We start from the raw sequence: 115,343 nt of genomic DNA, 5'->3' as shown, positions 1-115,343 counted from the left end.
AGATGGTGACGATGTGTTTGTTCATTTTTCTGCTATTCAACAAGATGGGTATAAGTCGTTAGAAGAAGGTCAACAAGTGGAGTTTGATATTGTTGATGGAGCACGTGGACCGCAAGCGGCTAATGTTGTGAAACTGTAAAAATTAAGTTTTGGGAAAAGATAGAGCTGTATTTTTAGCAGCATTATATAGATGGCGAAAGCTCTTGCTCGTAACAAGGGCTTTTTTTGTTGTGGGTAAGTTGTCAAAAAGTTGTTTCTTTTTTGTAACCAATTGTCCACAGTTACATTCGTTATTCACGATGTTAATAGGATAAAATAAAGATAGAAACGATGCATCTTTTCATTTCAACAAAAAACGATAAAAAAATCGCAATTCCACTAATTTTTTTAAAAAAATTAGAAGGAGTTTTTAAGCCAATGTCGAAATTATAGTACATAGGCTTGAAAGGAGGAATTCATCTATGAAATTCAACATTCGTGGTGAAAATATTGAAGTAACTCCAGCATTAAAGGAATATGTAGAGAAAAAACTAAGTAAATTAGAGCGTTATTTTGATACATTCCCAGAGATTAAGGTTAATTTAAAAGTGTACTCTGACAAGCAACGTATCGAGGTAACAATTCCATTTACAGATTTATTACTTCGTGCAGAAGAAACTAATAGCGATATGTACGCTGCTATCGATTTAGTTGTTGATAAAATTGAGCGACAAATTCGTAAACATAAAACAAAAGTAAATCGTAAGTTACGTGAGAAAGGTTCGGTGAAAACTAACTTTATCCTTCCGGAAGCAGTAGCTGTTCTGGATGCGGTAGAAGAGGATGAATTAGAACTAGTACGTACAAAACGATTCGATTTAAAACCGATGGACGTTGAAGAAGCGATCTTGCAAATGGATATGCTAGGACATAGTTTCTTCGTCTTCACAAATGCTGATACAAATGAAACTAATGTTGTATATGGCCGTAAAGACGGGAAATATGGTTTAATCGAAACTAAATAATTATTCAAAAGCGTAGCCAAAATGGCTACGCTTTTTTTATATGTTTTTTGCTTCCCTATCTTGTAATATTGATATGAATTTTAATGGCTAATTCGTAATGAAATTTAGAAGTCATGTTTTGTCACGGTTAATTGTATTACTATTCCAAAAGGATCTCGTACAATGGCATAACCCGGGCTGAAGGAGTTTTTTTCAAAAGGTGTTAAAATATAAACCTCATCATGTTGAATTAGATTGTGATAGAGTGTTTCAATGGTTTGGAAATCTTTAGATTGAATGCATAATGATGAGCTATTACTTAATTGCCAAGGGCGTGTGGAATCCACTGCCTGTTCTGCAATCATAATTTTATTAGTACCAATTTGTAAAACGGAATGGGTAATATAATGTTCTTGGTTTTCTTTATACGTGAAATTCGGATCTATTTCTTTCATTTCTTTATAATTCTTTTTAAATAAAACTTTAGCACCTAAATGCTGTTCGTAAAATGCAATTGCTTTAGCACCTTGCCCATTTAATGATAAAAAAGTGATTACTTCAAAGTTCATTGTATTGCCTCCTTCAAAATATGTTTACACTTATTACTATACAAGTATAAGGTGCCGCGAATTGGCACCTATAGGGAGAGTTTATGAAAAAAGTTGAACGTTTAAATCAGATGCTACGCTTTATTAATCAAAAACAAACATTCACATTGAAAGATTTAATGGATGAATTTCAAATTTCAAAAAGGACAGCTTTACGTGATATTGCATCTTTAGAGGAAATGGGTGTACCTCTTTTTGCAGAGTATGGTCGATATGGAGGATATCGTTTAATAAAATCGATGACATTACCACCGATTTTATTTACAAATCATGAAGTTTTTGCACTTTATTTTGCAATGCAAGCACTAAGTAGTTTTGTAAGTATTCCCTTTCAAATCTCGTTTCGTTCCATCAATAAGAAGTTTTTGGATAGTGTTTCATCAAAACAGCGTGAGCAAATTGAAAACTTGCAAAAAAGAGTTTCCTTTTTTCATTCGGAACAAGCACATGAATGTGGTTATCTAGAAGAGATTTTGTTAGCCGCTGTTCAAAATAGGACTTTAACTATAAACTATGTAACGCCGAAACAAACGACAATGCGCCGGATTCAGCCGATTTCGATTTATGCAATGAAAGGTTATTGGTATTGTCAGGCTTACGATTTAGATAAATCTGCTTATCGAGTGTTTCGCTGTGATCGTATTAGGTCGTCAGAAATAGTAGATGCTCAGGATAGTTTGGATTTGGAAAATATAAATATACATAACGCACATAGTCTTTGGAAAGCAACTGAACAAGCTATTCAATTTAAATGCTCAATTACTGCGAGGGGGATAGAGATATTTAAGCAACAACAATATCCTTCGATGAAATTACGGGAGGAACATGAAGGGACGTATTTAATAGGAACTTATGAGCCTGCTGAAATTAACTTTATCATCTCGTATCTAGCTAGTTTTGGTAAAACTATAAAAATAATTGAGCCATCTTCTTTAAAAGAGAACTTAAAAGAATACTACTTAGATTTAATACAAAATTTGTAACGAAGAGAGATTAGTTTGTTGGAACAAATGAAATACAAACTTTTTCTGAATATAGGGCTAGACATTTGGACGATTGTTGTCATAGTTATAAGACAAGTGTTACAATTATCATTAGGTTTATACATTTTAGTTTTTTTAATTAGGAGAAAAATTGGCATAACATATATTTGATTTTTATAACGACTGATTGTAAAGAGAGAAAGAAAAAAGCAATCGGAAGTTTTATTTTAATAAAAAGAGGAGCGTATTCCCTATGATCGGTATTTTAAAAAAGGTGTTCGATGTTAACCAACGCCAAATTAAACGTATGCAGAAGACAGTTGAGCAAATTGATGCATTAGAATCATCTATTAAGCCACTAACTGATGAGCAATTAAAAGGAAAGACGCTTGAATTTAAAGAGCGTTTAACAAAAGGTGAGACAGTAGACGATCTACTTCCTGAAGCTTTTGCGGTTGTTCGTGAAGCAGCAACTCGTGTTCTTGGAATGCGTCCATATGGTGTGCAGTTAATGGGTGGTATTGCCTTACATGAAGGGAATATCTCTGAGATGAAAACGGGTGAAGGTAAAACGTTAACATCTACTTTACCTGTATATTTAAACGCATTAACAGGAAAAGGTGTTCACGTTGTTACAGTCAATGAATACTTAGCGCAACGTGATGCAAGTGAAATGGGACAACTTCATGAGTTCCTTGGCTTAACAGTAGGGATTAACTTAAATAGTATGTCACGTGAAGAGAAACAAGCTGCTTATGCTGCTGATATTACGTATAGCACAAATAACGAGCTTGGATTCGATTACTTACGTGACAACATGGTGTTATATAGAGAGCAGTGCGTTCAGCGTCCACTTCATTTTGCTATCATCGATGAAGTCGATTCCATTTTAGTCGATGAGGCACGTACGCCACTTATTATTTCTGGACAAGCTCAAAAATCAGCAGAGCTATATATGTTTGCAAATGCATTCGTTCGTACATTAGAAAATGAAAAAGAATATTCATTTGATGTGAAAACGAAAAATGTAATGTTAACAGAAGATGGTATTACGAAAGCTGAGAAAGCTTTCCATATCGATAACTTATTCGATTTAAAACATGTAGCACTTCTTCACCATATTAATCAGGCGCTTCGTGCACACGTTGTTATGCACCTAGATACAGATTATGTTGTACAAGAAGGCGAAATCGTAATTGTAGACCAATTCACTGGTCGTCTTATGAAAGGTCGTCGTTATAGCGAAGGTTTACACCAAGCTATTGAAGCAAAAGAAGGCGTAGAAATTCAAAATGAAAGTATGACGCTTGCAACAATTACGTTCCAGAACTACTTCCGTATGTACGAAAAGTTATCTGGTATGACTGGTACAGCGAAAACGGAAGAAGAAGAATTCCGCAGTATTTACAATATGAATGTTATCGTAATTCCAACGAATAAAGATATTATTCGTGATGACCGTGCGGATTTAATCTTCAAATCAATGGAAGGTAAGTTTAATGCAGTTGTTGAGGATATTGTAAATCGTCATAAACAAGGGCAACCTATTCTTGTTGGTACAGTTGCAATTGAAACGTCAGAGCTTATTTCAAAAATGTTAACACGTAAAGGTGTACGCCATAATATTTTAAACGCGAAAAACCATGCGCGTGAAGCGGATATCATTGCAGAAGCTGGTATGAAAGGTGCTGTAACGATTGCGACGAATATGGCTGGTCGTGGTACGGATATTAAGCTTGGAGACGATATTAAAAACGTTGGTCTAGCAGTTATCGGTACAGAGCGTCATGAAAGTCGTCGTATTGATAATCAGTTACGTGGTCGTGCTGGTCGTCAAGGGGATCCTGGTGTAACGCAGTTCTACTTGTCTATGGAAGATGAACTAATGCGCCGCTTCGGTTCTGATAATATGAAAGCAATGATGGATCGTCTTGGTATGGATGATTCACAGCCGATCGAAAGTAAAATGGTTTCTCGTGCGGTAGAATCTGCACAAAAACGTGTAGAAGGAAATAACTATGATGCACGTAAGCAGTTACTGCAGTACGATGATGTACTTCGTCAGCAACGTGAAGTTATTTACAAACAGCGTCAAGAAGTAATGGATTCTGAGAACTTACGCAGTATTATTGAAGGTATGATGAAATCTACGGTAGAACGTGCTGTTGCGCTTCATACACAAGAGGAAATTGAAGAAGATTGGAACATTAAAGGTCTTGTTGACTACTTAAATACAAACCTTCTGCAAGAAGGAGATGTAAAAGAAGAAGAATTACGTCGCCTTGCTCCAGAGGAAATGAGCGAGCCAATTATCGCGAAGTTAATAGAGCGTTACAACGACAAAGAAAAGCTTCTGCCAGAAGAGCAAATGCGTGAATTCGAAAAAGTTGTTGTATTCCGTGTTGTAGATACGAAATGGACAGAGCATATTGATGCGATGGATCATCTTCGTGAAGGTATTCATTTACGTGCTTACGGTCAAATTGATCCACTTCGTGAGTATCAAATGGAAGGATTCGCAATGTTCGAGTCAATGATTGCTTCTATCGAAGAGGAAATTTCTCGTTACATTATGAAAGCCGAAATTGAACAAAACTTAGAGCGTCAAGAAGTTGCTCAAGGTGAAGCTGTTCATCCATCTAGCGATGGCGAAGAAGCGAAGAAAAAACCGGTTGTAAAAGGTGACCAAATGGGACGCAATGATTTATGTAAATGCGGTAGTGGCAAAAAATATAAAAACTGTTGTGGCATTGGGCAGTAATAGGAAACTGTAGTTCAGACTGCTTTGCAAACTTTTACATCAAAAATATATAATAAAAAGGATTAAACTCTCTCCGTAATAAGTGGAGAGAGTTTCCCTTGTTTTCGTATGAAAGTAACAGCAATTACATAGAGGTGAAGGAAATGGAATTAGTAGAAATTAGGCAAGAATTAGAAAAAATGGCTAAGAGATTAGCGGCTTTTAGGGGGTCTCTTTGACCTCCCTACTAAGGAAAAGCAAATTGCAGAGTTAGAAGAAAAAATGATGAGCGCAGGATTTTGGGATGACCAACAAGGCGCACAAGTTGTAATTAATGAAGCGAATGCGCTGAAAGATATGGTTGGAAGTTTCCGTCAGTTAGATGAGACGTTCGAAAACTTAGAAATGACGCATGAACTGTTAAAAGAAGAGTATGATGAGGATCTACATGAGGAATTAGAGTCAGAAGTAAAAACTTTAATTCAAGAGATGAATGAGTATGAGCTTCAGTTACTGCTAAGTGATCCTTATGATAAAAATAACGCTATTTTAGAATTACACCCAGGTGCAGGTGGAACAGAGTCACAAGACTGGGGTTCTATGTTATTACGTATGTATACACGTTGGGCTGAAAAACGTGGATTTAAAGTAGAAACGGTTGACTACTTACCAGGTGATGAAGCTGGTATTAAGAGTGTTACTTTATTAATTAAAGGTCATAACGCTTACGGTTACTTAAAAGCAGAGAAAGGTGTACATCGTCTTGTACGTATTTCACCGTTCGATTCTTCAGGCCGTCGTCATACATCATTCGTATCTTGTGAAGTTGTACCTGAGTTCAATGATGAAGTTGAAATTGAAGTGCGTACAGAAGACTTGAAAATTGATACGTACCGTGCAAGTGGAGCTGGTGGACAGCACATTAATACGACAGATTCAGCAGTTCGTATTACGCATACACCGACAAATACGGTTGTAACGTGTCAGTCAGAGCGTTCTCAAATTAAAAACCGTGAGCATGCGATGAAAATGTTAAAAGCAAAATTATATCAAAAGAAACTAGAAGAACAACAAGCACAATTAGATGAAATCCGCGGGGAACAAAAAGAAATCGGATGGGGTAGCCAAATCCGTTCTTACGTATTCCACCCGTATTCTCTTGTGAAAGACCACCGTACAAATACAGAGGTGGGTAACGTACAAGCAGTTATGGATGGAGAAATTGATCCATTTATTGATGCGTATTTACGTTCTCGTATTTAATAAGAGAAATAGCCAACAGGATTGTTGGCACATGCTGAGGTAAAAGAGGATATAAAGAGGTTTATCTTATTTATATTGATGAAATAATGAGGAAGAGAAGTTGAAAACGACAACTTCTCTTTTTGATGAGATTATATGTAGAATACAACGCTGCATATTGTTTTGTAAAAAGTAGAGAATAGTAAAACAGGGCGGTAATAGAGTAGGGATTTATATAGGGATTCTCAGTTTTGGTTTGAAGAAAAAGGCTCTTTATAGAACTTTTTAAGGTGTTCACAGAATTGAAACAATTTGTGAAAGCTTTATTTTATTAGGCTTCTCACTATATTTGTGGGAAATATGAAATATACCTTAGTTTTTCTATATAAAGATAATGCTTATAATGAATAATGAGTGTGTTATGAAGATTATTGTCTAGTTATGAATGAAAAGAATATCAATAATGGGGAGCGATAGAAGTGAAAAAGAAATTGTTGGCTATTGCGTTAGGGACATCAGTCGTTTTTGCTTTAGGAGCATGTGGAAATAAAGAAGAGAGTAAGTCTTCAAATCAGTCTGCAAGTACAGATAGTGCAGAACAAATTTTCCAAAGAAGTTGTGCTGGTTGTCACGCGAAAGATTTAGCAGGAGCAACTGGACCTGATTTAAGAAAAGTAGGCAGTAAGTATGACGCTGCAGATATCGAAGAAATTATTAAAAAAGGTCGCGGCTCAATGTCACCTGGACTTATTCAAGGTGAGGACGCGAAAAAAGTAGCTGAGTGGTTAGCTGAACATAAATAAGAAACGTAATTAATAAACGAGCTGATTGTATAACTTGACCGAAAAGCGCTTTAGGTTAAGCAATACAATCAGCTCGTTTACCTTTTTTGGGGATGTAACATAACTGTAACAAAAATGTATCCGAACTGGAAACCGTTTGATGTTACAATGAGGTTTGTAGAATTTTGCTGAAATATATTACATAGAGTAGCGGTGCTAATAAAAAGCATGTATGGAAGCTACCTTCAACAAGAATGGTCAAGCGAGAATAAGGTTATTCTTTTATTTTCAAATGTACAGAAAAGTATTTCGAAAAAAATCATTAAGTATTGGGTGATAAATAATGATAAAAATGACGAATGTTTATAAGGAGTACCCAAATGGTATGAAAGCCATTGCTGGTCTCACAGTTAACATTAAACAAGGTGAATTCGTATACGTAGTTGGACCGAGTGGAGCCGGAAAATCTACATTTATTAAAATGATGTATCGTGAGGAGAAACCATCTACAGGATCAATTAATGTAAATGGACTTGTAATTGAAACATTAGCAGAAAGAGATGTTCCGTATTTCCGTCGTCAATTAGGCGTGATTTTCCAAGATTTTAAATTGCTACCTAAATTAACGGTATATGAGAATGTTGCGTTTGCTTTAGAGGTAATTGAAGAAGAACCAGATGCGATTCGTGAGCGTGTTACAGAAGTGTTAGGTCTTGTAGGTCTAGATGATCGTGCAGATGCACTTCCAAGTGAACTTTCAGGCGGAGAGCAACAACGTGTGGCTATTGCGAGAGCGATTGTAAATAGACCAAAGGTTGTAATTGCCGATGAGCCAACAGGTAACTTAGATATTGAAACGGCTCTTGATATTATGAAGATTTTTAAACGTATTAATGAGCGTGGTACAACGATTGTTATGGCGACGCATAACTCAGATATCGTAAATACAATTCGTCATCGTGTAATCGCGATTGAAGGCGGAAAAATTGTTCGAGACGAGATTGAGGGAGGATACGGATATGAAGACTAAGACCCTTAGTCGACATTTGCGAGAAGGTGTAAAGAATCTATCCCGTAACGGATGGATGACGTTTGCTTCTGTTAGTGCAGTAACGGTTACATTATTACTTGTAGGTGTCTTTTTAACAGCGATTATGAATATGAACCATTTTGCGACGAAAGTAGAGCAAGATGTGGAAATTCGTGTGCATATTGATCCAGCAGCAAAAGAAGCTGATCAAAAGAAATTAGAAGAAGATATGAGTAAAATTGCGAAAGTAGATTCTATTAAATATTCTTCTAAAGAAGAAGAGTTGAAACGTTTAATTAAAAGCTTAGGTGATAGTGGAAAAACGTTCGAACTATTTGAGCAAGATAACCCACTGAAAGACGTATTTGTTGTAAAGGCGAAAGAGCCGACTGATACAGCAACAATTGCGAAAAAGATTGAGAAAATGCAGTTTGTAAGTAATGTTCAATACGGTAAAGGCCAAGTTGAAAAATTATTTGATACTGTAAAAACTGGTCGTAATATTGGGATTCTGTTAATTGCTGGTCTTCTATTCACAGCGATGTTCTTAATCTCTAACACAATTAAAATTACAATTTATGCTCGTAGTACTGAGATTGAAATTATGAAACTTGTTGGTGCAACAAACTGGTTTATTCGTTGGCCGTTCTTGTTAGAGGGATTATTCCTAGGAGTATTAGGATCAATTATTCCAATCGGAGTAATTTTAGTTATATATAATTCATTGCAAGGTGTGTTTAATGAGAAACTTGGCGGAACAATTTTCGAGCTTCTACCATACAACCCGTTCGTATTCCAATTAGCTGGTTTATTAGTGTTAATCGGTGCATTAATTGGTATGTGGGGAAGTGTAATGTCAATTCGTCGCTTCTTAAAAGTATAAAAAGTTGCAAACATAATTCGTACAAGCTTATCATATAGTAGAAATAGGTAAAGGCATCACACATCGTGTGATGCCTTTTGCTACACCACCTGTGTGTTCTGGAAAGGGGAATTCCGCATTGAAACGTAGAGTTGCAATTATTGGAATGGTTGTTGCATTTTTAATTGGTGCTGGCGGGATGTTTGGCGGTATGTACTGGCTTGGGATAAATCCAGCGTATGTAACGCAAACGATGTCGAATGGCAATGCTAGCACAGCGCAAGGGAATTTGGCAAAAATTAATGAGGCGTATGCACTAATCGATTCACGTTATGTGGAAGACGTGAAAGACGACAAGTTAGTCGAAGGTGCAATACAAGGCATGTTGTCTACGCTGAAGGACCCTTATTCCACGTATATGGATAAAGAAACGGCAAAACAGTTTAGTCAATCACTAGATCCTGAACTTGAAGGGATTGGAGCTGAAGTGAACAAAACGGACGGTAAGCTTATTATCGTATCGCCAATTAAAGGTTCACCAGCAGAAAAGATAGGAATTAAACCAAATGACCAAATTTTATCTGTAGATGGAAATAGTGTGAAAGATTTATCACGTGAAGAAGCAGTATTGAAAATTCGTGGTAAAAAAGGAACGACTGTTGCAATTGAAATTAAGCGCGCAGGAGTGGCTGATCCGATTGTATTTAAAATTAAGCGTGAAAAGATTCCAATCTTCACTGTATTTAGTTCCGTAAAGCAAGAGAGCGGAAAAGATATCGGTTATATGCAAATTACTTCTTTTGCTGAAAATACTGCGAAAGAATTTAAGGATCAGTTGAAAGAATTAGAGAAGAAACATATAGCAGGCTTAGTTATTGACGTACGTGGTAATCCTGGTGGCTATTTAAATAGTGTAGAAGACATACTAGGAGAAATCATGACAGATAAAAAGCCAATGTTGCAAGTAGAACAGCGAAATGGTGAGAAGAAGAAATTCTCTACGGAATTGAAAGAGAGAAAGTCATATCCAATTTCAGTATTAATTGATAACGGAAGTGCTTCTGCTTCAGAGATTTTAGCTGGTGCGCTAAAAGAAGGAGAAGGATACGATTTAATTGGTGAAAAAACGTTTGGTAAAGGTACTGTTCAGCAGGCTGTTCCATTTAAAGATGGCAGTAATATTAAATTAACGATGTTTAAATGGTTAACACCGGACGGTAATTGGATTCATAAAAAAGGAATCGCGCCAACTGTAGAAGTGAAGCAACCAGATTATTATCACGCGACACCAATTCAAATTGAAAAGACACTTTCATACAATTCGAATGATGTGCAAGTAAAACACGCGCAAGAAATGCTCAAGAGCTTAGGATATGTACCAGGCCGTGATGATGGATACTTTAGTAAAGAGACAGAATCAGCACTGAAAGCATTCCAAAATGCAAATGAGATGGAAGCGACAGGACAACTTGATAAAAAGACAGCTGAAGCAATTCAAAATAAAATCATTGAAAAAATCCGTTCTGGAGAAAACGATTTACAATTACAAACGGCATTGAAATTAATAGCGAAATAAGAAAGAATACAGGCACTTTGATGCCTGTATTTTTTTATGTGTTAAATATGATAAAATAAAAAGAAAGAATGATATAAATGGTGGTGAATGAATTCGTGGAGGCATGGCTTTTTGAAATACTACGAGCAGTTGGACGTTTTTTCTTACACCCTGCTGTCTATGTATTTTTAATTAGTAGTATCTTCGTTGGATACTTACGTATATTAAGAGAACGAAAAGATTTTTCTTTTAAAGTATATGATATTTGGTTTGAACTGCGAACAACTCTATTTGCAGGTATTAAGTACGGATTAATCGTATCTATTATTACGATCGGGCTCGGGCTCGTCGTTTCAAAAGCGAGTTTATGGGCAATTTTACTTTGGACGTTATTATTTGGATTAACAGCTATGTATCGCTATTTATCTGTAGCGTATACGTTCGGTATCGCTATTGCATTCCTGTTGTTATCATCTAAGGTGCCAGTTTCCTTTTTACAGCTTGGAGAAGGTGAAGAGGGTACGATTGTATCCCTTGCTATTTTACTAGGCGTTATGCTCGTTGTAGAGGGTTTATTAATCTCTAAAAATGCAGTACGGTATTCTACGCCGAAAATTAAAAAAGGTAAGCGTGGGCTACGAATTGGGCTACATGAATCAAATCGTTTATGGCTTGTACCAGTATTTATTCTTATACCAGGAGACGCGGTGACAAGTTTTATTCCTTGGTGGCCTGTCGTTTCAATAGGTTCAACTACATACTCTTTATTCCTCGTTCCATTTTTAATTGGATTTATGAGAACGATTAGAAGTTATGAGCCAACGGAAGCTTTATTATTTACAGGAAGACGTGTATATGGACTAGCAGGACTCGTGCTCGTTTTAGGAATCGCAAGTTATTGGTGGCACGTATTCGCGATAATCGCGATGGGAGTTGCAATGCTTGGGCGTTTCACAATTTCAATGCAAGAGAAAATTGCGGATGAGACAAGGCAGGCGTACTTTGCCGCACGTAATGATGGGCTTGTTGTGCTAGATACAATTCCGAATACAATTGGGGCAGAGATGCATTTAAAGCCTGGAGAAGTTATTACGAAAGTAAATGGAGTCATTCCAAGAAGTACAGAGGAGTTTTATGATGCGCTTCAAACGAAGACAACAGGAGCATTTTGTAAATTAGAAGTATTAGATACAAATGGGGAGCTTCGTCTTGCTCAAACGGCATTATACGCCGGGGGCCATCACGAATTAGGTGTTGTATTTGTCCAGCAGGAGCATGAGTTTGATTCAGAAGCTATATAATAAAATGAGGGTGTCACCATTAGGTGACACTCTTTTCTTTTTGTTTAGATGGGATAGGTAGTAAATGAAATTTATATCAGCGCAACTTAAAATATATCAGCGATTATTCGAATATATCGACTTTCCGGCAAAAAACGACAACTATCGCTAATCTTATTTTTAGTTTCATAGACGGATAACTTGAATAATTATTTGATAATGGTTATCATTTAGGGAGTGTTTTTAATTTGGAAAATGGAGGGAATATATGCTACGTAAATTTTTTTCTTACTATAAACCGTACAAAGGTTTATTCGTACTCGATTTTTCCTGTGCTGTTATCGCAGGTTTACTCGAACTTGGTTTCCCGCTTATCGTAAATCAATTTATTGATAAGTTATTACCAGGACAAAACTGGACACTTATTTTATGGGCTTGTTTCGGTTTATTCGCAGTTTATGTGTTAAATGCAGGTTTGCAATACATCGTTACATATTGGGGACATATGCTTGGCGTTAACATTGAAACTGATATGAGACAGAAATTATTTGATCACATTCAAAAGCTATCATTCAGATTTTTTGATAATAATAAAACAGGTCATTTAATTTCACGTCTTACAAACGATTTAATGGAAATTGGAGAAATTGCTCACCATGGGCCAGAAGATTTATTCATTGCCATTATGACTTTGATTGGGGCATTTTCATTTATGATGATGATTAACTGGAAGTTAGCACTTCTAACATTCTTCGTAATTCCATTCTTATTATGGCTGGCACTTTACTTTAATAAAAAAATGACAGGTACTTTTAGACGATTATTCTCAGACGTTGCGGATTTCAATGCATGTATTGAAAATAACGTTGGTGGTATTCGCGTAGTACAAGCATTCGGAAATGAAAAATTTGAGAAAGAACAGTTTGGTGTTAACAACGCTCGTTTCCGTACTACGAAGTTAATGGCGTATAAAATTATGGCGTTAAATTCTTCGATTAGTTATATGCTGATGCGTCTCGTAACGCTCTTCGTATTAATATGTGGTACATGGTTTGTACTGCAAGGTGAATTAACGTACGGCGGATTTATCGGATTCGTTCTATTAACGAATATTTTCTTCCGCCCAATTGAAAAAATTAATGCTGTTATTGAAAGTTATCCGAAAGGGATCGCAGGTTTTAAAAGGTATGTAGAACTTTTGGAAACAGAGCCTGATATTGTAGACTCTAAAGATGCGATAGAAGTAAAACATGTACACGGTGATATTCAATATAACAACATTACGTTCGGATATGAAAATAAAGAGCCGATTTTAAACGATATTAGTTTGAAAATACATGCAGGTGAAACAGTTGCTTTCGTAGGGCCATCAGGGGCAGGGAAAACAACACTATGTAGTTTATTACCACGTTTTTATGAACAATCATCTGGATCGATTCAAATTGATGGGATTGATACAAAAGAGATGACGTTGTCGTCACTTCGTAAGCAAATTGGAATTGTGCAGCAAGATGTTTTCTTATTCTCAGGAACAATTCGTGAAAATATCGCTTACGGAAACTTAAAAGCCTCAGAAGCTGACATTTGGCAGGCGGTAAAACGTGCCCAGTTGGAGGACTTAATTTACTCGCAGCCAGATGGTTTAGATACAGTTATCGGTGAGCGTGGTGTGAAACTTTCAGGAGGACAAAAGCAACGCTTAGCAATTGCTCGCATGTTCTTGAAAAACCCACCGATTTTAATTTTAGATGAAGCAACTTCTGCGCTAGATACAGAGACGGAACTTGCTATCCAAAAATCACTTGCAGAACTATCTGTTGGCCGTACAACATTAGTTATTGCTCACAGGCTTGCAACGATTAAAAATGCAGATCGTATCGTTGTTGTAAATAAAGATGGTATTGCAGAACAAGGTTCGCATGATGAACTAATTGGGCAAGGCGGAGGATACAGCCGGTTATATGAAGCTCAGTTCAGTTCGTAAATATAATTTCTGCTGAATTAGTGCACCATAAGTAAGTGAAAATCTTATATGGGGGGCTATAAAGCATGATTGTAACAACAACTTCTGCAATCCAAGGGAAAGAAATTATTGATTATATCGATATTGTCAATGGAGAAGCAATTATGGGGGCGAATATCGTTCGTGACCTGTTTGCTTCTGTTCGCGACGTTGTCGGTGGTCGCTCAGGCGCTTATGAAAGCAAATTAAAAGAAGCGCGCGACATTGCAATGGAAGAGATGAAAACTCTCGCAAGACAAAAAAATGCGAATGCTATTGTTGGTATCGACGTGGATTACGAAGTAGTTCGCGAAGGGATGCTAATGGTTGCTGTGAGCGGGACTGCCGTCCGTATATAAAGTGAAACTTTAATCAGTGGGGATTTTGTTCATCCCCCACTGATTATCAGCCCGCACCAATCGGGCGTTTACGGGCAGTTGATCTCCCACCCAACTTCTTTGCTCAAGCCGAATTTTGTGGTGGGAGTCTTGCTGTCCACAAATAGCGGGATAAAGTGAAAAGCCGTGCTGATGCACGGCCTTTTGTTGTTATGTCTAATATTTCTATGTCGAAGTTCCAATATTTCTTGGGAAATGCGGAAGGCCCTGTCGATATATAGGGAAGACATTAGAGCGCTTCTTTACATTCTTGTATTTGAACTAATAGTGTTTCGTATTCTTGTTCGAGAGATTTGATGTCATCGTGATGATTTGGTATGGAAATTCGGCCGATGATTTCTGTTAGTTTTGTTTGTAATCGTAATAATTCTTGTTCAGTAACGTTTACAGAATCCCCGGTTGTTCTTTTTGTATAGTGCTCGTAATTACCGTGGAAGATTCTTGGTTCATTCTCATCTACTTGTAAAATATGGTCTGCAACAGAACGAATAAAGGCACGGTCATGGCTAATGAAAAGTATTGTGCCAGGATACTCCTGTAACATGCTTTCTAATTCTTCTTGCGTTGCCAAGTCTAAATAGTTTGTCGGTTCGTCGAGCAGAAGCATATTATAGTTTCCTAAAAATACTTTTGCGAGTGCAACCTTCATGTGTTCTCCACCACTTAAAACGTGCACAGGTTTATGAACATCCTCCCGGCGGAATAGGAGTCTTGCAAGTATTGTTCGAACGAACGATTCTGTATAGTTTGTTTCTTCTAGAACGTTTTCTAAAATTGTTTTATCTGTTTTTAAAATAGATAATGTTTGTTCAAAGTATCCAATTTTACAACTTTTCGAAAGCTGAATGCCACGCTCGTTCGCGAGAAGCATTTTGAACAAAGTTGTTTTTCCGCTTCCGTTTGCCCCTAAAATAGCAAGCTTTGCACCAGGGGCGATAGTCCCACTCATATTTTTAAATAGTGTGCGGTCACTTATTTTCTTTGTTATTTTATTAAACTGTACCACCACTTTACTATGAATGGGTGTATGGTATTGCGCGTCAAACTGAGCTTGAGAAAAGTTCTTCGGTTTTTCTTTCTGTTCCAACTTTTCAAGGCGTGTTTCTAGTGCTTTCGCTACTTTGCTAACATTTTCTTGCCCATGAGCCCCGCTGCACTTATAAAGTTTAGATTCAGATGAACTGAACCATGTTGGGATTTTTGTCATGCTAGAAGCACGTTGCTTTCTTTGTGAAATTGACTGTTCTAACCGATTTTTTTCTTGTATATATTGATCATATTCTGCTTGCTTTTGTATTCGCTCACGTTCTTTTTGCTTTCGATAGTTTGAATAATTCCCTTTATACTCTTGAATAGTACCGTCTTCAACTTCGATGATTTTTGTACATATGGTATCTAGAAAATCACGATCGTGTGATATTAAAACAAGTGCCCCTTTATAAGATAAAAGTGCCTTTTCTAACTGCTCTGTACCGAACATATCTAAGTGGCTTGTTGGTTCATCAGCGAATAGAATGCCTGCATCTTGTTCGAGAGCGTGGGCAATTTTTAGGCGCATTCGTTCACCGCCGCTCATTGAATCTGCAACGTTTGAAATACTCCATTTTCCTTTTGCAAGAGAAGAAGCGGTTTCCGGTAGTTCTTCGCTAAGCTGAGGAATGATGGCGATCGAACTATGATGAGTTACTGTGCCTTTGTCGGCTTCTAGTTCTTTACTTAATATTTGTAATAACGTAGATTTTCCAGCTCCGTTGACTCCGACAATTCCTATACGATCATTTGCTTGGATTTCCAGTGATGGTAGCGTAAATAGAGTGCGATCTCCAAAGCTCTTTTCAATATTACGTGCGAATAAAATAGTCATAAAAAAACCTCCCTAGTTTCACTAGAGAGGATAAACGTCGCCCTTCAATGTAAAAATCGTACATAAATAAACGATTTTTTACATGATCGTCTCGAAAGAAAGTATCGACAAATGGACAGACTAATCCTCTGCTAGTTTTCATCATTTTTGTTCACTATTTGTGATGGATGAAATAAATAAGAGAATTAGAACTTCATTGGTCAAAGTACCTTCCTTTCATAATATTATTTTTATTGTATGCGCATACAAAAGAGTTTGTCAAACTTATTTCTGTTTGTGATTTTTGAATTCGCTATTATACAGTTGTGCCTTTGCGAGTGCTTCAGCATCATTTTTGATTTCATCTAATCCATTCGCATCCCCAATAACATACCCTTCAAATGATGAACCAACAAAATCAAAGATATATTGGAATTGAGCAATAAGCGGTAATGCTTTTAGCTTTGGGTTGTCCCCGCCAACGATGACAACATACATTTTTTTGCCTTTCATGTTTTCTTTGAAATGAAGAGATGTATCGCGCAAGCTTTGTGACCAGCGATCAACAAAGTTTTTCATATGTCCACTCATTCCATACCAATATAATGGTGTAGCAAAGATAATCGAGTCGTGCTCTAGCATACGCTCAATTAACTGCTTATAGTCATCGTTTACAGGTTGGAATCCTTCTGCATCATGACGTTGGTCTGTAATAGGATAGACGGTATGATCACGCAAATAAATTTGTTCTGTCTCCATTCCATCAATCATCATATGTGTTAAAGATTCCGTATTTCCGTTTTGTCTCGAACTGCCGTGTATAACAAACATGTAATCATCCCTTTTCTTTTACTTGTTTTAGGAGTGAAACGTGTTTTTGTAAATTCGTTTGAATGTTGGAAAGTAATGCGATTTGCTTTGTTACTTCATTGAGTTTATCTTCGTAAAGTGCAAGGATACTGCTGCACGGATTTTCGTACAAGTGTGGCTCAATTTCAAGGCAGCGCAGCATCCTTGCAGTCTCTTCTAAATTTAAACCAAGCTGTAAATACATTTGAATAAGCTCTACTTTTTCAATGGCACTTTCATCAAAATCACGGTAGCCATTTGCGAGGCGTTTCGAAGGGAGTAATCCCTTTTCTTCATAATGTCTTAGTGCCCTTTCGCTAACCCCAGTTTCTTTTGATAACTCTCCAATTCGCAATGCGTTTCACTCCTTTTACATGTATTGTAAACCTTCACACTAATGTGAAGGTCAACTTTGTTTTTTCGCAAAAGAATCTACATGATTTAAAAACACTTGAATGGCTTTAGACGGGATGAAATATTTGCCGCGCACGATAGAGAACGGGCGGATTAGTTGTTCATTTGGAACTTCGACGTGGAATAGCTCTTTTGCAAGTAGCTCTTTCCGCACCGTCCAATCTGAAAGGATAGCGATGCCGAGCCCGGCAGCGACGGCTTCCTTCACGCTTTGAATACTGCTGAATGTAAAGAAGCGTTTCATTTTTAAATGATGTTGGTGTATAAAGCGATCGCTATAGGCACGTGTGCCAGAGCCACTTTCCCTTAATACCCAGACTTGATCTTGCAATGTATTTTCGTTAATTCCTTTGATATGGAGCAATGGATGGTTTGGAGGGACGACGAGCTTCATTTCATCTTGCATAAACGTTTCAACGTCTACATCGGCGTATACGACTTGGCCTTCTACTAAGCCGATATCAATTTGATTAGAGCGAAGGCTTTGCAAAACTTCTTCTGTATTTGAGATAAAGGTATGAACTTCCACATGTGGATTTTCATTGGCATAGTTAGCGAGTATTTTCGGAAGTAAGTATTCGCCAATTGTAAAACTAGCACCGATGCGAAGTGTTCCTGTTACGACGTTATGTAGCTCGTTAATTTCTTGTTTTGCATCTTCATAAAGTGAAAGCATTTGCTTTGCATGTATGTATAATATGTTTCCAGCTTCCGTAACTTGGACATGCTTCGGGGATCTCTGAATAAGTGTAGTCCCAAATTCATTTTCCAAGTTACGTATGTGCATGCTTACGCCAGGTTGTGAAAGGTTTAATAGTTCCGCAGCACGAGAGAAATGTTTTTGCTCAACGACAGTAACAAAGATTTTCAAAATGTCGACGTTCATATAATGGGCTCCTTTCTTTTTCTATCATCTTATCATAAGTATTTCTGATGATAGAGATTCAATATTGATATTAAACTTATTATTAAAACTCTCTTATAATGTAAGTAGAAAGAACATGCATGTTCCAATATGATTATTGGGGTGGTACAAGGTGGAACAAACACTTGTTATACAAAAGAAGAAGGGCTTTGGATTTTCGCAAGGTATTGGGATTACGTTATTAATCGCCATTGCCGCGAAATATTTAGCAGAGCTTCCATTTTTAAATATTATGGGACAATTAGTAATCGCTATTCTAATCGGGATGGTTTGGCGTGCGGCAATCGGGATTCCTCAAGAAGCGATAGCGGGAACGAACTTTGCGAGTAAGAAGTTACTTCGCTTTGGGATTATCTTACTTGGAATGCGGTTAAATCTTGTAGATATTGCGAAGGCTGGGCCGAAAGTATTGGTCATCGCAGCGGTTGTCATTACATTTACCATTTTCGTTGTATATGGACTAACGAAAGTATTTAAAGTAGAAAAGAAACTTGGGATTTTAACAGCATGCGGGACGGCAATTTGCGGTGCAGCTGCGGTCGTGGCAATTGCACCGCAAGTGAAAGCGAAAGATGAAGAAACGGCAGTTGGGGCAGCGATTATTGCAATTTTAGGTACGATATTTACACTTATTTATACATTATTATATCCAGTGCTTGGCTTATCTCCGTACGGTTACGGTGTATTCTCAGGGGCGACGCTGCATGAAATTGCTCACGTTATCGCGGCTGCAGCGCCAGGCGGTAGCACGGCTGTAGACATCGCGGTTATTGTGAAATTAACGCGCGTAGCGATGCTTGTGCCAGTAGCGATTTTAATTGGATTATGGTTTGGTAAGAGCGAGGGAAGCAAAGAAAAAGGATCGTGGCGCGATCTTCCGATTCCTTGGTTCATCTTCGGATTTTTAGCAATGAGTGCGGTGCATTCGCTTGGGATTATCCCAGAAGTTGTTGCGGGATATATTGTAGTCATTGCGTACATGCTTATCGCAATGGCGATGGCAGGACTCGGTTTAAATGTAGAGTTTAAAACGTTCCGCAAATTAGGAAGCAAAGCATTTGTAGCAGGGCTGATTGGCTCGGTTTGCCTATCGATTCTTGGATATATTCTTGTATGGGCATTAGGATTTATGTAGTAGAGGAAAAAGCTGTTCCAAAAGATATTTTGGGACAGCTTTTTCTTATGATTATAGCGCTACGGATGTCGGTATTTGTCGGTAAGTCGATATATTTAGAAAATCGCCGATATAAATGGAGTTGCGCTGATATATTTGGAAAATCGCTGATATAAACTTAATTACTATCGTACTTTGTTAGAGAAGGCGTTCAGGGGAATGTTTTTTCTAAAATTTGTAAAGATATCTTTACTTGCATTTGGAAAATATTTATAATTAAAGTAAAGATATCTTTACTTTCGAAGGTGGATCCTATGGGTGTGAAAAATAAAATTAAGGAATTACGAAAACAACATCATATAACGCAAATTGAAATGGCAAAGGCGATGCAAGTGACGCGGCAGACAATCGTGGCGATTGAGAACCATCACTATAACCCGAGTCTAGAATTATCCCTAAAAATCGCCAAATATTTTGAGATGAAGGTAGAGGAAATATTTACGCTGGAGTAAGGGGAGAGAAAATGAACGATACTAAAAAGTTGTATATTACTACTGTCTTAGGATTATGTGGAGGAGACGTTTTAGTTCGTATTATGGACCCATCTATACCGATGTTACCGCTAATAGTTAGTAACATTTTAGCAATTGCATTTTTGACGGCGTATGTGTATTACAAAAAGCGTAAGTACAAAAAAGAAGAACTTCCAGATATAGATGAGCGAGTAAATGAAAATATAAAAAGGCATGTAAATGTCTCGCTTATATTCGCATTTGTCCTTCTCATTTTTTACATTGGTGCGAGCAAAGTCGTAGGCAGAGATGTCATACCTACGCCAGAAATATTCATTGTATGTAGTTTCTTATTTGCTGGTAGTCTCATCATAGGAGTAATGGCGGGGAAACGAGCATAGCGATAGGAGGAATGAAAATGCAAGATGAGTTTGAGAGATTTCAATCGGATAAAGCGTTTAAATATTTAGGGTTGTTTTTAACAATGAGTTTAGCGGTATGGAGTTTGTACAATTTAATTGTTTATGGAAATGCGGGCATGCCGTTTGTTTTATTTGTATTAGGACAGTTTGTTTATTTCTTTGTGAACTATTGGCCGAAATGGAAATATAGAAATCGAAAAGAGGCTGATCATGTATGAGTAAGCAAGAGGTTATGAGGTTTATAGGAAGCTTATCTTTAGCGTGGCGTCGACGAGTGTATTAGCAATAAGGGGAATCAAATCAATATATAAAGGGGAAACGGGATGGGATTAGCGGTATTATGTGTTGCGACGGCTATATTTGCACTTTTGTGGGGGATGCAAAACTTCTCTCGTAATCCAGTGCCAAGTGTATGTATTATGATTGGCGCTGTAGGTTTGTCATACTATTTATTAGTTTTAGCGCATTATCATAAAACAGCAACAGGTGTTGTTGTTGGGGCGATTATTTTATTTTGTGGGCGTGCCGTGCAAAAGGGGTTATTTCCATAAAAGCTGTTTATACAAAAGGTATAAACAGCTTTTTGTATTTTTTTTTACAAACTACTTGAAAGTTACGTTACGTCACCTTTTATAATGAATGAGAAGAGGTGATGGAGTTGATTTCAATTCAAGAACTAACGAGGGAAACAGGGGTTACAGTAAGAACGCTACGATATTATGATCAAATCGATTTATTAAAGCCGAGTGGGAAAACTGATGGGGGACATCGGTTATATAGCGAGAGAGACGTTGTTCGTTTGCAGCAAATTTTATTTTTAAAAGAAATGGGTTTTTCATTAAAAGAGATTACGAATATGTTAATAACGGATGAGCTCAATTTAAAAGTATCGCTTGAAAAGCAACTTAAGTTTGTACAAGAAGAACAGAAAAAATTTAATCGAATGGAACGTATTTTACAAGCAGTTGTTTATTCAGTAGATGTAGAAGGGGAACTGGATTGGAGAGTTATGTTTGAACTCATTCAGCTTTCGAAACAGTCTCCTCGTATACGTGAAATATTTCAAAATGAAGTCTTTTCGAAAGAAGAGCAAGATTTACTTCATAATTTGCCAAATATGAGTGAGGAAGATCCGAATGTGTTAGAGTGGGTAGATTTATTAAAACAATTACGTAACTTTATGAAAGATGGTAAGGAAGCATCATGTGATGAGGTACAAGGTGCAACAAAGAAATTAATGCAGAAGTGTTTGGAGATGGCAAATGGTGATGAAGCATTTTTAGATAAATTGTGGGAAGTAAGAAAGTCAAAAGAAGATTCACAGAAAATGAGTATGTATCCAATTGAGGAAGAGCTTCTAGTATATATGGATGAGGCTTTTCGTATATATGATGAAAGGGAGAGGGATAAATGAGTATACTCGCAGAATATCGATGGTACTTTTTAATTGGTGCAGAGATTGTATTTTGGCTATCAGCTATCGGATTCTTTTTACTAAGGTATGGATTTCGCTTGAAAAAGGCGAGCTTTATTATGGGGATTGTGCTACTCATAAATGAAGTGTTTATTTTAACTTTAGGGGTATTGGACTATTATCAAACAGGGAAGTTCTCTAATTTTCAAATCATTACGGTAATCATTTTATTATATGCAGTTTTTTATGGGAAAAAGGATTTGAAGAAATTAGATATATATGTACAAAAATTAGTTTCGAAGTGGCGGAATGAACCGGCGCCTATTATCGAAGAACCACTTGAAGTAACGGGCATGGCGCACGCGAAGCAGGAAATAAAAAATTGGGTTTTACATCTTATTTTGTTTGTTGCGGTTCATATATTCTTTTTCTTCATGTATGGGCTTATTCCAGTAGAACAGTGGGGAAATTGGTTAGAGTCAGGAATCGTTTTAAATAAAACAGCAAGCCGTGTAAGCCAAGTGTGGGCTATTATTCTTTTAGCGGATGCTGCGATTTCATTTTCATATGTTATTTTTCCGAAGAAGGAGAAAGGAAACAAGAAGCTACTTTCATAGAGGAAAGTAGCTTTTTCTAGTATACCAATAGTTTGTATAGGAGAGGATAACAATAGGAAAAAGAACAGGTTTTATATGCCTAGTTCTCTTTAGCTTAGTAGCATGCTCACAACCTAACAGTGCAATTGATAAGAAGAATGATGTCGTTGCAAAGGGGGCAGAAATGTCTAATCTGGATAAATTCGAAAAGTTCGTTTTGAATGTGGAACAAGGGGAAGTTGATAAAATAAGAATTGTAAATTATACAGATGAAGGTGATTCGGTTTTTCAAACGTTAGAGCATAGTGAGAAAGATATACTTTATGTGTTAGATAATAGACAAGACCGATTTGCTGGTGACCATAAAGGGTTACATAAAGATAGTTGTAAAAGGATTGTTAAAGAGCAACGTGAATCAGAAATGGCTTATAGGTTAATAGATTGTGCGAATGAAAATGGGCGCAATGGATATGACTTATTATATGTACTTAAAAAATAGAGTTAGTAGAGGAGGGAAGTATTTATTCCTTCCTTTTTTATGTATATATTGTCGAAAGTTTTACCGAATATCTGTTCGTTTTTTTAGGTTTTTTATGAGCATTCGTGGTAAAATAATAATACAGATTTTTATGAGGAGGTCGGTTTTTAGTTGGAACATCCATTTGAAATTATCTCAGAGTATTCCCCGCAAGGTGATCAGCCGGGAGCGATAGAGAAGCTTGTAGAGGGGATTAATAGTGGTAAGAAAAAACAAGTGTTGCTTGGAGCGACAGGAACGGGTAAGACATTTACGATTTCAAATGTCATTAAAGAAGTGCAGAAGCCAACACTTGTAATGGCTCATAATAAAACGTTAGCAGGACAGTTATATAGTGAGTTGAAAGATTTCTTCCCTAACAATGCTGTTGAGTATTTTGTTAGTTATTACGATTATTATCAGCCAGAAGCGTACGTACCACATACGGATACATTTATTGAAAAAGATGCGCAAATTAATGATGAAATCGATAAATTACGTCACTCGGCAACTTCTTCTTTATTTGAACGAGATGATGTTATTATCGTTGCGAGTGTGTCGTGCATATACGGTTTAGGTTCACCGGAGGAATACCGTGAGTTAGTTGTTTCACTTCGAGTTGGTATGGAAAAGGACCGCAATCAATTGCTTCGTGAACTTGTTGATGTACAGTATGGACGTAATGATATTGATTTCAAGCGTGGTACATTCCGTGTGCGCGGAGATGTAGTTGAGATCTTCCCGGCATCGCTTGACGAGCATTGTATTCGAATTGAATTTTTCGGTGATGAAATCGATCGTATTCGAGAAGTAAATGCATTAACGGGTGAAGTATTAGCAGAACGTGATCATGTAGCAATCTTCCCGGCATCTCACTTCGTTACACGTGAAGAAAAGCTGAAGGTTGCTATTGAAAATATTGAAAAAGAATTAGAAGAACGGTTAAAAGAATTAAATGATAACGGTAAATTGTTAGAAGCGCAGCGTATAGAACAACGTACACGCTATGATTTAGAAATGATGCGTGAGATGGGCTTTTGTTCAGGGATTGAAAACTATTCCCGTCAATTAACACTTCGTCCAGCAGGTTCAACACCATATACACTGTTAGACTATTTTCCAGAGGATTTCTTAATTGTTATGGATGAATCGCACGTATCGGTGCCGCAAGTAAGAGCGATGTATAACGGAGACCAAGCGCGTAAGCAAGTGCTTGTGGATCATGGATTCCGTCTGCCATCAGCTTTAGACAATAGACCGCTTACGTTTGATGAGTTTGAAGAGAAAACGAATCAAGTTATTTACGTTTCGGCAACACCAGGACCATACGAATTAGAGCAATCACCAGAAGTAATAGAACAAATTATTCGTCCAACAGGGCTTTTAGATCCACCAATTGATATACGACCAATTGAAGGTCAAATTGATGACTTGCTAGGAGAAATTCAAGATCGTATTTTGAAAAATGAACGTGTATTAATTACGACTTTAACGAAAAAAATGTCAGAGGATTTAACAGATTACTTGAAAGATGTAGGAATTAAAGTGAACTATCTTCACTCTGAAATTAAAACGTTAGAACGTATTGAAATTATTCGTGACCTTCGTCTTGGTAAATTTGATGTACTTGTCGGTATTAACTTATTACGAGAAGGATTAGATATTCCAGAAGTATCACTTGTAGCTATTTTAGATGCTGATAAGGAAGGATTCTTGCGTTCAGAGCGTTCATTAATTCAAACAATTGGTCGTGCGGCGCGTAATGCAAACGGCCGCGTTATTATGTACGCAGATCGTATAACGAGATCAATGGGAATTGCAATTGAAGAAACGCAGCGTCGTCGTACTATACAAGAAGCTTACAATGAAGAGCATGGTATTACGCCGAAGACGATTCAAAAGGGAGTACGTGACGTTATTCGTGCAACAACAGCAGCTGAGGATACGGAAACATATGAAGCAACACCAGCTAAGAAGATGACGAAAAAAGAACGTGAAAATACAATTGCGAAGATGGAAGCAGAGATGAAAGAAGCAGCAAAAGCGTTAGATTTCGAGCGTGCAGCTGAATTAAGAGATTTACTATTAGAATTAAAAGCGGAAGGGTGAAAATAGTGAGTAAAGATTTTATTGTTGTAAAAGGTGCTAGAGCGCATAATTTAAAAAATATTGACGTAACCATTCCGAGAAATCAGCTTGTTGTTGTGACGGGATTGTCTGGTTCAGGAAAATCATCGTTAGCATTCGATACGATTTATGCAGAAGGGCAGCGCAGATACGTAGAATCGTTATCTGCGTATGCACGTCAGTTTTTAGGGCAAATGGATAAGCCGGATGTTGATACGATTGAAGGTTTATCTCCAGCGATTTCAATTGATCAAAAAACGACGAGTCGTAACCCGCGTTCAACGGTTGGAACGGTAACGGAGATTTATGATTATTTGCGTTTATTATTTGCACGAATTGGTACACCAATTTGTCCGAATCATGGAATTGAAATTACATCGCAAACAGTAGAACAGATGGTAGACCGTGTTCTCGAATATCCTGAACGTACGAAGCTGCAAGTGCTAGCACCTATCGTGTCAGGGCGTAAAGGTGCACATGTAAAAGTGCTTGAAGATATTAAGAAGCAAGGTTATGTTCGTGTACGTGTCGATGGTGAAATGCTTGATGTATCTGAAGAGATTACGTTAGATAAAAATAAGAAGCATTCTATAGAAGTTGTAATTGACCGTATTGTTGTAAAAGAAGGAATTGCGAGTCGTCTTGCAGATTCACTCGAAAGTGCTTTAAAGCTTGGCGGGGGCCGAGTTTTAATCGACGTTATGGGAGAAGAGGAACTTTTATTTAGTGAGCATCATGCTTGTCCGCATTGTGGTTTTTCAATTGGAGAATTAGAGCCGCGCATGTTCTCATTCAATAGTCCGTTCGGTGCATGTCCTTCTTGTGATGGACTTGGTTCAAAGCTAGAGGTAGATTTAGAGCTTGTTATTCCAAACTGGGATTTATCATTAAATGAACATGCGATTGCTCCGTGGGAACCGACAAGTTCACAATATTACCCACAACTTTTACAATCCGTATGCAATCACTACGGCGTTGATATGGATATGCCGGTGAAAGACATACCGAAAGATTTATTTGATAAAGTGTTGTACGGAAGCGGGGAAGAAAAGGTATATTTCCGCTATGTGAATGAATTTGGTCAAGTAAAGGAAAATGAGATTTTATTTGAAGGTGTTATTCCAAATATCGAGCGTCGTTATCGTGAGACGAGTTCTGATTATGTTCGTGAGCAAATGGAGAAATATATGGCAGAGCAAGCTTGTCCGAAGTGTAAAGGCGGACGATTAAAGCCTGAGAGTTTAGCTGTTTTCGTTGGTGATAAAACGATTGCTGACGTAACGAAATATTCTGTTCAAGAAGTACAGGAATTCTTCTCGAATGTTGAGTTAACGGAGAAACAACAAAAAATTGCTCATTTAATTTTAAGAGAAATTCAGGAGCGCGTTGGGTTCTTAGTGAACGTTGGTTTAGATTATTTAACGTTAAGTCGTGCTGCAGGAACTTTATCAGGTGGTGAGGCGCAGCGTATTCGTTTAGCAACGCAAATTGGTTCTCGTCTTACGGGTGTGCTTTATATTCTTGATGAGCCTTCTATCGGTTTGCATCAACGTGATAATGATCGTCTTATTCGTACATTGCAGGAAATGCGTGATTTAGGAAATACGTTAATTGTCGTTGAGCATGATGAAGATACGATGATGGCTGCTGATTATTTACTTGATATCGGACCGGGTGCAGGTATTCATGGTGGTCAAGTTGTATCAGCGGGTACACCAGCTGAAGTGATGCAAGACGAGAATTCATTAACAGGGAAATATTTAAGCGGTAAAGAGTTCATTCCAGTACCACTTGAGAGACGTAAAGGTGACGGACGTAAAGTGGAGATCGTCGGTGCGAAAGAAAATAACTTAAAAAACGCGAAAATGTCATTCCCTCTAGGTACATTCGTAGCAGTAACAGGCGTATCTGGATCTGGAAAAAGTACGATGATTAATGAAGTATTATATAAAGCGTTAGCTCAAAAGTTATATAAAGCGAAAGCGAAGCCAGGGGCTCATAAAGAAATTAAGGGTCTTGAGCAGTTAGATAAAGTTATTGATATTGATCAATCACCAATCGGGCGTACACCACGTTCCAACCCAGCTACGTATACAGGTGTATTCGATGATATTCGTGATGTGTTTGCACAAACGAATGAAGCGAAAGTACGCGGATATCAAAAGGGACGTTTTAGTTTTAACGTAAAAGGTGGCCGTTGTGAAGCGTGCCGCGGTGATGGAATTATTAAAATCGAAATGCATTTCTTACCAGATGTGTATGTTCCGTGTGAAGTTTGTCACGGTAAACGTTATAATCGTGAAACGTTGGAAGTTAAATATAAAGATAAGAACATTTCTGAAGTATTAGCAATGACGATTGAAGATGGGGTAGAGTTCTTTGCTAATATCCCGAAAATTAAGCGTAAACTTCAAACGCTTGTAGATGTAGGGCTTGGTTATATGAAATTAGGGCAACCAGCTACGACGTTATCAGGCGGCGAGGCGCAGCGTGTGAAATTAGCTTCTGAATTACACCGTCGTTCTACAGGGCGTACGTTATACATCTTAGATGAGCCAACGACTGGCTTACATGCCCATGATATTGCACGTCTTCTAGAAGTGTTGCAACGTCTTGTTGAGAGTGGCGAGACAGTACTTGTAATTGAGCATAATTTAGATGTTATTAAAACAGCGGATTATATCATTGACCTTGGACCAGAAGGCGGAGACAAAGGCGGACAAATCGTTGCTTCCGGAACGCCAGAGCAAGTAGTAAAAGAAGAACGCTCGTATACAGGTAAGTATTTAAAAGAGATTTTAAATCGTGATAAAGCAAGAATGAAAGAGAAGATAAAAGAAGTAGAGTTATCGCAATAAGTGTATTGATAAAAATCGAGTGGGAAGTACACTCGGTTTTTATTTTGCAAAGGAAAACGGGTAAGAGTGTTAGTAGGTATACAAGCATATAGAATAGAATAAGTTGATATAAGTGTTTGTAGGATACTTGCGTTTATTAACTATTAGCGTATGATGAAATATATATGTTAAAAGGATGTGTAACGAAATGAGATGGATTGTATCACTTCTTGTAAATAGCGTTGTGTTAATTGCTGTATCCGGACTTTTAAAAGGGGTTGCACCAGACGCATTTTACATAGCAAATATACAAACGGCAATTATTGCGAGTATTATATTGGCGGTTTTAAATGTGTTCGTAAAGCCGTTTTTAATTTTAATTACGCTACCGATTACTGTTATAACGTTTGGTTTCTTCTTAATTGTTATTAATGCGATTACGTTAAAAATGGCAGATTCATTATTGGGAGACGCATTTAATATATCAGGATTTGGTGTAGCGATTGTTGCGGCAATTTGTATTTCGATTTTTAATATGATAATCGAAAAGGCAATTGTTGAACCGTTATACGAAAAAAAGAGAAAATGACAAAAAGAAAAACATTTCATGATTCGTATGAAATGTTTTTTTCTATTTATTAGAAACCGTATTTCTTGTTTCCAGAAAAAAATGGTACAATATCCGATAGAATGGAATTTTACATCAAATGAGACTGAACCCGCAGCGGAGTGGAGGTTTATACATATGCCGAAAGTAAGGACAAAAGATTTAATTGAACAATTTCAATTGGAGTTAGTAAGTGGTGAAGAAGGGATTCATTGTCCGATTGATACAAGTGATTTATCACGACCTGGAATTGAAATGGCAGGATTTTTTACATATTATCCAGCTGATCGCGTGCAGCTTCTTGGAAAAACGGAGCTTACGTTCTTTGATACGTTAACGACAGAACAAAAGCAAGAGAGAATGAAAGCGCTTTGTACTGAGGAGACGCCATGTATTATTGTAACTCGTAATCAAGATGTACCGGATGAGTTATTACAAGCATCACGTGAATCGGGCGTGCCTTTATTACGTTCTGCTCAAACGACGACGAGATTATCAAGTCGTTTAACAAACTACTTGGAAGGTAAGTTAGCGCCAACAACAGCTGTTCATGGTGTGTTAGTAGATATTTATGGCGTTGGTGTTTTGATTACAGGTCAGAGTGGTGTCGGGAAAAGTGAGACAGCACTTGAACTTGTAAAGCGTGGTCACCGCCTTGTTGCAGATGATAGCGTAGAAATTCGTCAAGAAGATGAAGACACATTAGTAGGAAGCTCACCTGATTTAATTGAGCACTTATTAGAAATTCGTGGTCTAGGTATCATTAACGTAATGACGTTATTCGGTGCAGGGGCAGTAAGAAATTATAAACGTATTACGCTTGTTATTAATCTTGAAATTTGGGATCAAAAGAAAAATTATGATCGCTTAGGTCTTGATGAAGAGAAGATGAAGATTATTGATACAGAACTTACGAAGATTACACTTCCAGTTCGTCCTGGTCGAAACTTGGCTGTTATTATTGAAGTAGCAGCGATGAACTTCAGATTGAAACGTATGGGAGTCAATGCGGCACAGCAGTTCTCTGAACGATTAATGAGTGCGATTGAGTTAGGAAATCAAGAGTAGACTCTGGAGAGGGAGGTCATACATATGCTGTTAGGTTCTGTACCACAGCTTGACCGTGTAGCAGTCCAACTCGGACCGTTCCCTGTTTATTGGTATGGGGTTATTATCGGTACAGGTGTGCTATTAGGTCTTTGGCTAGCAACTCGCGAGGGAGAAAGGCTTGGTATTCACAAAGATACATTTATCGATCTTGTATTAATTGCAGTACCAATTGCGATTCTTTTTGCGAGAATGTATTATGTCATTTTTGAATGGGAATATTATTCGCAAAATCCGAGTCAAATTATTAATATTCGTCAAGGTGGTTTGGCGATTCATGGTGGTTTAATCGGGGCTGTTATTACAGGAATCCTTTTTGCGAAACGACGCGGGCTTTCATTCTGGAAGTTAGCGGATATTGCTGCGCCGAGTATTTTATTAGGACAAGCAATTGGCCGATGGGGAAACTTTATGAACCAAGAGGCGCATGGTGATGAAGTAACGAGACAGTTTTTAGAAGGCCTTCATTTACCGGATTTCATTATTAATCAAATGTATATTGATGGTGTGTATTATCACCCAACGTTTTTATATGAATCATTATGGAATTTTGCAGGTGTTATTTTACTACTCGCGTTACGAAAAGTGAATTTACGCCGCGGGGAACTATTCTTCACATATTTAATTTGGTATTCAGTGGGACGCTTCTTCGTAGAAGGTTTGCGTACAGATAGTTTAATGTTAGGACCACTTCGTATTGCACAAGTAATGTCTATTGGAATTGTTGTTATTTCTATCATTTTCATTATTGTGAGACGAAAGATGGGGCAAGCTGATAAAAGATATTTAGAAAATTAGAGAAAAGTAGCATCTTATATAAGATGCTGCTTCTTTCATATTCAGGTAATGAAAGGATTAAGGACGATGAAAATAAATACAGTGTTATTTGATTTAGATGGAACGTTAATTAATACAAATGAACTTATTATCTCTTCTTTTTTGCATACGTTACATACATATTATCCAAATCAATATAAGCGTGAAGATGTATTGGCATTTATCGGTCCATCTTTGCATGACACTTTTAGTAAGATGGATACAAGTAAGGTTGAAGAAATGATTGCATGTTATCGCCAATTTAATCATGAGCATCATGATGAGTTAGTGGAAGAATATGAGACTGTATATGAAACTGTTCAAGAATTGAAGAAGCAAGGCTATAAAATCGGTATCGTTACAACGAAAGCGAGACAGACGGTTGAAATGGGATTAAAGCTTTCAAAACTTGATCAATTTTTTGATGTTGTCGTGACGATTGATGATGTGGAACATGTGAAACCACATCCAGAACCACTTCAAAAAGCATTGAAATTATTAGATGCAAAACCAGAAGAAACATTGATGGTTGGTGATAATCATCATGATATCGTCGGTGGACAAAATGCAGGTACGAAAACAGTAGCGGTTTCATGGACATTGAAAGGTAGAGCGTATTTAGAGGCTTACAAGCCGGACTTTATGCTAGATAAAATGAGTGATTTACTACCGATTTTGTCTAATATGAACCGTTCATAAAGGTCCAAGTAAGCAAGTAGGGGAAATGTTTCTCTACTAACTTCAAGTTTCACTTTTTTTAGTAGAGGAGAGAGTTAAGTGCGACGGACAACGCGCTATCCTGTTTCAGGAGAGAATTCATTGTGGAATGTGTATAAAACAGTTTCTTTTTGGAAGGTAATGAAAAACTTTATTATTATCCAAATCGCACGTTACACACCCGTTTTATCCGTGAAGAATTGGTTGTATCGCACGTTTTTGCGGATGGAGGTAGGAAAGAAAACGTCGTTTGCACTTATGGTAATGCCAGATATTATGTTTCCAGAAAAGATTACTGTGGGAGACAATTCAATTATCGGCTATAATACAACGCTTTTAGCGCATGAATATTTAATTCGTGAGTATCGACTCGGAGAAATCATCATAGGGAATGAAGTTATGATTGGAGCGAATACGACAATTTTACCAGGTGTAACGATTGGAGATGGTGCTATCGTTTCTGCTGGCACACTTGTCCATAAAGATGTACCAGAGGGCGCTTTCGTAGGCGGAAATCCGATGCGTATTATTTATACGAAAGAGGAAATGGCCACTAGAGAAGGTTGATGTTAAAAATGTAACATTTCCCTTCTCTTTTTATGAATAAAAAGGAAATAATTGATTATAATATACTGTTTTGTTTTTTACGGAATCGTTTATACTTATAGATAGAAGAATGTGTGAACGAAGAAAACAAAAAACTGGAGGATATATGGGGAAAAATCAAAGAATATATAAGGAGAACGGACAAGTTATCTCTTTTAATCAATTAGCGGACTTCTTTTATAAAAAAGGGATGAGGGCTTATAAAGGGCAAAAATTGCAAGATGCAATTAAATATTTTCGAAGAGCGGCACAAAGCGAGAAGGAGCCGTTTATTTTATGCCAACTAGCAATAGCATTATCTGAATCTGGTGAATATCAAGAGTCGAATCAGATATTTCTAAAGCTTGTTAGATCCAATCCGGAACTTGAGCAATGCTATTATTTTATTGCAAATAATTATGCATATATGGGCTTGTTTCAACAGGCAAAAAAGTATGCAGAGCAATATTTAGAAGTTGCGGAAGAGAAGGAATTTGTAGAAGATACGTTAGATTTGCTTGAGATTATGGAAGAAGAAGCAATGGGTGCGGAAGAGATTGAAGATGAAGATGAGTTAATTGTTATGCAGGAAGAAGCGAACCGTTACATTCGTAACGGACAATTAGAAGAGGCGATTGCTACACTAGAAGTTGTTACGAAAGAATATCCAGAATTTTGGTCGGGTCATAATAATTTAGCGATTGCACATTTCCAATCAGGTAATGTAGATCAAGCGCTTAAGTTAACAGAAATGATTTTAGAGGAAAATCCTGGTAATATCCATGCGCTTTGTAATACGCTTATTTTTCTATATTCAATTGGAGAACATAAACAAGTAGAAGCATTAGCGGGACAGCTCGTTTCAGTATATCCGATTTCATTTGAACATCGTTTGAAACTTGCAACGACGCTTGCAACGATTGGTCATTTCGAGTGTGCCTATAAATGGTTCAAAGTATTAAAGCGTCAAGGATACGAGGGAGACGTTAGTTTTTATTATTGGTTTGCATATTCTGCCTATATGATGAAAGATCAGCAAGTGGCTGAAAAAATGTGGCAACATGTAGTAGAGTTGCATCCTGATAAAAAAGGAAAAGAACCGTGGAATGCACTGAATTTAGCAGATGAAGGACAAAATCTTTTATTTGAAGAGTTACGGAAATCATTTCAGAAAAGTACAACGCTAGAAGAGAAAATGCTAGCTTTATATTTAATGAATGAGTTGTCAACACCAGAGAAGATTGGATTCTTCTTTGATGTAACGCAAGCGAAAAATGGTGTTCCAATCGTATCGCAACTTGCAAAATATTTCTTTTTACTTAATAGTCATAAAAGCATCCCAGCTGATTTACAGCAATTTGAACAGTGCGCGCGAATCGCGGATGCATTATACAATTATACGAAAAAAGACGATGAATTAATCGAAGAGTGTTTAAACTTTTGGTTTTGTACGTTCATACGTTTATATACATCTGGAGCGACTTTTACAAATGTGTACGGTTGGTCAGCGGCAATTGAATACATTGTGCGCGGCGAACAAAGAAATAAGATGACACAGGCAGAGCTTGGGGATGTATATAATGTATCTGTAGCGACTGTACGAAAGTATGTGCAGGCTGTTAAGCGCACACACACGTAGGATAGGCAAATCATTGGGAAAAAAGTGATGCTAACAGTATAATGAGGGTAACTTAATGTGTATGAATGAATGGGAGTGAATAGTGTGTCAGAAGAAAAAATTTATGATGTCATTATTATTGGTGCAGGACCAGCTGGTATGACAGCTGCGGTATATACATCTCGTGCGAATTTAAGCACATTGATGCTTGAGCGTGGTATTCCAGGTGGACAAATGGCAAATACAGAAGATGTAGAGAACTATCCAGGTTATGAGTCTATTTTAGGACCAGACTTATCAAATAAAATGTTTGAGCATGCGAAGAAATTTGGTGCTGAATATGCATACGGTGATGTGAAAGAAATCATCGATGGCAAAGAATACAAAACAATTATTGCTGGTAAAAAAGAATATAAAACACGTGCAATTATCGTTGCAAGCGGTGCAGAGTATAAAAAAATTGGTGTGCCAGGCGAAGCAGAACTTGGTGGCCGCGGTGTATCATATTGTGCAGTATGTGATGGTGCATTCTTTAAAGGGAAAGAACTTGTTGTTATTGGCGGCGGAGATTCTGCTGTTGAAGAGGGTGTGTTCTTAACACGCTTCGCATCAAAAGTAACGATCGTTCACCGTCGTGATACTCTTCGTGCACAGAAAATTTTACAAGATCGTGCTTTCCAAAATGAGAAAGTAGATTTCATTTGGAATCACACGATTAAAGAAATTAACGATGCAAATGGTAAAGTAGGAAGCGTAACACTTGTAGATGTAAACAGTGGAGAAGAACAAGAAGTTAAAACTGACGGCGTTTTCGTATACATCGGTATGCTACCATTATCAAAACCGTTTGTTGAGTTAGGTATTACAAATGAAAATGGTTATGTTGAAACGAACGAGCGTATGGAAACGAAAGTTCCTGGTATTTTCGCAGCCGGTGATGTTCGTGAAAAAATGCTTCGTCAAATTGTAACTGCAACAGGCGATGGTAGTATTGCAGCGCAGAGTGCACAGCACTACGTAGAAGAGTTATTAGAAGGATTAAAAACTGTAACAGAAAAATAAGGGGATTTTTCCTTTTGAGAAGAAAGCTACCGATGGGTGGCTTTCTTTTTTTGTTCAAATGTCAAAGTTTTGTCAAAAACAATTAAGAATTTAATGTTTCTTATTGTTATACTAGAATTTACGGAAAAAATCACTATAAGAAATGAGGAATTTATTCAGTATGGAATGGCGTAATATATATCGTGGATTTTGTATGGGCGTTAGTGATTTAATTCCTGGTGTGAGCGGCGGAACAATCGCTGTTGTGTTAGGGATTTATGAACAATTGCTGGCAGCAATTAGCGGATTCTTTAGTCGCGAATGGAAAAAACATTTAGCATTTTTAATCCCACTTGCAGCGGGTGTAGCGGCAGCTTTTCTAACGTTAAGTCACGTTATTAAATATTTATTAGCAAATCATTATGAACCGACTCAATTTTTCTTCCTTGGTTTAATTATTAGTATATTACCGATGTTAATGAGAGAAGCGGATGCAAAGGCAACGTTTAAAGGTGGTCATATTGTCTTATTAATAATTGCAGCAATTCTTGTTGCGATAACAGCATTTTTTAAACCAGATAAGGCAGCTGATCCAATTACGACGTTAACAATTTTAAATGCAATTGGTTTATTTTTCGCAGGATGGATGGCTAGTATGGCTATGCTTCTTCCTGGAATTAGCGGATCGTTTATTTTATTAATTATTGGTGTGTACCCGACAGCAATTAACGCTTTAACTACACTCAATTTACCATTAATCGCGGTTATCGGTGCTGGCGTTATGGTTGGATTTGTTGTAAGTAGTAAAGGGATTAGCTTTTTATTAGATCGTTATAAAAGTATGACATTTGCGGCAATTATTGGACTTGTTATCGGTTCAATTGTCATTGTGTTCCCTGGCATTCCGACTGGTGGAATTTCAATTGTAAGTTCAATTATTACTTTTATTTTAGGATTTGCGGTCGTTACTTATTTCGGTAAGAAATAAGGATTTTTCGTCCCCTTAACGGTAAAAACGTTAAGGGGATTTTTATGTGCTATTCATGGGAAGTAAGGCATTTTGATTGCTTGTTATAGAAAAAATTTTTACAATTACTTAGCAAAAGGGGACTGGCGCCTTCGTTGTAGCAAACTGTTTTTGATAGTATAATGAAATGAGTATGCGGTGAGAAATTTTGCTGCAAGTAGCTGAGGTGAAGAAACATGCAAAGAGTGACAAACTGTGTGTTAATTAGAGATAATGAAGTACTCTTACTCCAAAAACCTCGCCGAAATTGGTGGGTTGCACCAGGCGGAAAGATGGAGCGTGGTGAGACGGTAAGAGATTCCGTTGTTCGCGAGTATCGTGAAGAAACAGGTATTTATTTAAAGAACCCAGCATTAAAAGGGGTCTTCACCTTTGTCATCCAAGAAGGTGATAAGGTGGTTTCTGAATGGATGATGTTCTCCTTTTTAGCAACAGATTTTGCAGGAGAAAACAAATTAGAGAGCGAAGAAGGCATCATTGGTTGGCATACATTTGATAAAATTGATGACTTAGCAATGGCACCAGGAGATTATCACATTATTGATTATTTAATTAAAGGGAATGGTATAATCTACGGTACATTTGTATATACCCCAGATTTTGAGTTGCTTTCATATCGATTAGATCCGAGTTAAATCTGCAAGGAGAGGATACGATGACAGAGAATAATGATATAAAAATGGTAATTATTACAGGGATGTCTGGAGCTGGAAAAACGGTAGCGTTACAAAGTTTTGAAGATTTAGGATATTTTTGTGTAGATAATTTACCACCGATGTTATTGCCAAAGTTTATTGAACTTATGGCGGATTCAAAAGGTAAAATGAATAAAGTGGCACTGGGTATTGATTTACGTGGCCGAGAGTTTTTTGAGTATTTATGGGGAGCGCTTGATGATTTATCAGAACGTACATGGATTATCCCTCATATTTTATTTTTAGATGCGAAAGATAGCACGCTTGTAACTCGTTATAAAGAAACGAGACGTTCGCATCCACTTGCGCCAACTGGCTTGCCGTTAAAGGGAATTGAAGCTGAGCGCGGTCTATTAACTGATATGAAGGCGCGAGCGAATATTGTGCTGGATACATCAGATTTGAAACCGAAAGAATTAAGAGAAAAAATTGTTCACATATTCTCAACAGAAACTGAGCAAGCGTTCCGTGTAAATGTTATGTCATTTGGATTTAAGTACGGAATTCCAATTGATGCTGATTTAGTATTTGATGTTCGTTTTTTACCAAATCCATACTATATTCCACATATGAAGCCATTAACAGGACTGGATGAAGAAGTTTCGTCGTATGTGCTGAAATTTAATGAGACACATAAGTTTTTAGAGAAATTGACGGATCTTATTACTTTCATGCTGCCTCATTATAAAAGAGAAGGTAAGAGTCAACTTGTAATTGCGATTGGATGTACAGGGGGACAACATCGTTCTGTTACGCTTACAGAGTACCTTGGGAAACATTTGAAACCAGAGTATAGCGTTCATGTATCTCATCGTGATGTGGAGAAGAGAAAGGGCCATTAAGGGATGAAAAAAGAGAGAAAACCTAAAATTGTCATCATGGGAGGAGGAACTGGACTTTCTGTTTTATTAAGAGGATTAAAACAATATCCTGTTGATATTACGGCAGTTGTAACAGTAGCCGACGATGGAGGCAGTTCAGGTAGACTACGTGATGAGCTAGAAATTCCACCCCCAGGTGATATTCGTAACGTACTTGTTGCGTTATCGGATGTAGAACCATTAGTGGAAGCTTTATTCCAGCACCGTTTTACAACTGGAGACGGACTGAAAGGTCATGCGTTAGGAAATTTATTATTGGCAGGTATGACTTCGATTACAGGAGACTTTTACCACGCGATTACGGAGACAAGTAAAGTATTAAATGTCAGAGGACGTGTATTGCCAGCAGCGAACCAAAGTGCGGTACTTCATGCAGAGTTAGAAGATGGGGAAATTGTAACAGGTGAATCAAAGATCCCATATTTCGGGAAGAAGATTAATCGTGTCTTTTTAACTCCAGAAGATGTAGAACCGCTATATGAAACGTTGATGGAAATTAAACGAGCTGATTTACTTGTTTTCGGTCCAGGAAGTCTGTACACGAGTATATTACCGAATTTAGTTGTTAATAAAATTGGGGACGCTGTTCTTGCTGCAAAAGCAAAGAAGGTATATGTGTGTAATGTTATGACGCAAGCGGGTGAAACGATGGGGTATACTGCGTTCGATCATGTGCAGGCGTTACATGATCATTTAGGTAAACCATTTATCGACACTGCAATTGTAAATAATCGTAATATTCCTTGTGAATTACGTAAGTTATATGAGGAAGAAATGTCGGGACCAGTTGTAGTGGATACAGATCGTTTTGCTGCAAATAATATCGAAATCATTCAAGATCAATTAGCGAAGTATGATGAGCGTGTTGTAAGACATGATACATTAAAGTTAGCTTCTATTTTATATTCACTGCTATAAATGTGCGTTGCCTCGTTTGAGGTAACGCTCCTCATCCATATAGGACAAGATTTTTGTTCCAAAATAATCGTATAAGGAGGTGTTGACTGTGTCATTTGCATCGGAAACCAAGAAAGAGTTGACCAACCTTGAAATGAAGGAATGCTGTGAGAAAGCTGAATTATCAGCGTTGCTTCGAATGAACGGGTCGCTTTCTTTTTCAAACCGTCGCTTATCTATCGATATTCAAACGGAAAATGCAGCAATCGCAAGAAGGATTTATACGCTTTTGAAAAAAGGATATGATGTGACGGTAGAATTACTTGTTCGTAAAAAAATGCGATTGAAGAAAAATAATGTATATATCGTGCGGCTTGTTGAGAAGTCTCGCGAAATATTAGCGGATCTTCGTATTGTTCGAGATGACTTTTCGTTAATTCGAAATATATCGCAGGAATTAATCGAGAAGAAATGTTGTAAACGATCTTATTTACGAGGTGCATTTTTAGCAGGTGGTTCAGTAAATAACCCAGAAACATCATCTTATCATTTAGAGATCTTTTCGTTATATAAGGAACATAATGATTCTATATGTGAACTGATGAACGGATTTGATTTAAATAGTAAGACGTTGGAAAGAAGAAAAGGGTACATTACGTATTTGAAAGAAGCTGAGAAAATTACAGAGTTTTTAAATATTATAGGTGCTCATAATGCACTTTTAAGATTCGAAGATATTCGAATTGTTCGCGATATGCGTAATTCAGTAAATCGTTTAGTTAACTGTGAAACAGCTAATTTAAATAAAACAATTGGTGCAGCGCTAAGGCAAATCGAGAATATCCGCTATATTGATGAGACGGTTGGGCTTGATATTTTGCCAGATAAATTAAGAGAAATTGCACAGTTACGAAGAGATTATCAAGATGTAACATTGAAAGAGTTAGGTGAGATGGTATCCGGGGGGAAAATTAGTAAATCGGGCATTAATCATCGTTTGCGTAAAATCGATGATATTGCAGAGAAATTACGCGCGGGGGAAACAGTAGCAAAAAAATAAGAGGTTAAAGGGGAAATGGAGCTGTGGTTCAAAAATTGGTTAAAGTTGCATTAAAAAACGGCTTACAAGCACGTCCGGCTGCGTTGTTTGTACAAGAGGCAAATCGCTTTCATTCTGATATTTTCATTGAGAAAGATGGAAAGACAGTTAATGCAAAGAGCATAATGGGGATTATGAGCTTAGCAATCGGAACTGGTAGCATGATTACAATCACAACAGAAGGTTCAGATGCAGAGGAAGCTTTAGAAGCCTTAGCTGCATATGTACAATAAATGGCTATCGCGCATGTGCGATAGCTTTTTTGTTTTGTTACTTGCGGGCATTCTGATTGGTGCGGGCTAACGATAAGTGGGGGTATGTTGGTGGTTCGTGCTTGTCGGGAATTGTCGGTAAGTCGATATGTTGTGTCGAAACGTCGATATATTTAAAGAATCGCCGATATAATTTGAGTTGTGTTCGATATAATTGAAAAATCGCTGATATATCTCGGTAAATACTGGGTGGGGTATGTGCGCGGGGGTACATGATAAAAAAGCGCCCTGTAATAGGGCGCTTCCGATTTTAGTTATATCTAGCTCCAGCGGCAAGAATGTTCGGTGGCTTCGCTTCTTCCGTCGAGGTAAAAAGCACCTCTTTGTCAGAAGCTCCATCCTCCTCACATTCTGAACGAGCCGCTTCCGCTTTAAATCTATTAACGATTTGTAAAGATCTTATCGATTAAACCGTATTCTAGAGCTCTTTCTGCTGTCATGAAGTTGTCGCGGTCTGTGTCGCGTTGTAGAACTTCAAGTGGTTGACCTGTACGGTCAGCAAGAATTTGGTTTAATTTTTCACGTAAGAATAGGATACGTTTTGCAGCGATTTCGATTTCAGTCGCTTGACCTTGTGCTCCGCCAAGTGGTTGGTGAATCATAACTTCACTGTTTGGAAGTGCGTAACGTTTTCCTTTTTCACCTGCTGCAAGTAAGAATGCACCCATAGATGCAGCCATACCGATACAGATTGTTGATACTTGTGGTTTAATAAACTGCATTGTATCGTAAATTGCCATACCAGCTGTGATAGAACCACCAGGGCTGTTGATATAGATGTGAATATCTTTTTCTGGATCTTGAGATTCCAAGAATAAAAGCTGGGAAACGATTGAGTTTGCTACGTTGTCATCAATTGCACTACCAAGCATAATGATGCGGTCTTTTAATAGTCGAGAGTAAATATCGTAAGCGCGTTCTCCACGATTTGTTTGTTCAATTACTGTAGGAATTAAATTCATCTGTTATTTCCTCCTTCTAAAGCTTTCTTAGTCTTATAATACAATTATGGTCAATAAAGGTCAAACGAAACCACTTTAAATCAAAAAAATATGTAGTTGTACCATGATTTATTCGCTATGTTTTTGAAATTCCCTGCTTATGTATCTTCAACATCATAACCGAATTACATAAATTTAAACGTGATTAAAGATGTAGAAAAGGCAAAAGAACGCCTTTTGTATAGAAGCGTTCTTTCATTCTTTATTCTTTTAAAAGATAGGTTACTTTATTTAAAATTTTCTCGATTTGTTTTGCGTTGTTACTATACATATCACTTGCTGATTTTGATTTCGTTTCTAGAGAGAATAATTCAAGATCAGCATGGCATTTCTTTAAGGATGCTAATAATAAAGGCTTGTTTTGAGGAGAAGGCATTTGGAGTTTATCATTATATATATCGATAGTAAGTTGTCCATACGAATCAACTTGACCGAGAAAGACATTCTCAATGACAACGCCGAGTTTTTCTAGTTCAGAATGTAACCAAGCACGGTTATGTCCACTTGCTGAAAGAGGTTCATCTAGTACATTTCCATCCATAATAACAGTTTGTGGTTCTTTTTCATTCGGTACTTTTAAACCGATGTCTTTTGCTGTGAGTGGTTGGCGATCTTTCTTCAGTAATACATTTAACTCTCCGCTCGGTTCTAATACTGCAAATTCAACATCAGCTACGCTGAACGCATCTTTTCCCCGGAGTAGTTCAAGTAATTCGTCACTTGTATATTTTTCTTTCTTTAAGTTATCTTCGAGTATTTTTCCATCTTTTATTAATACGGTAGATTTCCCTTCAAAGAAGTCCCGAGCTGTTTTGTTCTTTAAGGAGAGGATTCCTGTGAAAAAAGGTACCACAGCGAAAATGAGTATCGCAAAGACGCCGTGGAAAAATTTTGAATCGAGCCCTGTAGATACTTGGGCAGCGATGTCACCGATTGTCATTCCAGCTATGTATTCAAAAAAGGAGAGCTGAGAGATTTGTCTTTTCCCTAACCATTTCGTAATAGCGAATAAAATGATTAATATAAATACAGAACGAAGAATGACAAGTGCCCATTCAGGTAGGTGAGACATAGCGATTTCCTCCAGTCTGCTTAAAAACCTTTATATTGAGGTTCTTCACGTTCTAATACTGAAACTCTATCCTTTAGATCAGCGATGACGCTGTCCATTTCTAACATACATTCATGAAAGACGCGTTTTGTTTCTTCGTCTTCTGAATTTAACGAAAGGGAACTTAAGCTTGCTTGAGCGCCCCTTAAACTAGCGAGGCATGTTTTTACACTAGCGATAACAGTCATGAAAACACCTCTTATCCTTTCGGTTTAAATAGCAATGCTCCGATGAATCCGAAAATGATAGCGGCTGATACACCAGCACTAGTTACTTTAAACATACCGGTAATTACGCCGACGATTCCGTGTTTAGCCGCTTCTTCCATCGCACCGTGAACGAGGGCATTGCCAAAGCTTGTAATTGGTACTGTTGCCCCGGCCCCAGCGAAGTCAATTAGTGGCTCATACAAATTGAATCCATCTAATATAGCTCCAGCAACAACGAGTGTTGCCATTGTATGTGCAGGTGTAAGTTTACCGACATCAAACATAAGTTGTCCAATTACGCATATAAGGCCACCAATAACGAAAGCCCAGAAAAAAATCATTGCGTTGCACCTCCAAATTCAATCGAAACAGCGTGAGCGATACACGGAATCGTTTCTTCTTGTTGGAATGTAAGAGGGGATAGTAAAGCACCTGTTGCAACGACAAGTATTTTATTAAATTCTCCTCTTTTCATTCGGTTTAATAAATGCCCGTAAACGACTGTTGCGGAACATCCAGGACCACTTCCACCAGCTATGACAGGTTGTCCTTCTCTATAAATGATGATTCCGCAATCTTGAAATTGCTCGCTCTTTACTTTTGTTCCGTGTTTATGTAGCAGGTCGTAAGCAATTTCGCGACCAACATGTCCAAGGTCACCTGTTACGATTAAGTCGTAATAAGAGGCGTCGATTTGTCGTTCGCGTAAATGGGCTTCAATTGTATCGACAGCAGCTGGAGCCATCGCGCCTCCCATATTAAATGGATCTGTTAATCCCATATCAATAACCCGACCAATCGTTGCAGATGTTACTCTTGGACCATCTCCTGTATCACTTAAAATAGCTGCGCCTGCACCCGTCACTGTCCACTGGGCGGTAGGAGGTTTCTGACCACCATATTCAGTTGGATATCGGAATTGTTTTTCAACGGCAGCGTTATGGCTTGATGCACCGGTTAATAAATATTTTGCACCTTTTGCATTTACGATACTTGCTCCGAGTGCTAATCCTTCCATAGAAGTAGAGCAAGCTCCGAATAATCCGAGATAAGGTGTTCCGAGTGTACGACATGCAAAGCTCGTTGGAGTTATTTGATTAATTAAGTCTCCAGCGAGGACGAATTGAATATCATCTTTCCTAAGTCTGGCTTTTTCTGTAGCGCGGCTACAAGCCTCTTCAAACAAAATTTTATGTGCTTTTTCATAGGAATCTTGTCCGAGCCATAAATCTTCATGCAGGGTATCGAAGTCTTCAGGGATCTTTCCATTTGCTTCAAATGGGCCGCCGACTACACCTGTTGAAATGATAACTGGTTTGTTTTCGAATACCCATGTTCGGTGTCCTTGTAACATTTACAGCCCTCCCCATTGAAAGAGAATCGTTTTAATAAGAGCGATGACAAAAGCTGAAAATACGCCAAATAAGATGACCGATCCTGCTAGTTTAAACATGTTACCACCAACACCGAGAACGAAGCCTTCTGTACGGTGTTCAATACATGCGGCAATAACAGAGTTACCAAATCCAGTAACGGGAACTGCGGTACCAGCACCAGCAAATTGTCCCAGGCGATCGTAGACGCCAAATCCCGTCAGTAGCATGGAGATAAAAATAAGAGTTGCAACGGTAGGGTTCCCGGCAGAGCGTTCAGTGAAATCAAAATACGTAATATAAAAAGTGGAAATCAGTTGGCCTATTAGACAAATGAATCCCCCGACGAGAAAAGCTTTTATACAATTTTTTAAAACGGGGCGCTTCGGTTCGCGCTGTTGTTCAAATTTTTTATATTCTTGTTGTACAGGTGTTAAATTTTTATCTTTACTAGACATTTGAATCCTTCCTTTTCTTTTAAAAAGCTTAAATATTAGATCCCATTTCTGATTGAATGAGTTTCAATTGTTTTTTGATCCCATCTTTACTTACTTTCTTTTTCTTAATTTTGTTTTCAAGTTCTTCTATGAGCATAAAAATCTTTTTGTCTGTACTTACACGAATATCGAGAGTAGGATTTTCATCACTTAGTTTCTTTTTTAATTTACTTCGTAAAGGTTTTAAACCAAATCTTTCGTGATGTTCAGGCTTGACGGCTATGTAAAGATCTAAATTTGTATTAACTGCGGTAGCTTCTATAATTCCCTCCATAGCAAGAGCTTTTTTCTTAGCGTCTTGCGATATAGATTGATTAAATGATTCTGTACTCATTTTTGTTAATTTAGGGCCCTTGTCTTCTTCCGTTCGTTTAGCTTCTTCTTTTTTTACCTTTTTATCTAACGGGCTATTATCACATCCGGTAAGTGAACCGAATAGGAGCATAAATAACGCGGTTATGATTCCAAGTTTTCGCATTATAATCATTCCATTTCTATTGCAATATGTAATGTGATAGAAAAAGGATGACTGCATATCATCCTTTTTCTATTTCACAGCAAGATTGACTCGTTATTGCTGTGTGTATTGTGGTTCTTCTTGCTGAACTTCTTCAACACGTGGGTTTAAAGAATCGATAATTGTTTGTGTTTGCTGCGCAGCTGTTTGGAAAAGTTGCTTTGCTTGTTGGTTATCCGTATCAAGAGCGAATCCCTCTAAGCTAGCTTGTGCACTTTTTAATCCAGAAACAGTTTGCTTTAGTTTAGTAATTACAGTCATTGAATGAAGCCCCCTTTGGAATATCAATTCAAAGATTATAATTTGTGAGTTGAGGTGAATTTATGATTGGAAAATTTAGGTTTGTTATACGTGTAGATTACAATTTTGTAATGAATATGTAAGGATAAGCGATAGTGGAAAAAACCTTTTTCTCCTAGAATAAAGAACGTAAAGCAAGTTAAAAGGATATGTTAAGGAGAGAAAAATGAAGAAATTATTATTAGGTTTAATTGGAATTTTTATATTAGTTATTGGTGTGGCAAGCTTTTCTCATAATGAGGTGACTGATAGATATAATCCGCTTGTGAAAGAAGACTTTGTATATGTAAAAGCGAAAGAGTCTGGCCGACTATCCACAGTTGGAGAGGTAGCTGGAGACTATAAACTTACTGGTTATTACACTTCAGGTGAAGGAAGAGATGTTAAGTTTTATGCACCTCGTGGGCTTAGAGAGGGAGCGTATGTAAAGGTTAAAACAAAAGGTGAATATATTGAAACATACCAAGAAGTACAGCCGAATGAAATTCCAAAAGAGATTAAAGAGAAACTAGATAAAGTGAAACTTTAATCAGTGGAGGTTTTGTTCATCCTCACTGATTATTAGCCCTCACCAATCAGGCGTTTACAGGTAGCAGGGCTCCCACCTAACTTCTTTGCTCCAGTTGAGTTTTGAGGTGGGAGTCTTACTGCCCACAAATGGCGGGATAAATAAGACAGATAAGAATGGCCTCCTAAATGTAAAAATCAGGAGGCGTTTTTATGCAGAAAATAGCGTACATATAATGCGTTATCAAAGAGTTTTTGTTGATTTAAATGGTTTTTATTGCTATTATTATGAGAAGAAAATGAAGTCTGTTTTATAATCATGCGCCCATAGCTCAGTCGGATAGAGCGGTGGTTTCCGGTACCACGTCTGTCGGGGGTTCGAATCCCTCTGGGCGCGTAAAAAGGTCCTAACTTACATTTGTAAGTTAGGACCTTTTTTTATTTCTCTCTTGTTATATCTGGTAGTAAGATTTACTATTAGTATGTGGTAATAATTTTTTGTACGTTATTATTTTATTTCAATATTATTCAAATTTCGGTTGTAAGTTGTAAATCTCATTAATACATATAAATTAATAATATTTTGGAATGGGTGTCTGTGATAGCATTCTCCTTTTACCAAACTTATTGTACAATAGAAACAAGGGGGAGATTAGTTTGAAGGCAAGTCTTTTACAAGAACAAAGCTTACGTTTGGCAATGACACAAGAGTTAAGGCAAGCGATTACAATGCTCCAGTATAATGTACAAGAATTATCGGAGTTTTTATATGAGCAATCGTTAGAGAATCCCCTTATTGAGTTAGGTGGTTTTGAGAGGGAGAAGAAAAAGAGCTCTAACAACAGTAAAAGTACCAGCAAACAAGTCGAGAATCAGATGGAAATCTACAGTGTGGATTCAACAACGATTCAGCAACATTTATTAAATCAAATACAGTATTATAAAATAGAAGAAGAAGAGCGAAAAGTAGCTTCCTTCATTATTATGAACATGGATGGAAATGGGTATTTACAAGAAACGAATGAAGAGTTAGCAGATCTCCTTTCCGCACCGATTCATGTAGTCGACCGCTCTGTTGAGCTTGTCCAATCACTCGAGCCAGCAGGGGTAGGGGCACGTAATATTCGGGAATGTCTAACTTTGCAATTGAAGCGCTTACAAAGACGGAATGGATTAGCGGAAGAGGTTATAGAGGATCACTTTGCTTATTTCGTGAAGAAAGATTGGCGAAAACTCGTTCAAGTGCTGAAGTGTAGTAATGAGGAATTGCAGAGTGCGGTAAATTGTATAACGTCATTACAACCAAAGCCAGGTCTTGCATTTTCTTCTGATAAACCACTTTATATTGTGCCTGATATGGCGGTGAAAAAAGATGGTGATCGTCTCGTTTTACAAATGAATGAGAGAAATATGCCAAGAATTGAAATTCACTCTGAGTATAGTGCACTTCTAAATAATAGTGAAAGTGAAGTTGCTTCTTACGTATCGGAGAAATATCAGCATGTGCAATGGATTATGCGCAGTTTGAAACAGAGAAAACAAACGCTCTTACAAGTAATGGGCATTATAATGGAAAAACAGCGTGATTTCTTCTGGGAAGGTCCAGAATATTTAAAACCGCTCGCTTTAAAAGAAGTAGCAGAAGAATTAAGTGTGCATGAATCTACAATTAGTCGTGCAACGCGAAATAAATATGTGCAAACACCACACGGCTTATTTGAGATGAAATCGTTCTTTAGCAATGCCGTTTCGACTACTGAAGATGAAGCAGTTTCTACAAAGCGTGTAAAACAATTTATTCAAAAACTTGTTGAAGCGGAGAATAAGAAGAAGCCACTTTCAGATCAAAAGATTTCAAAATTATTAGAAGAAGAGCATGAAATCGTTATTTCTCGAAGAACAGTGGCGAAGTATAGAGAACAAATGCATATTCCAGCGTCGTCATTACGAAAAACGATCGGATAGGTGAAGAAGATGAAAGTTGTACTGTATACAAAAAAAGATTGTGGCCTTTGCGTGCAGGCGAAACAAGTTTTACAGGAAGTACAATGTGAATATTCTTTTCAAATCGAGGAAATAGATATATATGAAGATAATGACCTTTTGGAGAAATATCATTTAATGATTCCGGTTGTAGAAATAGGCGGAAAACAGGTAGAATATGGTAACATTCACAAAGGTGTCATAATAAACTATATAAACAATGCAGTTAAGAGTTGAATAAGTTTCTATCTCCTGTTACAATAATACACGTAGCAGGGATTATTTTTTTAACCTATGTGGGACATAAAATGTCACTATGGGACACAAAGTGACCACAAGGGGAAATGAACCAATGTAGTGAGGAGAAAAGATATGCGCTCATGGATTCAGAACACAAAAAAATTATTACCTGATCTGCTACCTGTTATGCAAACGAGAATGCAAATTCTTCAATACATCAGGCTCATGCAGCCGATTGGAAGAAGGAACTTATCAGCAAGTCTCGGTATGACAGAACGAGTATTGCGAAGTGAAGTTCAAGTTTTGAAAGAACAAAACTTAGTTCACGTCGCTTCTTCTGGAATGACTTTGACAGAAGAAGGAACAGCTTTAGTTCTTGCTTTGGAAGACTTTATGAAAGAAATTTCCGGGTTAAAGGTTTTAGAAAAACAACTTAAGGAAACATTAGACTTGGATGAAGTTTTCGTTGTCCCTGGTGATAGTGATGAATCACCTTGGGTCAAACTGGAGATGGGCCGTGCTTGTGTGACTTGTATAAAAGACCGTCTGACAGTGAATAATATCGTTGCTGTGGCTGGAGGAACTACGCTAGCTGCTGCTGCGGACATGATGCAACTTGATTGCAAAGATTTACATATGCTATTTGTCCCAGCACGTGGTGGAATTGGAGAAGGTGTTGAGTTAGAAGCCAATACCATTTGCGCCAAAATGGCACAAAATACGATGAGTAATTATCGCTTATTGTATGTTCCGGATCACGTTAGTAGCGAAGCATATGCGTCCATTGTAACAGAGCCCTCCGTGAAAGAAGTTCTTGAGTTGATTCGATCTTCCAATATCGTCATTCATGGAATTGGTGATGCGTTAACAATGGCACGTCGCAGAAATACTTCAGAAGCAGATTGGTTAAAGATTCAGGCAAGCGAAGCAGTTGGCGAAGCTTTCGGTTACTACTTTAATGAACAAGGAAATGTTGTTCATAAAGTAAGAACGGTTGGTATGCAACTTGAAGATTTACAAAATGTATCTCACGTTGTTGCAGTCGCTGGAGGTTCTTCAAAGGCAAAGGCAATACAGGCTGTAATAAAGCAAGGGCACACTTCAATTCTAATTACAGATGAAGGTGCAGCAAAACAGTTAACAAAGGGTATTACCCTTTAAATATAATCCCCCAAGGAGGAAATTCAAATGACTAAAATTGGTATTAATGGATTTGGACGTATCGGACGTAACGTATTCCGCGCAGCTCTTAACAACTCTGAGGTAGAAGTAGTAGCAATCAACGACTTAACAGATGCTAAAACATTAGCTCACCTTTTAAAATATGACACAGTTCACGGAACTTTAAATGCAGAAGTATCTGCTAACGAAAACAGCATCGTTGTTAACGGTAAAGAAATTAAAGTTATCGCTGAGCGTGACCCAGCTCAATTACCATGGAGCGACTACGGAGTAGAAGTAGTAGTAGAATCTACTGGCCGTTTCACTAAAAAATCAGATGCTGAGAAACACTTAGGTGGATCAGTTAAGAAAGTTATCATCTCAGCTCCAGCTTCTGACGAAGATATCACTGTAGTTATGGGTGTTAACCACGAACAATACGATGCAGCTAACCACAACGTAGTATCTAACGCTTCTTGTACTACAAACTGTCTAGCTCCATTTGCTAAAGTATTAAACGAAAAATTCGGCGTAAAACGCGGAATGATGACAACAATTCACTCTTACACTAACGACCAACAAATCTTAGACTTACCACACAAAGATTTACGTCGTGCTCGTGCAGCAGCTGAAAACATGATCCCAACATCTACTGGTGCTGCTAAAGCTGTAGCATTAGTATTACCAGAACTTAAAGGTAAATTAAACGGTGGCGCTGTACGTGTTCCAACTGCTAACGTTTCTCTTGTTGACTTAGTTGTTGAACTTGACAAAGAAGTAACAGTTGAAGAAGTAAACGCAGCATTCAAAGCAGCTTCTGAAGGCGAATTAAAAGGTATCCTTGGATACAGCGAAGAGCCATTAGTATCTATCGACTATAACGGATGTACAGCTTCTTCTACAATCGATGCATTATCTACAATGGTAATGGAAGGTAACATGGTTAAAGTACTTTCTTGGTACGATAACGAAACTGGTTACTCTAACCGCGTAGTAGACTTAGCAGCATACATGACTTCTAAAGGTCTTTAATTCTTAAGTATATAAGTAATCAATGACAAAACGAGGGAGAGGGTTTGTTCCCTCTCTCTCTTCTTTCGTTTTAGAAGCAAATGTGTTAAGCTTTTGAATGGGTTTTGTCAATCCTAACTAGTAGTCGGAGGGAAATCCAATGAACAAAAAATCAATTCGTGACGTAGATTTAAAAGGTAAGCGTGTATTTTGCCGCGTTGATTTCAACGTACCTATGAAAGAAGGCAAAATTACAGATGAAACTCGTATCCGTGCAGCTCTTCCTACAATTCAATATTTAGTAGAGCAAGGTGCGAAAGTAATTTTAGCAAGTCATTTAGGCCGTCCAAAAGGTCAAGCAGTAGAAGAATTACGTCTTACTCCAGTAGCAGCACGTTTAGGCGAGCTTCTTGGTAAAGATGTTAAAAAAGCGGACGAAGCATTCGGACCAGTTGCACAAGAAATGGTTGCAGCAATGAACGAAGGCGACGTATTAGTTCTTGAAAACGTACGTTTCTATGCGGGCGAAGAAAAGAACGATGCAGAACTTGCGAAAGAATTTGCAGCTCTTGCTGATATCTTCGTAAACGATGCATTCGGTGCAGCTCACCGTGCTCACGCTTCTACAGCAGGAATCGCAGACTACCTACCAGCAGTATCTGGTTTATTAATGGAAAAAGAGTTAGATGTATTAGGTAAAGCACTTTCTAACCCAGAACGTCCATTCACAGCTATCATCGGTGGTGCGAAAGTAAAAGATAAAATCGGTGTAATTCGTCATCTATTAGACAAAGTAGATAACCTAATCATCGGTGGCGGACTTGCTTACACATTCGTTAAAGCATTAGGTCATGAAATTGGTCAATCTCTATGTGAAAATGACAAGATTGAACTAGCTAAAGAATTTATGCAACTTGCAAAAGAAAAAGGCGTAAACTTCTACATGCCAGTTGATGTTGTAATCACTGAGGAATTCTCTGAAACTGCAACAACTCAAATCGTTGGTATCGACTCTATCCCTTCTACATGGGAAGGCGTGGACATCGGTCCTAAAACACGTGAAATTTATGCAGATGTAATTAAAAACTCTAAGCTTGTTGTATGGAATGGACCAATGGGTGTATTCGAAATGACTCCATTCGCAGAAGGTACAAAAGCAGTAGGACAAGCATTAGCAGATGCAGAAGATACATACTCTGTTATCGGCGGTGGTGACTCTGCAGCAGCTGTTGAAAAATTCGGTATGGCTGATAAAATGAGCCACATTTCTACTGGCGGCGGTGCGTCATTAGAATTCATGGAAGGTAAAGAACTTCCAGGTGTAGTGTGTCTTAACGACAAATAAGTAGCAGCCAAAGAAAAAGGACGGTGCAAAGCATGCGTAAACCAATTATCGCAGGTAACTGGAAAATGAATAAAACTCTATCTGAAGCAGTTAGCTTCGTAGAGGAAGTTAAAGGTCAAATCCCAGCAGCTTCAGCTGTTGATGCAGTAGTTTGCTCTCCAGCTCTATTTTTAGAGCGCTTAGTAGCGGCAACTGAAGGAACTGACTTACAAGTAGGTGCACAAAACATGCACTTCGAAAAAAATGGTGCATTCACTGGCGAAATTAGCCCAGTAGCACTTAGCGACTTAAAAGTAGGCTACGTAGTACTTGGCCACTCTGAGCGTCGTGAAATGTTTGCTGAAACAGACGAATCAGTAAATAAAAAGACTCTTGCAGCATTTGAACATGGTTTAACACCAATCGTATGTTGTGGTGAGACTTTAGAAGAGCGCGAAAGCGGAAAAACATTTGATCTAGTAGCAGGTCAAGTGACAAAAGCACTTGCAGGTTTAACAGAAGAGCAAGTTAAAGCAACTGTTATCGCTTATGAGCCAATCTGGGCTATCGGTACAGGTAAATCTTCTTCTTCTGCAGATGCAAATGAAGTATGTGCGCACATCCGTAAAGTTGTTGCAGAAGCTGTTTCTCCAGAAGCTGCAGAAGCTGTTCGTATTCAATACGGCGGTAGCGTAAAACCAGAAAACATTAAAGAGTATATGGCACAATCTGACATCGACGGCGCTTTAGTCGGCGGTGCTAGCTTAGAGCCTGCTTCGTTCTTAGGTCTTCTGGGGGCGGTAAAATGAGAAAGCCAACAGCTTTAATCATCCTTGACGGTTTCGGACTACGTGAAGAAACTCACGGGAATGCTGTAGCACAAGCTAAAAAACCTAATTTTGATGGTTACTGGAACAAATTCCCTCATACAACGCTTACAGCTTGTGGTGAGGAAGTAGGTCTTCCAGAAGGTCAAATGGGTAACTCTGAGGTTGGTCACTTAAATATCGGTGCTGGCCGCATAGTATATCAAAGCTTAACACGCGTAAACGTTGCAATTCGTGAAGGTGAGTTCGATCAGAACGAAACGTTCCAAAATGCAATTAAAAGCGTGAAAGAAAAAGGTACTGCTCTTCATTTATTCGGTTTACTTTCTGATGGTGGTGTGCACAGTCACATGAACCATATGTTTGCTCTTCTTCGTTTAGCAGCAAAAGAAGGCGTGGAGAAAGTTTATATCCATGCATTCTTAGATGGCCGCGATGTTGGACCACAAACAGCAAAAGGTTATATCGATGCAACAAATGAAGTAATTAAAGAAACAGGAGTAGGACAATTCGCGACTATCTCTGGTCGTTATTACTCCATGGACCGTGACAAGCGTTGGGATCGCGTAGAAAAATGTTACCGTGCTATGGTGAATGGTGAAGGCCCTACTTATAAATCAGCAGAAGAGTGTGTAGAAGACTCTTATGCAAATGGTATCTATGATGAATTCGTATTGCCGTCTGTAATTGTTAACGAAGATGACACGCCAGTTGCAACAATCAATGATGATGATGCAGTTATCTTCTATAACTTCCGTCCAGACCGTGCAATTCAAATTGCTCGTGTATTTACAAACGAAGATTTCCGTGAGTTCGATCGTGGTGAAAAAGTACCTCACATTCCTGAATTCGTTTGTATGACACACTTCAGTGAAACTGTAGATGGTTACGTGGCATTCAAGCCAATGAATCTTGATAACACTTTAGGTGAAGTTGTTGCGCAAGCGGGATTAAAGCAACTTCGCATCGCGGAAACTGAAAAGTATCCGCACGTTACATTCTTCTTTAGCGGTGGTCGTGAGGCTGAATTCCCAGGAGAAGAGCGTATCTTAATTAACTCACCGAAGGTTGCAACGTATGACTTGAAACCTGAAATGAGCATTTACGAAGTAACGGACGCTTTAGTAAATGAAATCGAAAATGATAAACATGATGTTATCATTCTTAACTTTGCAAACTGTGATATGGTTGGCCATTCTGGGATGATGGAACCAACAATTAAAGCAGTAGAAGCAACTGACGAATGTTTAGGAAAAGTTGTAGAAGCGATTCTTGCAAAAGATGGTGTAGCACTTATTACTGCTGACCATGGTAATGCTGATCAGGAGTTAACTGCTGATGGCGGGCCTATGACAGCTCATACAACTAACCCGGTTCCTTTCATCGTTACAAAAAATGATGTAGAGCTTCGTGAAGGTGGTATTTTAGGAGATATCGCTCCAACAATGCTTACGCTTTTAAATGTGGAACAACCGAAAGAAATGACAGGTAAAACAATTATTAAATAATTTGCTTATATAAAAAGGAGAGAATTTATTATGTCAACAATTATTGATGTTTATGCTCGCGAAGTCCTTGACTCTCGTGGTAACCCAACTGTAGAAGTAGAAGTTTACACAGAAAGCGGCGCTTTCGGACGCGCTATCGTACCAAGTGGTGCATCTACTGGTGAGCACGAAGCAGTAGAATTACGTGACGGTGACAAATCTCGTTACCTTGGTAAAGGTGTTATGAACGCAGTAAACAACGTTAACGAAGCAATCGCTCCAGAAATCGTTGGTTTCGACGTAACTGACCAAGCTGGTATCGACCGTGCTATGATCGAATTAGATGGCACTCCAAACAAAGGTAAACTAGGCGCTAACGCTATCCTTGGTGTATCTATGGCAGTAGCTCACGCAGCAGCTGACTTCGTAGGTCTTCCATTATACCGTTACCTTGGTGGATTCAATGCAAAACAATTACCAACTCCAATGATGAACATCATCAACGGTGGTTCTCACGCTGATAACAACGTTGACTTCCAAGAGTTCATGATCTTACCAGTTGGTGCTCCAACATTCAAAGAATCAATCCGTATGGGTGCTGAAGTATTCCATGCACTTAAAGCTGTATTACATGACAAAGGTCTTAACACTGCAGTAGGTGACGAAGGTGGATTCGCTCCAAACCTTGGTTCTAACCGTGAAGCTCTAGAAGTAATCATCGAAGCTATCGAAAAAGCTGGTTACAAAGCTGGCGAGAACGTATTCTTAGGAATGGACGTTGCTTCTTCTGAGTTCTACAACAAAGAAACTGGTAAATATGACCTTGCAGGCGAAGGCCGTACTGGCTTAACTTCTGCAGAAATGGTTGATTTCTACGAAGAGCTTTGCAAAGACTTCCCAATCATCTCTATTGAAGATGGTTTAGACGAAAACGACTGGGATGGTCACAAATTATTAACTGAGCGTATCGGTGATAAAGTACAATTAGTTGGTGACGACTTATTCGTAACTAACACTCAAAAACTTGCTGAAGGTATCGAAAAAGGTATCTCTAACTCAATCTTAATTAAAGTTAACCAAATCGGTACTTTAACTGAGACTTTCGAAGCTATCGAAATGGCTAAACGTGCTGGTTACACAGCAGTTGTATCTCACCGTTCTGGTGAAACTGAAGATGCTACAATCGCTGACATCGCAGTTGCAACTAACGCTGGCCAAATCAAAACTGGTTCTATGAGCCGTACTGACCGTATTGCTAAGTACAACCAATTATTACGCATCGAAGACGAACTAGGCGAAATCGCTGTTTACGATGGTTTAAAATCTTTCTACAATATCAAACGATAATTGCAGAAAATAACGACAGACCGTGAGAAATCACGGTCTGTTTTTTTATGTTAAAATTGCTCACCCGTCATAAGCGACATAAAATATTTAAAGAAGCGGTTATAATCAAAATCAATTGCGATTTGATGACTCGGCAAATCAATAAATGGCTTTGGCTGCACTAAAGAACGAAATTCTCCAATACTTGCCCCCTGTGCATAAGATTCTGTCATGACAATAATTGGTGACTGGTGATAAGTGAACATAGAGTTATCAAATAAAGCTAGTATTGGTATTGTGTCATGAAATGGACTTCCCTTTAAATGCGGCAAGATATCTTTATAATATCCGTAGTAATAATGGTCGAATAACGGTTTGACAAGTGGGGCTTTTCCTTTTGCGTCAATGTACTCAGCCATTTCTGGTGTAATGACGGAATACTGGGTTACGTTTAATGGGTATATGTACATGTTAGCTGCGGATTGAAGGACTATATTAGCAGCAGTAGGATCACCATAAAAGTTTGCTTCTGAAATAGGGGTAACGTTACCGGGATGCAAAAAGGCACCACCCATTACGTAATAAGATTTAATTTGCTTCATTAACTGTTTACATACAATGAATAAAATTGCTAGGGAGGTAAGTCTTCCTAAACTTACAATGATTAATTCATCTTTATACTGTTCAATAAGAGGAATAACTTCGAAAAAATTCTCCATTTCTCCGTTAGTCACATTTTTCTTAGGGATAATTGGCCCGAGCCCCTGCTTCCCATGTACATCCGTAAAGAACGCAGGAGGGGAACCAGTAAGAGGACGTTCTGAACCACCGAATATCTTAATGTTTCTATTCTTTATTTCATGTTTAAGAAAATGAGCATTTTGCACGGCCATTTCTTTTGGAACATTGCCGTAATCTGCAACGATACCAATGATTTCTATTTCATCGATAAAGAATGCTAAGAGAAGAGCCATCGTATCATCAATTCCAGGATCACAAAAAATGAGAACCTTTTTTGGCATATGTTCACCACCTATCTTATTTATATATATGTAAGATTTGGGATGAGAAGAATAAAAAGATTATTTTCTTAAAATAATAACCCCTTAAATTCAGAAAATATAAACTTTACATAATAGGTCAAGGTTTTTGACGTAAAATTCATTCGGAAACACAGTCATATCAAGGGTGTAAGCGTATATCATGTCGTTTTTTTGTTGTCGATTTGATAAATTGCAGCTTTTTACAATTTATACTATGATAAAGATATTAACAGAAGATCGTATAAACATGAGGGATGATGAACATGAAATTTACAAAGATTCTTGTCCAAATTGCTGCTCTTTACGTGTTTTATATGGTTGGAAATTGGGTTCAAGAAATGTTAAATATACCCATTCCAGGAAGTTTGATTGGGATGTTTTTCTTACTTGTTTTACTTAGCCTAAAAGTACTTCCAGTGAAATGGTTTGATTTAGGAGCAGAAACACTCGTTGCTATTATGCCGTTTTTATTAATTCCGCCAACGCTTGGCCTAATGAATTACGGTGCTTTTTTTATGAGTAAAGGAATTTCTCTTTTCATTACAGTTATAGCGAGTACATTTTTAATCATTATTGTCGCAGGACATACAGGACAATACCTTGCGAATAGAAAGGAAAAAGAGACACAATGAGCCAAATATTAATCGGAATCGGTTGGGTTCTTTTTACGGTGCTATTATATCAATTATCTAAAAAAATCTATAAATTATTTCCAACACCATTTACCATTCCAATGCTTGTAGCGACAGGATTAATGGCTTTCTTATTTATAGTGCTTGATATACCATATCAAAATTATATGGAAAGTGGTGGTGGCTGGATTGCGAAGTTACTTGGGCCAGGTGTTGTAGCATTTGCAATCCCGCTTTATAAACAACGTCATGTTCTGCAAAAATATGTTGTACCAATTGCTGGTGGTGTAATTGTTGGAACGACAGTGGCGATTGCAAGTGATATGGCTATCGCCACACTTATGGGAACAGATAAAAGTTTAATTTTATCTTCTTTACCAAAGTCAGTGACAATGCCAGTTGCGATGAGTGTATCTGAACAAGTGGGTGGTGTCCCATCCTTAACAGCGGCTTTCGTCGTTATCGCAGGGATTACCGGAACGATTACAGGACCAATTTTGTTAAAATGGAGCCGCGTTACAAACTCGGTTGGTAAAGGGATTGGCTTTGGATGTGCGTCTCATATTATGGGTGTTATGAGAGCGATGAAAAATAATGAGCATGAAGGTGTTATTGGATCGGTAACAATGACATTAACAGCAATTTTGACATGCGTGCTCGGACCATTATTTGCAATGATGTTTATGTAATAGAAGAAAAGCGAGAGCGACCCTATAGCTCTCGCTTTTCTATAGGATTTATGCTACAGTTGGAATAACTGAATCTTTGTAGGAGGTACGCCAAGTGCATACGTTATTATCCGTTTTACTTATTATTGTATCGATTTTAATGATTGTTATGGTACTTATGCAGTCTAGTAATAGCTCAGGCCTTTCAGGTGCAATTTCAGGCGGTGCAGAGCAATTATTTGGTAAGCAAAAAGCACGTGGAATTGAAGCGGTATTAAACCGCATTACAATTGTTTTAGCTGTATTGTTCTTCGCATTAACAATTGGTGTTACGTACTTAAACTTATAGAATTGAAAGAAGAAGCGTTAGTAAGATGTACTAATGGTTCTTCTTTTTTTGTTTTGCCATTTGAAAGATGTTTCTAATTAGATTATAGAAATATAAATATGGTACACTAGATATAGAAAGAATACGACTAGATTACAGAAGAGAAAGAGGAGAAGTACATGATGAAATTAGCATCTCCAAAACCATTTACATTTGAAGGTGGAGACCGCGCTGTTTTATTATTACATGGATTCACAGGGAACTCAGCTGATGTACGCATGCTAGGGCGTTTCTTAGAGAAGAAAGGCTATACTTGTCATGCGCCAATTTATAAAGGACACGGCGTACCACCAGAGCAGCTTGTTCATACAGGTCCTGAAGACTGGTGGAAAGATGTAATGAATGCCTACCAGCATTTAAAAGATCAAGGTTACGAGAAAATAGCTGCGGTTGGATTATCATTAGGCGGAGTATTCTCATTAAAACTTGCTTATACATTACCGATTTTAGGTGTTGTACCAATGTGTGCACCGATGTACATTAAAAGTGAAGAAATTATGTACCAAGGTATATTGGCATATGCACGCGAATATAAAAAACGTGAACAAAAATCACCAGAGCAAATTGAAAAGGAAATGTTTGAATTTAAACAGACACCGATGAATACATTAAAAGCATTACAAGAGTTAATTCGTGACGTACGCAATAATGTGGATATGATTTATGCGCCAACATTCGTTGTACAAGCACGCCATGATGAAATGATTAATACAGATAGTGCTAACATTATTTATAACGGTGTAGAATCTACGTTAAAAGACATTAAATGGTATGAAGACTCTACGCATGTCATCACACTTGATAAACAGCGTGAAGAGCTACATGAGGATGTATATAACTTCTTGGAGCAACTAGATTGGTAAGGTCTAGTTGCCTCTTTTTTTCATAAGGGAATTTTTTATCCCGGTGGTTGTGGGCTAATAATCAGTGAAGATGGATAACCCTCTACTGATTAAAGTTTCATTTTATGAAAACTGTAAAAAATCATTGGGAGATGATTAAAGTTTCGCTTTATACATCCCCCATCTTTCGGATACACTAAATAATATAAGGGTTTAAAGGAGGTATTTCTGCTTGGAAGAAATCATACAAGAACATATTGATAAGTTGTTATTATTTATGAGAGAAGAAGCGTATAAACCGTTAACAATACAAGAGTTAGAAGCGGCATTTGGAATTGAAGGTTCTGAAGGCTTTAAAGATTTTGTAAAGGCACTTGTAATGATGGAAGAGAAGGGACTTGTTATCCGCACACGTAGTAATCGCTACGGTCTTCCAGAAAAAATGAGCTTAGTACGCGGTAAATTAATTGGACACGCACGTGGCTTTGCATTCGTTGTACCAGATGAGAAGAAAACGGGAGACGATGATCTTTTCATCCCGCCTACAGAGTTGAACGGTGCACTTCATGGCGATACAGTATTAGCACGTGTTAGCTCACAATCAAGTGGATCACGCCAAGAAGGTTCAATTGTACGTATTTTAGAGCGTGGAACGAAGGAACTAGTTGGTACATATACAGAGTCGAAAAACTTTGGATTTGTCATACCTGACAATAAGCGATGGACGAGTGACATTTTCATCTTGAAAAGTGCATCTATGGGCGCTGTGGAAGGTCATAAAGTAGTTGTGAAAATTACGAGCTATCCAGAGAACCGTTTAAGTGCAGAAGGTGAAGTTATTCAAATTCTAGGTCATAAAAATGATCCAGGGGTAGATATTTTATCTGTTATTCATAAACATCATTTACCGTTGGCGTTCCCTGAAGAAGTTATGGAACATGCAAACAGTGTACCAGAAACGATTTCAGAAGGAGATTTAAAAGATCGCCGTGATTTACGTGATCAAATGATTGTTACAATTGACGGCGCAGATGCAAAAGACTTAGATGACGCTGTTACAGTAACGAAGCTTGAGAACGGTAACTACAAGCTTGGTGTTCATATTGCGGATGTAAGTCATTACGTTCAAGAAGGTTCTCCAATTGATGTTGAAGCAGCAGAGAGAGCGACGAGTGTATATCTTGTAGACCGTGTAATTCCGATGATTCCGCATCGTTTATCAAACGGTATTTGTTCGTTAAATCCAAAAGTAGACCGTCTGACACTATCTTGTGAAATGGAAATCAACAATCTAGGTGATGTTGTAAAGCACGAGATTTTCCAAAGTGTTATTAAAACGACAGAGCGTATGACGTATGCTGACGTAAGAAGCATTTTAGAAGATGAGGACGAAGAGTTAATCAAACGCTATGAGCCGTTAGTACCGATGTTTAAAGAGATGGGCCAATTAGCTCAAATTTTACGTGAAAAACGTATGCGCCGTGGTGCAATTGACTTTGACTTTAAAGAAGCAAAAGTGTTAGTAGATGAAGAAGGAAAACCGACTGATGTTGTAATGCGTGATCGTTCTGTATCAGAGAAGTTAATTGAAGAGTTTATGCTTGTTGCGAACGAAACAGTAGCAGAGCACTTCCACTGGATGAACGTACCGTTTATGTACCGTGTCCATGAAGATCCGAAAGAAGATAAGCTTGAGCGTTTCTTTGAGTTTGTAACAAACTTCGGATATGCAGTAAAAGGACGTGCGAATGAAATACATCCTCGTGCGTTGCAGCAAATTCTTGAAATGGTTCAAGGTCAGCCTGAAGAAGTAGTTATTTCAACAGTTATGCTTCGTTCTATGAAGCAAGCACGTTATGATTCGGACAGCTTAGGACATTTCGGTTTATCAACGGAGTTCTACACGCATTTCACATCACCAATTCGTCGTTATCCAGATACGATTGTTCATCGATTAATTCGTGAATATATCATCAACGGTAAAGTCGACAACGAAACGCAAGCGAAATGGCGTGAAAACTTACCTGAGATTGCAGAGCACTCTTCTAATATGGAACGCCGTGCTGTTGAAGCAGAGCGTGAAACAGATGAAATGAAAAAAGCAGAGTATATGGTTGATAAGATTGGCGAAGAGTATGACGGTATGATTAGCTCTGTAACAAACTTCGGTTTATTCGTAGAGCTTCCAAATACAATCGAAGGTCTTGTACACGTTAGCTACTTAACAGATGATTACTACCGTTATGACGAAAAACATTTCGCAATGATTGGAGAACGTACAGGTAACGTGTTCCGTATCGGTGACGAAATTACAATTCGCGTTATTAATGTAAACAAAGACGAGCGTGCAATCGACTTTGAAATCGTTGGCATGAAAGGAACACCTCGTCGTAAGTTCAAAGATCGTCCAGTCGTTATCGAACAGCCAAGAACAGGCAGAAAGAAACGCGGTGGACGTAGCGAGCGTAGTAATGAGCGCGGTGGCGAACGCGGCGCAGGAAGAAAGTTTGACCGTGGCGGTAAAGGAAAAGCATCCGCATCCGCTTCCACATCCACATCTGCTAGCCAGTCAGGGAAAAAAGATGGGAATGGTAAGAAGAAAAAAGGATTCTTTGAAAATGTACCAGGATTCAAGAAGAAAAAGAAAAAGCGTAAGTAAGAAAAGGATGGCTTCGCTTTGATGAAAAGCGGGGCTTTTTCTTTTTATTGTAATCCAGCTACAGTGGCTAGAATCTATTGGCCATTTCACTCCCTCGGACGAAGCAAAAAGCGCTTCTCTGTCGGGAGCTCCAATGTCCAAAGATTCTGAGCGAGCCACTTTCGCTTTTTGTTTACATTTGTTACAATAGTAAAAATAGAGGAGGGACGTTATATGCCAAAAGGTACAGGTAAGGTTATTGCACAAAATAAAAAAGCATTTCATGATTATTTCATCGAAGAAACATACGAAGCAGGGCTTGTCCTTCAAGGAACGGAAATTAAGTCGATTCGCGCTGGTCGCGTAAACTTGAAAGATGCGTTTGCACGTGTACATAATGGTGAAGTATGGGTTCATAATATGCACATTAATACGTACGAACAAGGGAATCGTTTCAACCATGATCCACTTCGTACGAGAAAATTACTTCTGCATAAAAAAGAAATTGATAAACTAGCGGGAGCTGCAAAAGAAACAGGTTACGCATTAGTTCCACTTAGAATCTATTTGAAAAATGGATTTGCAAAGATGGCACTTGGTTTAGCAAAAGGTAAGAAGCAATATGATAAACGTCACGATTTAAAAGAGAAAGAAGCTAAACGTGAGATTGCACGCGTGTTCCGTGATCGCCAAAAGATGTAATACAGATATTTACATTTGTAAAACGGCGCGCGTATGATATAATAACTTATGTAAGGTTGTTGCACATTGAAAAACAGCTCTTAGTAGCTATCACGATATTTTCTTCGTATGCTCCATTTTTATCATGGGGACGTTACGGATTCGACAGGGATAGTTCGAGCTTAGGTTGCGAGTCGAGGGGATCGGCCTCGTTAAAACGTCAAAGCCTATAATTGGCAAACAAAACAATCTTTCTTTAGCTGCTTAATTGCACTAAAGGTTCCTCCCTCCATCGTCCATGTGGTAGGGTAAGGGACTCAAACTAAGTGGACTACGCCGGAGTTCGCCGTCTGAGGGCGAAGGAAGAGAACAATCAGACTAGCAACTTGGAAGCCTGTCGATAGGCTGAAGAGTTTGCGAAATACTAATATATCGACTACACTCGTAGAAGCTTAAGTGCCGATATTTTTGGACGTGGGTTCGACTCCCACCGTCTCCACCAATACATATTTGGTGGTTTTTTTATTTTGTATATAACAAGAAGCATAAGATGGCCGTTTTGGCCAACTTATGCTTCTTTTAGTTTATGGCCAACTTATGCTTCTTGATTTGAAAATTCAAGATAATTCCAATATCTCGGCTGTCCTCCTAAAAAATCGACACAAAAAGTAAAGCGCTTGCATAATTAAAAATCTGAGTTATAATACTTGTATACAAGTATACTTGATTAACATGAGAAGGTGACGTTATGACGGAATCAATAGAATTTCTTTATCCTGAAAAATGGCTTTCAAAAGCTTCTACTGGTGATCGTGTTGCGAGCGAACTTAGAATGCGTATTATTGCAGGTAAAATTGAAAACGGTACCATTCTATCAGAAAATAAATTAGCCGCCGATTTTTCTGTAAGTCGGTCACCTGTTCGTGAAGCATTAAAAGTACTGGCCTCAGAAAATATCATTCGCTTAGAAAGAATGGGCGCAGTTGTCATTGGTTTAACCGAAAAAGAAATTGAAGAAATATACGATGTTCGTTTACTCATAGAAACGTTTATCTTTGAACGGCTTGTAAAAATGGACACGAACGAGTTAGTAAAGGAACTGAATAAAATTATAGAAATGATGAAAATCGCCATTAAATATCATGATGCTGATGAGTTTTCTTATCAAGATGTCTTATTCCATGAAACGATTATTCGCACTATTCATCATTCCCATATCCTGATGATGTGGAATAATTTAAAGCCTGTTATGGAAAGCTTAGTCCTTTTATCAATGCGTACCCGTTTCAAGGAAAAATACGAAGACTTTGAACGGATTATCAAAAATCATGAGCTTTATATAAAAGCGATTGAATCAAAAGATCGAGCCCTCATGATTGAGGTCTTACATCAAAACTTTGATGATGTTCAAGGGAAAGTTGAAGACCTCTGGATGTCACAACAAATGTTATCTAAAGGAGTAGAGCAAGAACATGAGTAGCTATATGTTAGGTATAGATATCGGTACAACAAGTACCAAAGCAGTATTATTTACTGAAAAAGGTGAAGTCGTCCAAACAGAGAATATTGGTTACCCACTTCGCACACCGGATATATCCACAGCGGAACAAGATCCAGAAGAGATTTTTCAAGCTGTTTTGCGAGCGATTTCAAATATAACGAGACATCATTCAGATAAAAAACCATCGTTTATTTCATTTAGCAGCGCCATGCACAGTGTCATTGCAATGGATGAAAATGACCATCCGCTGACACCTTGTATCACCTGGGCAGATAATCGCAGTGAGGCATGGGCACATAAAATCAAAGATGAACTGAATGGCCATGAAGTTTATAGACGAACAGGAACACCCATTCACCCCATGTCACCATTAAGTAAAATTACTTGGATTGTGAATGACTATCCTGAAATCGCAGTCAAAACGAAAAAATATATCGGAATAAAAGAATATATCTTTAAAAAATTCTTTGATCAATATGTTGTGGATCATTCTCTCGCTTCATGCATGGGGATGATGAATCTACAAACACTAGATTGGGATGAAGAAGCTTTAAAAATTGCTGGTGTAACACCTGCTCAATTATCTGAGCTCGTACCAACCACCAAAATATTTAGCAACTGCAATCCGGATTTAGCTAAAAAGATTGGTATCGATTCACAAACACCGTTTGTCATTGGTGCCAGTGATGGAGTGCTTTCTAATCTAGGTGTGAATGCAATTAGAAAAGGTGAGATTGCAGTCACAATCGGGACAAGTGGTGCCATTCGAACCATCATTGACAAGCCGCAAACAGATGAAAAAGGAAGAATATTCTGTTATGCCTTAACGGAAAAACATTGGGTAATTGGTGGACCGGTAAACAATGGAGGGATGGTCCTTCGCTGGATTCGCGATGAACTTGCTTCATCAGAAGTAGAAACTGCGAAAAGACTAGGAATTGATCCATACGATGTATTAACCAAAATTGCTGAACGAGTGAGACCTGGCGCAGACGGATTATTATTCCACCCATACCTCGCAGGTGAACGTGCGCCATTATGGAATCCAGATGTACGTGGATCATTCTTCGGCTTAACTATGTCACATAAGAAGGAACATATGATTCGTGCAGCTTTAGAAGGCGTTATTTATAATTTATACACGGTATTTTTAGCATTAATCGAATGTATGGACGGTCCTGTGACCCGTATTCAAGCAACAGGAGGCTTCGCAAGGTCTGACGTTTGGCGACAAATGATGTCCGATATTTTCTCATCTGAAGTCGTTGTTCCAAAAAGCTACGAAAGCTCCTGTCTAGGTGCATGTATATTAGGTCTCTATGCTACAGGAAAAATTGATTCTTTTGAAATCGTTTCCGAAATGGTTGGCAGCACCTATAAACACACACCGAAAGAAGAAGCAACAAAAGAATATAGACAATTACTACCGATATTTATCAACCTATCAAGAGTATTAGAAGACGATTATACACGAATTGCTAATTATCAAAGAAATTTAATAAAGTAAAACTTTCATCAGTGATCCCCCACTCCTCATCTCTCTTTAAATTTTGAGGTTGGGGGTTACTACCAAAAAAATAGGGGATAAACACAAATACAGCTAATATTATGGGGGAATTACGATGCCATTAGTCATTGTAGCAATTGGGATTTTAGCATTACTTTTACTGATAATGCGCTTTAAATTAAATACCTTTATTTCATTAATCATTGTATCGTTCGGCGTTGCTTTAGCACTTGGAATGCCGCCAGAAAAAATTGTTAAAACCATTGAAGCAGGATTAGGCGGAACACTTGGTCATTTAGCACTCGTTTTTGGACTTGGTGCGATGTTAGGTAAGTTGCTTTCAGATGCTGGGGGCGCACAACGCATTGCCATGACCCTTGTGAACAAATTTGGTGAAAAGAACATTCAATGGGCTGTTGTGACTGCCTCATTTATTATCGGTATTGCATTATTTTTTGAAGTAGGATTAGTATTATTAATTCCGATTGTATTTGCTATTTCAAGAGAATTAAAAGTTTCTATCTTATATCTCGGTATTCCGATGGCAGCAGCTTTATCTGTAACACACGGATTTTTACCGCCACACCCAGGACCAACTGCTATCGCTGGTGAGTTGCATGCAAACATCGGTGAAGTATTACTTTACGGTTTTATGATAGCGGTTCCAACAGTTATTTTAGCGGGACCTGTATTTACTAAAATTGCAAAAAAACTAGTACCTGAAGCATTCACAAAAACTGGTAATATCAAATCTTTAGGCGAGCAGAGAGTATTTAAACTTGAAGAAACTCCTGGCTTTGGAATCAGTGTTTTTACCGCTTTACTGCCTGTTATTTTAATGGCAATCGCTACAATTATTACTTTGCTGCAAAAAACAATGGGATTTAAAGATAATAGTTTACTAGCAGCGATCCAGTTTATTGGGAATGCGGATACTGCCATGTTGATATCCTTATTAGTTGCGATCTATACAATGGGATTGGCAAGAAATATTCCAATCAAGAACGTGATGGAATCTTGTACAACAGCGATCTCAAATATTGGGATGATGCTCTTAATTATTGGCGGAGGCGGAGCCTTCAAACAAGTATTAATTGATGGCGGCGTTGGTAACTATGTAGCCGAATTATTCAAAGGAACTTCATTATCACCGATCTTGCTCGCATGGATTATCGCTGCCATCTTACGTATTTCATTAGGGTCTGCTACGGTTGCTTCATTAACAACTGTCGGTTTAGTGATCCCGATGTTAGGTCACTCTGACGTTAACCTTGCTTTAGTTGTCCTTGCAACAGGAGCTGGTAGTTTAATTGCTTCACACGTGAACGATGCTGGTTTCTGGATGTTCAAAGAGTACTTTGGTTTAAGCATGAAAGAAACATTTGCAACATGGACCTTGCTTGAGACTATCATTTCCGTAGCCGGATTAGGATTTACTTTATTACTAAGCTTATTTGTATAGACCTTTCTAGACAGTAAAAGGGGTACGGAAACGATTCAAAAAATAACCCGCCACATCTGAAAATTTTTCCAATTAAACTTTTGGGATAAGTCATATGGGATACTCTTTCCTTAGGGAAATTGGCAAATAGTCTACCGTCCCAATTAAGTACACTCTACTGGGATGAATTTAAAATGTATATTGTTAAAAAACAATTTAAATAGAATATTTCGGGTTTGGAAAAGTAAAAAGATACAAAAATTCTATTTTTTACAGATGTGGCGGGTCAATGTCCGGATCGTTGCCGTATGCCAATGAGGGAACGATTTGCTGATGAAACGCGTCCAGCGTATTTTACAGCGCGCAATGATGGATTAGTAGTTGTTAGGCACGATCCCGAATACAGTCGGTGCAGAATTTAATCTGAAGCCCGGAGAGGTTATTACTTAAATAAACGGCGTGATTCCTAAAAGTACAGAGGAGTTTTAGGATGCGCTGCAGTCCAAGACGACAGGGGCATTTTGTAAGTTAGAAGTACTTGATACAAAAGGTTAGCTTCACCTTGCTCAAACAGCGCGGTGGACATCATGAATTAGGCATTGTGTTTGTAGAGCAAGATCATAAGTGGGATACGGAAGTTGGATGATGTGATTTTTCATGATTAATTGATAAGGATGGAAGTTTCTCTTTATTTTTTAACTTGATGGTGATGTGCCGTGTTCCTATGATCTTTTACACGCATCTTGGCGGAGCATATTGAAATGAATAAGATGGATTATTTGATTAAAGTGTTACTTTAGGTATATATACTATAATATAGACAGAGTAACATGCATAGAAAGGAACGATGAAATATGCCAAAGCAAAAAATTGGAGTTGTTGGTGTGGGCGTTATGGGAAAAAGCCTCGCACTTAACTTTGAAAGTAAAGGGTATTCTGTTGCCCTATATGATATTTCAAAGGAAAAAGTAAATGAAATCATTGAGGAAAACCGTGATAAAAACATGGTTGGTACTCACATGGTTGAAGAGTTTGTTAACTCACTTGAATCACCTAGAAAAATTTTGTTAATGGTTAATGCAGGGGAAATTACAGATAAGGCGATTGATTCTCTGCTTCCTCACCTCGATAAAGGTGATATTTTAATTGACGGCGGTAATACATACTTTGTCGATACAATTCGCCGAAACAAACGTCTTGCCGAAAATGGAATCAATTTCATTGGAGCAGGTGTGTCAGGCGGAGAAGAGGGGGCATTGAAGGGACCGTCTATTATGCCGGGCGGACAGAAGGCTGCATACGAAAAAGTGAAGGATATGCTTGAAAATATCTCTGCAAAAGTGAATGAAGAGCCTTGCTGTTCTTATATCGGACCTAATGGTGCGGGCCACTATGTAAAGATGGTTCACAACGGTATTGAGTATGGAGATATGCAATTAATTTGTGAAGCATATTTCTTCTTGAAACAAACACTTGATTTGACTGCAGAAGAGTTTTATGAAATATTTGCTGAATGGAATAAGGGCGAACTGAACAGTTATCTAATCGAGATTACAGCAGACATTTTCACGAAAAAAGATGAAGAAACTGGAAAGCCATTAGTGGATGTTATTCTTGATACTGCGGGACAAAAGGGCACAGGGAAATGGATAAGCCAAAGTGCACTTGATTTAGGTATTTCTCTTCCGATTATCACAGAATCTGTATTCGCACGTTGTATTTCTGCTTTAAAAGAAGAGCGTGTGCATGCAAGCAAATTATTATCTGGCCCTAAAGATAAACCAGCGCTTGGAATTGAAAAAGCAGAATTAATTGAAGCAGTGCGCCAAGCTTTATATATGAGTAAAGTTTGTTCTTATGCGCAAGGATTCACGCAATTAAAGGCAGCTTCTGAGGAATATGACTGGAACCTTGATTTTGGCAGCATTTCTATGCTTTGGAGAGGCGGATGTATTATTCGTGCAGCCTTTTTACAGAACATTAAAGAAGCTTATGAGAAGAACACTGACTTACCGAATCTTTTACTTGACCCATACTTTAAAGAAATTGTGGAGTCATACCAAGGCGGATTACGTCAAATTATCTCATTGGCTGTACAACAAGGTATTCCGGTACCTGCATTTTCAGCAGCGATTTCTTACTATGACAGCTATCGTACTGCAACACTACCTGCAAACTTGTTACAAGCGCAGCGCGATTATTTTGGAGCACATACGTATAAACGAGTAGATAAAGAAGGTACATTCCATACGAAATGGATATAAAATAAAAAATGGACCAAGATTGAAATCTTGGTCCATTTTTTTATTCTGCATTAACGGGCAGTTTCATTTTATTGAAGTAATACCACCTTCAACATGTGTCAGGTCAAAAACCTTTGTTTCGCCCACCAATTTCTCGATATCAGGTGTTTCAAACGTGTCTCCGTCATTGATCATATGCAAAGGCGCATCAATATGCGTTCCTGTATGAGCATCCATTTTTAATGTGGATTCTGTTACATGACCGTTTGTAACTTTAGAAAGTTGAGGCTGTTTTTTCTGGTTTATTTTTATATACAGGCATTCCTTCGTAAATAGGTACTGTAATGTCATATACTTTTTTCATAAAAATTCTCTTTTTGCCTTTGCTAGGATTAGATTGAATAGTCACTATCATCGGAAATTGGCCACCAATGTAAGCTGTTTTCTGCAAGCAAATCATCTGAAGCTTGAGGTCCCATTGATCCTGATTCATAAGTAAGTAAATCGGTTGATACATCCTGTTTCCATGCTTTAGAAATAACATCAACAAATTTCCATGATAACGCTACTTCATCCCAGTGAGTAAAGTTTGTTGCATCGCCTTGAATTGCATCATATATCAGCTTCTCATAAGCTTCTGGTGTATTTACTCCGTCTACGCAGTCATTGCAGTAATCAAGTTTAAATGGTTTCGTCTTTTCAGAAGTACCGATTTTCTTACCATTTAAAACAAGAGAAATTCCTTCATCCGGCTGAATATGAATAATAAGCAGGTTCGGATGAACGCTGTTTTCTAATTTAGAATATAAATTCATTGGCAATTCTTTAAACTGAATAACGATTTTTGTTGATTTCTCTTGCATGCGTTTACCCGTACGAATGTAGATCGGCACACCAGCCCAGCGGAAATTGTCTATTAATAATTTACCCGCCACAAATGTTTCCGTTCTTGAGTTTGGATCCACTTTATTTTCGCTTCTGTACCCAGGAACTTCTTTTCCGTTGATTGTTCCTGGACCATACTGACTTCGCACAAAGTATTGATCCACTTCGTCTACTGCTATTGGTCGAAGTGCACGTAATGCTTTAATTTTTTCGCTTCGGATTTCTTCTGTTGTTAAACGAATTGGCGGTTCCATTGCCAGTAAAGCAACCATTTGTAACATATGATTTTGTATCATATCTCTTAAGGCACCGGAATTGTCATAGTATCCTCCGCGATCCTCTACGCCTAAAGATTCACTGGATGTAATTTGAATATTAGAGATGTATCTATTATTCCACAATGATTCAAATATTGCGTTTGCAAAACGAATAACGCCAATGTTTTGAACCATTTCTTTTCCTAGATAATGGTCAATGCGATAAATTTCATCTTCCGCAAATGCGTGACGAAGTTCTTCATTTAATTTTTGTGCGGATGGCAAGTCATGTCCAAAAGGTTTTTCGATAATCAATCGATTCCAGCCGCTTGAGTTTGTCACGCCTTCTGATTTCAAGTAAGAAGCAATTGTTCCAAAGAATTCAGGAGCCATCGCCATATAAAACATTCTGTTTCCTGGAATAGTGAATTGTTCTTCAAGGTTAGTAATTAATGCATTCAAATCTTGGTATGAAGCAGTATTCGTAACATCAAACGCTAAGTAGCGGAAATGAGTTAAAAATTCATCTAAATCATTCCCTGGTTCAATTTTTGATTCTTGAATAGAGGTTAATACATTTTCACGAAATACATCGTCACTCCATTCACGTCTCGCTACACCAACAACAGCAAAATTTTTAGAGAGCTGTCCTTTTTTATATAGGCTATATATAGAAGGGAATAATTTTCTCTTCGCTAAATCTCCTGTTGCTCCAAATATAACCATAGTGCAATATGTATTGTCGTTATTGTTCACTGGGTACCCTCACCTTTATTAATGTATATCGAATAGTATCTCACAAAATTTTAACACAATTTGAAAGAAGTCTCCTACTTTTAAGTATGTGTAGGAAAGCAGGAATAAATTTTTTATTAAGGCGAAGTAGAAAATCAAAAGAAAAAGCACGAAATCATCTCTACCATGTAATTGTAAACGTAAAGTAACTCCAAAATATACAATAAAAGTTGATTTTAGAGTTATTTTTTGTTTACTTCACTTTTTTTCGGCACTCTGCAACTAGATGCTAAATCCATTGACCACGGCAAGACCTTATCAATTTCCTCTTCTTTGTTAGAGGTCATGGGTGTATCATATAAAGATTCTAATGAATAAGCTAGTAATTTTGAATATCCTATGCTGCTAATAGGTATTTTTATTTGCTGTTTTGTGAAATTCACGGTCAGCTTATGGGTTAATAATTAACACACGGCCAACTTATGCTTCCACAAATAAAAGGAGTATCTCTTGCTTAACAAGAGATACTCCTTTTATTTGTTTTTGATAATCATTTATTATTTTATCCCTAATTTTTCTTTTGTTTTTGTAGGTAAATCTGATTTTTGTACTTCTTCATAAGATTTAACTTCTGTGTCTGGTATATCTGTTTTCTTTTTGTCCTCTTGTTTAATGTAAAGGTGTAAAAATGCATTTTCTTTCATTTTTTCATTACTTGGTTTTTGACTAGCGAAAGTAACTTTTTTTTCGCCTCCATCTTCACCGTAAGTAGGTAAAGTATAGACACGTTTATTATCTTTAATTTCACCTTCACCTTGGATTTGAACGTAGTATTCTTCTGTACCAATTTTACTTGGAGAAGATATATCACATCCCACCGCAAAGCTAGCGAATAGTGCAAAAGTAGCGCATGAAGCAAGTAATTTTTTCATATGAAAACTCCTCTATAAGTTATTTGTATGTTTAAACTGGGCTAACTAGTTATTAGTTTACAAGGAATAAATGTGTGCAAACATCGATGTATCTAACTGGTTCCTTACATTTTTGTAAGGAACCATTATTTTGAAAGCTATCTATATAAAAAGTGATTTTTAGTCATCTTGAATGATCTTAAATTTAAAGTAGTAAAGAAGATATATTACATAAAAAGTTGTTGAGTGATTTTAATAACAGCAGCAACACCAGATAGTAAAACGAAACCGCCTAAGCAAGAAACAGTAGCGATGTAGCTGAATAATAAGTCTTGGTTTTCTTTCATGAGAATTCGCTCCTTTAAGTGATTTAATAATGTATGATTGCAATGAATTTGTATATTACATGAAAAGTTGTTGAGTGATTTTAATAATAGCGGCAACGCCAGATAGTAAAATGAAACCGCCTAAGCAAGAAACGGTAGCGATGTAGCTGAATAATAAGTCTTGGTTTTCTTTCATGAGAATTCGCTCCTTTAAAAGTGTCTTTATTGTTGATTGATTATCTACTTTTAGTTTATATAAAATGTAAGATTGGAAACATCGAAGTAACTAACAATTGGCTTACAGTATTGTAAGGAATCTTACAGAAGTATGAAAAAAGGCTATTCTATTGAAAGAATAGCCGAAGTCTGAAGTAGATGATTTTAGGAAGTTCTCTCATCTAACTTCATTTTTTTTATGAACTGTTTCGTTGCTGGATTTGTAAGGAGAAGTAAGCGGAATGATGTTCCACCGTAATAGACACATTTCTTGATTTTAGTAACTATTGTTTGTTTTTGTGTAGGAGAAAGACGATCGATGTCATTTTCTTCTAACAAATAAATAACCTCTAACATATTCATTTCTGCTTTTTGGGCGATACGATTAGATTTTAACTTTATATACATAAAATTAATGGTTGCGCCAATTGTATAAGGTAATAAAGCTAATTGAGCTTTCTTTTCTAAATTTGTTTTAAAATCACTCATATTAAAATTCATTTCCTCGCCAAGTAGTACAGAAACATCCTGAATAAAAATAACGAGCAATAATAGCGTTGTTGCAATCATTGAATTGGATATGAAAAAAGCATTTTCTGTACGACTTAGTTGGTAAGGAGGTCGTATCCATACAATTCCCATTTGGACGATAATTCCGATGAAAATTGTTAAGATGATAGAGAAGTTATTTAAAAGGTCAAAATGAGTTAAACTACCTATCGTTGATAATAAACTAGTACTTATTATCGCTCCAGTGATAACTGAAGAGAGTATTAATAATATGGTCATTAATATATTTGTCCATTGTAGTGCAAGATAAAGGCTAGTTACTGTTACCGCACTTAAAAGTAAAATCATTTGCATCACATTAGAGATTAGGTCTGAAAAAGACGTTGAGATGGATACATTAATTTGTAATAAGCTATTGAAGCTCGATGCAGAGATGAGCAAGCTATACAATATTTTTGTATAGCACTTGTAAATGTATCTTCGATAAAGTAGTTCTTTATGGGGATCAAAGAGGGAGAAGAAGGCTAATTCTTTCACTTTTTGATGCTCTTGTTTCATTTCGAAGTAAATATTTTTAGCGAAATATAAATAAAGTGACATGACCATAAGCCAACTAATATTAACGAGCCATAGCCCATAAAACACCTTGGGGCTAAAGAGAATAGAAATGATTTTGGTCCCTATATACATATAAATAGCAATACAAATAAATGCATTTGTTTTTTTGCTTAAGTTATAGGCGGAAAATTTTCTAATCTGTTTACTAAAGAAAAAGTGTAGAGAATTTCTTAGTAGTTGTTTCACATGTTGCAATAAAATAACTCCTTTCGTCTATTCAGATCAATTGTTGAAATTTAAAAATAGAATTTAGTTCATATATTAGTATAGTGGATAAATGATTAATAAGGGTATAAAAAAGCTGATGACAGCATGTCACCAGCTTTTTGTATTATCTTTCTTTCGGAAGCACAATACCTTTATACAATTGAACTGTAATTAAGTAATAAACAGTGTAGATTACCGCAAAAATCGCCAGTGGAACCCAAATACGGAAGTATGGGTCAACCATAATGAAGGAGAACATATTCATACCAACGATTACATGGGAGATGCCAATAGTAGCTGGGAATAAGAATGCTAACAATAACTCCTTATAGATAGATCTCGCTAATAGCTCACGACGAACTCCTATTTTAATTGATAAATTAGAGGATGAGTTAGGGAAAATAGATCACTTCGTTGAACAAGCTTTATATTATTCACGGCTTGATTCCTTCTCAAAAGATTATTTTATTCAAGAAGTTTCTCTAGAGGCGATTACGGGAGCTAGTATGAAAAAATATGCTAAGTCATTTATTTCAAAACGCATTCAATTTAAACGCACAAACTTGCAAATTTTAGTAGAGAGCGATACAAAATGGCTATCTTTTCTTGTCAATCAGATTGTGGCAAATGCATTGAAGTATACTGATTCGCATGGAGAAATTAAGTTTATCGGGGAAGAAGACAAAGCGGAAAAGCGTCTCATTATTCAAGATAATGGAATTGGTATTAAGCTTGAAGACGCTGGACGAGTATTTGAACGTGGATTTATAGGAGTGAATGGACGAGTTCATACGAAATCAACGGGATTAGGATTATATTTAGCGAAACGATTGTCTCATAAATTAGGGCATGATATTTCTATTGAATCGAAAGAGAACGAATATACAAAAGTGACACTACACTTTCCTAAAGGCAATCAATATCATACGATCGCGAAAGCATAACAAGAGCACTTATCTATAGATAAGTGCTTTTGTTATGTTTTCTTTTATCATGCGGCGATCTCCCTGAAATAGAAAATGAAGAAATGGTTATTGATGATAAGCAGGTAGATACTGTAGTTGCTCCTTAATGATTAAAAAATATTTATTTAAATCTTCATATATTTTGTGTTTTTATCCATATCTATTGTAAGATTATATAGAGTTCTCCTAATAAGCTGTTATAATGGCTTTTTTTAGGGATTTAACATTTATAAATCTTAAATTATTTTTTTGGGAATAATTTTTTATCTAACTAAGTTATATTGAAGTAGAGGTGAACCATCGGTGAAGCAGGTGTTGGTAATTAAGAATGAACGGTCTTTTGCAAAGAAAATCGTAAGCGGTCTCTCGCAAGAAGGATCTTTCATTTTAAAACTTCACAATGAAAACCAAGGTTTAAATATAATATATGAACAAAATTGGGATATTATCATATTGGATTGGGATTCATTAAGTATATCGGGACCAGAAATTTGCAGACAAATACGACTTGTTAAAATGACACCGATAATTATTGTGACCGACAATATTTCTAGCAAGGATTGCATAGCAGGGTTACAAGCGGGAGCAGATGATTATATAAGAAAACCATTTGTGAAAGAAGAATTAGTAGCAAGGGTTCAAGCTATTTTAAGGAGAAGTGACTGTATCCAGCAAAATGAGACAGACTTTTTTCAGTTTAAAGATCTCTTTGTTGATGCATCTAGCAATATTGTGAAAAAAGGTGGTAAAAATCTTACGCTTACTAAGCGCGAGTACGATTTACTTATATTTTTGATCAAGAATAAAAATACAATATTGAGCCGTGAAATGCTTTTGAATCAGGTTTGGGGATATAACGTAGTAGTAAATCCAAATGTAGTAGACTTATATATTGGGTACGTAAGAAAAAAGTTAAAGTGCGAGAAGAAAGATAGATATATTGAAACGATACATGGCAGGGGCTATTCAATGATTGAATGATAAAAATAAGTTGATAGGTAAAGTGTAGTTTGTCATAATAGAAAAAACGAGTAAAACTGTTTCTTTCAGTTTTACTCGTTTTTTTGTATTAAATTTGATAATCAAATAGTTTCTGAGAAATATTAAAAGGCGGAAACTATAAAAAGAATGTTTCTATCAGGCAATGAATTATGAAAATATTAGCTATTAATGGGCGTGCTTTGTAAGAGAAATCATGGTTTATCCCGCTATTTGCCGGGTAGTAAGACCCCAACCTCAAAATTCAGCGAAAGCAAAGAAGTTAGGTGGGGGGCGTGCTGTCCGTAAAGCCCGATTGGTGAAGGCTAATAATCAGTGGGGGATGAACAAAACCCACTGATTATAAAGTTTCACTTTATAAGGTGCTTATCTATTGGTTAGTGTGGAGGGGACGACTCTAGCGCGCATTAGTTGAGACCGTATCCAATTTATATTTAATTTTATTAACTCACACCATTCACAAGATTTTCACAGAACTAATGACTATACTAATTAACAGGATGTTCAAATGAAAATGATTATCAATAGCGATTTGGGTGCATAAAAGTTACTATCTAATTCAATCTATGGACTTTATCATTTTCGAACTAAATTACATTATAAGGAGTATACGTATGAAAAAATCTATGCTTTTAAAATTAGTGAGTATTCTAGCAATCTTCACTTTAATGTTAGTAGCTTGCTCGGATTCAAGTAAGGAAACTTCGAAGGCTAATAAAGGTGATAGTAGTGATAAGCCAAAAACGGTTGAAATCACTGATGCTCATGGAACTGTTAAAGTCCCTGTAAATCCAAAGAATGTAGTTGCTTTAGATAATAGAACTTTTGAAACTTTATCTGATTGGGGAATTAAATTAGCGGCTGCTCCAAAGGATATCATGCCTGCAGATTCAGCATATAAAAAGGATGAAAAAGTTCAAAATATCGGGAATCACCGCGAACCAAATCTTGAAATTATTGCAGCGGCAAACCCTGAACTTGTAATCGTTGGTCAAAGATTCGCTGACCATTACGAAGAAATCAAAAAATTAGTGCCAAATGCAGCAGTTATTGACCTTAATTTTGATGTTTCTGAGAAGGCTACTAAGCCTGGCGAAAACTTAGTAAAAGGTCTTAAAGACTCTACACTTACTTTAGGAAAAATCTTTGATAAAGATAAAGAAGCTAAACAATTAGTAGCTGATTTTGATAAATCTATTGAAAAAGCAAAATCTGCTTATAACGGAAAAGATAAAGTTATGAGTGTTATCGTTACTGGTGGGAATATTGGTTTTGCTGCTCCACATTCTGGTCGTGTTTGGGGACCAATGTATGAAATTTTCGGTTGGACTCCAGCATTAGAAGTTTCTAATTCTACTGCAGGTCATAAAGGTGATGACGTTTCTGTTGAAGCAATTGCACAAACAAATCCTGATTGGATTTTCGTATTAGATCGTGATGCTGCAACATCTGATGCAGCTACTTCAACACCTGCTAAGGATGTTATTTCTAAATCACCTGCTCTTCAAAACACAACTGCTGTTTCTAAAAAACAAGTTATTTATGCACCAGAAGATACTTACACAAATGAATCAATTCAGACTTATATAGAGTTATTTGGAAATATCGCAAAAACTTTAGCTAAGTAGTGTAAAGGAGTACGAAACAGTGTCAAAAAATATGATTTCTAGGGTTGAGAATATTTCTCAACCCCAGTTTTATAATCACAACAAAATATGGACAAAACCTTTTATAATAGCGATTATGATTGTTCTAATTTTAGGGATTATATCACTGTTTACTGGGGTTTATGATATACGTGGACAAGAGGACGGAATGGAGATGTTTTTCATAACTCGTGTTCCGAGAACAGTTGCATTAATGCTTACTGGAGCTGCAATGGCGATGGCAGGGCTCGTAATGCAACTTATTACACAAAATCGTTTTGTTGAACCTACTACAACGGGGACTATTGAATGGTCAGGCTTAGGCCTGCTTTTTGTGTATTTACTATTTCCTGCCCCGACTTTAGTTCAAAGAATGACTGGTGCAATCATTTTTTCTTTTATAGGAACTATGATTTTCTTTCTATTTTTAAGAAGAGTTAAACTTCGTTCGTCTTTAATTGTCCCGATTATTGGATTGATGCTTGGAGCAGTTATTTCTGCAGTGTCTACTTTTATGGGACTCCTTTTTCAAATGACGCAAAGTATTGAAACTTGGTTTGTAGGTTCATTTGCTAACATTCAGGTGGGAAGATATGAATATTTATGGCTGATTGTTATCATTTCTTTTCTTATTTTTATGTATGCTAATAGATTGACTTTAGCTGGACTAGGAGAAGATGTCGCAACAAGCCTTGGAGTTAATTACAATAGAATTGTTCTTTTTGGGACTGCTCTTATCTCTGTTGCAGTTGGAATTGTTGCAGCTGTTATTGGGCACTTACCTTTCTTGGGATTAATTGTGCCGAATATTGTTTCAATGTTTAGAGGAGATGATCTTAGGAGTAATTTACCTTGGGTTTGTGTGATTGGAATGGGGACAATAACTGCCTGTGACATCATTTCTCGAACAATTATAAAGCCTTTTGAAGTCCCTGTTTCTTTAATACTTGCAACAGTGGGAGCAGTTGTGTTTATTACTATTTTATTGAGACAAAGAAAACCAAGGAGGCTGCGATGATCACATTAGAATATAAAAATAAAGAAAATGTCGAAATCGATTCTAGCCTTCATAATGAAAGTAGATCAGCTAGCGCTTTTCGTTCTAAGAAGGAAGCAAGACGTTATTGGATTTTACTGATAACATTGATTGCTTTAGGTCTCCTTTCTTCATATGGACTTTTAGTGTATAACAATCCAGTTCCAATAGATTCACCTTCTTTTATCCCAGTTGTTAAGAGAAGGATAGTAGCTATTGTTGCAATGATTATTGCAGCTGTGTGCCATAGCTTGTCGACAGTTGCTTTCCAATCCATTACGAATAATAAGATTATTACTCCTTCGCTTTTAGGTTTTGAATCACTTTATTCAGCAATTCAAACGAGTACAATATTCTTCTTTGGTGCTAGTGCATTGCTCAATTTTAATGGAATTGGATCATTTTTATTTCAAGTCGTTGTTATGGTCTTCATGAGTTTGATACTTTATGGATGGTTACTTTCCGGTAAATACGGGAATTTACAACTTATGCTTTTAGTTGGAATTATTATTGGTACCGGGTTAAATTCTGTGTCAACTTTCATGAGAAAACTACTTGCACCTTCAGAATTTGATATTTTACAAGCGAGATTATTTGGTTCTGTTAATCATGCAGATCCTGCTTATTTTCCCGTTGTAATTCCTATGGTCATAATTGTAGCAGTATTAATTTTTGCTCATTCTAAGAATTTGAATGTTTTGTCACTAGGAAAGGATGTTGCTACTTCTTTTGGAGTTAAATATCAACCTAGTGTAATTTATACGCTTGTATTAGTAGCTATTTTAATGTCCATTTCAACAGCTTTAATCGGGCCGCTTACTTTCTACGGATTTTTAGTAGCAACTTTGAGTTATCAGGCGGCGTCAACGTATGATCATAGATATATTTTTCCAATGGCTTTTGCAATAGGATTTTTAATAATAACGAGTGCATACTTTTTAATGTATCATGTATTCCATGCTCAAGGTGTGGTTTCAGTTATTATTGAATTATTTGGTGGAATCATATTCTTAACTATAGTTTTAAGGAAGAGGGCTTTATGATAAAAATTGATAATGTTAAAAAGTTCTATACTGATAAGGTGAAAATAGGACCTTTGGATATTGAAATACCAAAAGCAGGCTTTACTTCTTTAATTGGACCGAATGGGGCTGGAAAGTCAACGACACTTTTGATGATTGGCAGACTTTTAGATATGGATGAAGGTCAAATTCAGGTAGCGAATATGGATGTTTCTGAATCCAAATCAAAAGACTTAGCAAAAGTTTTGACTATATTGCGACAAGAAAATCATTTTGTAACTAGGCTTACTGTTAGACAATTAGTTGGATTTGGACGCTTTCCTTATTCAAAGGGAAGATTAACTAAAGAGGATGAAGCTATCATTTCTAAATATATCGACTTCCTAGATTTAACTAATTTAGAGAATAGATATTTAGATGAGCTTTCTGGTGGTCAAAGACAAAGGGCATATGTAGCGATGGTATTGTGCCAAGAGACTGAATATGTACTTTTGGACGAACCTTTGAATAATCTTGATGTTGCTCGTTCTGTTCAAATGATGGAGCATTTGAGACGTGCAGCTAATGAATTCGGAAGAACAATTCTGACTGTTATGCATGACATAAATTTTGCGGCTAAATACTCTGACAAAATTTGTGCTATGAAAGATGGACAAATTGCTGCTTTTGGAACAGTAGAAGAGGTTATGGACCCAGAAATTTTGACAGATATTTTTGAAACAAAAATAGAAATTATCAATGGTCCTTATGGTCCAATCGCTGTTTATTAGTTACAAAATGTAAAAAAATACTGTAACTTGCGTAGATTATGCAAGCTACCCTAGTTGAAGTTGCTGTCTGTATTTTATAGGCAGCAGCTTTTTTTATGTGATTGCTCATGATGACTCTTAATGTTTCTGGCTGCTGGCAACAGTCCTTCAGGTATTTCATTACTTCTGGTCCTGTGACGCTTCCAACAATAAACTTGTAGATTACTCATAAAATGCAAAAGAATGCTTCACCTTTTCAAGTATGTACCAAACGAAAAAAATATCTCTGTATAACTTTTCATAAGAATTCAGCTTGTTTTTTTGTATGTAATATTGCATATAAGAGTGTATTGATAAAAGTGTAAGGGGTCACTATAATGAGGGCATAAAGATAAATCACATTTTCATAGCAATAAAAAGGAGGAAATAATATGAAAATCGCAATGGCAGTTTTGAAATTTGTAGGTGGCGTAATCCCGTTAATTCAAGAACTTTTAAAAGCATTTATGTAGGTTTATTAGTTAGCTATCATTTATCAATCATTATCATATTTTACTAAAAAAAGAACGGGGTGATTTTTCTGAATATTAAGAAAAACACTAAAGGAAGAAAGTTCCTTACATGTTTATTAGTTAGTCTATGCACTATTAATTATTCATCTATTTCCTTCGCAGAAACACAAGCAAGTAATGCAACTGATGTAACCCAAAATGCTAGTGGCATTGATACTGGTATAGCAAATCTTAAATATAATAATCAAGAGGTTTTAGCTGTAAATGGTGATAAAGTAGAGAGTTTTGTTCCGAAAGAAAGTATCAATTCAAATGGTAAATTTGTAGTAGTGGAACGCGAGAAAAAATCACTTACAACGTCACCAGTCGATATTTCAATTATTGATTCTGTAGTGAATCGCACGTATCCAGGAGCTGTACAACTTGCAAATAAAGCTTTTGCAGACAATCAACCGAGTTTATTAGTGGCTAAGAGAAAGCCTTTGAATATTAGTATAGACTTACCTGGCATGAGAAAAGAAAATACAATCACTGTCCAAAATCCGACATATGGTAATGTGGCTGGAGCAGTAGATGATTTAGTATCTACTTGGAATGAAAAGTATTCTAAAACACATACGTTACCCGCAAGAATGCAGTATACAGAATCTATGGTTTATAGTAAATCACAAATCGCAAGTGCCCTTAACGTTAACGCCAAATATCTTGATAACAGTCTAAACATTGATTTTAATGCGGTTGCAAATGGAGAGAAAAAAGTGATGGTAGCGGCATATAAGCAAATATTTTATACCGTAAGTGCTGAACTACCTAACAATCCATCCGATCTTTTTGATAATAGTGTTACTTTTGGTGAGTTAACTCGTAAAGGTGTAAGTAATTCGGCTCCACCTGTTATGGTCTCAAATGTAGCTTATGGTAGAACTGTTTATGTAAAATTAGAAACAACATCTAAGAGCAAAGATGTACAAGCTGCTTTTAAAGCCTTACTTAAGAATAACAGCGTCGAAACGAGTGGACAGTACAAAGATATTTTTGAAGAAAGTACCTTTACCGCTGTAGTATTAGGCGGAGATGCGAAAGAGCATAACAAGGTTGTTACTAAAGATTTCAATGAAATCCGAAATATCATTAAAGATAATGCTGAATTAAGTCTTAAAAATCCAGCATACCCAATTTCATATACAAGTACTTTTTTAAAAGATAATGCAACTGCTGCTGTTCATAACAATACAGATTATATCGAGACGACAACTACAGAATATTCAAGTGCTAAAATGACACTGGATCATTACGGTGCTTACGTTGCGCAATTTGATGTATCTTGGGATGAATTCACATTTGATCAAAATGGTAAAGAAGTACTAACACATAAAACATGGGATGGTAGCGGCAAAGACAAAACGGCTCATTACTCTACAGTTATCCCTCTTCCACCAAATTCAAAAAATATAAAAATCGTAGCAAGAGAATGTACTGGTCTTGCATGGGAATGGTGGAGAACAATTATTAATGAACAAAATGTTCCATTAACAAATGAAATAAAAGTTTCAATTGGAGGAACAACATTATACCCAACTGCTAGTATTAGTCATTAGGTATAAAAAAGCGCCCTGTAAGTAGGGCGCTTTTTTACTTAGTCACAAATTTTACTCTTTCCAAAACTGTTCCAATAGAATGACAAGCATGGTACCCACAAGTAATCCATTACTTAAAACATATTGTAAGGAAGAAGGAATTCCGCTAAATGCACTTTCTGGAAGAAACATTATTCCCAAACTGATTAATAATGAAATTCCTAATATAGTTAATCGGCGTTGATTTAATTCTTCACGTAAAATGGATTGAAATGAAATGCCTATTACTTGTACAAATGTTGCTAAAAGTGCAGCATTAGCAATAGGACCTGGTAGCAAGGATATAAAGTTTACAATTGAGGGGATAAAAGAAATACCTGCTAATATAAGACTTGCTATAAGAAACGACTTCACTTTTTTTTGGCCTGTTAGTTGAATAAATCCTGCTGATGCAGGTAATGGTACAATTCCAATTGTAGAGAACAATGACGAGATAATATGTGATATACCTCCGACCCATACACCACGGTTCAGTGTTTGCTTTTCATGTTCTTTAGATAACGGAGCCACTTGTTTTACAGCCGAAATAGCAGCAATTGTATTTGCAACTAAAAGAAAGGTAAATAAAGTCGCAGTTAGAGTCATTCCAATATCGAATCTAGGTGTGCCCCAAGAAAATAGCTCTGGTAACTTAACTAACGGTGTGTGTGAAGGCATATGAGATGATTTTCCTAATACAGCATACAAAAGCCAACCACATGAAATTCCAAGTAACACAGCGTAACTTTTCATCCATCCTTTCCCTTTAATTGATAAGAAAGTAATAAGGGCAAAAACAAAGAGCGCAATAGTAGCCGTTGTATAATCAGGATGAGTTACAGCTCCTTGTAATCCCATCATTCCTTTTAGTAACACACCACTAAGCTGAAGAGATAATATTAAAAGAAAAGTGCCTGTAACCAAAGGTGTAAATAAATGTAGAATTCGATGAACAAGCCCTGTTATACCAAGAACGAAGAGTAATATACCTGCAATAATTAACCCGCCTTCTAAAAGTTGCAACACGTCTTTTGCGCTTTGGCCCTGATGCATAGCTACTTGTCCCAGTATGACAAATATACTTACCCATGAACCGGCTGGACCATCTGCTATGGGATAGCGATGCCCAAACCATGCTTGTATAAATGAACTTACTCCCACGACTAAAAAAGTTCGCTGCATTAATGTTGAGATATCTTCTATTGATAAATAGAAGATGCCACCAATAATTATAGGCAATGCAATTGCATTTGCTAATAAAAACACAAACCACTGTAGAATACTAAAGCTCGTATTAAAGTATTTTTTATTCATATTAGTCTCCTTTGCCGAAAAAGAATCTCATAGTAAAAATCCACCCTTTCTATACAGTTAGATTAAAAAGGATGGATTTTGTAAATCTATAAAATCATTTTAATTATATAGATAGATTTTTAATTAATTACCATGTACGGAACGGTAAGAATTTCCCGTTAAGTGTAATAACGATACGAGGATCGCCACCTTTTGGATCTTCTTGTGTATCCACACCTAGATTGAAGTTAATTGCACTCATTACACCTTCGCCAGCTTTTTCTAAGATTAATTCTCTAAGAGTTGGTGCGTATTGTAACATCATTTCATATAATCGATATAAGATTGGGTCAGTAGGAGGCATTTGCATTACTTGACCTCGAAGTGGAACTACTGTTAATGCCTGAACTACTTCTTCATCTAATTCTAATAGTTTACCAATTTTTTCTGCTTCCGGACGTGTCATTGTAGCTTGTCCTAATAATGCTGTTACAACCCAAGTCTCAGAGTTTTCACTTACTTTTGAAATTTCTTCCCATGTTAAACCTTTTGTGATTTTTGCTTCCATAATTTTTTGCGTAGCTTCTTGTCTATTCATATCTAATAACTTCCCTTCATTTAAGTAATAATTAATTTTTCATACCATGTAATGTTTTATATCCATCAACTACTAAATCTAATTTACCTGTGTGAGGATCAATAACTAAACCATGTACAGGAACATCTTTTGGAATAAGTGGATGATTTCTTACTAAATCAACATTAGCTTGAGTTGAATCGCAGACATCATCGAATCCAAATAACCATTTTTCAAGGTCAACACCAGCATATTCAATTGCTGATAAAATTTCTGGTGAAGCTACTCCGCGATCTAATATTTTTTGAAGTGTTCCTTTTGGATTAGTTTGGCTTGCACCACATCTATGGTGTCCGATAAGATAGATTTCATCTGCATTTAGATCATATACTGATGCTACAACACTTTGCATAACACTATCGAAAGCAGAAGCAATTTTACCACCTGCATTTCTGATAACTTTTGCATCACCATCGTGTATATCTAAAGCTTTTGGAAGTAGCTCAATTAAACGAGCATCCATGCAAGAAACAACAACCATACGTTTTTTAGGCATTTTTGTCGCTTCACAAGCAGCGTATTCCTCATTTTCTACAAATTGTTCATTGAACGATAGGATTTCTTGTAATAACATATTTGTAACCTCCTTTAAATCTAGATGTATTTTTTTGTTGCGTCCTCTATGTTATAGGTGAATATAACTGATAAATAATGTGATGTAAGAGGATAAACTAAGTATAGTGAATTGTATCGATAAGCAGAATAAGCTGGCGAAACACTTTCTGGCTTTCTACTTTCACGGTGAAAGGATTGGTTTATATCATTGATCAAACAGATTTTGAGATACTAAAATTATTAGGAGAAAACTCAAGAATACAATGGAAAGAACTTGGTCAGAAAATACATATGACGGGGCAGGCTGTAGGAAATCGAATTCGAAGGTTAGAGGATTTAGGGATTATTGAGCAATACACAATCGCAATAAACCGAATCAAATTAGGACAAGTAGTGACTGCGTTTGTTACTTTGTTCGTAACAACAGCTAACCATCATGAGTTTATGAATTTCTTTCAAGGAGAAGAAGGGATTTCTGAAGTACATCGTATAAGTGGTGATGGATGTTATTTATTAAAAACACATTTTTCTTCCAATGAAGAGTTGGATAACTTTCTAGGACGACTATTAAAGTACGGGAATTACCGTGTTAACCTATCAATAGGGAAGTTAAAATAAACTTTCTGCAAGTTTATGGTTCTTTTTGCTTGTGGCTAAGACATGGTTCAACAAATAAAAGGAGTATCTCTTATTTAATAAGAGATACTCCTTTTATTTGTTTTTAATAATTATCGATTATTTCACATCTGATTTTTCTTTTTTCATTATTTACTTTTGACTAGTGAAGGGAACTTTTTTAACATCAAAACCCCTGCGCTGTATGCAACAGAGATTCTATTATTACTTATCTGACGGTATGATCCTATTTCATTTTATAGCTTATTTAGAAGAATCATGTGCAGGTTTTGATTTAGTGTCCTCAGGCATTTCAAAGGTTTGATTATGGTTAGATTTCACATCTTCGTTAGGAATTGCTGGCACTGCGTCTTCAGGTGAATTATGGATTGGCGAAGAAGTTGTTGTTCCATCTACACTTGTTGTAACTGATATTGGTTGATTTTGATCAATTTTTGTACCTTTGTCCATCTTTTTTGCGGATTCTTTTTCATTTTTATTTGTTTGTCTCCATTCTATTTTTTTATTCGATTCTAGTTTGTTCGTTTTCATATCTTTTGTATCTACTGCACCACCCGCTAATAATCCTGTACTTAAAAGTGTTCCTGCTAATAATGTTTTAAACATTTTCCATTACCTCCTTGTTTAAGATTACATTTAGCATAAAACGAGTATCTGGAGTTTATTTGGAGTTCATCTAGATTTTATGTAAGTTTTGCATGTAGGGGCACCATACGAAAAAAGAAAATTGTGCGTTTGGACAAAAAGTAGCCGATTCCCTGTATGTTAAGGAACCGGCTACTTTATATACTACCTTTTTATGATTATGAAATTAAAAATGATAGAGTAGAAATCAGGTATGAAATAAATGTAAGTAACACAAGGAAGAATATAAGCATGGTATTGGATACACATCGTTCTATTCTTTTTTTCATTCAAATTTACTTTATTTTTTCAATTTGGTAGGATCAATTTGAAGTTGACCTTTCCAAGAACCAGCTACTTTTCCAATTCTGCTTATATTGATATCTAATGTAAGTGGTTGTTTGAAAGAATTTTTCCCTTCAGGACCTTCGATAAATGTAATGACACCTTCTGGTCTATCCTTAAAACGAATACCTATATGCTTTAATTCTTTACCTGATGCTTTTAGTTCGAATGGTCCACCATTTGCTCCTTGAATAAATGCTAATTGTCCGAAGTACCCATCTTTCTTATACTCTGGGTTTTTTTCTTGTTGACCATTTACTTTGCCGTCATCTTCAAGTTGTAACCCCGTTGTATCAAATTCAAACGGTACTACATTTCCATTTTCTTTTTCAATTTTGTAATGAACGGATATACGTGCATCCGCTACATATAATTCTTTCAGATATACTGTAACACCTTGATCTGTAATCTTTTCATCAAGAGGAATAAATTGCCCTTTTGTAACGTCTCTTCCTTCATCGATAATCGTATCATTTGAAATTGCATTGGAAAAATAAGAGGCAACACCTGTAGCTGCCACTCGAACTTGTGGAATCATGGCTGTTGAAAAAAGCCCTGCTACCGCTACTGCTATATACATGAAACGTTTTGATTTTTTATTCATATTTGTAAATAATCCCTTCTTCTGTTCAGGTTTTTGATTGATATAAGAAACATCTTCTAATTTTGCGCGACTTTCAAATGCTTTCCACGCTTGGTCTACATCAATTTTGATTTCCTTTGATGAATGTACTATTTCTTCCTCTAACATGACATTTTCCCATTGATTTAATTTACTAATTTCTAGTAATAAGTCTTGGCATGCGTTACACGTATCTAAATGTTTTGTGAATTCTTTTCTTGTCTCATAAGGTAATTCCCCATCCATATATGCTTGAATAAATCCCACATCATAACAATTCATTTATTAAGCCTCCTCTAATTGTTTATAAATCTTACGAAACTTTTGTTTGGCTCGGACCAATAATGTTCCAATAGAAGATATGTCGATTTGAAGCACTTCGGCAATTTCCTTATACTGAAAACCAGAAAATTTCATCAATAAAATGGTTCGATCTCGTTCATCCATGTTACGGAGTACCATTTGTACCTTTGTAATTTCTTCTTGTCTAATCCAGTCATCATCTAATGATGAAATATGTTGTACTTCATGATATTGTATGGTTTTATCTACTCTCGCCTGATGTCGTTTTTCAGATCGTAGATATTTATACGCTACATAAGTAGAAGATTTTATTAGCCATCCAGGTAAGTGTTCAATTCTCTTCCAATCGTTGCGATATAGCTGTAAAAAGACTTCTTGGGCTAATTCTTCAGCGATAGTCTGATTTTTGACAATCCATACGATCTGTTTCACAACGTAAACATAGTTTTGTTTAAACAAATCTTCAAATGTCACATCCGAAAAAGGCCTGTCTTCCTTTTTTATTTTTAACATGTCAGTTAAAACCTCACTCTCATTTGATGCCTGTATTATAGAGAACCCGGAATAACGGGTTTTGTGACAAAATTTTTTATTTTTTTATTATGTACGAAAAAAATATTCATCTGTTAAGGTGAAAAAAGGATGGCAGTGTTCGAGTTGTAATAGTGTTTCTAACTATGCACAGAAGTAAGTGTATTTTACAAGATTAAACACGTCTTATTGAAAAGGCGATTAATAATAGTGATTTGGAAGAGCTTCTGAATGTGCAATTAAGCTCAATCGTGAAAAGGTTACTTCAAGTATTGGAAGTTCTATATACCGGTGAGAGTAAAGGGAAGAAGTATGATTTAACACTTTATCAGTAAGGAAAGTAAAAGGACCATCAATTAATTGATGATCCTTTTACTTTTAGGAATTTATTTTACACCTAAATTTTCTTTTGTTTTTGCAGGTAAATCAGCCTTTCTGTACTTCTTCATAAGGTTTAATTTCTGTGTCTGGTATATCTGTTTTCTTTTCGTCCTCTTGCTTAATAAGAAAAATCCTGCAGCTCAGTACAGGATTTTTAATCCAACTTTATTAAAAACTAAATTGTGGTTTAACATCACCTTTATAAGGTTCATGTTCAACAAATATCGTTATGTCCTTACCAGCTTGGTCTTTACCAGTTCTTTTATACGTAAATTTATTATTATTCAGTTCAGTAAGTTCAAGAGCGGCGCCATATTTATTATTTCCAATTGAAACATGGGCTCTTATTTTATTTTCATGTAAAACATCGAAGTAGCCATAATCACCACGGCTTTGACCTGTTTCGCTATTGAAGAACTCATATTTATTAGACTTGTCATCGAATTTTGCTAGACTTATAAAATTCGAATTAAATTGTGTTACATCATTACCGGCTTCATCTAATACTTTTGTTCCGTGCCAAAGGGTTCCGCCTAAAATTTTATCTCCATCAACGTTTTTAACGATATCGCCTGTAGTCGTGTTCAGCTGCTTGTCCGGATCAGTGAAAGAAAGCTCTTTTTCTTTATATGGAACATGTTCAACGAAAACTTCTACATCTTTACCATTGGCATCTTTCCCCATTCGTTTATAAGTAAATACATTTTTATTTAGCTTTGTCATATCAACAACAGCTTGATACTTCATTGATTCTGAAATTAATATTCTCTTCTTACCATCATTTGTGATAAAGAAAGTTCCTTTATCGCCACGACTTGCACCTGTTTTAGCATCAAAGAATTCATATCTGCCAGACTTTGCATCATATTTTGCAAGACCAATGAAGTTTGCATTTTCTTTTGTTAAGTCATTCTTATCTTTGTCTAACACTCGTGTGCCTTGCCAATTTGTGTCGCTAAGAATGTTAGCCATTTTTTGGCCATTCGTTAACTTATTATGTTCCTTTTTGGTTTCTTTAGCAGCTTGTTCTTGTTTCGGTTTACTATGATTTTCTTCGGCTTTAGTACCAACGCACCCTGTTAGTGCTAGTGAGAATCCGAGCAGTATTGATGAAAGTGCTTTTGTTTTTTTGTTCATGTTTTATCGTCTCCTTATTTTATAAATGTAAGTAGTACGGTTTGTGATTGTAGTAATAGTTACTACGTTTATTATGTTAATAGCCGAGTATAAACTACCGCTAAATAAATCATTAAAAAAAGATAAACTAATTCCTAAAATTTTTTCATATTTATAAAAAGGAATTTTACATGCGGTGAATGTTACTCTTTCATTTTGAAAATGCCATAATCAAATGGGGGGATTAACATTATGATTACAGTGCGATTTTTGATGTGATGCTATACTGTGTATAGGCTTTTGATGTGTGTGTCGTTTTTTGTCGGTAAGTCGATATATTTCGAAAATCGCTGATATATTTTGGAGGGGGGATAAAAATGATTGTGAAAGAGCGGGAAATGCCCGTATATTTGCTTCAGTTAGACGCTCTCCTTAGAAGATTGCCTACCTATCATCCCAAAAGGAATATGGTGGCTGAAAATCTAGCAAAATTTATGGCTGGTTATAAAGGAGAGCAGGCGATTGAATATCCGCTTAGTTTCTTATCTGAAACAGAATACAGTATTTTACATGATATTAGGTTGTTTGATCAGAAACATTATTTCCAAATTGATACCCTCATAGTTTCCTCACGTTTTCTTCTTTTTCTTGAAATAAAAAATATTATTGGTACATTAATCTTTGATGCAAAGTTTAATCAGCTCATTCGAATAGCAGATGGTACTTGGGAAGAAGGGTTCCCAGATCCGATTTTACAACTGAAGCGGCAAGAGATGCAGTTGAGAAAATGGCTGAGTTTGCATGGTTTATATAATATCCCGATGGAATCCCTCGTTGTAATTAGTTCACCTCGTACAATTATTAAAACTTCAGATGAAATACTTCCTAGTAAAATTATCCACGGTGCAAATTTACCTAATAGAATCAAACAAATTGAAAATCAATATAAAGAAGAAGCAATTGGTAATACAAAAGGACTTATAAATCAAATTATGAATGAGAACTTTCCACAGCGACAAAATATTCTTGCACAATATAAAATTAAAAAAGAGGAATTGCTCAGGGGAGTACAGTGTGAGGAATGTTTTACAATGGCAATGTTAAAAGAAAAACAGGGATGGCGTTGCTCAAACTGTAATAGTACGTCTAAACATGCTCATTTACGTGCTTTACAAGATTACACACTTCTGATTGACATGATAACTACTAATAGCAAATTGAGGGACTTTCTTAATATGCAATCTAGCTCTGCGGTTAAAAGACTCCTCCAAACAATGAATATCCCCTACACAGGGGAAAACAAAGGACGAATATATGATTTAACTTCTTTCCAATGATAATTTTGCTATAATAAATAAGTACTTATACGAAGGAGAGTCTAAAGAGAAAATGAAGTCATTTAATATCGATCATGTTATAGCTAGTGTTTTGCAATGGATATTAAATATAGCTTTAATTATATTATCCATTGTGTTATCGATCTTTTTAATTAACGAGACGATTACTTTTATTCAATACATATTTTCGGCGAAGAAGTATACATCTTATAAATTAGTGGAAAGTATTATTGTCTATTTCTTATACTTTGAGTTCATCGCATTAATTATTAAATATTTTAAATCGAATTATCATTTTCCGTTACGCTATTTTATTTATATCGGGATTACGGCTTTAATTCGATTGATTATCGTGTCACATGATGAACCGTTTGAGACGTTATTATATGCAGGTTCCATTCTTGTTTTAGTTATTGCTTTATACATATCAAATTTGAGAGATTTGAGAAAAGAGTAGCGGTGCAGATATAAGTTTGCACTGCTTTTTTATGCCTTGACCTTCAAGTTACTTGAAAGTTTACAATGTAAATAGGGCGTTTGAAATTGAAAAAAATTGAGAAATTAAGTGAAGAGGTTTCTTTTACTTGGAGGTTATAGGAATGCATAAGGAATTGAAATTACGTCCATTAGAACGAGAAGATTTAAAGTTTGTACACGAACTTAATAATAACGCGCATATTATGTCGTATTGGTTTGAAGAGCCGTATGAGGCCTTTGTGGAGCTACAGGATTTATATGATAAACATATACATGATCAAAGTGAACGCCGGTTTATCGTTGAAAAAGATAATGAGATGGTTGGATTGGTCGAATTAGTAGAAATCGATTATATTCACCGTAGAACTGAATTCCAAATTATTATTGATCCGAGTTACCAAGGTTACGGTTATGCAGCTGATGCAACGCGTTTAGCAATGGATTACGCTTTTTCAGTATTAAATATGCATAAAATATATTTAGTTGTCGATAAAGAGAATGAAAAAGCTGTACACGTTTATAAAAAAGTCGGATTTATAGTGGAAGGTGAGCTTCAAGATGAGTTCTTCGTTGATGGCAACTACCATAATGCGATAAGAATGTGTATGTTCCAAAAAGAATATTTTAGAGTGAAATAATGGAGTGAAGAGACTATAGATAATGATTGTCTATAGTCTTTTTGTTATTTGAAACAATAACTGTTTATTGTAAAACGATAAAAAATTGTTGACTTGTAATATGGTGGGGCTTATTATGATGGTAGTCAAAGGGATATGGAAAATTAATTATGAAGTTAAAGGAGAATATATTATGAAAAATAAATATTTATTAGCTATCGTACTGATATCGTTAGGAGTTACTTGTTTATTAATACAAGGTGCAACTAGTAAAGTGGAGGAAAATGGTTTGCTTGTAGAACCGTTCTTTTTCCTAGTACCAATAAGTTATTTACTGTTCTTTAGTGGTATTGGTGTGTCGCTATTTGGATTTGTTACTTCAAAGTTGAAAAAACAGCAATAGATAAAGTGAAACTTTAATCAGTGGGGGTTTTGTTCATTCCCAACTGATTATTAGCTTTCACCAAGCGAGATAAAACACTTACTATGAAATAGAAACATACGATATGGAAGAAAAATAAAAAGTGAGCTGAATAATGATGAACCATTATTTTTACACTGGAAGGCAAGTAGGTCCAGCTATTACATTGGCCGGGGCACAGATGACAATTCAGGCAGTGCATCAGGCTATTCAAATGCAACAACAAGCACAAGTAGCGCAAATGATGCAGAATCAGTATATGTCGTATTCACAGCTTCCTGTGCAAAGTATACATTATGATGTGTATCCAGCTGGTTTATCTTCAATTCCATATGGGGCAACATACTTTTTATGAAAGAAAGCGACCGATAAGAGTCGCTTTCTTTTTTATATTCCGCCTAATTTCATCCCAAGGAATGCGAATGTGATACCGATTATATAAGTAGCACTTAAGTATAGGAGTAGTATGCCGAATTTTTTATGATTAAAAAGCTGAACAGATTCTAATTTAAACGTTGAAAATGTAGTGAAGGCCCCCATAAATCCTGTGCCTAATAATAGTTGCCAGCTTGTAGTTATCCCTGTTCCAATTATATATCCGAGTAAGAATGCTCCTGTTATATTAATGAGGAATGTAGCAATTGGAAATGAAGTTTTATTTCTTTCTTTAAACCAATTACTAATTGTAAATCGTGTAATAGCACCGAAGAACCCTCCTGTTGCTACTAATAAAGCATTAATCATGATAGTTCACCTTCCTCAAGGTGTTTTTGTAGTAAAAAATCTCCAAGTTTATAGCCAAGTCCAGACATAATTAGACCGCCTAGCATACTGCATGATACATATAAAAATGCGGTACCAAAATGTGAATGATTAATTAACTGTATAGTTTCGACGCTGAATGTTGAAAAGGTCGTAAATGAACCGATAAACCCTGTTCCAATCCCTGTAATAACTTCAGAAGATAAGATGTTTAACCGGGCGATATAGGTGGTCAACAAAGCGAGTAAGAAACAGCCAATTAAGTTAATTGTTAATGTAGCAAGTGGTAATGAATGATGCCAAAGCGTATCGATAGTAAAACCTAAATAATAACGGGAAAGAGCTCCTAATATACCGGCTATGCCAACAATAATATATTTCAATTTCTTCACCTCTCTAATAGTTTACTCAAAAAAAATAGACTCCTACCAGTAGTTGTACTGGTAGGAGTCATTAGCTACATAGCAGTTATGGCGAACTCCATCGCCTATAAGTTCTATTTACAGTGTACTAAATATTATTTTGGATTACCAATAAATATGTTAATGAAAAGTTCAGAAAGTAGGATCTGTTATATTCTCTGAAAGTGTAATTTCTCTGTTGTGGGTTGTAATTACATTACAGTCTTGCTTTCGTAAATGTTATGATTGAATTTCAAGATAATTACAGTGAGGGATACAACGATTATTTGTTAGCTAAATATAATGATAACAAGTTTTCTTTATGGTAAAATATTTCTTGTGTCTTTAATTTATCTTCATTTAACTGAAAATACAGAAAAATAAAACGTTAGTTAATAAAAAGGGGTCATGTGTGTTGAAGAAATTTTTAAAAATAGTATTAATTTTTATTTTAATAATAGCAGGTATTCTAGGTGGCTTTTTAGCTTATATGACACTTACAAAAGAACAGCCAGCAAATGTTTTAGACGTAAAGGTTGAAAACAATAAAGAGCGTGTACTGCAGCCAGGAAATGAATTTAAAGTTACAACATTTAATATTGGATACGCTGGATTAGATAAGGACCAAGACTTCTTTATGGACGGAGGAAAGGGTTCTGGTTCGAGTAGTAAAGAACAGACTGAAGTAAACTTAAAGAAGATGCTTTCATTTTTACAAAATGAGAATAGTGATTTTACGTTATTGCAAGAAGTTGATATAAAATCCCACCGATCATTTGATGTAAATGAACATGAGTTTTTGAAAAAAGGATTACCTGATTATGCTTCGTCATTTGGGAAGAACTACGATACTAAGTGGGTTCCTGTCCCAGTCACAAAGCCGATGGGATATGCTGAGGGCGGATTAAGTACATTTTCTAAATACACAGTTCAAACAGCAACGCGGTTCCAACTACCCGGAATGGAGCCTTGGCCGAAGCGTTTATTCGATTTAGATCGTGCGATTGTTGAACATAAAATCCCTGTTGATAATGGGAAGTATGTTAGGCTCGTAAACATACATTTATCTGCTTATGATGAGGGCGGCAAAATTAGAAAGCAACAAGCAGAGTATTTAAAAGAATATATGAACAAGTGTTATCAAAACGGTGATTACGTAATATTAGGTGGAGATTGGAACCAGTTACTTTCTAATGTCCAACTAAGTGATCCTAAGTTTGTGAAAGAGCGTCCTGAATGGCTAGTAGAGTTACCGAAGGGCTTCGCAGATGGAGGATTCCAATGGGCTGTAGATCCATCTGTTATGACGGTAAGGGATGATGTGAAGAAATATGTGGAAGGTGAAAACTTTGTCACTATTATTGATGGCTTTATCGTTTCACCGAATGTTGAAATTGTAAATGTACAAGGGAAAGACTTAAAGTTTGAAAACAGTGATCATAACCCAGTTAGTGCGGTATTTAAGCTGAAGTAATTGATACGTGGGGCTTCATAGAATATCTTCTAACGGGTGAAGTTGCCGTTATAAGATATTCTAGAAAAAATAATATCACCTAAGAAGAGCACAAATAATGTGCTCTTCTTATACTTGGTAGGAATTTAATTGCTTTTCTCCGCGTTTTCTGCCAAGCTTAAGGAGAAAAATACTTCAAAGAAAGAATTATATAGGTGACGCATATGATCGAAGTTAAGACTTCTGAACTTAGTGATGGAGAATTTAATAGAGGGGTATTTGCAACTCGTGATATTAAAAAGGGTGAGTTGATTCACTCAGCACCAGTTATCTCTTATCCGAATGAACAGCATGAACACATTGAGAAAACGTTACTTGCTGACTACGCATTTGAGTATGGGGTAAATCATACGGCATTCCTGTTAGGATACGGCATGTTATTTAATCATGCATATAATCCGAATGCAACGTATGATATTGTCTTTGAGAATCATACGTTTAACTTCTTTGCTTATAAGGATATAAAAGCGGGAGAAGAAATTTTAATCAATTATAATGGTGAAGTGGATGACGATGAGCTATTATGGTTTGATAAGGAAAAAGAAGAGAACGAAAAATAAATTAAAGAGTATAAAAAGAGCACATTCTGTTGGATGTGCTCTTTTGTATGAAATAAAAGGTATCGCGGATTATCTAATAAGTGAAAGGAAGGTGGACGAGATAAAATTAGTTAAAAAGGAAATGAAGGGGCTGCTCTTACGTAGGTAAGAGCAGCTTTTTGGTAAAGAAAATAAAGTAAAGATTACAAAAAAATACCACTTTATTTTCGTGTGGTATAGTAAGATATTGAAGGATATTAATTTGTAAAACCTATATATTTTACAAATTGTTGTCTATATGGTTACATGTCGAGTTTAGTAGCCCATTTGGGTTGCTTTATTATGCGATATATATTTTAATATGAGTGGCACCTCTTATAATTTAAGAGGTTTATAGGTGTCTCGAATTGATTTTAGGTACACTGTATCCACCACTTTAGCTTCTGATTTGTATTGTATTTTTTATGTGGGGATATTATGGGCCCGTTGCTAGCGGGATAAAAAGATTATAGAAATAGAGGAATCGTAAAATGAATATGCAAGAGGTTTATAAATATTTAAGTACGGTATTGCCTGAAGGTCATGTAAAGAAAGATGAAATGCTAAAAGATCATACGCACATTAAAGTGGGTGGGAAAGCAGATGTATTTGTTGCGCCTACTAATTATGATGAGATTCAAGAAGTGATAAAGTATGCTAACCAATATAATATTCCAGTTACGTTTTTAGGAAACGGATCGAATGTTATTATTAAAGACGGTGGTCTTCGCGGGATCACAGTAAGTTTAATTCATATTACAGGTGTTACTGTAACAGGAACGACGATTGTAGCTGGGTGTGGTGCAGCAATTATTGATGTGTCACGAATTGCGTTAGAACATGCTCTAACAGGACTTGAGTTTGCTTGTGGTATTCCAGGTTCAGTTGGTGGAGCGTTATATATGAATGCTGGTGCATATGGCGGTGAAGTAGCTTATGTATTAACAGAAGCAGTTGTAATGACAGGTGATGGAGAGCTATGCACTTTAACGAAAGACGAATTTGAATTTGGATATCGTAAGAGTGTGTTTGCGAACAATCATTATATTATTCTTGAAGCGAAGTTTGAACTTGAAGAAGGTGTACGTGAAGAGATTAAGGAAAAAATGGATGATTTAACGTTTAAGCGTGAATCAAAACAACCGTTAGAATATCCTTCATGTGGTAGTGTATTTAAGCGTCCACCAAATAATTTTGCAGGTAAGCTTATTCAAGAATCAGGACTGCAAGGTAAGCGAATTGGCGGAGTGGAAGTTTCTTTAAAACACGCTGGATTTATGGTGAATGTTGATAACGGAACTGCACAAGATTATATCGATTTAATTCATTTCGTACAAAAAACAGTTGAAGAGAAATTCGATGTGAAATTAGAGCGAGAAGTAAGGATTATTGGAGAAGATCTACAATAATCTTTGAATAAAAAGCGTATAAAGTATGAATTATTTCGAAATAACATTTGGGTATTGTTGACATTTTGTTTTCAATTCAATATAATGGCTAATAATTTAACAAATAATATACGTTGAAAGAGCCCAGTAGCAGTTTGTCACTGTTATCAAAGAGAGCTAGGGGTTGCTGGAACCTAGCACAAACAAATTTGCGAATTACACTCTGGAGTATCTTAGGTAATGCTAAGCGGACTAGCAATCGATATTATTGCTAAGAGTGGTATGAGTAGCTATGCTATTTATACAAACTGGGTGGTAACACGGTGAATAATCGTCCCTATGTCATAGACATAGGGATTTTTTGTTTTAAAAAATAAAGGGGATGACAAAAGATGAATATTATTGATGAATTAGAATGGCGCGGCGCTGTGAATCAACAGACAGATGAAGAAGGTTTACGTAAACTAGTAGAAGAGAAAAAGATTTCACTATACTGCGGAGTGGATCCGACTGGTGATAGTATGCATATCGGACATTTGATTCCGTTTATGATGATGAAGAGATTCCAATTAGCTGGTCATCATCCTGTTATTTTAATTGGCGGGGCAACAGGAACAATTGGTGACCCGAGTGGACGTCAATCAGAACGTCAACTTCAAACGTTAGAAGTAGTTCAGCATAATGTGGATGCGCTAACAGCACAAATGAAAAAGCTATTTGATTTCGGCGGCAATAGCGAAGTGAAGATGGTAAATAACTATGACTGGACACATGAGATAAACATTATCGAATTTTTGCGTGATTACGGCAAAAACTTTAGCATAAATAGCATGTTAGCAAAAGATATTGTAGCAAGTCGTTTAGACACTGGAATTTCTTTCACAGAGTTCACGTACCAAATCTTGCAAGCAATGGATTTCCATCATTTATACACAAAAGAAGATGTTCAACTGCAAATTGGTGGTAGTGACCAATGGGGAAATATTACGAGTGGTTTAGATTTAATTCGTAAGTTAGAAGGTCATGAAGCGAAAGTATTTGGATTAACAATTCCATTATTATTAAAATCAGATGGTACGAAGTTTGGTAAATCAGCAGGTGGTGCGGTTTGGCTTGATCCGGAAAAAACAACACCATTTGAATTTTACCAGTTCTGGGTGAATACAGATGACCGTGATGTAATTAAATACTTGAAATACTTTACGTTCTTACAGAAAGAGCGAATTGATGAATTGGCAGCGAAGGTAGAAACTGAGCCGCATAAACGTGAAGCGCAAAAAGTATTAGCGGAAGAAATGACGAAATTCGTTCATGGAGAAGAGGCATTTTCGCAAGCAGTGAAAATTACAGCAGCGTTATTTAGCGGAGATATTAAATCGTTAACAGCTGATGAAATTGAGCAAGGCTTTAAAGAGATGCCGACATTTGAGTCTTCAAAAGAGACGAAAAATATCGTAGAGTGGCTAGTTGATTTAGGGATTGAACCATCTAGAAGACAAGCACGTGAAGACATTAATAATGGAGCTATATCTATGAATGGTGAAAAAGTAACGGATGTAGCTACGGATGTTACTGTAGAAAATTCATTTGATGGAAGATTTATTATTATTCGTAAAGGGAAGAAGAACTACAGCTTAGTGAAATTAGGAGAATAGTTCTTGTGAAAGAGTGGAAGTAGGGAAGATATCTACTTCCGCTCTTTTCATATACACAATTTCGACATAAAAAAAGTCAGTATATTTTGATAATTGAAGAGGGTTATATGATTCTTCTGCCGAATAAATAAATTAGAGAAAATTACGGATAAAAATAGCCCGAACCATGCGGGGCATGATTCGGGCTTATATTCAGATTAGTAAGCTAAGCTGAATAGACCTTTAATGTGTGATAAGTAACGAACGTTACTTGCTTCTTTCATTAATGATGCTGGTAAGCCTTTAAGTGGAGTATTGCTTGCTCCAATTGTAGCAACAGCATCTTTACGTCCTAGACTAGCAAGTGTTCCAGAGTTTACAGGTGCGAACTCTTCGAATGCTTTGCCTTCTAGTGCTGCGTATAAGTTGTATCCAATTAACTCACCCATTTGCCAAGCGATCTGTGCAGTTGGTGGGTATGGACGACCGTCTTCAGCAAAGACAACAGCGCTGTCTCCAGCAACGAATACGTCTTTGTGAGAAGTAGATTGTAGGTATGCATCAACTGTTGCACGGCCACGGTTTACTTCAAGACCTGATTCACCGATTAGTGGGTTACCTTGTACGCCGCCTGTCCAAACGAATGTGTTAGCAACAAGTTTTTGACCGTCTTTTAAGTCGATTTCATTGCCAGCAACGTTTGTTACAGGAAGGCCTGTTAAGAATGTAACACCGCGTGCTTCTAGGCTAGTAGTTGCACGTTCGATTAAGTGGTCTGGTAATACTGGAAGGATTTTTGGACCTGCTTCAACAAGAAGAAGTTTAACTTCTTTTGGATTTACGCCATGGTTTTTTGCAAGTTTAGGCATAATGTCAGCAAGCTCACCAACTAGCTCAACACCAGTTAATCCGCCACCACCGATTACGATTGTAGCATCAGCTTCGTTTTTCGTTTTAGCGTATTCACGAATACGGTCTTCAACGTGTTTGTAAATTTTGTTTGCATCAGCAGCAGATTTTAATACCATGCTGTTTTCTTCTAGTCCTGGAATACCGAAGTAAGCAGTTTTACTTCCTAAAGCAACTACAAGTGCATCGTAAGATAAAGTAGTGCCGCCAGCTAGTTTGATTTCTTTGCTATCAACTGAGAATGACTCAACTGTTGCAATTTTAAGATCGATATCTTTACCTTTGAAAAGCTTTGTAAGTGGCATTGCAATTGCTTGCTCAGCAACGTTACCAGCTGCAAGGCGGTGTAGTTCAGTGATGATTTGGTGTGTTGGGTATTGGTTAATCACTGTAACTTGTGCTTCTGATTTGCTGTAATATTTACGTACGTTTAAAGCGGCAAGAAGACCGCCATAACCAGCGCCTAAGATGACAATTTGTTTTGACATAGTATGATATCCCCCGTCTTTACTAATTGTTGTTATAAGTTAAATTATTTATTGTTACGTTCTGCACTAATTTGAAGATATGCGTTCACAAAGCGGAACATTTTTTGTGCTTGTGGATCTTTTAGTAATTTTAACAGACCGAATAGGCCGATAACTTCGTTGCTTTCGTCAGCACGATCTTTCGCTTCGATTGCAGTTGCAGCCATGCTTTTCACTGTATCTTTTACAGGTTCTACAAGCTCTGTAATTGCACCAACAGTGTCGCTTTTTAATACTTCATCAGTAGCAACAGTTTGAGCGAAGTCATAAGACTTAGTTAAAATGTTAACAAGCTCAGTTAATTTTGGAAGCTGTTCCACTAGTGTTGTTAATGATTCTTGTACCTCAGGTTTTAACAACTGATCAAGTACATCAAGTTGTCCTTGGCTAGCAGAAATTTGTACAGTTTCTTGTTCTGGCTTTGTTTGAGTCATAGTTTCTGGCATCTCCAATTCTCCTTTACGATAGCAATACTCTTATTTTTTATAAGTAAGATAGTAAACGTTTACGAAACTTTATACAAAGTTTCACAAAACACAATAAAATGCCTTTAAATTTATGATAGCAAGTAAGCTGAAATCATAAATCTAAAACCATAATGTCTTACCTATTATTTATGAACTGTCCGATACATGGCTTGTCCGCATAATGGAAAAGGTCCGTTACCGGAAAGTGTATATAATATATATCCTATATTATATACTATATACACCTATGTTAACATAAAAATGATTCCTAATTATTTGATATTGAGTGTATAACGTAGTATTGACAAGGCGTGAAAGCGCATAAATTATTTTGTTAAAGCTAGAAATGTACATATATATAAAGAAAAAAAGGAAAAAACGGACAAATTTATGTTCATTTTTTCCTTTTTTTATTGTTCACCTTCTGCAATTAGCATCGATGTATTACCTTCTTTTTCAAGATGGCATTCGCCCCAAGTACAAAGAGAGTCAAGAATTGATTCTAAAGACCAACCGTAATCGGTAAGGGAATATTCTACTTTCGGTGGGACTTGATTATATACTTTTCTTTGAATGACTCCATCGTCCTCTAATTCACGTAATTGCTGAGTTAACATTTTTTGTGTAATACCAGGCATTAAACGTTTTAGTTCACTCGTTCTTTTTGTACCTTTTGTTAGATGACAAAGGATAACAACCTTCCATTTTCCGCCGATAACCTCTAAAGTCGCCTCTACAGGAATATTGTATTTCTTCATATGAAACCCTCCTTTTGTGAGTAAAGTTAGTTAAATAATACAAATGTTACTTTTTAGTACCTATAGCACTTTAAAGTACGTACTTTTTATTATGTTAAATATGTTTCATAATAGCACATGTAAGAGGCAAATGAGTAGTACGGTACTTAAAAGTGACTATGTTACTTTTTGGTGCCTATCGTACTTTAAAGTGCGTTCTTCAAAAAAAGAATGAAACCATTCATAATAGCATTTGTAAGTATGAAATATATGTTTTAGAAGGTAAAAGGGGCCCTTTTATCATACTATTATGATTGGATTTCTTGTAATAAGGAGGAATTCAATTGAGTTCATATACAGTACCATCTTCGGAAGTTCAGACGGACCGAAGAAGTATGTTTGCTTTATTAGCACTAGCAATTAGTGCGTTTGGGATTGGGACAACCGAGTTTATTAGTGTCGGTTTATTACCTTCCATTTCAAAAGATTTAAATGTTTCGGTTACCACAGCTGGTTTAACGGTTTCTTTATATGCGTTAGGGGCAGCGGTAGGAGCTCCTGTCTTAACAGCGTTAACGGCTAGTATGTCGAGAAAGACATTATTAATGTGGATTATGGTTATTTTCATTATTGGTAATGGCATTGCAGCAGTAGCAACAAGCTTCACTATATTAATTATTGCAAGGATTGTAGCTGCGTTTGCACATGGTGTGTTTATGTCGATAGGATCTACAATTGCAGCTGCGATTGTACCAGAGAATAAACGTGCTAGTGCTATTGCGATTATGTTTACTGGATTAACAGTTGCGACTATTACAGGTGTGCCAATTGGCACGTTTATTGGTCAACAATTTGGCTGGAGAGCGTCATTTATGGCGATTGTTGTAATTGGAATTATTGCTTTTATCGCAAACAGCGTACTAGTCCCATCTAATTTAAAAAATGGTGTACCTGTATCGTTTCGTGATCAATTCAAACTAGTTAAAAATGGAAGACTGTTACTTGTATTCATTATTACTGCACTTGGATATGGTGGAACATTCGTAACATTTACGTATTTATCACCGCTATTACAAGAAGTAACAGGTTTTGAAGCAAGTACCGTTACCATCATTTTATTAGTGTATGGAATCGCCATTGCGATAGGGAATATGGTCGGCGGAAAATTATCGAATCATAATCCAATTCGAGCGCTATTTTACATGTTCTTTATTCAAGCGATTATATTATTTGTTTTAACATTTACAGCGCCATTTAAAGTAGCTGGATTAATCACAATTATTTTCATGGGACTATTCGCATTTATGAATGTTCCGGGGCTACAAGTATATGTAGTTATATTGGCAGAGCGCTTTGTTCCGAGTGCGGTTGATGTTGCTTCAGCAATTAATATTGCCGCATTTAACGCAGGGATTGCTTTAGGTTCTTATATAGGTGGCCTTGTAACGAATTCGTTAGGATTAATCCATACTGCTTGGGTAGGCGGCATTATGGTAGTAGGCGCTGTTATTTTAACAGCATGGAGTATGACATTAGAAAAAAGAGATCAAGTAAAATAAAAGGAGAGAAAATAAAATGAAAAACTTACAAAGTAAAACAGTATTAAATAATGGTGTAGAAATGCCTTGGTTCGGTTTAGGTGTATTTAAAGTAGAAGAAGGACCAGAACTTGTAGAAGCTGTAAAATCAGCGATTAAAGCTGGATACCGCAGCATCGATACAGCTGCAATTTACGGAAATGAAAAAGCTGTAGGTGAAGGAATTCGTGCAGGTATTGAAGCGACTGGTATTTCAAGAGAAGAATTATTTATTACTTCAAAGGTATGGAACGCAGATCAAGGATATGAAGCAACAATTGCTGCATATGAAGAGAGCTTAAAAAAATTAGAACTAGATTATTTAGATCTATATCTTGTTCACTGGCCTGTAGAAGGGAAATATAAAGATTCTTGGAGAGCGCTAGAAACACTTTATAAAGAAGATCGCGTACGTGCAATTGGCGTAAGTAATTTCCAAATCCATCACTTACAAGATGTAATGAAAGATGCAGAAATTAAACCGATGATTAACCAAGTAGAATACCACCCTCGTTTAACTCAAAAAGAATTACAAGCTTTCTGTAAAGAGCAAGGCATTCAAATGGAAGCATGGTCACCACTTATGCAAGGTCAATTGTTAGATAACGAAACATTACAAGAAATTGCTGATAAACACGGCAAAACAACAGCGCAAGTTATCTTACGTTGGGATTTACAAAATGGAGTGATTACAATTCCAAAATCAACGAAAGAGCACCGAATTATTGCAAATGCTGATGTATTTAACTTTGAATTAACAAAAGAAGATATGGAAAAAATCGATGCATTAAACCAAAATCACCGCGTTGGTCCAGATCCTGATAACTTTGATTTCTAAGATTAAAGTAAGAAAGAAAAAAGAGTGCTTTTATGCATTCTTTTTTTTGTGCATAAAAATATTTTCTAATTAAATACTACTTAGTATTAAGTTTGTTATTAAGGGGCTGTAAACATGAATATAAAGCAATCGTTCAAAATTTTAGCTGTTTTTTTAAGTGTTTTATTTGTGTTATTCCCGCTTCAAAAAGCATTCGCAGAAGTTATGGATCATACAAAGTATGAAATGGATTGGAGTTATAGTAAGTCAAAGAAAAAGCCAATTCGAACAGAACTTATTAAAACGGCAGATGGAAAAATTGCATTTTGCTTAAATGTAGATTTAAAATCTCCAAGCGGTCAAGATTTACCGGAAATGGGGAAAGTGGATATTAACGTATATCGTGTACTATTAAATGGGTATCCACAAAAAAGCCCGCAAGAATTAGGAGTATCCGATTGGAGAGAGGCTCATTACGCAACGCAGCTTGCAGTGTGGAATGCGTTAAAACAAATTGATGTTAATGATTTAGATTTCCGCAATAAAAATGTAGAGAAAGTAACGAAAGATATCGTTGCAAAAGCAAATGCTAGTGAAGAATTACAAGAAATTACGATGAGTGTAACTCCTACAGAAGAACAAGAAGCAGTATTGAAAAATGATTTCTTTGAAACAGGTTTATATACAGTAGAAACAAATGCAAAAAGCGGAACGTATAAAGTGCAAGCAACAGGTGCACCACAAGGCGCGAAGTTTGTAAATGAAAAAGGCGAAGCGAAAACTGAATTTAATGTAGGAGAAAAGTTCCGCATTTTAATTCCGAAACAAACACCAGCTGGTGGATTTAGCTTTAAAGTATCAGGGAATTTAACGAAATTACAAGGTATTGCACATAAAGGAACGCCAACGATTCAAAATGCGGTTGTACTACTTGAGCGTAGTGAAGAGAAAACGAGCCCAGAGTTAGCGGTAAGTTGGAAAAAAGCAAATGGTCATGATAATAAACCAAATAAACCCTATACACCAAATGAACCACATAAACCGAATCAATATAACAGATGATAAAAAAAGCTCGTAAACATTATGTTTACGAGCTTCTTCTATTATTCAGCTTCAGAAACTACTGTGAAGCGTTCGTTTACGTGTTTTGGAGCTTCGATTTCATCAAGTGCCGCTACTGCAAAGTCTTCGTAACTTACGTAGCTATCGCCTTTTGAGTTAACAAGAAGATTGTCTTTGCCAGCTGTATAAGAACCAGTACGTTTTCCTAATGCGAATAGTGCAGAAGGGCTAATAAATGTCCAAGTGATGTCATTTGTTTGTTGAAGAATTTCTAAGTTTTTACCTTGGTTTTGAGCAGTTGCAAGGTATTCATTTGGGAATCCTGGTGTATCAAATACACGTGTTGTTTTCTCTTCGTCTACAAATAAGCTTCCAGCGCCGCCGACTACAAGTAATTTTGTATTAGGTGCAGATTTCATAGCTTCAATAAGTACATTTCCTGCATCTACGTGAAGATGTTCTTGTCCTGCTGGAGCACCGAATGCATTTACAACTACATCGAATGCTTGTAGGTCGTTAGATGTAAGAGAGAATACATCTTTTTCTAAAACGTTTACGTTCTCTTCTGTAATTTTTGCAGCGCTTCTTACGATTGCAGTTACTTCATGTCCACGATCTAATGCTTCTTTTAAAATACGGCTTCCAGCTTTACCAGTTGCTCCGATAATTCCGATTTTCATAATAAATCCCTCCAAAGTGTTTGTTAAAGTGTATATCTGAAATGAATGAATGTAATGTAATTGGGTTTGTTACAACCTGATGTAATCATTATAGTTACAGTTATATATTTTTGTCAATGGTGTTGTTTATGAAATTATTTTTTGTTTTAGTATGCATAGCTACTGAAAGTGGAGTCATAAAAGAACAATGTATTTATGTGGAGTGACCTAATATTTGGAAGTTGCAAGATGTCGAAAAATGTTGATTTTTGAATATTTTTTGAATATAATTCGATTTATGGATAAAAGGAGGGGGATAATTGTATGAATATGTTAGAACAATTCGTTTCATCAACGAATACAATTCTTTGGTCATATATTCTTATTGCAATGTTAATTGGTTTAGGGCTTTATTTTTCTATTAAATTAAAATTTGTACAAATTACTCATTTAGGGGAAATGGTTCGATTAATGAGTGATGGTTTAACTGGAAAGACACGTAAAAAGGGAAGTGTATCGTCATTCCAAGCGTTTTGTATGAGTTCAGCAGCTCGTATCGGAATCGGGAACTTAGCTGGTGTAGCACTAGCTATTTCTATGGGAGGGCCTGGAGCTGTATTTTGGATGTGGGTTATTGCGATTATCGGGGCGTCTTCAAGTTTCGTAGAAAGTACGCTTGCGCAAATTTATAAAATAAAAGATGGCAGTGGCTTCCGTGGTGGTCCTGCTTATTATATGGAAAAAGGTTTAAATAAACGTTGGATGGGAATTTGGTTCTCTATCCTTATTACAATTAGTTACGGTTTAATTTTCAACTCAGTACAAGCAAATACAGTTACATTAGCATTTAAAAATGCATTTGGTATTGAGCGTTATGTTGTAGGGATTGTACTTGCGGTATTAGTTGCGGTTATTATTTTTGGTGGTGTGAAAAGTATTGCGCGTATGTCAGAAATGATTGTTCCGCCGATGGCAATTGTTTATATTGCAGTAGCTATTTTCGTTGTTATTAAAAATTATTATTTAATACCGGATATGTTTACAGAAATCTTTAAAGGTGCATTTGGTTTAGATTCAGCAGTAGGTGGCGGTATAGGTGCTGCAATGAAGTTTGGTATTCAGCGTGGATTATTTGCGAATGAAGCAGGTATGGGTAGTGCACCGAATGCGGCTGCAACAGCGGATGTAACACATCCAGCTAAACAAGGATTTATTCAAACAATTGGAGTATTAGTGGATACATTTTTAGTATGTACATCAACAGCATTTATCGTACTATGTTCTGGTGCATATAAGGCAACGAATTTAGAAGGTATTGAATTAACGCAGGTGGCGTTAAGTTCACAAATCGGTTCGTGGGCAAGTAGCTTCTTAGCGATTATCATTTTCTTATTTGCTTTCAGTTCACTTCTAGGAAACTATTATTATGGTGAAACGAATATTGAATTTATTAAACAAAGTAAAACTTGGTTAACGATTTACCGTATTGCGGTAGTGGGAATGGTATTATTCGGTTCTGTTGCGACGCTTCAAGTCGTATGGAATATGGCAGATTTATTTATGGGTCTAATGGTAATCACAAACTTAATTGCGATTACACTTCTTGGACGATTTGCGTATGCAGCATTAGCGGACTATGTGAAACAAAAGAAACAAGGAAAAGATCCAGTCTTCAGTGCAGATTCTATCCCTGGTTTAATGAACACAGAGTGTTGGGATAAGCCGGCGGTAACTGATAAAGAAAAAGCAGTGTAATAAAAAGGCGAGCATCGAGATGAATTTGATGCTCGTTTTTGTTTGCCTATTTTTCTTGCATTTGTAGGGAATGAACGGTTAAAAATTGGATAAATGCACTCATTGATTTATAGTTTTACTTTCTAAAAAACAGAAATGTTATAAAAGATGACGTTATCATGTTATAAAACCTAACATGTTTTTGTCGAAAATTCTTGATTACTAAAAGTTTTTAGAATATAATTTTCTTATTGTTAGGAATAGGGGGCAATACAAGTATGGATTTTTTAACTAATGTAATTGGGGATATAAATAATGTCCTTTGGTCATATATCATTATTGCGATGTTAATTGGATTAGGACTTTACTTTTCATTTCGTGTGAAATTTGTCCAAATTCGTTACTTCGGAGAAATGATTCGCTTACTTGGGGACGGGGCGAGTTCAAAAACAAGAAAAGCGCAAAAAGAAAAAAGTGGTGTATCATCATTCCAAGCATTTTGTATGAGTACAGCTTCTCGTGTAGGTACTGGTAACTTAGCTGGTGTAGCTATTGCAATCTCAGCAGGTGGTCCAGGTGCTGTATTTTGGATGTGGTTAATCGCGGTAATTGGGGGTGCTTCTGCATTTGTAGAGAGCACATTAGCGCAAATTTACAAAGTAAAAGATGGGAATGCGTTCCGTGGTGGTCCAGCGTATTATATGGAAAAGGGTTTAAAGAAACGCTGGCTAGGAGTTGTCTTCTCTGTTCTAATAACAGTTAGTTTCGGATTGATTTTCAACGCCGTGCAGTCAAACACAGTAGCAGCGGCTTTTGATGGAGCATTTAACACAGATGGTAAGTTTGTAGGTCTGTTTATGGCTGGTTTACTTGCAATCATTATCTTCGGCGGAGTAAAACGTATTGCGCGTGCGGTTGAAATGATTGTTCCAGTAATGGCAATTATATATGTAGCGGTGGCATTATTCGTTGTTGTAACAAACATTACGGCAATTCCATATGTATTTAAAGAAATTTTCTTACATGCTTTCGGAATTAAAGAAGTAGTGGGCGGGGGATTAGGAGCTGCGATTTTACTAGGGGTAAAACGTGGATTATTTTCAAATGAAGCAGGTATGGGTAGTGCGCCGAACGCAGCTGCGACTGCAAACGTAACACATCCAGTTAAACAAGGTTTCATTCAGACTTTAGGGGTATTTACAGATACATTATTAATTTGTAGTTGTACAGCATTTATCATTCTTTTATCAGATGTACCGGGTGCAGCTGATCTAAATGGAATTCAATTAACGCAGCAGGCGTTAAGTCAGCATATCGGACCATGGGCATCTATATTTGTAGCAGTTGCAATCTTCTTATTTGCATTCAGTTCATTAGTAGGTAACTATTATTATGGTGAAACAAATATTGAATTCTTAAATGGAAGTAAAGTGTTATTAAACGCATACCGCATTGCTGTACTTGGTATGGTTATGTTAGGGTCTGTAGCAACGATTCAAATCGTTTGGGATTTAGCGGATCTATTTATGGGAATTATGGCTGTTATTAACTTAGTAGCAATTGTATTCCTTTCTAAGTACGCTTTTGCAGCGTTATCAGATTATATTAAGCAAAAGAAACAAGGGAAAGATCCAGTCTTTTATGCGGAGTCTATTCCAGGTTTAAACAATACAGAGTGCTGGGACAAGCCAGCAGTAGCAGACAAAGAAAAAGCTGTATAATAAAAGGTGGAACGAGCATCAGAGAAATTTGATGCTCGTTTTTTTGTAGTAATAAACTAGGAGAAGAGGTAAAAGACGAACATTAATGTAGGTTTTATAATTAAATGTAATTTTTTTTAGAAAAATGCGGATATGATTTAGGATTTATGTTAGAATGGGAAATGCCTTTGAAACAAGAGATTTTATGGTTTTTCATATCCGATTGCTGGCTTTTGAGGAGGAGTGGAAAGTTCGGATTATTTCTTATTTCGAATGGTCAGACGTTCAACGTTAATGAAGAGGTAAATGGAGGATTTTATTAATGAAGTTTGTTATGTTTCTTGTAGGATTACTTGTTGTATTCGCACTCGGTTTTCTTATAAGTTCTGATCGTAAGAAGATTAAGTATAAACCAATCGCGATTATGCTTGTTATTCAGCTAGCGTTAACGTATTTCTTATTAAATACGCCAATTGGTTATATTTTAGTAAAAGGAATTTCAGATGGATTTGGAGCACTTCTTGGATATGCGGAATCTGGAATCGTTTTCGTATTTGGTGGTCTTGTTAATAAAGGAGAGGTTTCTTTCTTCTTAACAGCTTTATTACCAATCGTATTCTTTGCCGTTTTAATTGGAATTCTGCAACATTTTAAAATTTTACCGATATTTATTCGTGCTATTGGTACTTTGTTAAGTAAAGTAAATGGTTTAGGAAAATTAGAATCATATAATGCAGTAGCGGCTGCAATTGTTGGACAAGCAGAGGTATTTATTACTGTAAAAGATCAGTTAAGTAAAATCCCAAAACATCGTTTATATACATTATGTGCATCTTCCATGTCGACTGTATCGATGTCGATCGTTGGTTCTTATATGAAGATGATTGAACCGAAATATGTAGTAACAGCACTTGTATTAAATTTATTTAGTGGTTTCATTATTATTCATATTATTAATCCATACGATATTACAGAAGAAGAAGATACATTACAGTTAGAAAATAAGAAAAAGCAATCATTCTTTGAAATGTTAAGCGAATATATTATGCTTGGTTTCACGATTGCGGTTACAGTAGCAGCAATGCTACTTGGTTTCGTAGCATTAATTACAGCAATTAATAGCTTGTTTGATTCAGTGTTCGGTATTACATTCCAAGCTATTTTAGGATATATTTTCTCACCATTAGCATTCGTAATGGGAATCCCACAATCAGAAATGGTAACAGCAGGACAAATTATGGCAACGAAATTAGTATCGAACGAATTTGTTGCGATGCTTGATCTAGGAAAAGTAGCTGGTGATTTATCAGCTCGTACAGTCGGTATTCTTTCTGTATTCCTTGTATCATTTGCGAACTTCTCATCTATCGGAATTATCGCAGGTGCAACGAAAGGGATCGATGAAAACCAATCAAACGTTGTTTCATCATTCGGATTACGACTTGTATACGGTGCGACATTAGTAAGTCTTTTATCGGCGATTATCGTTGGTGTTATGTTATAAAGTGAAACTTTAATCAGTGGGGGGCTTTATCCCCCGCTGATTAAAAGCCCTCACGAATCGGGCTTTTACGGGCAGTTAATCACCCACCTAACTTCTTTGTTTTCGCTGAATTTTGAGGTGGGGGTCTTACTGGCCGTTAAAGCGGGGTAAAAAAAGATGGTCCTAGCACATAGCTAGGGCTATTTTTTATGGTTAAATTACATAAAAAAACCAATTAATTAGGAATATATTAACATATAAAAATCTTTTAAAATTTATATTGCATTTCACCTAGATAACGCTTACAATTTGATTTGTAGGTGGTATCAATTTCAGACTTTCAAGTATGGTAGGAGAGAAGAGGCTACCTTTTATAAATTGCAATTTATGTAAACGCTTACTGATTTTAGATAACAGTTGAATAATATTTAGGGGTTTTAAATTTTTTAACATCAATGGTCAGACGTCATTCGTTATACGTTATACGACCAATAACTCGTGAGAGAAGTGGAGGATTCACATATGAAGATAGTAATGTTTCTAGTCGGTTTACTTGTAGTATTTGTACTAGGTTTCCTTATAAGTTCAGATCGTAAGAAAATTAAATATAAGCCAATTGCACTTATGCTTGTAATTCAATTGGTACTTGCGTATTTCTTACTTAATACAAAGGTCGGATTTGTGTTAGTAAAAGGGATTGCAGATGGGTTTGGCGCTATTTTAAAATTTGCGGAAGCTGGGGTTAATTTCGTATTTGGTGGTCTAGCAAACGATGGACAAGCACCATTCTTCTTAACAGTATTATTACCAATTATTTTCTTAGCAGTATTAATCGGGATCCTGCAACATATTAAAGTTTTACCGATTATCATTCGTGCCGTCGGTTTCTTATTAAGTAAAATTAACGGTTTAGGAAAACTGGAATCATATAATGCGGTAGCAGCTGCAATTGTTGGTCAAGGGGAAGTATTTATTACAGTAAAAGATCAACTAAGCAAATTACCGAAAAATCGTTTATACACACTATGTGCATCTTCAATGTCAACAGTATCGATGTCAATCGTCGGTTCTTATATGAAAATGATTGATCCGAAATATGTAGTAACAGCACTTGTACTAAACTTATTCAGTGGATTCATTATCGTTCATATCATTAATCCATATGAAGTAAAAGAAGAAGACGATATTTTAGAATTACAAGAAGATAAGAAACAAACATTCTTTGAAATGTTAGGCGAATATATTATGCTTGGTTTCTCTATCGCTGTAACAGTAGCGGCGATGTTAATCGGTTTCGTAGCATTAATTACAGCAATTAACGGTGTATTCGATTCAATTTTCGGAATCACATTCCAAAGTATTTTAGGATATGTTTTCTCACCATTAGCATTCGTAATGGGTATTCCAACATCAGAGATGCTACAAGCAGGACAAATTATGGCAACGAAATTAGTAACAAACGAATTTGTTGCGATGCTTGATTTAGGAAAAGTAGCTGGTGAGTTATCAACTCGTACAGTAGGTATTTTATCAATCTTCCTTGTATCATTCGCGAACTTCTCATCTATCGGAATTATCGCAGGTGCAACGAAGAGTATCGATGGCAAACAAGCAAACGTTGTATCATCATTCGGATTAAAACTTGTATACGGTGCAACGTTAGTAAGTATATTATCAGCGATTATCGTTGGGGTTATGCTTTAATAAATTAAGAAAAGCAATGAGCGTAGGGGCTCATTGCTTTTTTGTTTAACTTGCTTTATCCAAACTTCTTTTAAATCGTGGTCTCTCTAAATAAGTTCCCAGTCTCCATACATATTCAACAGGCCCCATTCGATATTTCCGTAGCCAATATGTGCTAACCAATAGTTGAATCGTATAAATTCCAATGGTTAAAAGAATACCGAAGAAGTATCCGATTTTACCGAATAAGCCAAAGCCATAAGCGTAAAAAATTGTTGTTGTGATAATGGATTGAGCTAAGTAATTACTAACCGACATTTTCCCCATATTCGCCATATATGTTAGTAAGCGCGATGCTTTTTTGTAATGGAATAATAAAATAATTGTGCTTCCGTAAAAGAATGTCATGGTTACTGATGTAAGGCCATCTTGTAACATAATTAAAACTGGATGCTTTACGAACATGGCTAAGATTTTAATTGTAAAAGAGAAAATACCAGTGATAAGCCAAATCTTTTTGATAGAAGGCATGTGTTTATCAATCTCAAGTAGCCAGCCCTTTTTTCCTACATACATTCCGAGTAAGAAAAGTGGGGACATAAAAATTATTGCGAAAATTGATATGAAAACTAGTCCGAAGAAACCGTTAATCCCAATATACTCGAAAGGATTTTCAGTTAATCTAAAGTTGACATGATCCATATAGCTTCCAGTTTCATGAACTTTATGCTCTTTTTCAATATAAGGAGCAAAATCATTAATATTTGTATTTGGATCAGTTTGATAAGACATAAGTGTAATGAGTGCGAGTAGAATAGTTGCCCAAATCAATAATGTTTTTGGTTTTCTATTTATAAACATCATTAAGAAAATCCCGATAAGCCCGTATGCAAATAAAATATCTCCGGACCAAACAAAGGTGCCGTGAATGAAACCTAGTAGTAAAAGAATGCTAATACGCCTTATATATGTAGGGAAAAACTTTTTTCCTTTTGCGATAATACTTTTTTGTAACAAAACAATGCTAAGCCCAAATAAAAAAGAGAATAGGGAAATAAAATTCTGTGTGCCGAAAAATTGAATAAACCAATTAGCACTTTCATCAAGTTTTCCGAAAATATAAGTGGGTTTTTCATTAGCGAATAACCCGAATTGAATTAATGTCATATTAACAAGTAAAATGCCAAATAAAGCGAAACCACGAATTGCATCAACAGCTTCTACACGTTGATTCATTTTTTCTCTCCTCGCATATTGTTTTATATTGAAAATAATACCATTTTCTAACTGATTCTATGTCAAATGTGAGGAAATTTAAGGTGATTTTAAGATAGAAAGCAAATAAAAAAAATCACCTTAATACATTCATTAAGGTGATTAAAATATTACTCAGCTGGAGGCGTAAATGTACGCTTCTCTAATTCAGCATCTAGCATAAATAGTGCATTTGAATCGCTTGTAATACGTTTTAATTTTTGGATGATGCTATCGAACGAAGCTTCTTCTTCTACTTGCTCATCAACGAACCATTTTAAGAATGTAATCGTTGCGTGCTCACGCTCATCCCAAGCGATATCAGATAAGTTGTAAATACGCTTCGTTACTTCACGCTCGTGCTCAAGTGCTACTTCAAAAGCGTTCAGTACAGATTCATATTCATTATTCGGATTATCAAATCCAGTAATAATAGCGCGCTCACCGCGGTCATTAATGTAGTTGTAAAGCTTCATTGCATGGAAACGCTCTTCTTCAGCTTGTACAAGGAAAAAGTTAGCGAATCCATCATAGCTCTCAGCTGTACAGTAAGCAGCCATTGCCATATAAGCGTGGGCAGAGTAAAATTCAAAGTTCATTTGTTCATTTAATGCGTCGTGCAATTTTTTAGATAACATAAAATCCCCCTTATTATTGTGACAAGAATATTATATCATAATTGATAATATTCTCATTTGGATGCTTCGAACCTTTTCGAAAGCTTTGTGACGTGTGCGTCCATAATGTCTTGTAAATCCAAATCATATTTTTGCGAAAGAATAATAAGATTAGATAGTACATCACCAAGTTCTTCTTTTAGTTCTTGTTTTAGCTCTTCTTCTGTTTTCGCATCTTCATCAGGACGATCGCGGCCGATTTCAATAGCGCGAACAACGCGTGAAACTTCCCCAACTTCTTCAGTTAAGAAATTTAAGCGAATAAAGGCATTATACTGTGACCAGCTTCGTTTTTCGTAAAATTCCTCAACCCATCTTTGAAATGCAACGATATCCATTTCTTCCTCATCCCTTCAATATGTTGTACAATGTTCATTGTATCATAACAATATATAGTTTCGGGGTGTAGGAATGAGAAAGATTTGTGTGTTTGCAGGTTCCAATTTAGGGGAGAGACCAGAATTTAAAGAGCAGGCAATCCAGTTAGGGAAAATGTTTGTTGAGAACGACTATGAGCTTGTATACGGTGGTTCATGTGTTGGATTAATGGGAGAAGTAGCAAATGAAGTTCTTCGTTTAGGTGGACGTGTAACAGGTGTTATGCCGCGCGGTCTATTCCGAGGAGAAATTGTTCATACAGGATTAACAGAACTAATTGAAGTAGAAACGATGCACGAACGTAAAGCGAAAATGGCAGAGCTTGCGGATGCTTTTATTGCATTACCAGGCGGATACGGAACGTTTGAAGAACTATTTGAAGTAGTATGTTGGTCACAAATTGGTATACATAATAAGCCGGTTGGTTTATTGAACATAAAAGACTTTTACGGACCAATTTTGCAAATGGTTGAACGTGCAGCAGAAGAAGGCTTTATGAATCCATCGAATAAAGAGTTAATTGTTTCCGCTGAGACGGCAGATAAACTAATTCATGAAATCCAAAATTACGAGCGTCCTGTTTTGGGGACGAAGTGGAAGCAGCTATCATAATACAATTGTATAGAGATTTTTGGAAACACATGTCATTTTATCTTGAAAAGGCATGTGTTTTTAATTTAGTTAAATATGTTAATGTTGAGATATAATGTTTTTGGAAAAGGAGAAACAGATGGAGGAGTTTGTGTATTTACGTCCTGTTTTTAAAAGTATATTGGCAGCATCTATTCTTGTTATGCTAATTGTTTCAACACAGAAGAAAGAGCTGATTAATGAGTTTTCGCTTTGGTTTATTTCGATATTGTGTATAGGTGTTTCTGCGATAACGTTGTTTATGTCTGGGTTTATCGTTGATGAGTATAATTTAGGCGGAGATGTGCAGAGTTTTAATATGTTTATTGCGATTGGCTGTATTAGCGGTTTGAATTTTATTATTTATTATAGACGGCAATAAAAGAAGGCATTCCGTATTACTTTGGAATGCCTTTATCACTTTGATTACTTTGTTTTTTATACAGGTACCAGCCACCCCAGCCGCCACCAATTGCTACAACAACGAGGAAAGCATAGTCTTTAACCTCGATACGTATATTGAAAATATTAGCTATAAGTAAGACAATCCCAACTGTTATTAACGCAAAAAATGCTCTAATTAAGTAGTCTTTCAACTGAACCACTCCCGCCATTTAAGTAGTAAATGATGAATTTGGAAAAGCTTTTTGGATCTATTTTACAAAAGGGTGTTTCCTATATTTTAACATAAAAGAGATTGTAATATATTGATAAAAGTAGGAAAAGGGCGCGCTAATATTGTCGTGATTTGTCGGTAAGTCGATATATTGGAAAAATCGCTGATATATTTGATAAAACGGTCGATATAATGAAAAAATCGCTGATATAAATTTCATGTACCAGCATACACGACCACTCCATAGAAAAAAAGCGCCTCTGAACGAGCCGCTTTCGCTTTTAATCTTATCCAGCTCCAGTGACTAGAACAGTCGGTCATTTCGCGCCTTCCTGCGAGGCAAAAAGCGCCTCTTCGTCAGGAGCTCCAATGTCCTCCTGTTCTGAGCAAGTCACCTCCGCTTTTAATTATTATCCAGCTCCAGCGGCTAGAACAGTCGGTTGTTTCACTCCTTCATTCGAGGCAAAAAGCGCCTCGTAATCAGGAGTTCCAACACCCTCCTGTTCTGAACGAGCCGCTTCCGCTTTTAAATCTATTATTGATTCAAGAACGCACGTAGCATCCAAGCGTGTTTTTCTAGTTCTGTGTAGATGCCTAGTAGTAGGTCAGATGTCATTTCGTCGTCAGATTCTTGAGCGATTTCCATGCCTTTTTTTAGTTCGACTAGCATCATTTCGTAGTCTTTCATGATTGCTTCGACCATCCCTTCTGCAGTTTCTCCGTAAGCTGCTTCTTGAATGGAAGATAGTTCTAAGTATTCTTTCATTGTTGCTACTGGTTTGCCGCCAATTGCTAAAATGCGTTCTGCAATTTCATCGATGTGAGTAGCTGATTCTGTATAAAGCTCTTCGAATTTCTCGTGTAATGTGAAGAATTGAGGCCCTTTTACGTACCAATGGAAGTTGTGTAGTTTTGTAAATAAAACGCTCCAGTTTGCTACTTGTTTGTTTAATACTTCGATTACTTGTTTGTTCATTATGATCAATCTCCTTTTGAGTGGTTATGTTATATCAATTACTAATTTATAATTATTATAATCTAGTAATTTGTATAAATCAAGCCTTTTGCTGGAATTAATTTGAACAAATTATGAACTGTTGTAAATAAAAATCCCTATTACTTTGAAGTAATAGGGATTTTTATTTATATCCAGCTCCGGTGACTAGAACAGTCGGTCATTTCGCGCCTTCCTGTTCT

At 36.6% G+C, this 115,343-nt stretch carries 116 protein-coding genes, 1 tRNA gene, 1 other RNA gene, 4 pseudogenes, 1 riboswitch and 1 other annotated feature (1 of these 124 running past the window's edge); of the genes and pseudogenes, 83 read left to right on the top strand and 39 right to left on the bottom strand.

The window, feature by feature from the left end:
- Window positions 1–139, top strand: partial view of a cold shock protein CspC gene (gene cspC, locus BAU27_RS10760; protein ID WP_001990088.1) — the 3' portion only. The gene continues 59 nt to the left of window position 1, outside the view; 139 of the gene's 198 nt are visible here — the last part of the coding sequence; its start codon lies off the left edge, out of view; the stop codon is at window positions 137–139.
- 322 nt (window positions 140–461) lie between these two features.
- Entirely contained in the window at window positions 462–1,004 is a 543-nt protein-coding gene (hpf, locus tag BAU27_RS10755) for a ribosome hibernation-promoting factor, HPF/YfiA family (protein WP_002034758.1), read from the top strand.
- Between the two features lie 104 nt (window positions 1,005–1,108).
- Here the strand turns inward: hpf and BAU27_RS10750 are convergent, their stop codons facing one another.
- Window positions 1,109–1,552: a VOC family protein gene (locus BAU27_RS10750; RefSeq protein WP_071748001.1), complete on the bottom strand. Its 444-nt coding sequence runs from the start codon at window positions 1,550–1,552 to the stop codon at window positions 1,109–1,111.
- An 83-nt stretch (window positions 1,553–1,635) separates the two neighbouring features.
- On the opposite strand from BAU27_RS10750, the gene BAU27_RS10745 reads away from it, so the two are divergent.
- From BAU27_RS10745 to BAU27_RS10700, 10 genes are all read left to right on the top strand, one after another.
- Window positions 1,636–2,574, top strand: a complete 939-nt coding sequence (locus BAU27_RS10745; RefSeq protein ID WP_071770863.1) for a helix-turn-helix transcriptional regulator — start codon at window positions 1,636–1,638, stop codon at window positions 2,572–2,574.
- Between the two features lie 253 nt (window positions 2,575–2,827).
- The gene (gene secA / locus BAU27_RS10740) at window positions 2,828–5,335 is read left to right on the top strand and encodes a preprotein translocase subunit SecA (RefSeq protein WP_071770862.1); all 2,508 of its coding nucleotides are present in this window, start codon (window positions 2,828–2,830) and stop codon (window positions 5,333–5,335) included.
- A gap of 143 nt (window positions 5,336–5,478) precedes the next feature.
- Window positions 5,479–6,577 (top strand): peptide chain release factor 2 gene (prfB, locus tag BAU27_RS10735; RefSeq protein ID WP_139254636.1). Its coding sequence is split into 2 segments (ribosomal slippage): window positions 5,479–5,550 and window positions 5,552–6,577, totalling 1,098 coding nucleotides; the frame shifts between segments, so codons are not numbered across the junction.
- A 458-nt stretch (window positions 6,578–7,035) separates the two neighbouring features.
- A complete protein-coding gene (cccB, locus tag BAU27_RS10730) occupies window positions 7,036–7,359 on the top strand; it encodes a cytochrome c551 (RefSeq protein WP_002144867.1) in 324 nt (107 codons plus the stop codon).
- A 322-nt stretch (window positions 7,360–7,681) separates the two neighbouring features.
- Window positions 7,682–8,368, top strand: a complete 687-nt coding sequence (gene ftsE / locus BAU27_RS10725; RefSeq protein WP_071770860.1) for a cell division ATP-binding protein FtsE — start codon at window positions 7,682–7,684, stop codon at window positions 8,366–8,368.
- Window positions 8,358–9,251, top strand: coding sequence for a permease-like cell division protein FtsX (gene ftsX, locus BAU27_RS10720; protein ID WP_071770859.1), 894 nt, complete (start codon window positions 8,358–8,360; stop codon window positions 9,249–9,251). Before ftsE ends, ftsX begins: the two co-directional genes overlap by 11 nt.
- Window positions 9,252–9,369: 118 nt before the next feature.
- Window positions 9,370–10,806: a S41 family peptidase gene (locus BAU27_RS10715; protein ID WP_083595949.1), complete on the top strand. Its 1,437-nt coding sequence runs from the start codon at window positions 9,370–9,372 to the stop codon at window positions 10,804–10,806.
- A 95-nt stretch (window positions 10,807–10,901) separates the two neighbouring features.
- Window positions 10,902–12,086 carry a PDZ domain-containing protein gene (locus tag BAU27_RS10710; protein ID WP_175546534.1) on the top strand — a complete coding sequence of 395 codons (1,185 nt, stop codon included), beginning with the start codon at window positions 10,902–10,904 and terminating at the stop codon, window positions 12,084–12,086.
- Window positions 12,087–12,333: 247 nt separating this feature from the next.
- Window positions 12,334–14,049, top strand: coding sequence for an ABC transporter ATP-binding protein (locus BAU27_RS10705; RefSeq protein ID WP_071770856.1), 1,716 nt, complete (start codon window positions 12,334–12,336; stop codon window positions 14,047–14,049).
- Between the two features lie 65 nt (window positions 14,050–14,114).
- A complete protein-coding gene (locus tag BAU27_RS10700; protein WP_071770855.1) occupies window positions 14,115–14,426 on the top strand; it encodes a YbjQ family protein in 312 nt (103 codons plus the stop codon).
- A gap of 268 nt (window positions 14,427–14,694) precedes the next feature.
- Here the strand turns inward: BAU27_RS10700 and abc-f are convergent, their stop codons facing one another.
- From abc-f to BAU27_RS10680, 4 genes are all read right to left on the bottom strand, one after another.
- The gene (gene abc-f / locus BAU27_RS10695; protein WP_071770854.1) at window positions 14,695–16,329 is read right to left on the bottom strand and encodes a ribosomal protection-like ABC-F family protein; all 1,635 of its coding nucleotides are present in this window, start codon (window positions 16,327–16,329) and stop codon (window positions 14,695–14,697) included.
- Window positions 16,330–16,593: 264 nt separating this feature from the next.
- Complete coding sequence (locus BAU27_RS10690) at window positions 16,594–17,139, bottom strand: flavodoxin family protein (protein WP_071770853.1); 546 nt, start codon at window positions 17,137–17,139, stop codon at window positions 16,594–16,596.
- A 4-nt stretch (window positions 17,140–17,143) separates the two neighbouring features.
- Window positions 17,144–17,512 carry a MerR family transcriptional regulator gene (locus tag BAU27_RS10685; RefSeq protein WP_071770852.1) on the bottom strand — a complete coding sequence of 123 codons (369 nt, stop codon included), beginning with the start codon at window positions 17,510–17,512 and terminating at the stop codon, window positions 17,144–17,146.
- A 51-nt stretch (window positions 17,513–17,563) separates the two neighbouring features.
- Window positions 17,564–18,457, bottom strand: a complete 894-nt coding sequence (locus BAU27_RS10680) for a LysR family transcriptional regulator (protein ID WP_071770851.1) — start codon at window positions 18,455–18,457, stop codon at window positions 17,564–17,566.
- A 151-nt stretch (window positions 18,458–18,608) separates the two neighbouring features.
- Between BAU27_RS10680 and BAU27_RS10675 the strand changes: the two genes are divergently transcribed.
- The 23 genes from BAU27_RS10675 (at window position 18,609) to BAU27_RS10565 (ending at window position 39,358) form a co-directional block, all read left to right on the top strand.
- Complete coding sequence (locus BAU27_RS10675) at window positions 18,609–19,631, top strand: YeiH family protein (protein ID WP_071748014.1); 1,023 nt, start codon at window positions 18,609–18,611, stop codon at window positions 19,629–19,631.
- 293 nt (window positions 19,632–19,924) lie between these two features.
- Window positions 19,925–20,122, top strand: coding sequence for a helix-turn-helix transcriptional regulator (locus BAU27_RS10670; RefSeq protein ID WP_002068313.1), 198 nt, complete (start codon window positions 19,925–19,927; stop codon window positions 20,120–20,122).
- An 11-nt stretch (window positions 20,123–20,133) separates the two neighbouring features.
- On the top strand, window positions 20,134–20,523 hold the full coding sequence (locus tag BAU27_RS10665; protein WP_071770850.1) for a hypothetical protein: 390 nt from the start codon (window positions 20,134–20,136) through the stop codon (window positions 20,521–20,523).
- A 17-nt stretch (window positions 20,524–20,540) separates the two neighbouring features.
- Complete coding sequence (locus tag BAU27_RS10660) at window positions 20,541–20,762, top strand: hypothetical protein (protein WP_071770849.1); 222 nt, start codon at window positions 20,541–20,543, stop codon at window positions 20,760–20,762.
- A gap of 105 nt (window positions 20,763–20,867) precedes the next feature.
- Window positions 20,868–21,095, top strand: coding sequence for a hypothetical protein (locus BAU27_RS10655; RefSeq protein WP_071770848.1), 228 nt, complete (start codon window positions 20,868–20,870; stop codon window positions 21,093–21,095).
- Between the two features lie 101 nt (window positions 21,096–21,196).
- Entirely contained in the window at window positions 21,197–21,958 is a 762-nt protein-coding gene (locus BAU27_RS10650; RefSeq protein ID WP_071770847.1) for a MerR family transcriptional regulator, read from the top strand.
- Entirely contained in the window at window positions 21,955–22,575 is a 621-nt protein-coding gene (locus BAU27_RS10645) for a hypothetical protein (RefSeq protein ID WP_071770846.1), read from the top strand. The genes BAU27_RS10650 and BAU27_RS10645 overlap by 4 nt, the downstream gene beginning before the upstream one ends.
- A gap of 46 nt (window positions 22,576–22,621) precedes the next feature.
- The gene (locus BAU27_RS10640) at window positions 22,622–23,053 is read left to right on the top strand and encodes a DUF4362 domain-containing protein (protein WP_071770845.1); all 432 of its coding nucleotides are present in this window, start codon (window positions 22,622–22,624) and stop codon (window positions 23,051–23,053) included.
- A gap of 150 nt (window positions 23,054–23,203) precedes the next feature.
- Entirely contained in the window at window positions 23,204–25,180 is a 1,977-nt protein-coding gene (gene uvrB, locus BAU27_RS10635; RefSeq protein ID WP_071748021.1) for an excinuclease ABC subunit B, read from the top strand.
- A gap of 5 nt (window positions 25,181–25,185) precedes the next feature.
- Window positions 25,186–28,056, top strand: coding sequence for an excinuclease ABC subunit UvrA (gene uvrA, locus BAU27_RS10630; RefSeq protein ID WP_071748022.1), 2,871 nt, complete (start codon window positions 25,186–25,188; stop codon window positions 28,054–28,056).
- A gap of 187 nt (window positions 28,057–28,243) precedes the next feature.
- Window positions 28,244–28,624 (top strand): phage holin family protein, encoded by a 381-nt coding sequence (locus BAU27_RS10625; RefSeq protein ID WP_071748023.1) that lies wholly within the window; start codon window positions 28,244–28,246, stop codon window positions 28,622–28,624.
- A 156-nt stretch (window positions 28,625–28,780) separates the two neighbouring features.
- Window positions 28,781–29,710 carry an HPr(Ser) kinase/phosphatase gene (gene hprK, locus BAU27_RS10620; protein ID WP_071770844.1) on the top strand — a complete coding sequence of 310 codons (930 nt, stop codon included), beginning with the start codon at window positions 28,781–28,783 and terminating at the stop codon, window positions 29,708–29,710.
- A 24-nt stretch (window positions 29,711–29,734) separates the two neighbouring features.
- Window positions 29,735–30,547 carry a prolipoprotein diacylglyceryl transferase gene (gene lgt / locus BAU27_RS10615; protein WP_002144893.1) on the top strand — a complete coding sequence of 271 codons (813 nt, stop codon included), beginning with the start codon at window positions 29,735–29,737 and terminating at the stop codon, window positions 30,545–30,547.
- Window positions 30,548–30,613: 66 nt separating this feature from the next.
- Complete coding sequence (ppaX, locus tag BAU27_RS10610; RefSeq protein WP_071748025.1) at window positions 30,614–31,264, top strand: pyrophosphatase PpaX; 651 nt, start codon at window positions 30,614–30,616, stop codon at window positions 31,262–31,264.
- A gap of 78 nt (window positions 31,265–31,342) precedes the next feature.
- On the top strand, window positions 31,343–31,849 hold the full coding sequence (locus tag BAU27_RS10605; RefSeq protein ID WP_071748026.1) for an acyltransferase: 507 nt from the start codon (window positions 31,343–31,345) through the stop codon (window positions 31,847–31,849).
- A 145-nt stretch (window positions 31,850–31,994) separates the two neighbouring features.
- On the top strand, window positions 31,995–33,506 hold the full coding sequence (locus tag BAU27_RS10600; RefSeq protein ID WP_071770843.1) for a tetratricopeptide repeat protein: 1,512 nt from the start codon (window positions 31,995–31,997) through the stop codon (window positions 33,504–33,506).
- A gap of 84 nt (window positions 33,507–33,590) precedes the next feature.
- Window positions 33,591–34,547 carry a thioredoxin-disulfide reductase gene (trxB, locus tag BAU27_RS10595; RefSeq protein WP_044738134.1) on the top strand — a complete coding sequence of 319 codons (957 nt, stop codon included), beginning with the start codon at window positions 33,591–33,593 and terminating at the stop codon, window positions 34,545–34,547.
- Window positions 34,548–34,707: 160 nt separating this feature from the next.
- On the top strand, window positions 34,708–35,514 hold the full coding sequence (locus BAU27_RS10590) for a DUF368 domain-containing protein (protein ID WP_071748028.1): 807 nt from the start codon (window positions 34,708–34,710) through the stop codon (window positions 35,512–35,514).
- Between the two features lie 215 nt (window positions 35,515–35,729).
- Complete coding sequence (locus BAU27_RS10585; RefSeq protein WP_001190080.1) at window positions 35,730–36,188, top strand: NUDIX hydrolase; 459 nt, start codon at window positions 35,730–35,732, stop codon at window positions 36,186–36,188.
- A gap of 20 nt (window positions 36,189–36,208) precedes the next feature.
- A complete protein-coding gene (gene rapZ / locus BAU27_RS10580) occupies window positions 36,209–37,090 on the top strand; it encodes an RNase adapter RapZ (RefSeq protein WP_000138460.1) in 882 nt (293 codons plus the stop codon).
- 3 nt (window positions 37,091–37,093) lie between these two features.
- A complete protein-coding gene (locus BAU27_RS10575; protein WP_071770842.1) occupies window positions 37,094–38,047 on the top strand; it encodes a gluconeogenesis factor YvcK family protein in 954 nt (317 codons plus the stop codon).
- Window positions 38,048–38,135: 88 nt separating this feature from the next.
- Window positions 38,136–39,086, top strand: a complete 951-nt coding sequence (whiA, locus tag BAU27_RS10570; RefSeq protein ID WP_071748029.1) for a DNA-binding protein WhiA — start codon at window positions 38,136–38,138, stop codon at window positions 39,084–39,086.
- 23 nt (window positions 39,087–39,109) lie between these two features.
- A complete protein-coding gene (locus tag BAU27_RS10565; RefSeq protein WP_002124065.1) occupies window positions 39,110–39,358 on the top strand; it encodes an HPr family phosphocarrier protein in 249 nt (82 codons plus the stop codon).
- A 419-nt stretch (window positions 39,359–39,777) separates the two neighbouring features.
- Here the strand turns inward: BAU27_RS10565 and clpP are convergent, their stop codons facing one another.
- From clpP to BAU27_RS10525, 8 genes are all read right to left on the bottom strand, one after another.
- Window positions 39,778–40,359, bottom strand: a complete 582-nt coding sequence (gene clpP, locus BAU27_RS10560; RefSeq protein ID WP_001049163.1) for an ATP-dependent Clp endopeptidase proteolytic subunit ClpP — start codon at window positions 40,357–40,359, stop codon at window positions 39,778–39,780.
- 241 nt (window positions 40,360–40,600) lie between these two features.
- Window positions 40,601–41,470 (bottom strand): DUF421 domain-containing protein, encoded by an 870-nt coding sequence (locus BAU27_RS10555; protein ID WP_071748031.1) that lies wholly within the window; start codon window positions 41,468–41,470, stop codon window positions 40,601–40,603.
- A 20-nt stretch (window positions 41,471–41,490) separates the two neighbouring features.
- Window positions 41,491–41,697 carry a DUF1657 domain-containing protein gene (locus tag BAU27_RS10550; protein WP_000215893.1) on the bottom strand — a complete coding sequence of 69 codons (207 nt, stop codon included), beginning with the start codon at window positions 41,695–41,697 and terminating at the stop codon, window positions 41,491–41,493.
- 11 nt (window positions 41,698–41,708) lie between these two features.
- Window positions 41,709–42,059: a stage V sporulation protein AE gene (gene spoVAE / locus BAU27_RS10545; protein WP_000575919.1), complete on the bottom strand. Its 351-nt coding sequence runs from the start codon at window positions 42,057–42,059 to the stop codon at window positions 41,709–41,711.
- Window positions 42,056–43,072: a stage V sporulation protein AD gene (spoVAD, locus tag BAU27_RS10540; RefSeq protein ID WP_071748033.1), complete on the bottom strand. Its 1,017-nt coding sequence runs from the start codon at window positions 43,070–43,072 to the stop codon at window positions 42,056–42,058. Before spoVAD ends, spoVAE begins: the two co-directional genes overlap by 4 nt.
- Window positions 43,073–43,549: a stage V sporulation protein AC gene (gene spoVAC, locus BAU27_RS10535; protein WP_071748034.1), complete on the bottom strand. Its 477-nt coding sequence runs from the start codon at window positions 43,547–43,549 to the stop codon at window positions 43,073–43,075.
- A gap of 28 nt (window positions 43,550–43,577) precedes the next feature.
- The gene (locus tag BAU27_RS10530) at window positions 43,578–44,066 is read right to left on the bottom strand and encodes a YhcN/YlaJ family sporulation lipoprotein (protein WP_071748035.1); all 489 of its coding nucleotides are present in this window, start codon (window positions 44,064–44,066) and stop codon (window positions 43,578–43,580) included.
- Window positions 44,067–44,159: 93 nt separating this feature from the next.
- The gene (locus BAU27_RS10525) at window positions 44,160–44,366 is read right to left on the bottom strand and encodes a DUF1657 domain-containing protein (RefSeq protein WP_000216167.1); all 207 of its coding nucleotides are present in this window, start codon (window positions 44,364–44,366) and stop codon (window positions 44,160–44,162) included.
- 205 nt (window positions 44,367–44,571) lie between these two features.
- Here BAU27_RS10525 and BAU27_RS10520 point away from each other — a divergent pair, with 205 nt between their 5' ends.
- From BAU27_RS10520 to eno, 10 genes are all read left to right on the top strand, one after another.
- Window positions 44,572–44,934, top strand: coding sequence for a YxeA family protein (locus tag BAU27_RS10520; RefSeq protein ID WP_071748036.1), 363 nt, complete (start codon window positions 44,572–44,574; stop codon window positions 44,932–44,934).
- 299 nt (window positions 44,935–45,233) lie between these two features.
- A tRNA-Arg gene (locus tag BAU27_RS10510) sits at window positions 45,234–45,309 on the top strand.
- A gap of 260 nt (window positions 45,310–45,569) precedes the next feature.
- Window positions 45,570–46,877 (top strand): RNA polymerase factor sigma-54, encoded by a 1,308-nt coding sequence (rpoN, locus tag BAU27_RS10505; RefSeq protein ID WP_071770841.1) that lies wholly within the window; start codon window positions 45,570–45,572, stop codon window positions 46,875–46,877.
- Between the two features lie 9 nt (window positions 46,878–46,886).
- Window positions 46,887–47,132: a glutaredoxin family protein gene (locus BAU27_RS10500; protein WP_064476221.1), complete on the top strand. Its 246-nt coding sequence runs from the start codon at window positions 46,887–46,889 to the stop codon at window positions 47,130–47,132.
- A 135-nt stretch (window positions 47,133–47,267) separates the two neighbouring features.
- Entirely contained in the window at window positions 47,268–48,296 is a 1,029-nt protein-coding gene (gene cggR / locus BAU27_RS10495; RefSeq protein WP_071748039.1) for a gapA transcriptional regulator CggR, read from the top strand.
- 27 nt (window positions 48,297–48,323) lie between these two features.
- Entirely contained in the window at window positions 48,324–49,328 is a 1,005-nt protein-coding gene (gene gap, locus BAU27_RS10490; RefSeq protein WP_000161237.1) for a type I glyceraldehyde-3-phosphate dehydrogenase, read from the top strand.
- Window positions 49,329–49,467: 139 nt separating this feature from the next.
- Window positions 49,468–50,652: a phosphoglycerate kinase gene (locus BAU27_RS10485; RefSeq protein WP_002124084.1), complete on the top strand. Its 1,185-nt coding sequence runs from the start codon at window positions 49,468–49,470 to the stop codon at window positions 50,650–50,652.
- A 32-nt stretch (window positions 50,653–50,684) separates the two neighbouring features.
- A complete protein-coding gene (tpiA, locus tag BAU27_RS10480) occupies window positions 50,685–51,440 on the top strand; it encodes a triose-phosphate isomerase (protein WP_001231042.1) in 756 nt (251 codons plus the stop codon).
- Window positions 51,437–52,966 carry a 2,3-bisphosphoglycerate-independent phosphoglycerate mutase gene (gene gpmI / locus BAU27_RS10475; protein WP_071770840.1) on the top strand — a complete coding sequence of 510 codons (1,530 nt, stop codon included), beginning with the start codon at window positions 51,437–51,439 and terminating at the stop codon, window positions 52,964–52,966. The genes tpiA and gpmI overlap by 4 nt, the downstream gene beginning before the upstream one ends.
- A 30-nt stretch (window positions 52,967–52,996) precedes the next feature.
- Window positions 52,997–54,292: a phosphopyruvate hydratase gene (gene eno, locus BAU27_RS10470; protein ID WP_002124088.1), complete on the top strand. Its 1,296-nt coding sequence runs from the start codon at window positions 52,997–52,999 to the stop codon at window positions 54,290–54,292.
- A gap of 50 nt (window positions 54,293–54,342) precedes the next feature.
- Here eno and BAU27_RS10465 read toward each other — a convergent pair whose 3' ends face one another.
- Entirely contained in the window at window positions 54,343–55,293 is a 951-nt protein-coding gene (locus tag BAU27_RS10465) for a nucleoside hydrolase (protein WP_071770839.1), read from the bottom strand.
- A 275-nt stretch (window positions 55,294–55,568) separates the two neighbouring features.
- Here BAU27_RS10465 and BAU27_RS10460 point away from each other — a divergent pair, with 275 nt between their 5' ends.
- From BAU27_RS10460 to gndA, 12 genes and pseudogenes are all read left to right on the top strand, one after another.
- Complete coding sequence (locus tag BAU27_RS10460) at window positions 55,569–55,946, top strand: CidA/LrgA family holin-like protein (protein ID WP_175546533.1); 378 nt, start codon at window positions 55,569–55,571, stop codon at window positions 55,944–55,946.
- Window positions 55,943–56,635: an LrgB family protein gene (locus tag BAU27_RS10455; protein WP_071748043.1), complete on the top strand. Its 693-nt coding sequence runs from the start codon at window positions 55,943–55,945 to the stop codon at window positions 56,633–56,635. The genes BAU27_RS10460 and BAU27_RS10455 overlap by 4 nt, the downstream gene beginning before the upstream one ends.
- Before the next feature lie 94 nt (window positions 56,636–56,729).
- On the top strand, window positions 56,730–56,963 hold the full coding sequence (secG, locus tag BAU27_RS10450; RefSeq protein WP_000557262.1) for a preprotein translocase subunit SecG: 234 nt from the start codon (window positions 56,730–56,732) through the stop codon (window positions 56,961–56,963).
- 161 nt (window positions 56,964–57,124) lie between these two features.
- A complete protein-coding gene (locus tag BAU27_RS10445) occupies window positions 57,125–57,865 on the top strand; it encodes an alpha/beta hydrolase (RefSeq protein ID WP_165616086.1) in 741 nt (246 codons plus the stop codon).
- 211 nt (window positions 57,866–58,076) lie between these two features.
- Window positions 58,077–60,503 (top strand): ribonuclease R, encoded by a 2,427-nt coding sequence (gene rnr / locus BAU27_RS10440; RefSeq protein WP_071748045.1) that lies wholly within the window; start codon window positions 58,077–58,079, stop codon window positions 60,501–60,503.
- A gap of 213 nt (window positions 60,504–60,716) precedes the next feature.
- Complete coding sequence (smpB, locus tag BAU27_RS10435) at window positions 60,717–61,184, top strand: SsrA-binding protein (protein WP_001123920.1); 468 nt, start codon at window positions 60,717–60,719, stop codon at window positions 61,182–61,184.
- A 126-nt stretch (window positions 61,185–61,310) separates the two neighbouring features.
- Window positions 61,311–61,665: a transfer-messenger RNA gene (gene ssrA / locus BAU27_RS10430) on the top strand.
- A 246-nt stretch (window positions 61,666–61,911) separates the two neighbouring features.
- Window positions 61,912–62,643, top strand: coding sequence for a GntR family transcriptional regulator (locus BAU27_RS10425; protein WP_071770838.1), 732 nt, complete (start codon window positions 61,912–61,914; stop codon window positions 62,641–62,643).
- The gene (gene gntK / locus BAU27_RS10420) at window positions 62,636–64,171 is read left to right on the top strand and encodes a gluconokinase (protein WP_071770837.1); all 1,536 of its coding nucleotides are present in this window, start codon (window positions 62,636–62,638) and stop codon (window positions 64,169–64,171) included. The genes BAU27_RS10425 and gntK overlap by 8 nt, the downstream gene beginning before the upstream one ends.
- A gap of 115 nt (window positions 64,172–64,286) precedes the next feature.
- Entirely contained in the window at window positions 64,287–65,633 is a 1,347-nt protein-coding gene (gene gntP, locus BAU27_RS10415) for a gluconate permease GntP (RefSeq protein WP_071770836.1), read from the top strand.
- Between the two features lie 299 nt (window positions 65,634–65,932).
- Window positions 65,933–66,258 (top strand): annotated as a pseudogene (locus BAU27_RS10410) (PDZ domain-containing protein); the annotation flags it as partial.
- Between the two features lie 208 nt (window positions 66,259–66,466).
- Window positions 66,467–67,876, top strand: coding sequence for an NADP-dependent phosphogluconate dehydrogenase (gene gndA, locus BAU27_RS10405; RefSeq protein ID WP_071770835.1), 1,410 nt, complete (start codon window positions 66,467–66,469; stop codon window positions 67,874–67,876).
- A gap of 75 nt (window positions 67,877–67,951) precedes the next feature.
- Here the strand turns inward: gndA and BAU27_RS10400 are convergent.
- The 6 genes and pseudogenes from BAU27_RS10400 to BAU27_RS10375 form a co-directional block, all read right to left on the bottom strand.
- Window positions 67,952–68,219 (bottom strand): annotated as a pseudogene (locus tag BAU27_RS10400) (cyclase family protein); the annotation flags it as partial.
- A 28-nt stretch (window positions 68,220–68,247) separates the two neighbouring features.
- Window positions 68,248–69,723 (bottom strand): glucose-6-phosphate dehydrogenase, encoded by a 1,476-nt coding sequence (zwf, locus tag BAU27_RS10395; RefSeq protein WP_139254638.1) that lies wholly within the window; start codon window positions 69,721–69,723, stop codon window positions 68,248–68,250.
- Between the two features lie 566 nt (window positions 69,724–70,289).
- Window positions 70,290–70,664: a YxeA family protein gene (locus BAU27_RS10385; RefSeq protein ID WP_071770833.1), complete on the bottom strand. Its 375-nt coding sequence runs from the start codon at window positions 70,662–70,664 to the stop codon at window positions 70,290–70,292.
- Between the two features lie 206 nt (window positions 70,665–70,870).
- On the bottom strand, window positions 70,871–70,990 hold the full coding sequence (locus tag BAU27_RS32300; RefSeq protein ID WP_175546532.1) for a DUF4027 family protein: 120 nt from the start codon (window positions 70,988–70,990) through the stop codon (window positions 70,871–70,873).
- Window positions 70,991–71,350: 360 nt separating this feature from the next.
- Entirely contained in the window at window positions 71,351–72,508 is a 1,158-nt protein-coding gene (locus BAU27_RS10380; RefSeq protein ID WP_071770832.1) for a hypothetical protein, read from the bottom strand.
- 136 nt (window positions 72,509–72,644) lie between these two features.
- Window positions 72,645–72,890 (bottom strand): annotated as a pseudogene (locus BAU27_RS10375) (ABC transporter permease); the annotation flags it as partial.
- Here BAU27_RS10375 and BAU27_RS10370 point away from each other — a divergent pair.
- The 7 genes and pseudogenes from BAU27_RS10370 to alo all read left to right on the top strand — a co-directional run.
- Window positions 72,883–73,464 (top strand): annotated as a pseudogene (locus BAU27_RS10370) (ATP-binding protein); the annotation flags it as partial. The pseudogenes BAU27_RS10375 and BAU27_RS10370 sit on opposite strands and share 8 nt — an antisense overlap.
- A 324-nt stretch (window positions 73,465–73,788) precedes the next feature.
- The gene (locus BAU27_RS10365) at window positions 73,789–74,466 is read left to right on the top strand and encodes a response regulator transcription factor (RefSeq protein WP_071770831.1); all 678 of its coding nucleotides are present in this window, start codon (window positions 73,789–73,791) and stop codon (window positions 74,464–74,466) included.
- A gap of 632 nt (window positions 74,467–75,098) precedes the next feature.
- Window positions 75,099–76,112 carry a siderophore ABC transporter substrate-binding protein gene (locus tag BAU27_RS10360; RefSeq protein WP_071770830.1) on the top strand — a complete coding sequence of 338 codons (1,014 nt, stop codon included), beginning with the start codon at window positions 75,099–75,101 and terminating at the stop codon, window positions 76,110–76,112.
- A 19-nt stretch (window positions 76,113–76,131) separates the two neighbouring features.
- Complete coding sequence (locus BAU27_RS10355; RefSeq protein WP_071770829.1) at window positions 76,132–77,148, top strand: ABC transporter permease; 1,017 nt, start codon at window positions 76,132–76,134, stop codon at window positions 77,146–77,148.
- Window positions 77,145–78,209, top strand: a complete 1,065-nt coding sequence (locus BAU27_RS10350) for an iron chelate uptake ABC transporter family permease subunit (RefSeq protein WP_071770828.1) — start codon at window positions 77,145–77,147, stop codon at window positions 78,207–78,209. The genes BAU27_RS10355 and BAU27_RS10350 overlap by 4 nt, the downstream gene beginning before the upstream one ends.
- Complete coding sequence (locus BAU27_RS10345) at window positions 78,206–78,958, top strand: iron ABC transporter ATP-binding protein (RefSeq protein WP_002139178.1); 753 nt, start codon at window positions 78,206–78,208, stop codon at window positions 78,956–78,958. Before BAU27_RS10350 ends, BAU27_RS10345 begins: the two co-directional genes overlap by 4 nt.
- A gap of 550 nt (window positions 78,959–79,508) precedes the next feature.
- Window positions 79,509–81,047, top strand: a complete 1,539-nt coding sequence (alo, locus tag BAU27_RS10335; RefSeq protein WP_071770827.1) for an anthrolysin O/cereolysin O family cholesterol-dependent cytolysin Alo — start codon at window positions 79,509–79,511, stop codon at window positions 81,045–81,047.
- Between the two features lie 51 nt (window positions 81,048–81,098).
- On the opposite strand, the gene BAU27_RS10330 is transcribed toward alo, so the two are convergent.
- The 3 genes from BAU27_RS10330 to BAU27_RS10320 all read right to left on the bottom strand — a co-directional run bounded on the left by BAU27_RS10330 (window position 81,099) and on the right by BAU27_RS10320 (window position 83,569).
- The gene (locus BAU27_RS10330) at window positions 81,099–82,379 is read right to left on the bottom strand and encodes a purine/pyrimidine permease (RefSeq protein ID WP_071770826.1); all 1,281 of its coding nucleotides are present in this window, start codon (window positions 82,377–82,379) and stop codon (window positions 81,099–81,101) included.
- A 127-nt stretch (window positions 82,380–82,506) separates the two neighbouring features.
- Window positions 82,507–82,956 (bottom strand): cyanase, encoded by a 450-nt coding sequence (gene cynS, locus BAU27_RS10325; RefSeq protein ID WP_071748062.1) that lies wholly within the window; start codon window positions 82,954–82,956, stop codon window positions 82,507–82,509.
- Between the two features lie 31 nt (window positions 82,957–82,987).
- The gene (locus BAU27_RS10320; protein ID WP_071770825.1) at window positions 82,988–83,569 is read right to left on the bottom strand and encodes a beta-class carbonic anhydrase; all 582 of its coding nucleotides are present in this window, start codon (window positions 83,567–83,569) and stop codon (window positions 82,988–82,990) included.
- A gap of 167 nt (window positions 83,570–83,736) precedes the next feature.
- On the opposite strand from BAU27_RS10320, the gene BAU27_RS10315 reads away from it, so the two are divergent.
- Window positions 83,737–84,168 (top strand): Lrp/AsnC family transcriptional regulator, encoded by a 432-nt coding sequence (locus tag BAU27_RS10315; RefSeq protein ID WP_071748064.1) that lies wholly within the window; start codon window positions 83,737–83,739, stop codon window positions 84,166–84,168.
- A gap of 261 nt (window positions 84,169–84,429) precedes the next feature.
- On the opposite strand, the gene BAU27_RS10310 is transcribed toward BAU27_RS10315, so the two are convergent.
- The 4 genes from BAU27_RS10310 to BAU27_RS10295 all read right to left on the bottom strand — a co-directional run bounded on the left by BAU27_RS10310 (window position 84,430) and on the right by BAU27_RS10295 (window position 88,129).
- Entirely contained in the window at window positions 84,430–84,792 is a 363-nt protein-coding gene (locus BAU27_RS10310; RefSeq protein WP_071748065.1) for a hypothetical protein, read from the bottom strand.
- A 319-nt stretch (window positions 84,793–85,111) separates the two neighbouring features.
- The gene (locus BAU27_RS10305; RefSeq protein WP_071770824.1) at window positions 85,112–86,059 is read right to left on the bottom strand and encodes a DUF4179 domain-containing protein; all 948 of its coding nucleotides are present in this window, start codon (window positions 86,057–86,059) and stop codon (window positions 85,112–85,114) included.
- A gap of 3 nt (window positions 86,060–86,062) precedes the next feature.
- Window positions 86,063–86,593 (bottom strand): RNA polymerase sigma factor SigX, encoded by a 531-nt coding sequence (locus BAU27_RS10300; protein WP_071748067.1) that lies wholly within the window; start codon window positions 86,591–86,593, stop codon window positions 86,063–86,065.
- 567 nt (window positions 86,594–87,160) lie between these two features.
- Window positions 87,161–88,129, bottom strand: coding sequence for a DUF4822 domain-containing protein (locus tag BAU27_RS10295; protein ID WP_071770823.1), 969 nt, complete (start codon window positions 88,127–88,129; stop codon window positions 87,161–87,163).
- A gap of 356 nt (window positions 88,130–88,485) precedes the next feature.
- On the opposite strand from BAU27_RS10295, the gene BAU27_RS10290 reads away from it, so the two are divergent.
- The 5 genes from BAU27_RS10290 to BAU27_RS10270 all read left to right on the top strand — a co-directional run bounded on the left by BAU27_RS10290 (window position 88,486) and on the right by BAU27_RS10270 (window position 91,315).
- Window positions 88,486–89,445, top strand: coding sequence for a nuclease-related domain-containing protein (locus BAU27_RS10290; protein ID WP_071770822.1), 960 nt, complete (start codon window positions 88,486–88,488; stop codon window positions 89,443–89,445).
- Window positions 89,446–89,497: 52 nt separating this feature from the next.
- On the top strand, window positions 89,498–89,902 hold the full coding sequence (psiE, locus tag BAU27_RS10285) for a phosphate-starvation-inducible protein PsiE (RefSeq protein ID WP_071748070.1): 405 nt from the start codon (window positions 89,498–89,500) through the stop codon (window positions 89,900–89,902).
- A gap of 142 nt (window positions 89,903–90,044) precedes the next feature.
- Entirely contained in the window at window positions 90,045–90,560 is a 516-nt protein-coding gene (gene speG, locus BAU27_RS10280) for a spermidine N1-acetyltransferase (RefSeq protein WP_071770821.1), read from the top strand.
- A 172-nt stretch (window positions 90,561–90,732) separates the two neighbouring features.
- Window positions 90,733–90,942, top strand: coding sequence for a DUF3955 domain-containing protein (locus BAU27_RS10275; protein ID WP_071748072.1), 210 nt, complete (start codon window positions 90,733–90,735; stop codon window positions 90,940–90,942).
- Between the two features lie 133 nt (window positions 90,943–91,075).
- Window positions 91,076–91,315, top strand: a complete 240-nt coding sequence (locus BAU27_RS10270; protein WP_071748073.1) for a DUF3947 family protein — start codon at window positions 91,076–91,078, stop codon at window positions 91,313–91,315.
- A 32-nt stretch (window positions 91,316–91,347) separates the two neighbouring features.
- On the opposite strand, the gene crcB (BAU27_RS10265) is transcribed toward BAU27_RS10270, so the two are convergent.
- Complete coding sequence (crcB, locus tag BAU27_RS10265; RefSeq protein ID WP_071748074.1) at window positions 91,348–91,704, bottom strand: fluoride efflux transporter CrcB; 357 nt, start codon at window positions 91,702–91,704, stop codon at window positions 91,348–91,350.
- Window positions 91,701–92,105, bottom strand: coding sequence for a fluoride efflux transporter CrcB (gene crcB / locus BAU27_RS10260; protein WP_071770820.1), 405 nt, complete (start codon window positions 92,103–92,105; stop codon window positions 91,701–91,703). Before crcB (BAU27_RS10260) ends, crcB (BAU27_RS10265) begins: the two co-directional genes overlap by 4 nt.
- Before the next feature lie 54 nt (window positions 92,106–92,159).
- Window positions 92,160–92,219, bottom strand: a riboswitch (Fluoride riboswitch).
- A 319-nt stretch (window positions 92,220–92,538) separates the two neighbouring features.
- Between crcB (BAU27_RS10260) and BAU27_RS10255 the strand changes: the two genes are divergently transcribed.
- The 4 genes from BAU27_RS10255 to tyrS all read left to right on the top strand — a co-directional run bounded on the left by BAU27_RS10255 (window position 92,539) and on the right by tyrS (window position 97,257).
- Complete coding sequence (locus BAU27_RS10255; protein WP_071770819.1) at window positions 92,539–93,597, top strand: endonuclease/exonuclease/phosphatase family protein; 1,059 nt, start codon at window positions 92,539–92,541, stop codon at window positions 93,595–93,597.
- A gap of 203 nt (window positions 93,598–93,800) precedes the next feature.
- Window positions 93,801–94,196 (top strand): SET domain-containing protein, encoded by a 396-nt coding sequence (locus BAU27_RS10250; protein WP_000573650.1) that lies wholly within the window; start codon window positions 93,801–93,803, stop codon window positions 94,194–94,196.
- A 509-nt stretch (window positions 94,197–94,705) separates the two neighbouring features.
- The gene (murB, locus tag BAU27_RS10245; RefSeq protein WP_071748077.1) at window positions 94,706–95,623 is read left to right on the top strand and encodes a UDP-N-acetylmuramate dehydrogenase; all 918 of its coding nucleotides are present in this window, start codon (window positions 94,706–94,708) and stop codon (window positions 95,621–95,623) included.
- Between the two features lie 104 nt (window positions 95,624–95,727).
- Window positions 95,728–95,944, top strand: a binding site (T-box leader).
- 50 nt (window positions 95,945–95,994) lie between these two features.
- On the top strand, window positions 95,995–97,257 hold the full coding sequence (gene tyrS / locus BAU27_RS10240) for a tyrosine--tRNA ligase (RefSeq protein ID WP_071770818.1): 1,263 nt from the start codon (window positions 95,995–95,997) through the stop codon (window positions 97,255–97,257).
- Between the two features lie 197 nt (window positions 97,258–97,454).
- Here the strand turns inward: tyrS and BAU27_RS10235 are convergent, their stop codons facing one another.
- The 3 genes from BAU27_RS10235 to BAU27_RS10225 all read right to left on the bottom strand — a co-directional run bounded on the left by BAU27_RS10235 (window position 97,455) and on the right by BAU27_RS10225 (window position 99,897).
- Complete coding sequence (locus tag BAU27_RS10235; RefSeq protein WP_071770817.1) at window positions 97,455–98,633, bottom strand: NAD(P)/FAD-dependent oxidoreductase; 1,179 nt, start codon at window positions 98,631–98,633, stop codon at window positions 97,455–97,457.
- A gap of 44 nt (window positions 98,634–98,677) precedes the next feature.
- Window positions 98,678–99,118: a DUF1641 domain-containing protein gene (locus BAU27_RS10230; RefSeq protein ID WP_001115309.1), complete on the bottom strand. Its 441-nt coding sequence runs from the start codon at window positions 99,116–99,118 to the stop codon at window positions 98,678–98,680.
- 431 nt (window positions 99,119–99,549) lie between these two features.
- On the bottom strand, window positions 99,550–99,897 hold the full coding sequence (locus tag BAU27_RS10225; protein ID WP_071748080.1) for a winged helix-turn-helix transcriptional regulator: 348 nt from the start codon (window positions 99,895–99,897) through the stop codon (window positions 99,550–99,552).
- A 374-nt stretch (window positions 99,898–100,271) separates the two neighbouring features.
- Between BAU27_RS10225 and BAU27_RS10220 the strand changes: the two genes are divergently transcribed.
- From BAU27_RS10220 to BAU27_RS10210, 3 genes are all read left to right on the top strand, one after another.
- Window positions 100,272–101,435, top strand: a complete 1,164-nt coding sequence (locus tag BAU27_RS10220) for an MFS transporter (protein ID WP_175546535.1) — start codon at window positions 100,272–100,274, stop codon at window positions 101,433–101,435.
- 16 nt (window positions 101,436–101,451) lie between these two features.
- Window positions 101,452–102,291, top strand: coding sequence for an aldo/keto reductase (locus tag BAU27_RS10215; RefSeq protein WP_071770815.1), 840 nt, complete (start codon window positions 101,452–101,454; stop codon window positions 102,289–102,291).
- 114 nt (window positions 102,292–102,405) lie between these two features.
- Complete coding sequence (locus tag BAU27_RS10210) at window positions 102,406–103,332, top strand: thioester domain-containing protein (protein WP_071748087.1); 927 nt, start codon at window positions 102,406–102,408, stop codon at window positions 103,330–103,332.
- A gap of 41 nt (window positions 103,333–103,373) precedes the next feature.
- Here the strand turns inward: BAU27_RS10210 and BAU27_RS10205 are convergent, their stop codons facing one another.
- Entirely contained in the window at window positions 103,374–104,012 is a 639-nt protein-coding gene (locus BAU27_RS10205; protein ID WP_071748088.1) for an NAD(P)-dependent oxidoreductase, read from the bottom strand.
- 303 nt (window positions 104,013–104,315) lie between these two features.
- Between BAU27_RS10205 and BAU27_RS10200 the strand changes: the two genes are divergently transcribed.
- The 4 genes from BAU27_RS10200 (at window position 104,316) to BAU27_RS10185 (ending at window position 110,612) form a co-directional block, all read left to right on the top strand.
- Complete coding sequence (locus BAU27_RS10200; RefSeq protein ID WP_071748089.1) at window positions 104,316–105,746, top strand: alanine/glycine:cation symporter family protein; 1,431 nt, start codon at window positions 104,316–104,318, stop codon at window positions 105,744–105,746.
- A gap of 257 nt (window positions 105,747–106,003) precedes the next feature.
- The gene (locus BAU27_RS10195; RefSeq protein WP_071770814.1) at window positions 106,004–107,446 is read left to right on the top strand and encodes an alanine/glycine:cation symporter family protein; all 1,443 of its coding nucleotides are present in this window, start codon (window positions 106,004–106,006) and stop codon (window positions 107,444–107,446) included.
- A 301-nt stretch (window positions 107,447–107,747) separates the two neighbouring features.
- Window positions 107,748–108,929 (top strand): NupC/NupG family nucleoside CNT transporter, encoded by a 1,182-nt coding sequence (locus tag BAU27_RS10190; RefSeq protein WP_071748091.1) that lies wholly within the window; start codon window positions 107,748–107,750, stop codon window positions 108,927–108,929.
- A gap of 501 nt (window positions 108,930–109,430) precedes the next feature.
- Complete coding sequence (locus BAU27_RS10185) at window positions 109,431–110,612, top strand: NupC/NupG family nucleoside CNT transporter (protein ID WP_071748092.1); 1,182 nt, start codon at window positions 109,431–109,433, stop codon at window positions 110,610–110,612.
- A gap of 45 nt (window positions 110,613–110,657) precedes the next feature.
- Here BAU27_RS10185 and BAU27_RS10180 read toward each other — a convergent pair whose 3' ends face one another.
- The 3 genes from BAU27_RS10180 to BAU27_RS10170 all read right to left on the bottom strand — a co-directional run bounded on the left by BAU27_RS10180 (window position 110,658) and on the right by BAU27_RS10170 (window position 112,860).
- Entirely contained in the window at window positions 110,658–111,827 is a 1,170-nt protein-coding gene (locus BAU27_RS10180) for a DUF418 domain-containing protein (RefSeq protein ID WP_071748093.1), read from the bottom strand.
- Window positions 111,828–111,976: 149 nt separating this feature from the next.
- A complete protein-coding gene (locus tag BAU27_RS10175; protein ID WP_000949403.1) occupies window positions 111,977–112,483 on the bottom strand; it encodes a ferritin in 507 nt (168 codons plus the stop codon).
- 53 nt (window positions 112,484–112,536) lie between these two features.
- Entirely contained in the window at window positions 112,537–112,860 is a 324-nt protein-coding gene (locus tag BAU27_RS10170) for a MazG nucleotide pyrophosphohydrolase domain-containing protein (RefSeq protein ID WP_000355746.1), read from the bottom strand.
- Window positions 112,861–112,933: 73 nt separating this feature from the next.
- Here BAU27_RS10170 and BAU27_RS10165 point away from each other — a divergent pair, with 73 nt between their 5' ends.
- Together BAU27_RS10165 and BAU27_RS10160 are read left to right on the top strand one after the other, a co-directional pair.
- Window positions 112,934–113,512 carry an LOG family protein gene (locus BAU27_RS10165; RefSeq protein WP_001225748.1) on the top strand — a complete coding sequence of 193 codons (579 nt, stop codon included), beginning with the start codon at window positions 112,934–112,936 and terminating at the stop codon, window positions 113,510–113,512.
- Between the two features lie 118 nt (window positions 113,513–113,630).
- Window positions 113,631–113,912: a hypothetical protein gene (locus tag BAU27_RS10160; protein WP_071770813.1), complete on the top strand. Its 282-nt coding sequence runs from the start codon at window positions 113,631–113,633 to the stop codon at window positions 113,910–113,912.
- 16 nt (window positions 113,913–113,928) lie between these two features.
- On the opposite strand, the gene BAU27_RS10155 is transcribed toward BAU27_RS10160, so the two are convergent.
- The 3 genes from BAU27_RS10155 to BAU27_RS10145 all read right to left on the bottom strand — a co-directional run bounded on the left by BAU27_RS10155 (window position 113,929) and on the right by BAU27_RS10145 (window position 115,122).
- Entirely contained in the window at window positions 113,929–114,126 is a 198-nt protein-coding gene (locus tag BAU27_RS10155) for a hypothetical protein (protein WP_000656323.1), read from the bottom strand.
- A 430-nt stretch (window positions 114,127–114,556) separates the two neighbouring features.
- Window positions 114,557–114,712 carry an NADH dehydrogenase gene (locus BAU27_RS32295; protein ID WP_071770812.1) on the bottom strand — a complete coding sequence of 52 codons (156 nt, stop codon included), beginning with the start codon at window positions 114,710–114,712 and terminating at the stop codon, window positions 114,557–114,559.
- Window positions 114,682–115,122, bottom strand: coding sequence for a Dps family protein (locus BAU27_RS10145; protein ID WP_071748099.1), 441 nt, complete (start codon window positions 115,120–115,122; stop codon window positions 114,682–114,684). Before BAU27_RS10145 ends, BAU27_RS32295 begins: the two co-directional genes overlap by 31 nt.
- Window positions 115,123–115,343: the final 221 nt, after the last annotated feature.

This window comes from Bacillus sp. NH11B (assembly GCF_001884205.1).
Taxonomy (GTDB): domain Bacteria; phylum Bacillota; class Bacilli; order Bacillales; family Bacillaceae_G; genus Bacillus_A; species Bacillus_A proteolyticus.
The sequence above is the reverse complement of the archived record's forward strand: the minus strand, read 5'-3'. Positions and strand labels throughout refer to the sequence as shown.

What these genes read in the sequence shown, in the direction of transcription:
- BAU27_RS10275 (WP_071748072.1), top strand. Translation starts at nt 90,733, where the DNA reads ATGAAAAATAAATATTTATTAGCTATCGTACTGATATCGTTAGGAGTT.
- BAU27_RS10345 (WP_002139178.1), top strand. Translation starts at nt 78,206, where the DNA reads ATGATAAAAATTGATAATGTTAAAAAGTTCTATACTGATAAGGTGAAA.
- BAU27_RS10655 (WP_071770848.1), top strand. Translation starts at nt 20,868, where the DNA reads ATGGGATTAGCGGTATTATGTGTTGCGACGGCTATATTTGCACTTTTG.
- BAU27_RS10745 (WP_071770863.1), top strand. Translation starts at nt 1,636, where the DNA reads ATGAAAAAAGTTGAACGTTTAAATCAGATGCTACGCTTTATTAATCAA.
- BAU27_RS10235 (WP_071770817.1), bottom strand. Translation starts at nt 98,633, where the DNA reads ATGTCAAAACAAATTGTCATCTTAGGCGCTGGTTATGGCGGTCTTCTT.
- BAU27_RS10705 (WP_071770856.1), top strand. Translation starts at nt 12,334, where the DNA reads ATGCTACGTAAATTTTTTTCTTACTATAAACCGTACAAAGGTTTATTC.
- BAU27_RS10320 (WP_071770825.1), bottom strand. Translation starts at nt 83,569, where the DNA reads ATGTTATTACAAGAAATCCTATCGTTCAATGAACAATTTGTAGAAAAT.
- BAU27_RS10445 (WP_165616086.1), top strand. Translation starts at nt 57,125, where the DNA reads ATGAAATTAGCATCTCCAAAACCATTTACATTTGAAGGTGGAGACCGC.
- gndA (WP_071770835.1), top strand. Translation starts at nt 66,467, where the DNA reads ATGCCAAAGCAAAAAATTGGAGTTGTTGGTGTGGGCGTTATGGGAAAA.
- spoVAE (WP_000575919.1), bottom strand. Translation starts at nt 42,059, where the DNA reads ATGATTTTTTTCTGGGCTTTCGTTATTGGTGGCCTTATATGCGTAATT.
- BAU27_RS10210 (WP_071748087.1), top strand. Translation starts at nt 102,406, where the DNA reads ATGAATATAAAGCAATCGTTCAAAATTTTAGCTGTTTTTTTAAGTGTT.
- cggR (WP_071748039.1), top strand. Translation starts at nt 47,268, where the DNA reads ATGCGCTCATGGATTCAGAACACAAAAAAATTATTACCTGATCTGCTA.
- BAU27_RS10205 (WP_071748088.1), bottom strand. Translation starts at nt 104,012, where the DNA reads ATGAAAATCGGAATTATCGGAGCAACTGGTAAAGCTGGAAGCCGTATT.
- hpf (WP_002034758.1), top strand. Translation starts at nt 462, where the DNA reads ATGAAATTCAACATTCGTGGTGAAAATATTGAAGTAACTCCAGCATTA.
- ftsX (WP_071770859.1), top strand. Translation starts at nt 8,358, where the DNA reads ATGAAGACTAAGACCCTTAGTCGACATTTGCGAGAAGGTGTAAAGAAT.
- BAU27_RS10200 (WP_071748089.1), top strand. Translation starts at nt 104,316, where the DNA reads ATGAATATGTTAGAACAATTCGTTTCATCAACGAATACAATTCTTTGG.
- smpB (WP_001123920.1), top strand. Translation starts at nt 60,717, where the DNA reads ATGCCAAAAGGTACAGGTAAGGTTATTGCACAAAATAAAAAAGCATTT.
- BAU27_RS10530 (WP_071748035.1), bottom strand. Translation starts at nt 44,066, where the DNA reads ATGCGAAAACTTGGAATCATAACCGCGTTATTTATGCTCCTATTCGGT.
- spoVAD (WP_071748033.1), bottom strand. Translation starts at nt 43,072, where the DNA reads ATGTTACAAGGACACCGAACATGGGTATTCGAAAACAAACCAGTTATC.
- BAU27_RS10425 (WP_071770838.1), top strand. Translation starts at nt 61,912, where the DNA reads ATGACGGAATCAATAGAATTTCTTTATCCTGAAAAATGGCTTTCAAAA.
- BAU27_RS10180 (WP_071748093.1), bottom strand. Translation starts at nt 111,827, where the DNA reads ATGAATCAACGTGTAGAAGCTGTTGATGCAATTCGTGGTTTCGCTTTA.
- ftsE (WP_071770860.1), top strand. Translation starts at nt 7,682, where the DNA reads ATGATAAAAATGACGAATGTTTATAAGGAGTACCCAAATGGTATGAAA.
- zwf (WP_139254638.1), bottom strand. Translation starts at nt 69,723, where the DNA reads ATGGTTATATTTGGAGCAACAGGAGATTTAGCGAAGAGAAAATTATTC.
- BAU27_RS10645 (WP_071770846.1), top strand. Translation starts at nt 21,955, where the DNA reads ATGAGTATACTCGCAGAATATCGATGGTACTTTTTAATTGGTGCAGAG.
- BAU27_RS10750 (WP_071748001.1), bottom strand. Translation starts at nt 1,552, where the DNA reads ATGAACTTTGAAGTAATCACTTTTTTATCATTAAATGGGCAAGGTGCT.
- BAU27_RS10300 (WP_071748067.1), bottom strand. Translation starts at nt 86,593, where the DNA reads ATGTTAAAAATAAAAAAGGAAGACAGGCCTTTTTCGGATGTGACATTT.
- secA (WP_071770862.1), top strand. Translation starts at nt 2,828, where the DNA reads ATGATCGGTATTTTAAAAAAGGTGTTCGATGTTAACCAACGCCAAATT.
- BAU27_RS10220 (WP_175546535.1), top strand. Translation starts at nt 100,272, where the DNA reads ATGTTTGCTTTATTAGCACTAGCAATTAGTGCGTTTGGGATTGGGACA.
- tyrS (WP_071770818.1), top strand. Translation starts at nt 95,995, where the DNA reads ATGAATATTATTGATGAATTAGAATGGCGCGGCGCTGTGAATCAACAG.
- BAU27_RS10500 (WP_064476221.1), top strand. Translation starts at nt 46,887, where the DNA reads ATGAAAGTTGTACTGTATACAAAAAAAGATTGTGGCCTTTGCGTGCAG.
- tpiA (WP_001231042.1), top strand. Translation starts at nt 50,685, where the DNA reads ATGCGTAAACCAATTATCGCAGGTAACTGGAAAATGAATAAAACTCTA.
- BAU27_RS10145 (WP_071748099.1), bottom strand. Translation starts at nt 115,122, where the DNA reads ATGAACAAACAAGTAATCGAAGTATTAAACAAACAAGTAGCAAACTGG.
- BAU27_RS10185 (WP_071748092.1), top strand. Translation starts at nt 109,431, where the DNA reads ATGAAGATAGTAATGTTTCTAGTCGGTTTACTTGTAGTATTTGTACTA.
- BAU27_RS10650 (WP_071770847.1), top strand. Translation starts at nt 21,197, where the DNA reads ATGGAGTTGATTTCAATTCAAGAACTAACGAGGGAAACAGGGGTTACA.
- BAU27_RS10330 (WP_071770826.1), bottom strand. Translation starts at nt 82,379, where the DNA reads ATGAATAAAAAATACTTTAATACGAGCTTTAGTATTCTACAGTGGTTT.
- cynS (WP_071748062.1), bottom strand. Translation starts at nt 82,956, where the DNA reads ATGAATAGACAAGAAGCTACGCAAAAAATTATGGAAGCAAAAATCACA.
- spoVAC (WP_071748034.1), bottom strand. Translation starts at nt 43,549, where the DNA reads ATGTCTAGTAAAGATAAAAATTTAACACCTGTACAACAAGAATATAAA.
- BAU27_RS10360 (WP_071770830.1), top strand. Translation starts at nt 75,099, where the DNA reads ATGAAAAAATCTATGCTTTTAAAATTAGTGAGTATTCTAGCAATCTTC.
- BAU27_RS10160 (WP_071770813.1), top strand. Translation starts at nt 113,631, where the DNA reads ATGGAGGAGTTTGTGTATTTACGTCCTGTTTTTAAAAGTATATTGGCA.
- lgt (WP_002144893.1), top strand. Translation starts at nt 29,735, where the DNA reads ATGCTGTTAGGTTCTGTACCACAGCTTGACCGTGTAGCAGTCCAACTC.
- BAU27_RS10295 (WP_071770823.1), bottom strand. Translation starts at nt 88,129, where the DNA reads ATGAACAAAAAAACAAAAGCACTTTCATCAATACTGCTCGGATTCTCA.
- BAU27_RS10270 (WP_071748073.1), top strand. Translation starts at nt 91,076, where the DNA reads ATGATGAACCATTATTTTTACACTGGAAGGCAAGTAGGTCCAGCTATT.
- BAU27_RS10250 (WP_000573650.1), top strand. Translation starts at nt 93,801, where the DNA reads ATGATCGAAGTTAAGACTTCTGAACTTAGTGATGGAGAATTTAATAGA.
- BAU27_RS10460 (WP_175546533.1), top strand. Translation starts at nt 55,569, where the DNA reads ATGATGAACATGAAATTTACAAAGATTCTTGTCCAAATTGCTGCTCTT.
- crcB (WP_071748074.1), bottom strand. Translation starts at nt 91,704, where the DNA reads ATGATTAATGCTTTATTAGTAGCAACAGGAGGGTTCTTCGGTGCTATT.
- BAU27_RS32300 (WP_175546532.1), bottom strand. Translation starts at nt 70,990, where the DNA reads ATGAAAGAAAACCAAGACTTATTATTCAGCTACATCGCTACTGTTTCT.
- hprK (WP_071770844.1), top strand. Translation starts at nt 28,781, where the DNA reads ATGCCGAAAGTAAGGACAAAAGATTTAATTGAACAATTTCAATTGGAG.
- gntK (WP_071770837.1), top strand. Translation starts at nt 62,636, where the DNA reads ATGAGTAGCTATATGTTAGGTATAGATATCGGTACAACAAGTACCAAA.
- BAU27_RS10190 (WP_071748091.1), top strand. Translation starts at nt 107,748, where the DNA reads ATGAAGTTTGTTATGTTTCTTGTAGGATTACTTGTTGTATTCGCACTC.
- gntP (WP_071770836.1), top strand. Translation starts at nt 64,287, where the DNA reads ATGCCATTAGTCATTGTAGCAATTGGGATTTTAGCATTACTTTTACTG.
- BAU27_RS10465 (WP_071770839.1), bottom strand. Translation starts at nt 55,293, where the DNA reads ATGCCAAAAAAGGTTCTCATTTTTTGTGATCCTGGAATTGATGATACG.
- BAU27_RS10385 (WP_071770833.1), bottom strand. Translation starts at nt 70,664, where the DNA reads ATGAAAAAATTACTTGCTTCATGCGCTACTTTTGCACTATTCGCTAGC.
- speG (WP_071770821.1), top strand. Translation starts at nt 90,045, where the DNA reads ATGCATAAGGAATTGAAATTACGTCCATTAGAACGAGAAGATTTAAAG.
- BAU27_RS10225 (WP_071748080.1), bottom strand. Translation starts at nt 99,897, where the DNA reads ATGAAGAAATACAATATTCCTGTAGAGGCGACTTTAGAGGTTATCGGC.
- BAU27_RS10195 (WP_071770814.1), top strand. Translation starts at nt 106,004, where the DNA reads ATGGATTTTTTAACTAATGTAATTGGGGATATAAATAATGTCCTTTGG.
- rapZ (WP_000138460.1), top strand. Translation starts at nt 36,209, where the DNA reads ATGACAGAGAATAATGATATAAAAATGGTAATTATTACAGGGATGTCT.
- BAU27_RS10680 (WP_071770851.1), bottom strand. Translation starts at nt 18,457, where the DNA reads ATGAACGTCGACATTTTGAAAATCTTTGTTACTGTCGTTGAGCAAAAA.
- BAU27_RS10525 (WP_000216167.1), bottom strand. Translation starts at nt 44,366, where the DNA reads ATGACTGTAATTACTAAACTAAAGCAAACTGTTTCTGGATTAAAAAGT.
- BAU27_RS10455 (WP_071748043.1), top strand. Translation starts at nt 55,943, where the DNA reads ATGAGCCAAATATTAATCGGAATCGGTTGGGTTCTTTTTACGGTGCTA.
- BAU27_RS10350 (WP_071770828.1), top strand. Translation starts at nt 77,145, where the DNA reads ATGATCACATTAGAATATAAAAATAAAGAAAATGTCGAAATCGATTCT.
- BAU27_RS10700 (WP_071770855.1), top strand. Translation starts at nt 14,115, where the DNA reads ATGATTGTAACAACAACTTCTGCAATCCAAGGGAAAGAAATTATTGAT.
- abc-f (WP_071770854.1), bottom strand. Translation starts at nt 16,329, where the DNA reads ATGACTATTTTATTCGCACGTAATATTGAAAAGAGCTTTGGAGATCGC.
- BAU27_RS10600 (WP_071770843.1), top strand. Translation starts at nt 31,995, where the DNA reads ATGGGGAAAAATCAAAGAATATATAAGGAGAACGGACAAGTTATCTCT.
- BAU27_RS10555 (WP_071748031.1), bottom strand. Translation starts at nt 41,470, where the DNA reads ATGTCTCACCTACCTGAATGGGCACTTGTCATTCTTCGTTCTGTATTT.
- BAU27_RS10310 (WP_071748065.1), bottom strand. Translation starts at nt 84,792, where the DNA reads ATGTTTAAAACATTATTAGCAGGAACACTTTTAAGTACAGGATTATTA.
- BAU27_RS10625 (WP_071748023.1), top strand. Translation starts at nt 28,244, where the DNA reads ATGAGATGGATTGTATCACTTCTTGTAAATAGCGTTGTGTTAATTGCT.
- BAU27_RS10550 (WP_000215893.1), bottom strand. Translation starts at nt 41,697, where the DNA reads ATGACTGTTATCGCTAGTGTAAAAACATGCCTCGCTAGTTTAAGGGGC.
- eno (WP_002124088.1), top strand. Translation starts at nt 52,997, where the DNA reads ATGTCAACAATTATTGATGTTTATGCTCGCGAAGTCCTTGACTCTCGT.
- BAU27_RS10585 (WP_001190080.1), top strand. Translation starts at nt 35,730, where the DNA reads ATGCAAAGAGTGACAAACTGTGTGTTAATTAGAGATAATGAAGTACTC.
- BAU27_RS10690 (WP_071770853.1), bottom strand. Translation starts at nt 17,139, where the DNA reads ATGTTTGTTATACACGGCAGTTCGAGACAAAACGGAAATACGGAATCT.
- BAU27_RS10290 (WP_071770822.1), top strand. Translation starts at nt 88,486, where the DNA reads ATGATTGTGAAAGAGCGGGAAATGCCCGTATATTTGCTTCAGTTAGAC.
- BAU27_RS10665 (WP_071770850.1), top strand. Translation starts at nt 20,134, where the DNA reads ATGAACGATACTAAAAAGTTGTATATTACTACTGTCTTAGGATTATGT.
- BAU27_RS10175 (WP_000949403.1), bottom strand. Translation starts at nt 112,483, where the DNA reads ATGTTATCTAAAAAATTGCACGACGCATTAAATGAACAAATGAACTTT.
- BAU27_RS10170 (WP_000355746.1), bottom strand. Translation starts at nt 112,860, where the DNA reads ATGGATATCGTTGCATTTCAAAGATGGGTTGAGGAATTTTACGAAAAA.
- ppaX (WP_071748025.1), top strand. Translation starts at nt 30,614, where the DNA reads ATGAAAATAAATACAGTGTTATTTGATTTAGATGGAACGTTAATTAAT.
- BAU27_RS10165 (WP_001225748.1), top strand. Translation starts at nt 112,934, where the DNA reads ATGAGAAAGATTTGTGTGTTTGCAGGTTCCAATTTAGGGGAGAGACCA.
- BAU27_RS10590 (WP_071748028.1), top strand. Translation starts at nt 34,708, where the DNA reads ATGGAATGGCGTAATATATATCGTGGATTTTGTATGGGCGTTAGTGAT.
- BAU27_RS10485 (WP_002124084.1), top strand. Translation starts at nt 49,468, where the DNA reads ATGAACAAAAAATCAATTCGTGACGTAGATTTAAAAGGTAAGCGTGTA.
- psiE (WP_071748070.1), top strand. Translation starts at nt 89,498, where the DNA reads ATGAAGTCATTTAATATCGATCATGTTATAGCTAGTGTTTTGCAATGG.
- BAU27_RS10660 (WP_071770849.1), top strand. Translation starts at nt 20,541, where the DNA reads ATGCAAGATGAGTTTGAGAGATTTCAATCGGATAAAGCGTTTAAATAT.
- BAU27_RS10230 (WP_001115309.1), bottom strand. Translation starts at nt 99,118, where the DNA reads ATGCCAGAAACTATGACTCAAACAAAGCCAGAACAAGAAACTGTACAA.
- BAU27_RS10670 (WP_002068313.1), top strand. Translation starts at nt 19,925, where the DNA reads ATGGGTGTGAAAAATAAAATTAAGGAATTACGAAAACAACATCATATA.
- BAU27_RS10520 (WP_071748036.1), top strand. Translation starts at nt 44,572, where the DNA reads ATGAAGAAATTATTATTAGGTTTAATTGGAATTTTTATATTAGTTATT.
- BAU27_RS10305 (WP_071770824.1), bottom strand. Translation starts at nt 86,059, where the DNA reads ATGAATTGTTATGATGTGGGATTTATTCAAGCATATATGGATGGGGAA.
- gap (WP_000161237.1), top strand. Translation starts at nt 48,324, where the DNA reads ATGACTAAAATTGGTATTAATGGATTTGGACGTATCGGACGTAACGTA.
- gpmI (WP_071770840.1), top strand. Translation starts at nt 51,437, where the DNA reads ATGAGAAAGCCAACAGCTTTAATCATCCTTGACGGTTTCGGACTACGT.
- BAU27_RS10575 (WP_071770842.1), top strand. Translation starts at nt 37,094, where the DNA reads ATGAAAAAAGAGAGAAAACCTAAAATTGTCATCATGGGAGGAGGAACT.
- clpP (WP_001049163.1), bottom strand. Translation starts at nt 40,359, where the DNA reads ATGAATTTAATTCCTACAGTAATTGAACAAACAAATCGTGGAGAACGC.
- murB (WP_071748077.1), top strand. Translation starts at nt 94,706, where the DNA reads ATGAATATGCAAGAGGTTTATAAATATTTAAGTACGGTATTGCCTGAA.
- BAU27_RS10215 (WP_071770815.1), top strand. Translation starts at nt 101,452, where the DNA reads ATGAAAAACTTACAAAGTAAAACAGTATTAAATAATGGTGTAGAAATG.